94 protein-coding genes, 1 other RNA gene and 4 pseudogenes (2 of these 99 cut by a window edge) are annotated in these 115,343 nt (G+C 53.3%); 57 read left to right on the forward strand and 42 right to left on the reverse strand.

Translation table 11 applies throughout. The features are described 5' to 3' along the window. The 13 genes and pseudogenes from OMR58_RS12245 to OMR58_RS12305 all read right to left on the reverse strand — a co-directional run. A pseudogene (locus OMR58_RS12245) lies at positions 1–135 on the reverse strand (phage integrase central domain-containing protein); its annotated part reaches 546 nt to the left of the window's first position; the annotation flags it as partial. A 395-nt stretch (positions 136–530) separates the two neighbouring features. Continuing rightward, positions 531–860: a toxin gene (locus OMR58_RS12250; RefSeq protein WP_264546080.1), complete on the reverse strand. Its 330-nt coding sequence runs from the start codon at positions 858–860 to the stop codon at positions 531–533. 111 nt (positions 861–971) lie between these two features. Beyond that, entirely contained in the window at positions 972–1,337 is a 366-nt protein-coding gene (locus OMR58_RS12255; protein WP_264546081.1) for a hypothetical protein, read from the reverse strand. Positions 1,338–1,475: 138 nt separating this feature from the next. Continuing rightward, a complete protein-coding gene (locus OMR58_RS12260; RefSeq protein ID WP_264546082.1) occupies positions 1,476–1,826 on the reverse strand; it encodes a type IV toxin-antitoxin system YeeU family antitoxin in 351 nt (116 codons plus the stop codon). Positions 1,827–1,848: 22 nt separating this feature from the next. Next, the gene (locus tag OMR58_RS12265; RefSeq protein ID WP_264546180.1) at positions 1,849–2,070 is read right to left on the reverse strand and encodes a DUF987 domain-containing protein; all 222 of its coding nucleotides are present in this window, start codon (positions 2,068–2,070) and stop codon (positions 1,849–1,851) included. A gap of 13 nt (positions 2,071–2,083) precedes the next feature. Beyond that, complete coding sequence (gene radC, locus OMR58_RS12270) at positions 2,084–2,566, reverse strand: RadC family protein (protein WP_137228546.1); 483 nt, start codon at positions 2,564–2,566, stop codon at positions 2,084–2,086. An 8-nt stretch (positions 2,567–2,574) separates the two neighbouring features. Further along, positions 2,575–3,033 (reverse strand): antirestriction protein, encoded by a 459-nt coding sequence (locus tag OMR58_RS12275; RefSeq protein ID WP_264546083.1) that lies wholly within the window; start codon positions 3,031–3,033, stop codon positions 2,575–2,577. Positions 3,034–3,118: 85 nt separating this feature from the next. Then, positions 3,119–3,354 (reverse strand): annotated as a pseudogene (locus OMR58_RS12280) (DUF905 domain-containing protein). 77 nt (positions 3,355–3,431) lie between these two features. Continuing rightward, positions 3,432–3,842: a hypothetical protein gene (locus OMR58_RS12285; protein WP_264546084.1), complete on the reverse strand. Its 411-nt coding sequence runs from the start codon at positions 3,840–3,842 to the stop codon at positions 3,432–3,434. A gap of 66 nt (positions 3,843–3,908) precedes the next feature. Beyond that, positions 3,909–4,346, reverse strand: coding sequence for a hypothetical protein (locus tag OMR58_RS12290; RefSeq protein ID WP_264546085.1), 438 nt, complete (start codon positions 4,344–4,346; stop codon positions 3,909–3,911). Positions 4,347–4,385: 39 nt separating this feature from the next. Then, positions 4,386–4,922: a DUF4339 domain-containing protein gene (locus OMR58_RS12295; RefSeq protein ID WP_264546086.1), complete on the reverse strand. Its 537-nt coding sequence runs from the start codon at positions 4,920–4,922 to the stop codon at positions 4,386–4,388. A 12-nt stretch (positions 4,923–4,934) separates the two neighbouring features. Next, positions 4,935–5,642: a DeoR family transcriptional regulator gene (locus tag OMR58_RS12300; RefSeq protein ID WP_264546087.1), complete on the reverse strand. Its 708-nt coding sequence runs from the start codon at positions 5,640–5,642 to the stop codon at positions 4,935–4,937. Between the two features lie 208 nt (positions 5,643–5,850). Next, positions 5,851–5,949: pseudogene (locus OMR58_RS12305) on the reverse strand (DUF932 domain-containing protein); the annotation flags it as partial. Positions 5,950–6,332: 383 nt separating this feature from the next. Between OMR58_RS12305 and OMR58_RS12310 the strand changes: the two are divergent. From OMR58_RS12310 to OMR58_RS12320, 3 genes are all read left to right on the forward strand, one after another. Continuing rightward, positions 6,333–8,489, forward strand: coding sequence for a site-specific DNA-methyltransferase (locus tag OMR58_RS12310; RefSeq protein WP_264546088.1), 2,157 nt, complete (start codon positions 6,333–6,335; stop codon positions 8,487–8,489). Beyond that, positions 8,486–11,059: a DEAD/DEAH box helicase gene (locus OMR58_RS12315; protein WP_264546089.1), complete on the forward strand. Its 2,574-nt coding sequence runs from the start codon at positions 8,486–8,488 to the stop codon at positions 11,057–11,059. The genes OMR58_RS12310 and OMR58_RS12315 overlap by 4 nt, the downstream gene beginning before the upstream one ends. A 111-nt stretch (positions 11,060–11,170) precedes the next feature. Then, the gene (locus tag OMR58_RS12320; protein ID WP_264546090.1) at positions 11,171–12,715 is read left to right on the forward strand and encodes a hypothetical protein; all 1,545 of its coding nucleotides are present in this window, start codon (positions 11,171–11,173) and stop codon (positions 12,713–12,715) included. 95 nt (positions 12,716–12,810) lie between these two features. On the opposite strand, the gene OMR58_RS12325 is transcribed toward OMR58_RS12320, so the two are convergent. The 3 genes from OMR58_RS12325 to OMR58_RS12335 form a co-directional block, all read right to left on the reverse strand. Next, the gene (locus OMR58_RS12325) at positions 12,811–13,434 is read right to left on the reverse strand and encodes an inovirus Gp2 family protein (protein ID WP_264546091.1); all 624 of its coding nucleotides are present in this window, start codon (positions 13,432–13,434) and stop codon (positions 12,811–12,813) included. A 223-nt stretch (positions 13,435–13,657) separates the two neighbouring features. Next, a complete protein-coding gene (locus OMR58_RS12330; RefSeq protein WP_264546092.1) occupies positions 13,658–15,061 on the reverse strand; it encodes a YfjI family protein in 1,404 nt (467 codons plus the stop codon). Between the two features lie 216 nt (positions 15,062–15,277). Continuing rightward, a complete protein-coding gene (locus tag OMR58_RS12335; RefSeq protein WP_264546093.1) occupies positions 15,278–15,490 on the reverse strand; it encodes an AlpA family transcriptional regulator in 213 nt (70 codons plus the stop codon). A 125-nt stretch (positions 15,491–15,615) separates the two neighbouring features. Here OMR58_RS12335 and OMR58_RS12340 point away from each other — a divergent pair, with 125 nt between their 5' ends. Then, positions 15,616–16,425 (forward strand): hypothetical protein, encoded by an 810-nt coding sequence (locus OMR58_RS12340; protein ID WP_264546094.1) that lies wholly within the window; start codon positions 15,616–15,618, stop codon positions 16,423–16,425. Between the two features lie 222 nt (positions 16,426–16,647). Here OMR58_RS12340 and OMR58_RS12345 read toward each other — a convergent pair whose 3' ends face one another. The 3 genes from OMR58_RS12345 to smpB all read right to left on the reverse strand — a co-directional run bounded on the left by OMR58_RS12345 (position 16,648) and on the right by smpB (position 18,986). After that, positions 16,648–17,889: an integrase gene (locus tag OMR58_RS12345; RefSeq protein ID WP_264546095.1), complete on the reverse strand. Its 1,242-nt coding sequence runs from the start codon at positions 17,887–17,889 to the stop codon at positions 16,648–16,650. A gap of 202 nt (positions 17,890–18,091) precedes the next feature. Further along, positions 18,092–18,456, reverse strand: a transfer-messenger RNA (tmRNA) gene (ssrA, locus tag OMR58_RS12350). A 47-nt stretch (positions 18,457–18,503) separates the two neighbouring features. Then, a complete protein-coding gene (smpB, locus tag OMR58_RS12355) occupies positions 18,504–18,986 on the reverse strand; it encodes an SsrA-binding protein SmpB (RefSeq protein ID WP_105593172.1) in 483 nt (160 codons plus the stop codon). Positions 18,987–19,146: 160 nt separating this feature from the next. Between smpB and OMR58_RS12360 the strand changes: the two genes are divergently transcribed. Then, positions 19,147–19,581 carry a type II toxin-antitoxin system RatA family toxin gene (locus OMR58_RS12360; protein WP_105593173.1) on the forward strand — a complete coding sequence of 145 codons (435 nt, stop codon included), beginning with the start codon at positions 19,147–19,149 and terminating at the stop codon, positions 19,579–19,581. After that, positions 19,574–19,861 carry an RnfH family protein gene (locus OMR58_RS12365; protein ID WP_264546096.1) on the forward strand — a complete coding sequence of 96 codons (288 nt, stop codon included), beginning with the start codon at positions 19,574–19,576 and terminating at the stop codon, positions 19,859–19,861. Before OMR58_RS12360 ends, OMR58_RS12365 begins: the two co-directional genes overlap by 8 nt. A 54-nt stretch (positions 19,862–19,915) precedes the next feature. Here OMR58_RS12365 and bamE read toward each other — a convergent pair whose 3' ends face one another. The 3 genes from bamE to nadK all read right to left on the reverse strand — a co-directional run bounded on the left by bamE (position 19,916) and on the right by nadK (position 23,076). After that, positions 19,916–20,263: an outer membrane protein assembly factor BamE gene (gene bamE, locus OMR58_RS12370; protein WP_105593175.1), complete on the reverse strand. Its 348-nt coding sequence runs from the start codon at positions 20,261–20,263 to the stop codon at positions 19,916–19,918. Positions 20,264–20,449: 186 nt separating this feature from the next. After that, positions 20,450–22,111: a DNA repair protein RecN gene (gene recN, locus OMR58_RS12375; RefSeq protein ID WP_264546097.1), complete on the reverse strand. Its 1,662-nt coding sequence runs from the start codon at positions 22,109–22,111 to the stop codon at positions 20,450–20,452. An 86-nt stretch (positions 22,112–22,197) separates the two neighbouring features. After that, on the reverse strand, positions 22,198–23,076 hold the full coding sequence (gene nadK, locus OMR58_RS12380) for an NAD(+) kinase (RefSeq protein WP_105593177.1): 879 nt from the start codon (positions 23,074–23,076) through the stop codon (positions 22,198–22,200). Between the two features lie 122 nt (positions 23,077–23,198). On the opposite strand from nadK, the gene grpE reads away from it, so the two are divergent. Beyond that, on the forward strand, positions 23,199–23,780 hold the full coding sequence (gene grpE, locus OMR58_RS12385; RefSeq protein ID WP_200561564.1) for a nucleotide exchange factor GrpE: 582 nt from the start codon (positions 23,199–23,201) through the stop codon (positions 23,778–23,780). A gap of 47 nt (positions 23,781–23,827) precedes the next feature. Here grpE and ung read toward each other — a convergent pair whose 3' ends face one another. Continuing rightward, complete coding sequence (gene ung / locus OMR58_RS12390) at positions 23,828–24,508, reverse strand: uracil-DNA glycosylase (protein WP_105593179.1); 681 nt, start codon at positions 24,506–24,508, stop codon at positions 23,828–23,830. A gap of 276 nt (positions 24,509–24,784) precedes the next feature. Between ung and grcA the strand changes: the two genes are divergently transcribed. After that, on the forward strand, positions 24,785–25,168 hold the full coding sequence (gene grcA / locus OMR58_RS12395; RefSeq protein ID WP_200561566.1) for an autonomous glycyl radical cofactor GrcA: 384 nt from the start codon (positions 24,785–24,787) through the stop codon (positions 25,166–25,168). Positions 25,169–25,397: 229 nt separating this feature from the next. Here the strand turns inward: grcA and srmB are convergent, their stop codons facing one another. Continuing rightward, the gene (gene srmB / locus OMR58_RS12400) at positions 25,398–26,726 is read right to left on the reverse strand and encodes an ATP-dependent RNA helicase SrmB (RefSeq protein ID WP_105593181.1); all 1,329 of its coding nucleotides are present in this window, start codon (positions 26,724–26,726) and stop codon (positions 25,398–25,400) included. 132 nt (positions 26,727–26,858) lie between these two features. Between srmB and trmN the strand changes: the two genes are divergently transcribed. Then, entirely contained in the window at positions 26,859–27,596 is a 738-nt protein-coding gene (gene trmN / locus OMR58_RS12405; protein ID WP_264546098.1) for a tRNA(1)(Val) (adenine(37)-N(6))-methyltransferase TrmN, read from the forward strand. Here the strand turns inward: trmN and nadB are convergent. Further along, a complete protein-coding gene (nadB, locus tag OMR58_RS12410) occupies positions 27,585–29,198 on the reverse strand; it encodes an L-aspartate oxidase (RefSeq protein WP_264546099.1) in 1,614 nt (537 codons plus the stop codon). The genes trmN and nadB overlap by 12 nt on opposite strands. A 471-nt stretch (positions 29,199–29,669) precedes the next feature. Between nadB and rpoE the strand changes: the two genes are divergently transcribed. The 11 genes from rpoE to acpS all read left to right on the forward strand — a co-directional run bounded on the left by rpoE (position 29,670) and on the right by acpS (position 39,012). Then, a complete protein-coding gene (gene rpoE / locus OMR58_RS12415) occupies positions 29,670–30,245 on the forward strand; it encodes an RNA polymerase sigma factor RpoE (RefSeq protein WP_105593184.1) in 576 nt (191 codons plus the stop codon). A 30-nt stretch (positions 30,246–30,275) separates the two neighbouring features. Further along, a complete protein-coding gene (gene rseA / locus OMR58_RS12420; RefSeq protein ID WP_200561574.1) occupies positions 30,276–30,926 on the forward strand; it encodes an anti-sigma-E factor RseA in 651 nt (216 codons plus the stop codon). Then, positions 30,926–31,879 (forward strand): sigma-E factor regulatory protein RseB, encoded by a 954-nt coding sequence (gene rseB / locus OMR58_RS12425; protein ID WP_264546100.1) that lies wholly within the window; start codon positions 30,926–30,928, stop codon positions 31,877–31,879. The genes rseA and rseB overlap by 1 nt, the downstream gene beginning before the upstream one ends. Beyond that, positions 31,876–32,340, forward strand: a complete 465-nt coding sequence (gene rseC, locus OMR58_RS12430) for a SoxR-reducing system protein RseC (RefSeq protein WP_105593187.1) — start codon at positions 31,876–31,878, stop codon at positions 32,338–32,340. Before rseB ends, rseC begins: the two co-directional genes overlap by 4 nt. A 238-nt stretch (positions 32,341–32,578) precedes the next feature. Continuing rightward, the gene (lepA, locus tag OMR58_RS12435; RefSeq protein ID WP_105593188.1) at positions 32,579–34,378 is read left to right on the forward strand and encodes a translation elongation factor 4; all 1,800 of its coding nucleotides are present in this window, start codon (positions 32,579–32,581) and stop codon (positions 34,376–34,378) included. Positions 34,379–34,408: 30 nt separating this feature from the next. Then, on the forward strand, positions 34,409–35,362 hold the full coding sequence (lepB, locus tag OMR58_RS12440; RefSeq protein WP_105593189.1) for a signal peptidase I: 954 nt from the start codon (positions 34,409–34,411) through the stop codon (positions 35,360–35,362). A 140-nt stretch (positions 35,363–35,502) separates the two neighbouring features. After that, complete coding sequence (rnc, locus tag OMR58_RS12445) at positions 35,503–36,183, forward strand: ribonuclease III (protein ID WP_105593190.1); 681 nt, start codon at positions 35,503–35,505, stop codon at positions 36,181–36,183. Beyond that, entirely contained in the window at positions 36,180–37,085 is a 906-nt protein-coding gene (gene era, locus OMR58_RS12450) for a GTPase Era (protein WP_200561580.1), read from the forward strand. The genes rnc and era overlap by 4 nt, the downstream gene beginning before the upstream one ends. Before the next feature lie 5 nt (positions 37,086–37,090). Next, entirely contained in the window at positions 37,091–37,828 is a 738-nt protein-coding gene (gene recO, locus OMR58_RS12455; protein WP_105593192.1) for a DNA repair protein RecO, read from the forward strand. A 72-nt stretch (positions 37,829–37,900) separates the two neighbouring features. Further along, entirely contained in the window at positions 37,901–38,632 is a 732-nt protein-coding gene (gene pdxJ / locus OMR58_RS12460; protein WP_264546101.1) for a pyridoxine 5'-phosphate synthase, read from the forward strand. Continuing rightward, positions 38,632–39,012 (forward strand): holo-ACP synthase, encoded by a 381-nt coding sequence (acpS, locus tag OMR58_RS12465; protein WP_105593194.1) that lies wholly within the window; start codon positions 38,632–38,634, stop codon positions 39,010–39,012. The genes pdxJ and acpS overlap by 1 nt, the downstream gene beginning before the upstream one ends. Here the strand turns inward: acpS and OMR58_RS12470 are convergent. Continuing rightward, positions 39,009–39,263: a YfhL family 4Fe-4S dicluster ferredoxin gene (locus OMR58_RS12470; RefSeq protein WP_105593195.1), complete on the reverse strand. Its 255-nt coding sequence runs from the start codon at positions 39,261–39,263 to the stop codon at positions 39,009–39,011. The two genes, acpS and OMR58_RS12470, sit on opposite strands and share 4 nt — an antisense overlap. A gap of 187 nt (positions 39,264–39,450) precedes the next feature. Next, positions 39,451–40,290, reverse strand: a complete 840-nt coding sequence (locus OMR58_RS12475; protein WP_105593196.1) for a MurR/RpiR family transcriptional regulator — start codon at positions 40,288–40,290, stop codon at positions 39,451–39,453. Between the two features lie 276 nt (positions 40,291–40,566). Here OMR58_RS12475 and murQ point away from each other — a divergent pair, with 276 nt between their 5' ends. The 3 genes from murQ (at position 40,567) to tadA (ending at position 42,840) form a co-directional block, all read left to right on the forward strand. Then, positions 40,567–41,463: an N-acetylmuramic acid 6-phosphate etherase gene (gene murQ, locus OMR58_RS12480; RefSeq protein ID WP_200561588.1), complete on the forward strand. Its 897-nt coding sequence runs from the start codon at positions 40,567–40,569 to the stop codon at positions 41,461–41,463. A gap of 182 nt (positions 41,464–41,645) precedes the next feature. Continuing rightward, entirely contained in the window at positions 41,646–42,284 is a 639-nt protein-coding gene (yfhb, locus tag OMR58_RS12485) for a phosphatidylglycerophosphatase C (RefSeq protein WP_264546102.1), read from the forward strand. A gap of 61 nt (positions 42,285–42,345) precedes the next feature. Further along, positions 42,346–42,840: a tRNA adenosine(34) deaminase TadA gene (gene tadA / locus OMR58_RS12490; protein WP_200561591.1), complete on the forward strand. Its 495-nt coding sequence runs from the start codon at positions 42,346–42,348 to the stop codon at positions 42,838–42,840. A 2-nt stretch (positions 42,841–42,842) separates the two neighbouring features. On the opposite strand, the gene mltF is transcribed toward tadA, so the two are convergent. After that, on the reverse strand, positions 42,843–44,300 hold the full coding sequence (gene mltF, locus OMR58_RS12495; protein ID WP_264546103.1) for a membrane-bound lytic murein transglycosylase MltF: 1,458 nt from the start codon (positions 44,298–44,300) through the stop codon (positions 42,843–42,845). Positions 44,301–44,569: 269 nt separating this feature from the next. Between mltF and purL the strand changes: the two genes are divergently transcribed. From purL to glnB, 6 genes are all read left to right on the forward strand, one after another. Next, a complete protein-coding gene (gene purL / locus OMR58_RS12500; protein ID WP_264546104.1) occupies positions 44,570–48,454 on the forward strand; it encodes a phosphoribosylformylglycinamidine synthase in 3,885 nt (1,294 codons plus the stop codon). Positions 48,455–48,849: 395 nt separating this feature from the next. After that, the gene (locus OMR58_RS12505; RefSeq protein ID WP_264546105.1) at positions 48,850–49,017 is read left to right on the forward strand and encodes a hypothetical protein; all 168 of its coding nucleotides are present in this window, start codon (positions 48,850–48,852) and stop codon (positions 49,015–49,017) included. Between the two features lie 992 nt (positions 49,018–50,009). Then, positions 50,010–51,437 (forward strand): sensor histidine kinase, encoded by a 1,428-nt coding sequence (locus tag OMR58_RS12510; RefSeq protein WP_200561597.1) that lies wholly within the window; start codon positions 50,010–50,012, stop codon positions 51,435–51,437. A 2-nt stretch (positions 51,438–51,439) separates the two neighbouring features. Further along, positions 51,440–52,180, forward strand: a complete 741-nt coding sequence (gene qseG / locus OMR58_RS12515; RefSeq protein WP_264546106.1) for a two-component system QseEF-associated lipoprotein QseG — start codon at positions 51,440–51,442, stop codon at positions 52,178–52,180. Further along, positions 52,177–53,511 carry a two-component system response regulator GlrR gene (gene glrR, locus OMR58_RS12520; RefSeq protein ID WP_105593204.1) on the forward strand — a complete coding sequence of 445 codons (1,335 nt, stop codon included), beginning with the start codon at positions 52,177–52,179 and terminating at the stop codon, positions 53,509–53,511. The genes qseG and glrR overlap by 4 nt, the downstream gene beginning before the upstream one ends. Positions 53,512–53,648: 137 nt before the next feature. Then, the gene (gene glnB, locus OMR58_RS12525; protein ID WP_056238873.1) at positions 53,649–53,987 is read left to right on the forward strand and encodes a nitrogen regulatory protein P-II; all 339 of its coding nucleotides are present in this window, start codon (positions 53,649–53,651) and stop codon (positions 53,985–53,987) included. A gap of 81 nt (positions 53,988–54,068) precedes the next feature. Here the strand turns inward: glnB and hmpA are convergent, their stop codons facing one another. After that, positions 54,069–55,250, reverse strand: coding sequence for an NO-inducible flavohemoprotein (hmpA, locus tag OMR58_RS12530; protein ID WP_264546107.1), 1,182 nt, complete (start codon positions 55,248–55,250; stop codon positions 54,069–54,071). Between the two features lie 318 nt (positions 55,251–55,568). Between hmpA and glyA the strand changes: the two genes are divergently transcribed. Both glyA and OMR58_RS12540 read left to right on the forward strand, forming a co-directional pair. After that, on the forward strand, positions 55,569–56,822 hold the full coding sequence (gene glyA, locus OMR58_RS12535; protein ID WP_105593206.1) for a serine hydroxymethyltransferase: 1,254 nt from the start codon (positions 55,569–55,571) through the stop codon (positions 56,820–56,822). Positions 56,823–56,944: 122 nt separating this feature from the next. Beyond that, complete coding sequence (locus tag OMR58_RS12540) at positions 56,945–58,081, forward strand: 3-phenylpropionate MFS transporter (RefSeq protein WP_264546108.1); 1,137 nt, start codon at positions 56,945–56,947, stop codon at positions 58,079–58,081. Here OMR58_RS12540 and csiE read toward each other — a convergent pair whose 3' ends face one another. Continuing rightward, positions 58,082–59,353 (reverse strand): stationary phase inducible protein CsiE, encoded by a 1,272-nt coding sequence (gene csiE / locus OMR58_RS12545; RefSeq protein WP_200561606.1) that lies wholly within the window; start codon positions 59,351–59,353, stop codon positions 58,082–58,084. Positions 59,354–59,522: 169 nt separating this feature from the next. On the opposite strand from csiE, the gene OMR58_RS12550 reads away from it, so the two are divergent. Together OMR58_RS12550 and OMR58_RS12555 are read left to right on the forward strand one after the other, a co-directional pair. Then, positions 59,523–60,131 carry a DUF1007 family protein gene (locus tag OMR58_RS12550; protein WP_234471949.1) on the forward strand — a complete coding sequence of 203 codons (609 nt, stop codon included), beginning with the start codon at positions 59,523–59,525 and terminating at the stop codon, positions 60,129–60,131. Beyond that, positions 60,122–61,132, forward strand: a complete 1,011-nt coding sequence (locus OMR58_RS12555; RefSeq protein WP_200561610.1) for a nickel/cobalt transporter — start codon at positions 60,122–60,124, stop codon at positions 61,130–61,132. The genes OMR58_RS12550 and OMR58_RS12555 overlap by 10 nt, the downstream gene beginning before the upstream one ends. A gap of 54 nt (positions 61,133–61,186) precedes the next feature. Here the strand turns inward: OMR58_RS12555 and suhB are convergent, their stop codons facing one another. Further along, positions 61,187–61,990, reverse strand: a complete 804-nt coding sequence (suhB, locus tag OMR58_RS12560; RefSeq protein ID WP_264546109.1) for an inositol-1-monophosphatase — start codon at positions 61,988–61,990, stop codon at positions 61,187–61,189. Positions 61,991–62,165: 175 nt separating this feature from the next. Here suhB and trmJ point away from each other — a divergent pair, with 175 nt between their 5' ends. The 5 genes from trmJ to sseB all read left to right on the forward strand — a co-directional run bounded on the left by trmJ (position 62,166) and on the right by sseB (position 67,233). Then, positions 62,166–62,891 carry a tRNA (cytosine(32)/uridine(32)-2'-O)-methyltransferase TrmJ gene (gene trmJ, locus OMR58_RS12565; RefSeq protein ID WP_105593212.1) on the forward strand — a complete coding sequence of 242 codons (726 nt, stop codon included), beginning with the start codon at positions 62,166–62,168 and terminating at the stop codon, positions 62,889–62,891. 164 nt (positions 62,892–63,055) lie between these two features. Beyond that, entirely contained in the window at positions 63,056–63,553 is a 498-nt protein-coding gene (iscR, locus tag OMR58_RS12570) for a Fe-S cluster assembly transcriptional regulator IscR (RefSeq protein ID WP_105593213.1), read from the forward strand. Positions 63,554–63,671: 118 nt separating this feature from the next. Then, positions 63,672–64,871, forward strand: coding sequence for an IscS subfamily cysteine desulfurase (locus OMR58_RS12575; protein ID WP_264546110.1), 1,200 nt, complete (start codon positions 63,672–63,674; stop codon positions 64,869–64,871). 222 nt (positions 64,872–65,093) lie between these two features. Beyond that, entirely contained in the window at positions 65,094–66,386 is a 1,293-nt protein-coding gene (gene pepB, locus OMR58_RS12580) for an aminopeptidase PepB (protein ID WP_200561614.1), read from the forward strand. A gap of 70 nt (positions 66,387–66,456) precedes the next feature. Beyond that, on the forward strand, positions 66,457–67,233 hold the full coding sequence (gene sseB, locus OMR58_RS12585; protein WP_264546111.1) for an enhanced serine sensitivity protein SseB: 777 nt from the start codon (positions 66,457–66,459) through the stop codon (positions 67,231–67,233). 60 nt (positions 67,234–67,293) lie between these two features. Here the strand turns inward: sseB and sseA are convergent, their stop codons facing one another. Then, positions 67,294–68,151 (reverse strand): 3-mercaptopyruvate sulfurtransferase, encoded by an 858-nt coding sequence (gene sseA / locus OMR58_RS12590; RefSeq protein ID WP_264546112.1) that lies wholly within the window; start codon positions 68,149–68,151, stop codon positions 67,294–67,296. Positions 68,152–68,391: 240 nt separating this feature from the next. Between sseA and OMR58_RS12595 the strand changes: the two genes are divergently transcribed. The 11 genes and pseudogenes from OMR58_RS12595 to der all read left to right on the forward strand — a co-directional run bounded on the left by OMR58_RS12595 (position 68,392) and on the right by der (position 86,690). Then, on the forward strand, positions 68,392–74,361 hold the full coding sequence (locus OMR58_RS12595) for an alpha-2-macroglobulin family protein (RefSeq protein ID WP_264546113.1): 5,970 nt from the start codon (positions 68,392–68,394) through the stop codon (positions 74,359–74,361). A gap of 8 nt (positions 74,362–74,369) precedes the next feature. After that, a pseudogene (gene pbpC, locus OMR58_RS12600) lies at positions 74,370–76,708 on the forward strand (penicillin-binding protein 1C). A 216-nt stretch (positions 76,709–76,924) separates the two neighbouring features. Next, the gene (gene ndk / locus OMR58_RS12610; protein WP_062744669.1) at positions 76,925–77,356 is read left to right on the forward strand and encodes a nucleoside-diphosphate kinase; all 432 of its coding nucleotides are present in this window, start codon (positions 76,925–76,927) and stop codon (positions 77,354–77,356) included. 203 nt (positions 77,357–77,559) lie between these two features. Further along, complete coding sequence (locus tag OMR58_RS12615) at positions 77,560–78,729, forward strand: bifunctional tRNA (adenosine(37)-C2)-methyltransferase TrmG/ribosomal RNA large subunit methyltransferase RlmN (RefSeq protein ID WP_105593219.1); 1,170 nt, start codon at positions 77,560–77,562, stop codon at positions 78,727–78,729. 110 nt (positions 78,730–78,839) lie between these two features. Beyond that, on the forward strand, positions 78,840–79,556 hold the full coding sequence (gene pilW, locus OMR58_RS12620; protein ID WP_444861315.1) for a type IV pilus biogenesis/stability protein PilW: 717 nt from the start codon (positions 78,840–78,842) through the stop codon (positions 79,554–79,556). Next, entirely contained in the window at positions 79,546–80,547 is a 1,002-nt protein-coding gene (gene rodZ, locus OMR58_RS12625) for a cytoskeleton protein RodZ (RefSeq protein ID WP_264546116.1), read from the forward strand. The genes pilW and rodZ overlap by 11 nt, the downstream gene beginning before the upstream one ends. Before the next feature lie 39 nt (positions 80,548–80,586). Further along, complete coding sequence (gene ispG / locus OMR58_RS12630; RefSeq protein WP_200561627.1) at positions 80,587–81,708, forward strand: flavodoxin-dependent (E)-4-hydroxy-3-methylbut-2-enyl-diphosphate synthase; 1,122 nt, start codon at positions 80,587–80,589, stop codon at positions 81,706–81,708. Between the two features lie 82 nt (positions 81,709–81,790). Further along, a complete protein-coding gene (gene hisS / locus OMR58_RS12635) occupies positions 81,791–83,068 on the forward strand; it encodes a histidine--tRNA ligase (RefSeq protein ID WP_264546117.1) in 1,278 nt (425 codons plus the stop codon). 36 nt (positions 83,069–83,104) lie between these two features. Beyond that, positions 83,105–83,725, forward strand: a complete 621-nt coding sequence (locus OMR58_RS12640; protein ID WP_105593223.1) for a YfgM family protein — start codon at positions 83,105–83,107, stop codon at positions 83,723–83,725. Between the two features lie 104 nt (positions 83,726–83,829). After that, entirely contained in the window at positions 83,830–85,011 is a 1,182-nt protein-coding gene (gene bamB / locus OMR58_RS12645) for an outer membrane protein assembly factor BamB (protein WP_264546118.1), read from the forward strand. 173 nt (positions 85,012–85,184) lie between these two features. Next, positions 85,185–86,690, forward strand: a complete 1,506-nt coding sequence (gene der / locus OMR58_RS12650; RefSeq protein ID WP_200561629.1) for a ribosome biogenesis GTPase Der — start codon at positions 85,185–85,187, stop codon at positions 86,688–86,690. A gap of 30 nt (positions 86,691–86,720) precedes the next feature. Here the strand turns inward: der and hisS (OMR58_RS12655) are convergent, their stop codons facing one another. Genes hisS (OMR58_RS12655) through hdcC form a run of 3 tightly spaced genes read right to left on the reverse strand, consistent with a single transcriptional unit; the run spans position 86,721 to position 90,548 of the window. Continuing rightward, positions 86,721–87,995 (reverse strand): histidine--tRNA ligase, encoded by a 1,275-nt coding sequence (gene hisS, locus OMR58_RS12655; RefSeq protein WP_200561631.1) that lies wholly within the window; start codon positions 87,993–87,995, stop codon positions 86,721–86,723. Positions 87,996–88,022: 27 nt separating this feature from the next. Beyond that, positions 88,023–89,159: a histidine decarboxylase gene (locus OMR58_RS12660; protein WP_264546119.1), complete on the reverse strand. Its 1,137-nt coding sequence runs from the start codon at positions 89,157–89,159 to the stop codon at positions 88,023–88,025. A gap of 36 nt (positions 89,160–89,195) precedes the next feature. Continuing rightward, entirely contained in the window at positions 89,196–90,548 is a 1,353-nt protein-coding gene (gene hdcC, locus OMR58_RS12665; RefSeq protein ID WP_264546120.1) for a histidine-histamine antiporter, read from the reverse strand. A 372-nt stretch (positions 90,549–90,920) separates the two neighbouring features. Between hdcC and OMR58_RS12670 the strand changes: the two genes are divergently transcribed. After that, the gene (locus tag OMR58_RS12670; protein ID WP_264546121.1) at positions 90,921–92,840 is read left to right on the forward strand and encodes an ATP phosphoribosyltransferase regulatory subunit; all 1,920 of its coding nucleotides are present in this window, start codon (positions 90,921–90,923) and stop codon (positions 92,838–92,840) included. Between the two features lie 278 nt (positions 92,841–93,118). Next, positions 93,119–95,551, forward strand: coding sequence for a glucose/quinate/shikimate family membrane-bound PQQ-dependent dehydrogenase (locus OMR58_RS12675; RefSeq protein WP_200561639.1), 2,433 nt, complete (start codon positions 93,119–93,121; stop codon positions 95,549–95,551). Between the two features lie 814 nt (positions 95,552–96,365). Here OMR58_RS12675 and xseA read toward each other — a convergent pair. Continuing rightward, entirely contained in the window at positions 96,366–97,748 is a 1,383-nt protein-coding gene (gene xseA, locus OMR58_RS12680) for an exodeoxyribonuclease VII large subunit (RefSeq protein ID WP_264546122.1), read from the reverse strand. Positions 97,749–97,918: 170 nt separating this feature from the next. Between xseA and guaB the strand changes: the two genes are divergently transcribed. Both guaB and guaA read left to right on the forward strand, forming a co-directional pair. Then, entirely contained in the window at positions 97,919–99,385 is a 1,467-nt protein-coding gene (guaB, locus tag OMR58_RS12685; RefSeq protein ID WP_105593232.1) for an IMP dehydrogenase, read from the forward strand. A gap of 80 nt (positions 99,386–99,465) precedes the next feature. Continuing rightward, positions 99,466–101,046, forward strand: a complete 1,581-nt coding sequence (gene guaA, locus OMR58_RS12690) for a glutamine-hydrolyzing GMP synthase (protein WP_200563098.1) — start codon at positions 99,466–99,468, stop codon at positions 101,044–101,046. A gap of 152 nt (positions 101,047–101,198) precedes the next feature. On the opposite strand, the gene murP is transcribed toward guaA, so the two are convergent. Further along, a complete protein-coding gene (gene murP / locus OMR58_RS12695) occupies positions 101,199–102,641 on the reverse strand; it encodes a PTS N-acetylmuramic acid transporter subunit IIBC (protein ID WP_264546123.1) in 1,443 nt (480 codons plus the stop codon). Between the two features lie 1,333 nt (positions 102,642–103,974). Between murP and OMR58_RS12700 the strand changes: the two genes are divergently transcribed. After that, on the forward strand, positions 103,975–105,390 hold the full coding sequence (locus OMR58_RS12700; RefSeq protein ID WP_264546124.1) for an NAD(P)/FAD-dependent oxidoreductase: 1,416 nt from the start codon (positions 103,975–103,977) through the stop codon (positions 105,388–105,390). Between the two features lie 197 nt (positions 105,391–105,587). Here OMR58_RS12700 and OMR58_RS12705 read toward each other — a convergent pair whose 3' ends face one another. Beyond that, the gene (locus tag OMR58_RS12705; protein WP_264546125.1) at positions 105,588–105,995 is read right to left on the reverse strand and encodes a DUF2000 domain-containing protein; all 408 of its coding nucleotides are present in this window, start codon (positions 105,993–105,995) and stop codon (positions 105,588–105,590) included. A gap of 39 nt (positions 105,996–106,034) precedes the next feature. Beyond that, positions 106,035–106,907: an AraC family transcriptional regulator gene (locus OMR58_RS12710; RefSeq protein WP_264546126.1), complete on the reverse strand. Its 873-nt coding sequence runs from the start codon at positions 106,905–106,907 to the stop codon at positions 106,035–106,037. Positions 106,908–107,239: 332 nt separating this feature from the next. On the opposite strand from OMR58_RS12710, the gene OMR58_RS12715 reads away from it, so the two are divergent. Next, positions 107,240–108,016, forward strand: a complete 777-nt coding sequence (locus OMR58_RS12715; protein ID WP_264546127.1) for a DUF3750 domain-containing protein — start codon at positions 107,240–107,242, stop codon at positions 108,014–108,016. 501 nt (positions 108,017–108,517) lie between these two features. Further along, positions 108,518–109,012 carry a helix-turn-helix transcriptional regulator gene (locus OMR58_RS12725; RefSeq protein WP_200563109.1) on the forward strand — a complete coding sequence of 165 codons (495 nt, stop codon included), beginning with the start codon at positions 108,518–108,520 and terminating at the stop codon, positions 109,010–109,012. A gap of 35 nt (positions 109,013–109,047) precedes the next feature. Here OMR58_RS12725 and denD read toward each other — a convergent pair whose 3' ends face one another. The 3 genes from denD to mgtE form a co-directional block, all read right to left on the reverse strand. Then, on the reverse strand, positions 109,048–110,025 hold the full coding sequence (gene denD, locus OMR58_RS12730; RefSeq protein ID WP_200563111.1) for a D-erythronate dehydrogenase: 978 nt from the start codon (positions 110,023–110,025) through the stop codon (positions 109,048–109,050). A gap of 17 nt (positions 110,026–110,042) precedes the next feature. Beyond that, positions 110,043–111,362 carry an MFS transporter gene (locus OMR58_RS12735; RefSeq protein WP_264546128.1) on the reverse strand — a complete coding sequence of 440 codons (1,320 nt, stop codon included), beginning with the start codon at positions 111,360–111,362 and terminating at the stop codon, positions 110,043–110,045. Between the two features lie 258 nt (positions 111,363–111,620). Beyond that, the gene (mgtE, locus tag OMR58_RS12740; RefSeq protein WP_264546129.1) at positions 111,621–113,054 is read right to left on the reverse strand and encodes a magnesium transporter; all 1,434 of its coding nucleotides are present in this window, start codon (positions 113,052–113,054) and stop codon (positions 111,621–111,623) included. 603 nt (positions 113,055–113,657) lie between these two features. On the opposite strand from mgtE, the gene OMR58_RS12750 reads away from it, so the two are divergent. Continuing rightward, positions 113,658–115,343 carry the 5' portion of an EAL domain-containing protein gene (locus tag OMR58_RS12750; protein ID WP_264546130.1) on the forward strand. It continues 537 nt past the right edge of the window, so only the first 1,686 of its 2,223 coding nucleotides appear in the window; it begins with the start codon at positions 113,658–113,660; its stop codon lies off the right edge, out of view.

Consider the following 115,343-nt stretch of genomic DNA (forward strand, 5'->3'; position numbering starts at 1 on the left):
TTTCTTGGTGACAGGGCGAATGTAGCGAAACTACCAGATTTTGCTGCCGCTTGATTTGATGAGTAGCTCAAGGCCATCGCCATCGTCAAGAACGTAGTCAGCTTCCTTGGATAGAGGTTTGGTTTGTCTTGCAATTGCCGGGTTTCCATATTTTTAGGCACCTCAAAAACGATAAAGTTTTACGAGCTGCCTAAAGGGTTCAGATTTAATTAGTTGGCATCAGATTTCGCGGGACAAATTGAGGGCACAAAAAAGCCCGCAAAGCTTTCACCTTGCGGGCTTTCAGGACTTCGGCGGACAATTCTGGTATCGCCGCTAAAGAATTTGGTGGGCTGGCGGAGTCTGAATTGGTTGTGTAACTTGTTGTTAAATAGTTTGTAATCTTCAGTTCAATTTTAATTTTGGTCCCATTGTTGGTCCTAAAAGAAAATGTCAGGTTTTTTTGCAGGGCAGGGGAGGTTACAGTAGAAGTCTCTTCGTCTGTGAGATTAGCATTTTGCTTTCCTTTTAGTCTGCTTGTATTTAAGCGTTTATTTCACGTCAGTTTTTAGCAAGCCGGTAGCACGCCTTGCTCGCAGAATATCCACAGTCCTCAGATAAAGTGATGTCTCATGACCACTCAATCCTTGTCTGTCGATTCGTATCAGTTGATATTTTTCAACCAAGAAGTTAACCGCATCGGTGAGAGTGATACCGGCATCAATATGTTCCTGAATAACCCGATCATCTCTAAAAGGCGTGTCGTTTAATGTCAGTCCATAATGCTGTTGCATCACATGAGCCAAAAGTATTTGCCAGATAGTCAGTGGTGGCAGGCGAGGCTTAGCCCCTCGGTTATTTAATAAAGGTAAGCTTTTCATAACGAACTCTCAGGTACATGAATAGAGATTAATGTTTTGAGGGATGAGTGATGAGGATAAAAATTGTTATTCTGTCAGGAAGATAATGCAGTCAATCCTATAAAAGTAATATCAATCAAATAGCTGATTGCAATCCACGCATTCATAGCGTTCGAATATGACGCCATCCAGTGTGGCCCCTGCCACAGCACCTGCGGTTGCTCCAGCGATAAATCGGCCCAATAATGCACCAAAAGCTGCACCAGCAAGGGTGCCAACAACAGGAATTGCTGAGCCAATGGCAGCACCACTTAAAGCCCCTGATAAACCTCCAGCAACAGCGCCACCTTTCTTGCCTGTATGGCGTTCCCGAACTCGGCGGGAATCACATACTGGGCAACGAATGTTATTTTTCATCATAATTTCCTTCTGTATTTGGGTAAGTTCCAGCTTCGTTTTTAAAATAACGTTTTCATCATTAAATAATGTGCCGCTCAACGTCAGTCCACAGGGCTGTAACAGCTGGCTTATAAGTCACATTTGACAGACAACCCCAGGCTGTGGATATGGCTTCGCTACCCGCCGGATTGTTGCAGGTAAGATTTTCAGTTTTTCTCTCGCGTGAATTAATAAGATTTAACGTTTCGTGGGGTAGATGACGATGTAGACGTAGCCATGCGAACCAAGAGTATCCGCCTCGCATGTCAACCCCTTTTCATAGAGTGTGACGCTGTGCTGGTAGCGGGGATTAAGTTCGCCGCTGGTGAGCATTAGTTCCATCTGTTTCATCAGTACCGGAAAGTCCTGGTCCAGACGGCATAACTCTGCATCATTGAATGTCCCGGCGATGCTGGCACGGTCAGCCTGGTAATGCAGGCGGTTGCCCTCCTGAACCAGCCGTGCGCCAAAGCACGGGGTGATATCGCGTTTCAGTCCCCACCAAGGCGCTTTCGTGTGGTTGCTTGCTGTCGGTGTTTTATTCGACAATGTAGTGCTCCTTAAATATGAGTTAATTCAGCGTGACACAACGCAGGGCCACATACGGGCCGTTAAAGTCCTGACGTCGTTCTGCGTATACCGCCAGTACCCCGCTAATATCCTGCACCTCGCGCCCGGCGTAGTGGCAGATGCTGCCGTACCACTTATATTTCCCTGTGCAAAAACGAAATAAGCGGGACTGCGGATGCTGACTGTAGATTGTCATCGCTTGACGCTTGCTGATGATATTCATCACTGTTTTCTCCTTATAGCCAGCCGCGTTCGGCAAACGAGACAATCTCGATCCCGCCGACAATCAGATGGTCCAACAGGTGGATGTCCACTAGGGCAAGTGCCTGCATAAGGCGCAGCGTGATGGTTTTATCTGCTTGGCTGGGTGTGGGGTCACCGGAAGGATGGTTGTGGGCGATAATCACCGTCGCCGCATTGAAGTACAGGGCCCGCTTAACCACCTCGCGAGGATGTATCTCGGTACTGTTGATTGTGCCGGTGAATAGTGTTTCATGGGCAATCAGCTGGTTCTGCTGGTTCAGGTACAGCACTATAAACTCTTCGCGCTCTAGTCCAGCCATTTTCAGTTTCAGCCAGTCACGGGCAGCCTGAGTGGAGGTGAATGCCACGCCTGTTTCGCGCAGGTGTCGGTCAAGCAGCGTTAAAGCGCGTTTTACCGTGCGTTGTGCGGTTAGTGGAAGGACCGGAGTCAGTGGGATAAGTGACTGTTCCATCATGAGTATCCTTAATCAATAATGCGAAAAATGGCGTGGGATTCAGGGTGCTGCAGGGCGTAATCCCGCAGGCTGTAATAGTGCTCAGTCATGGCGTCACACTCCGTGCGGCAGGCGTGGTGGTTGTACGCGAGGAGACAGACGGCTATCCCGGCAGCTTCCGCGCTTATTTCCGCACCATTGCCGTTCACGTTGTTGAACAGATGCCATTTATCGTCACTGTCAGTATCAGGGGCCATAAACGCCCCGCCATTGCTGAGCGTGTAAAAAGACCAGACACCACCGCTGTACTCATCACAGAAGCGGTCCATCCAGGCGAAAATACGGGGTTCCAGCGTTATCCACTGCGGGATAGAGCCAAAGTGCTGCAGCCAGAAATCGAGACGCTGCTCGTCAGGTACGGGTATTGCAGTAAGGTCAAATTGAGATTCATTAGCGGATATCAATTCGCGTTGAGTTTGTGTCGTCATGGATATTCTCCGTCAATAAAAATGCCAGCGACGATGGCTGGCGTATGGGAAATAAAGAACATGCAGGGATGATGAATGGGTGTGGTCAGGAGGAGGATGCTCTGAGGATGCCTGACTTGCGGATATAACGGTTAAGCCCTTCACCGGCATCAGGTTCAAAGCACCACGCCCGCCAGCCCTTCGACCTTCAGAGTCACGAACCACCAAGCGGAAGTGGCTACTCTGGTCATCTTCAATGCTGAGGTTGTGATACCGGCGGGTAACAGCCTCAGCCTGCTGTCGGGTGAAAAGTCCCGGTGGCAGCATATGAGATTCAGACATTCTGTGTACCTTAAAAGCAAAAGCCCCTGACGCAGATGCGCCAAGGGCTATGGGAGTATGCAGGTGTGGGGTGATTATCAGAAACCCGTCTGCACCTTATATAGGCGCAAAGTTTTGCTGCCCCGGACAATCTTCACATACAGGGCATTATCTTTTGTGCCACGAACAAACCCAGCCTTTACATCTCCCTTGCAGTCACCACCGTCATAAGGGATGTTAAGTCCTGTGTTAAATACCAGGTCAATAATCCCGAAACTTAAATCTCCGCAGGCTGGACCGGGCAAATCCTGAATCAGAGCAAATTTATGGTCGTCGCTGACACCGGTCAGTGAACACATGGATGTGTTGATGTCGTTTCCCTGGCACCAGTACTCCTGTCCGGGATTGTCTTTATCCATCAGGCTTGCCGGAAGTTGAGCGGCACCGGCACTGAATGCAGTAAGTGACAGAATGAGGGCGGGTACAGCAGATGTCATCATTTTCAGCATGGTTTTCTTCCTGAATTAATCCAGCCCGCTGTCGGGCAAAATGAGAGAAATTGATATCGGGTGTTATCAGAAACGCCGGTAGCGAAACAGCTCTTTGCCCTTGTACAACGCCACCAGGTCGTCATATTCCGGCTTCTTCTGGTTGGGCTTAAAGGTCACTACCGTGCCCGGACGGCACAGGTCTTTTACGGTAAGCCCAAATTTCTTGTCCGGAGTAATAGTGAATCCCTTCGACACACCGTTGTGCATGATGGTTATCCAGCCCCACAGGCCGCCTTCGCAGCCTTTAAAAGGTACTGAACGCACTGTGACCATCCCGCCCAGACGATCAACAGACATGGCTTCGCATTTCCCGGTAATTTGGCGATGCGCATCACACCAGAAAATTTTCCCGTTGTTGTCACTGACGGCTGCAGGGAGCGTCCGGTTATAAGGCTGAGCCTGAGCTCCTGCACAGAGCAGCAGGCTGCCTGTAATGCTCATTATCTTAAGCATTGTTTTCATTATGTTATTCCTCAAGAGGAGAAATCCGCAGGTGATGGTTCAGGCCATCACAGTCAGAATTAACATCACCAACCATACCCAGAAGTAACCTGGTTTCTGCCCGAGGGCTTTCGCTCGTCGCCACAGATAGAACGGCACCAGCCAGGCCAGTTTGCCGAACGTGGTGGTATCCACTCCGGCCTTACGCAGACGTCGTTCATCGAGATACCCCAGAGCGATATTGAGCAGCAGCGTGATAAACCAGTACTCCCCGCCCGAGACAGCCTCATATGCCTCGTCAAAAGACATTCCGTTCAGCCCAGCCGTCCACAGCTCAAGCGCATAACCAATGAAGGGAGCAAATGCCAGCGTCCATACCACTCCGCCCGGAATGCGGTTTCCTGGCAATGCCGGTGGTGTTGTGCTGTGGAGCAGCGCCGAAGCCAGCGGGGTTGCGGAGATTGGCTGCCACTCCGTCATACCCTGTCGCCATACCAAAGTGGATGCAGTCAGTTCACCGCGCATAATCAGGCCGGTAATATCATCTTCGGTCACATTGTCGTGACGGATACCATTTTTCTCGTAATGCCAGGTCATTGTTTTTCCTTGTTAACAGAGGTAATTCGGCCCCTCGTCAGAGGACCCGGGAGACAGGACTTCTCGAATACAGTTGAAGTGCGGAAGGGCCCGGATAAAGCCCGCCTGTGTGGTTAACTGGCTGAGACGTTTTCGCGGGGTAAAAGTGGTGTTCAGGACTGTCACCGCATGGATGGTTGCCAGAGGGTGCACAGTGATATGCCCGTTAAGTTCACCGGTGAGGTACCAGCAGCCGTCGACTGATATCAGGCGGTACGGGGCCAGCCCATCACAGCGCTCTCCCTCGACCAGCAGCAGTACCCGCTGGCAGGCAGTAATGGCACTGACGAGACGGTAAAATACCAGTGTGCTGACCGGTGACACAGACTGTGGCGGCTGCCATACCAGACACGGCATCCCTCCTGTAGTGAGCAGCATGCCCGCCAGACGCCGGTCCAGCCCCGGAAAAATATCGGCCAGTCCTGCCCGGTGAGCAAAGGTCAGCGCATCCAGCTCGCCCTGTACGCCACCACCGGTACTGCGCAGGCGGCATTGCCCCCGTCGATACTCTAGGTCCAGATACATCAGCCGTTCGCGAAAATCCCGTCGCAGGGTACGGACTGACACACCAAACTCTGCAGCCAGCCGCGCCATGTTCAGTGTTTCACCGGCAACTAGGCGGCTGATTATCAGTGACAGCCTGACAGCCAGCCGGTCATGACGGCGCTCTGCCTGTGTCATCTTAAATCTCCGAAATAATTAACTGACTGAATATGAAATGATTCTAAAGAGGGGGGCGGACAGGGTGTGGACATGGAATGAACTATTTTTTATCTGCCACCGGAGGCAGTCCCGACGCGGCACACCGTGAAATGCGGTGATAAAACACGCAATCCAATGGAGGTAAAACGGACAGGGAGTGTCCTTTCCTAACATGCTGATAACAAGCTCAGGACTGAAACCCACTCAGCATTGCTTCCGCCATCACACAGAGAGCCCGGTTGAGCTTCACATCTCCGTCGATACCACGCATGGCGCGGGTATCAGACAGTCGTGTAGGCAGTGCGCCCATCGCCTTGTTGATGGTATTGATATCCTCTTGTTTACTCATGATTTTTCCAGACAGAAAATAAAATAACAACGGCGAACCTACAGGTTCGCCATATGGATGGTTGTGTTCAGAGAAATGATATATGCCTGAAAATATTTGGATTATCTGGTGCCACTTAGATAGTAGAAACTGGGCTAAAGGCATGCTGGGAATAACCTACATCTCTCGGTTTAAGGATCGATGAAGTCGTTGATTAGTGTTAATATTACCGCCAATTTTTCAGCGTTCTGATTCTTTCTGTGAATCAACGTACTAGGCTATCCCTGATAGCCGAACGCTTGAACCTACAATGCTCAGAATTGATAAGAAAAAAGGAATATATGTCTAGGCTGACTGATTTAATAGCTAAAGCGAAGGCCAAAGACCCACAGTTGGGCGCTGACTTGGATCGAGAAATCAAGATCCTGTCATCACGACTTCCCTTTGGTCTAAATTTCGAACGACATAGCCCTGAAGTTGTTGAGTTACCATTGCGGCCTATTCGCAAGGGAGACAAGGTTCGTGTTCAGCCAGAGCGTGGGTCCACCAAGAAAGGTGATCAACGGTTATGGCAGGTTAAAACCATTCACAAGACGAAAAAGGTCGCTGATCTGGAGTCGCTGGGCGCGGTTGATGTCGAGACTCAGACAGTAGCAATGAGTGATCTTGTGGTTATCGCTGAATTTCGTGACACAATCTGGCCGGGGCTGGTCAGTACGGGAAAAGTAGAACGTGGTGGTGACAAACCTTACCATTCAGTCATCAATGGTGAGAACTACCATGTGTTGAAAGCATTGACCTATACACATAGGGGTAAGGTGGACGCAATCTATATTGACCCGCCTTATAACACTGGGGCCAAAGACTGGAAATACAATAACGATTACGTAGAAGGTGACGATATCTATCGACACAGCAAATGGCTGGCAATGATGGAACGTCGCTTGCTAGTAGCTAAGGACTTGTTGAATCCGGCGGATTCAGTGCTGATCGTAAGCATTGACGAGAAGGAATATCTACGGCTGGGATTACTGCTGGAGCAAATTTTCCCAGAGGGAAATGTCTCAATGGTCACCAGCGTCATTAGTGCAAAAGGTGCTGTTAGACCTGGACGATTTTCGCGTGTCGAAGAGCATATTTACTTCGTTTTCTTTGGGGCAGCTACAGTTAAGTGGTGGAATAGCAACATGTTGCCTAGTGGCAGCAATGAAGACACTCGCGGGGCAGCTCAAGAGTTTGCGCCTATTGAGTGGCTGTTATTGCGTCGACGCGAGCCAACTAGCATTCGTGCCGCTCGTCCCAACCAGTTCTATCCAATATTTGTGAATGTTACTAACGGACATATACATTCTATTGGTGACGCAATCACTCTTGATGTTGACCGCAATTTGGTTCCAACCCCAGAAGGTACAGTTGCACTATGGCCATTGAAGCCAGATGGAACCGAGATGCTTTGGGGATTGACGCCGGATGTGTTGAGGCGAAATTGGGCAGACGGTTATGTACGTGTGGACAACTGGAAGCCAGCAAAAAAAACTGGTTCGGTTAAATACCTTCAAACTGGCGTGATCGCAAAGATCAAGTCTGGAGAAATAACTGTTACTGGTAGGGCAGACAATGGCTCAGTGATTGGACACGTTTCGGTAGGTGCGAATACAGGGACATCACCTAAACGAGTATGGAACATGAAGTCTCATAATGCCGAAACCGGTGGTACGAATATGGTTTCAGCATTGATTCCTAATCGTCGATTTCCATTTCCAAAATCGTTATATGCCGTTGAAGATGCCTTGCGATTTGTCGTTGCACATAAACCGGAAGCTGTTGTATTAGATTTTTTCAGCGGGTCAGGAACAACTGCTCATGCAGTTATGCGCCTGAACAAACAGGATGGTGGTCGCCGCCAATGCATCTCCGTCACTAACAACGAAGTGGCTGCCGACGAACAGAAAAAATTGCGTGAACAGGGCTTAAGACCTGGAGATCCTGATTGGGAGAAGTGGGGGATCTGCGATTATATAACCAAACCACGTGTACAAGCCGCTATCTCAGGCAAAACGCCAAATGGACAACCTATTAAGGGCAATTATAGGTTTACAGACGAGTTCCCAATGTCTGAAGGCTTTGAGGAAAATGCCGAGTTTTTCACTCTGACCTACGAAGCTGAGAAATCGGTTAGCCACAACCTAGCCTTTGTTCGCATTGCGCCGTTGTTATGGCTACGCGCAGGTGCGCGCGGTAAACGTATTGAAAAAATACCTTCTGAAGGATGGGAGGTGACAGATGCGTACGGTCTACTGCTAGCTGTGGACCAAGCAACACCTTTCATTGAAGTCATCAATACCTCCAGTGACGTGTGCGTGGCTTTCATCGTTACTGATGATGACCGTCACTTCCAGTCTGTAACAAAACGTCTACCAAAAGACGTTGAGCCAGTTCGGTTATACGAGTCGTACCTGACCAATTTCAGTTTCACCAATGGGGAATGGACAGAATGAAATTTACCCTCAAGGACTATCAGCGCGATGCAGTGCATGATGCGCTGGCAAATCTCAGGAAGGCTCGCCGTTATTGGCACAACGAGAGCGACAAAAGCGCCTTCTCTTTAACGGCTGTGACTGGTGCGGGTAAGACCGTAATGGCTGCCGCTACGTTTGAAGCATTATTTCATGGTGACGACGAATTTAATTTCGATGCCGATCCCGGCGCGGTAGTGATCTGGTTCAGTGACGATCCTGCACTGAACGAGCAAACCCGTTTTCGCTTGATGGAGGCCAGTGACCGTATCAATTACAACGATATGGTGGTAGTTGAACATCCTTTCAGTCGGCGCAAATTTCAGGCTGGAAAAATCTATTTCCTTAACACGCAGAAGTTTGGCAAAAAAAGCCTGCTGGTGCGCGGGTTCGATGATAAAGGCGGACTTTTCGAAGCAGCCCCTGATGCACAGGCTTATACGCTGTGGGATACTATCCAGAACACCATCGAAGACCCAGATCTGACACTCTATTTGGTACTGGATGAAGCGCACAGGGGGATGGGTTCATCAACGACTTCCATCGAAGCAGCTAAAAGTACTATTGTGCAACGGCTCATCAATGGTTCGGCTGGGGTAAAGGGTATTCCAGTAGTATGGGGTATCTCCGCCACAGTTGAACGTTTCGACAAAGCCATTGTGAATGCTGGTCATCATGTCAAACTTCCGAATGTGGTTGTTGACTCCGCTAAAGTGCAGGAATCGGGACTTATCAAGGACGATATCATCCTGGGTGTACCGGATGAAGCTGGTGACTTCGATACCGTTTGGGTACGCCGTGCTGCCGACAAACTCAGGGAAGCGACCGATGCTTGGGCAGAGTACGCAAGACATCAGGAAACCGTTCGCGAAGTAGTGCCTCTGATGGTATTCCAGGTTCCCAATATGCCAGATCCGAACGAGGTCGGCCGCTGGCTGGATACGTTATTCTCCCGTTATCCTGAATTGTCCATTGACAATGTTGCTCATGTCTTCGGTGAACACACTACGCAACGTTTCGGCCAACACCAAGTACCTTATATTGAACCGCAGCGGGTACAGGAATCAACTTGGGTGCGTGTACTGATTGCTAAAGATGCCATCAGCACTGGCTGGGATTGCCCGCGTGCCGAAGTGATGGTTTCCTTCCGCGCTGCCAGCGATAAGACACATATTACGCAATTACTGGGGCGTATGGTGCGTACTCCACTGGCAAGACGTATTCCGGGTAATGAACGCTTAAACTCAGTAGAATGCCTGTTGCCCAAGTTTAATACCAATACCGTGCGAGATGTCGTTAATACCTTGTTTAAGGGCGATGATACATCTCCTCCGAGCGGACGCATTCTGGTTAACCCTGTGGAAATGAAGCCCAACCCGGAGGCGTCAGCTGCCGTATGGGAAGCATTTGAAGCATTACCTTCGCAAACCCGACCACAGAAAGGAGCCAGACCAGCCAGACGTCTGACCGCGTTGGCACAGGAACTGGTTGATGATGGCATTCTTAATCGGGCAGTCAGGAAAGCCCATACTGCTTTGCACGCTGTCTTGGACAACTTCCAGACAGAAAATGCTGAGAAAATCAAAAACAAGCGCAATGCAGTGCTCGTCGTAGATGGCAAGGCGGTGGTTGCCAGCCTGAAGAATAAAGCAATGACCTTCAATGAATTCTGGGAGGAGGCGGACGTAGCTGTAATTGATGACGCCTACCGACGCGCAGCCCGAATCTTTACCCCGGATGTTTCACGAACCTATGTCGAATATCTGGCCGATAAAGTCGCTGATCGAGAAAAGGATGCAGAGGAGTATCTGGAAGCAATCATGGAAGCTCGTGTGACCGTTGCTGGCATGGGGCTGGTGATGGAGGTACAGGATTACTTCGATTGCGAGGCCGATAAACTGGCGAAGGAGTGGCTGACCAAGTACACAGCGCAAATCAAGTCTTTGAAAGATGAGCGTAAAGAGGCCTATCGTCAAATCGTCGAAATGAGTACCGAACCGCAGGATATGGATCTGATCAGGCCGGAGAACAAGTTTGAAATGACCAAGGTGCGTGAAGATGAGAAGGAAACTGACCTTCCGGTCTGGAAACACCATTTGTTGTGTGACGCAAGCGGGAACTATCCGGCTCAGTTAAACCAATGGGAAACCAAGGTTTTTGAGACTGAAAGCAAACTGGAAGGATTTGCTTTCTGGTATCGTAACCCACAGTATACAGGGCAGTCATCACTGGGAATCGCCTATGTTGAAGCCGAACAATACAAAATTGTTCGTCCTGACTTCCTATTTTTTGCCAATCAAGATGGCAAAATGGTTGTGGACTTGGTAGATCCACATGGCCTGCATCTAGCTGATGCTTTGCCCAAACTGAAAGGACTGGTGTTATATGCCGAACATCATCCTGATGCTTACAGACGAATCGAATCCGTCGCCGAAGTGAAAGGCAAATTACGGGTATTAGATTTGAAACGACAGGATGTGCAGGATGCTGTTGCTATCGCTGAAAATGCAGAGACGTTATTCAGTAGCGGACTTGCTGATGACTATCTGTAGCCTATAGAAAATTAAGAATATGGCCTTTTTATAAATAGAAAGGCCAGAGTTATAAGGAATGTTTTTATATACTGATAAGCGGTTCCACTAGTTAACTTAAATAAGTAGGTAATGACTATGAACTTAGGCTTTTTTTTTGGTGCAGGAGCAGAAATTGGGTATGGTTTACCAAGTGGAGGAAAATTTGCCATTGATCTTTTTAGACAAGATCCAAGTCAGTATAAAACTGAGCTCCGCCAACAACTGCGATTAGTGGATTCACGCTCACCTTACGCCAATGATTGGCTACCTCAGGGGTATGCTGATAAAAGCATTTATGCTTTTGGGCGTAACGAATTTTCCAGTATTATTGAATCATCTATCGAATATAAACGTGAAGAAATAATTCGCCGTCTAAATCGTTTTGATCAAGAGTGTGATGATGCCCTATTAACTCTAGGAATTGATAAGGCCATATTAGAAAATTTATTTTCAGAGTTAACAGGACATGTCATTGGTGAGCGTCTGTATACACATGATATTCGTCTTAACGAGTTGCTAGCCAGAGATGTTAGATTATTCGAGTCTGAATATTACTCTGCTATGTTGGACGTGGTACGAGAATCAGATAACAATGATGATTTAAAAAGGTACGTCATATCATTTTTACAATTATTGGTCGGTGCACATGGTCAATCTCTTGTACAACGCCTAAACCAAGAATTATTTGAAGCTGCACCGGATGATTTACCTATCTTCGATGATATTACTGGTATGTTCCGTTTGGAGTTTAACCGCATTGGTTCAACAGCTTTGGAGCTATTACTGGAAGAAAATAGAAATTTTAATATTGGTGAAGATGCAACAGCCCTAACAATTTTCTGTGCTATAACCCAAAAAGTATTAGAGAATCTGTTCACTACAGTACTCGACTACCAGAAATTGATAGATGACCACTTTCGATATCTCTTTTCACCATCCACGGAATGGGCTAAGTTTACTCGGATGGTTATTTTCCTCAAGATTGCACGTGATTATATTAGTGCCCAGGCACCATCTATCGAAGAACTTCCCGATCATGGCTATTACCACGATTTAGCTACATTCGATGGTGACCTAACAATTTCAGCCATTGGCACGGCTAATTATAACAGCCTTCTGGCAGAAGTTTTCCGTGGTATGAATATAGAGTTACCTCAAATTATTCACCTGAACGGAAGTATAAATGACTATTATAATCCTTACAAAAATGCGGTTATCACTTGTGAAAATCCAGATGACGTAGATCAAAGTCAGATCCATGTTCCATTCATGCTGACGCAAAGCGGTCTTAAGCCTTTAACGTCAGTAACTATGTCAAGACGATACGTTAGTCTTTTTGATGCTTATGCTGAATCTGATGCTATTGTTGTTGTAGGTTTTGGATTTAATAAAGATGATAGCCATATTAATGGACTTTTCCGCGAACTGGTTGAGAATAAAGGACGGAAATTAATTCTTATTTCGAGGCGTGTAGATGGAAGTGTTGAAGAACAGAAACGGCGGTTGCGTAACAAATTACGTATTTCCCATGAGTTTAACCATTTACTAATAGTAATTCCAGTAGATGATCTCACAAGGTGTCAAGATGACCGACTATGGTTAGAGCAAGTTGTCGATACTTTGAGCGAGGGATAAAGCAGCCGGTGACGGTGCTATAAACATTATTTTTATTGTTCCTATTGATACTAGCCAGCCCTTATCAGGGAGATAAGGGCTCTGATTAATTCTGGTTAATTATTACTACACCCAAACGACCTATAGCCGTCATCGAAGATCTTACTTTTCACTTTGGTGAGATAATCAATCCGGTTTAGTAAATCACCGGGATAAATGTCATTCAGAACATCATCACGGTTCAGGGTATATTTACCATTAGCAGGGTACTGCACCAAGTGCTGCCCCTCTTCGGATGTCAGGTTTAATGCGCTACACCATGCCGAGGTAATCATGGTTCTTAGCGTATCTTCATCCAGATTGAAATCCCCTAAGTGGTAGTAAGCATCCTTGTTCAGAAACAGAAATACGTGAAAATGGCGCTTACCATTCTGGGTAAATTCCCGCACCCACGCATAGCGGAGCGTATTCGGGTGTACCCGTTTACCTTCTTTACGCTTGCGCTGTTCATCTGCTGCCAGTTTGGCTTTCAGTGAATTGGTAAATCTTGATATAGACCCTGAATCAGTATGCGCAATACAGGAAATGGTATCACCATTATCCAGAACAACCGGGTCATGCAGATCCACCCGTATTGCCAGTGAACGTCCGTGTTCTTTAACGGCTTTATTAATAACTTCGATAATTTTCTCTTTGTATGATTTAATATGACTTCCATATTCGCTATCGTAGAGGTTCATGATAATCTATTCCTTGATAGATTTCAGTCATCGCATTACTGATATGGCTGTTAGTGTGGGGATGTACAGATATTGTTAATGACAATATAATAACTATCCGACAATTAATTTCATGTAAACAATAGCCACAGCCTGAGATGACCGATTAAAAGTTACTCTGCAATTAGTTGCAATAATGACTCTTTAACAAAGTGAATATTTCGTTTTGTCTTTGTTCTACTCATTAAATAAATCCCTCGACAGGATGTATGAAAATGGTTTTCCCTCTTTTCTCTGCCCGTATTTTGTTTTTCGAATAAAGTGTACTGAGCAGTTCATTCACTTTACTCCGGTTCCTGAACCGGTTAGGACCATATTGCAGGATTGTTGTCTTCCTGATATACGGCACCACACACTTGTAACAATAATCTTTTATCCAAGAGTAAAGTTCGTCTGCTTCTGAACTTACCAGCAGTAACGTCTGGGGTTTAGAAAAAATTCTAATATACTCATCCACATACCAGACGATTATATCTACTGCGGCTTCCACAGCAGTAAGGGATATATCTCCTTCATCGCCGTTGAAGTAATGCAGCAGTGCGGCGATCCTCGCCACATTCTCCGCCATTTTAGATGCATAATCCTTAAAATCTGACAGGAAGCCAACCAGTCCCATTTCCGACTCGACTTTGTTATAAAATTCGAGCCAGCGTTTTTCTGCTTCTGGAGAGAAACGCAGACACTGACGCTCATTTCTGGCAATGCTCTCGTTAACAATGTCTATCAGTCGTTGATGAAATACAGGCAGATGCTCAGTTGAGACAACAGGACTGGTAATTTGCCTGTAGCCCTGTGTTGAACCCGGTTGACATATCAAACATCGGGCGAAGAATCCGATCCCTTTAGCGGCATCGCCTTTTCGTTCCAGATACCCTTTTCTAAACACATCAGGCTGAATCATCAGTCCCAGCGTCATTCTTGCATCTTTGATTAATTTATCTGGCTCGCTTTTTCTTTCCACGGGAAACGTTGCGCCATCCCACATTTTATTGATGAAAGGCAGCTCGTTCAGTGCGTAACCATTAAAAATGGTGCCTGCTTCATCAGACATAAGCCCGATGGACCGGCAGCGCCCACTGAGATAATCTTTTATCGCTGCTGGTGTGGCATCATTGAATATCTGCCTTAACCTGACCGGCGCTTTCGGGGATGCTGCCAACAGCGCTTTCAGTCGTTCATTCGTTGTGATGTGATCTTTATTACGTTGAATATCTGATTTCAGTTTTGATATCAGGGCTTTTTTTTCAACGTTAAAAGCCATTTCCTCATTCCGCCAGATAATCAAATCTTGGGTATATTCTTCAAACCATTCTTCTTCCAGTTGGTATAATGGCTTCATTAGTAGTTTGTCCACAGTGCTTTTACGTTCACCTGATTCCGCCAGCGTCAGTAAGAAAAGTGATACAGGGCTGCAAAGATTTTTCATTCGGCACACATCAATCCGGTTCTGGCAGGCAAGCGAAATAACTCCTAATACCGATGCAGAAATTAAAGCTTGGGGAGCCTTTGTATGCTGCTCCACTTCATAAACCGCATTTCTGATGATCTGCGGGAATACATGCACAGGGAAAGGATGACCACACAACATAGATACCTCTTATTCAGTTAATGTTTAAAACGATTCCCCCTATATTGCTATTCCGCTATTAATAGCGGAAATAGCAATATGACGTTACCTCTATGAAAATTATGTTAGATCCTTTAATCACTCTGGTGTGAATGCCTATTGGCTATAATTGTTTAAAATGCAGGCGCTCTTTGAAGGCTAGACTTATAAGTGAGATTCGATATTTTCTCTTCTCTATCAGGAAATCTTATTGCGTTGTAAAAGCCATTCGTCAATCTCTGATTCAACCCACCCAACAGATTTTGCACCAAGCATTCTTTTCTTCGGAAAGGTTTCATCATAACGTGGAGATCTAGGGTTCAACCAATCGTAGATTGTAGCGCGTGCGATACCGGTTTTATGGATAACAGCCGGTAAGCGGAGTATTCTAACTGCTGAAGGATTATTCATATAGATTTGTCTCTAATTAGGTAATCTTGGATGCGTAAAGACTAACGCTTTATGCTTAGGCAAAAAACTTCGCTACCAAAAAAACATTTTTTACAAAGCATAATTTATTGTTTTATAAGGGTTTTATGTTTTCACTTGCTGAGGTTTGTGACGAAATTAGTAGACAAGTTAGAGAGGTATCTGGGCAGCTCTCTATGTGCGAATGGTCTATTTACGCTGAAGTTCTGGATGAAAATTGTCCAGCAATACAAGAGGAACTAACCAGAATGCGGGAGAAGTTCTGGAGCCCCAGCACAGTAAATAGTGAACAGCAGAACCAGTCGAATAAGGAGTTGTATGATCCTATTCAGAAATGTTGGGAAAGTTTAGATTACTGCATCTTTCAGGAGACTTTTTTCCCAATTATTAAAGGGCTATCAATTGATGAAATATTCAGTTCTCATTTAATTTGTGCCTCATTGGTATATCAATGGGGGAAATCTATTGCATCGGATAATGAGCACATTGCATCTGAAGCATTTAAATTAGCATCGAGTTTATTTGATAAATGTATTGGGATGGTTTGGTTTAAAGCCTATGTGGATAAAAAAAATAAACTTTCTAAGGTGAGAGTAAAGGCAGGTAAAAAGGGCGGGGATAGTAAAGCGGAGGTTTACAAAATTATTCAGGAAAAATTTGTTGAGCTTATATATCAATATGCACCTGAAGAAGGCTGGAAAAGTAAAGTGGCTGCAGTTAATGAGCTTATTGACCCTTTGTGGTCATTTGTTGAAGAGTCTGATTTTTTAGTTAAAGAACAGAGTAAAAAATATCGATTAGCATATTCGGATAAAATCATATTAATTGATGCTATTTTAAATAGGTGGGCAACAAAAGTTGAGAGTATTCGACTAGCATTTGATACCACTGTTCGAAAGAAGAGGAAAGGTAACTAGTAGTGTTAATTTATGTGAGTATCGGGTTTTTTAGGATAAAATACAGCTACCTAGTATTGATGTCCTTTTTAGGGAAATATAAGTCTGTTGCAGCTATAGAAAAACCTCACTATTTAATGAACTTTATTTTAGCACAATATCTCATCAAGTATTAGCGAAGAAAGTAAGTAGCGTCATTATGACGCTACTTACTTTGAATTTTTGCATCGAGTTGAAGTTTTTTTATCCAACAAGTTTTAATCTTTTGGAGCCAATCTCATCTATACTCCCGTTATCAGCCGTTTTTACAAAATCAGCCCACCACTGCATCATCGGACGACGTTGCTCTAGGTAATCGCTACGATTATAAGCTCGACGAACCTCATTTTTGTCAACATGGGCCAAAGCTGCTTCAATAACATCAGGCGGAAATCCCTGCTCATTGAGAGCAGTGCTGGCGATAGAACGCAAGCCGTGAGAAACGAGAACGCCTCCCAATCCAGCACGCTTGAGTGCTGCATTCACTGTTTGGCTGTTCATCGGCTGGGTTGGTTTGATGCGACTGGGAAAGATAAATTCTCGGCCATCACTGAGAGACTTCATCATTTCCAGAATAGCGAGAGCTCCATTAGATAATGGAACCGTATGGTCCCGGTTCATCTTCATTCGAGCAGCAGGAATTTTCCATTCGCTAGCATCAAAATTGATCTCATCCCATCGAGCTTCAGCGGCTTCGGCAGGGCGGGTAATGGTGAGAAGCTGCCACATGAACAAGCACCGCGTTGACATACTGATGCTAGCCGTACGCATAGTTTGCATTAGCTGTGGTAGTTGCTCCGGGCGGATGCTCGGCATGTTTTTCTTTTGCGGTTTCTCGAATGCTTTCCCGATGTTTACGCTGGGAACCGCATCAATCAGGCCCGTGTTCTGCGCATAAATCATGACTTCGTTAATACGCTGACAAAGACGGCGAACAGTCTCTAATGCACCTCTGGTCTGAACCGGCTGAACTGCTTTAACCAGAGTATGAGCTTTAATCTCAGTGACACTGATATCACCGATTGCTGGGAAAACATCTCTCTCAAGCGAGCGCCAGATATCGTCGGCATAGTCCTCTGTTACGCTGGCTTTCTTCACATTCCACCAACGCTCGGCAACTAACAGGAAAGTGTTGGTTTTGGCCTCTTGAGAATTTCTTACCTGTTCTTTCTGATGTTCCTGCGGATCAATGTCTTTCGTCAGTAAAACTCGAGATTCAGCTCTGAGTTTACGCGCATCAGAAAGTGAGACGGCAGGATAGGCACCGAAGCTCTGTTTGGTTCGCTGCTTGGTCAGAGGACGATAGTAACGGAACTGCCAGAGCTTACTACCGCTGGCCTTGATTAGCAGAGTAAGCCCGTCGCCGTCATACAGCTGGTAATCGGCATCTTTAGGTTTGGCGGCTTTGATTTCCGTATCGGTTAACGGCTTAGTTTTTCTTGCCATGGGAGTCTCCATGCGTTTAGGCCCAACGAAAACAATAGAGCTTTTCGTTGGGCCTATCAATGGGCCTAAAAGGTTCGGATTTAATTAGTTCTCTTCGGATTTCGCGGGACAAATTGAGGACACAAAAAAGCCCGCAGGGCTTGCGCCGTGCGGGCTCTTAGGACTTCATCGGATGACTCTGGTAATCACCGATGGAGAATTTTGGTGGAGCTGGCGGGAGTTGAACCCGCGTCCGAAATTACTACACCGTCGGCACTACATGCTTAGTCCAGTCTTTACATTCGCCGGTTAGCTGCGAACGGACACGCTACTAACAAACTAGCCTGATTAGTTTTAACGCTTCAACCCCAGGCAGGGCTTCCACGCGATCTCTTTTGGGTTTGACCTCTCTTTGATCCCCGTCTTAAGAGCGGAAGCTAGGGAGAGAGGGCTCTTAGCAGGTTATTAAGCTGCTAAAGCGTAGTTTTCGTCGTTTGCGACTATTTTTTTGCGGCTTTTTACGAGGCAAACCGCCCCTCGGCATGCTCCTAGGGCTTCGCAAATCCCGTCGAATCCAGAATCAGCCCCAAGTAGAAAATCAGTATAACAGAAAAACCTGTCGCTATGCCAGTGGCTTAGCGGTTCGCGTGCTTCATAATACGCGCTTTGTCTAATTTCCATTCGCGATCTTTGATGTCATCGCGCTTGTCGTGCTCTTTCTTACCTTTCGCAACGCCGATCTTCAGCTTGGCCCAGGCGTTTTTCCAATACATCGACAGTGCCACGATGGTGTAACCGTCGCGGTTGGCTTTGCCAAAGATGGTGTCGAGTTCGCGCTGCTTCAGCAGCAGCTTGCGGCTGCGGGTTGGATCGCAAACCACATGCGAAGAGGCCACGCTCAACGGCTGGAATGTTGAACCGAACAGAAAAGCTTCACCGTCGCGCAGCAGAATGTAGCTGTCGCTGATATTGGCCTTTCCGGCACGGAGAGATTTAACTTCCCATCCCTGTAGCGAAAGCCCAGCTTCGAACTCTTCTTCAATGAAGTATTCGTGGCGGGCACGCTTGTTCATGGCAATGGTAGCGGAACCGGGTTTATGTGCTTTTTTCTTTGTCATAGTGCCACTTAGTGTACATGAAGCCGTGATTTTTGGCATCCCCTGTAACGTGACCGAAAGGGGAAAGGGGTATTCTAGCAGATGCCAGCCAGGAGAGAATTTTTGTTTGAATCCCGGCAATGGTATTATTTAAAAGTTCTAAGATTAGACAGGAATTGTTATGTCCCAGATTAGTCGTTCGGCGCTGGTGCCGTACAGTGCTGAGCAAATGTACCGGTTAGTGAATGATGTCAGCAGCTATCCGGAATTTCTGCCGGGTTGTACCGGCAGCCGTGTACTTGATGCCAGCAACGATCAGATGACCGCATCCGTAGATGTTTCCAAGGCGGGCATCAGTAAAACCTTTGTTACCCGCAATACCCTGACGGATAACCAGAGCATCCATATGCAGCTGGTTGATGGTCCGTTCCGCAAACTGAGCGGCGGCTGGCGATTTATTGCGTTGAGCGATGAAGCCTGCAAAGTTGAGCTGAACCTGGATTTCGAGTTCACTAATATGCTGGTAGAACTGGCATTTGGCCGCGTCTTTAAAGAGCTGGCCAGCAGCATGGTTCAGGCTTTTACCCAGCGAGCGAAAGAGGTCTACAGTGCCTGATATCGCGGTTGAAGTTGTCTATGCACTGCCGGAAAAACAGTATCTTTATAGCGTTAAGGTACCCGAGGGCAGCACGGTTGAAGAGGCTATCCGGGCTTCCGGCCTGCTCGACCTGCGCAGCGATATCGATCTGAAGGAAAATAAAGTCGGCATCTACAGCCGCCCGGTTAAGCTGCATGATGAAGTGCAGAGCGGCGATCGTATTGAGATTTATCGCCCGTTGATTGCCGATCCGAAAGAACTGCGGCGACAGCGCGCCGAGCGCGCGGCAAAAAAATAAGGCGCCGTTGCGCCTTATTTTGTCTCGATTCCACAGCCGTTAAGGCGGAGTGGATCAACCCTCAGATTTTGTCAGAGCCGGTTTATTATCAATGTTGGTCAGCGTGCCGTTGCTGTCGAAGGTCAGCGTCAGGGTTTGCTGCTTGATTGGCTCATGGCCAGGCTGCTGGCGGAATACGTAGTACCAGACGTTGTTGCCGAATGGATCGTGCATCATCGGCGTACCCAGAGTGTAAGCAACCTGCTGTTGCGTCATACCGGTGTGGATCTTGGCAACATCGTTGGCAACCAGGTAGTTACCCTGGTTGATATCAGGCCGGTAAACCACTCGCTCCAGAGTGGAACATCCAGCGGTCATCATCAGAAGAACCACCGCAGCAGCAGTCAGCGTTTTACAGCGCATAAGTATGTTTATTCCTTTGTGGCTATTTATATCCCCACCCACCTGAAGCAGCCGCCCCGGCAATCTGGGTCTATCAGTGTACAACTACGATACCAGCGTAAGTTGCCGATGATAATAAACCTTTACGCAGTTTAAAACCTCTGCGAAGCAAGGATATGACCACAAACCGGTAAAAAAGTGCAATGCTCAGGCGGCTAAAAGTTCTTTTGCGTTCGCCAGCGTGTTGCGGGTGACCTCACTTCCGCCCAGTAAACGTGCCAGTTCCTGCAGGCGTGAGCGTTTGTCCAGGCACTGCATATGGGTTTCAGTCATTTCGCCATCGGTTTCTTTGCTGACGAAGAAGTGCTGATGGCCACAGCCTGCAACCTGCGGCAGGTGAGTCACACACATCACCTGGGTCGACTCACCCAGCTGGCGCAGCATCTTACCGACCACGGCTGCGGTTGGTCCGCTGATACCCACGTCGACCTCATCAAAGATCAGGGCCGGCGTATCCATCTTACGAGCGGTAATCACCTGAATAGCCAGCGCGATGCGCGACAGCTCACCGCCTGAGGCTACTTTCGCCAGTGGCTGTAGCGGCTGGCCGGGGTTGGTGCTGACGCGGAAATCAATGCGATCGCCGCCTTCCGCCGTCAGGTGCTCAGGGTTGAACTGTAGATCGATAGTGAAGCGGCCGTGCGGCATTGACAGCGCGTGCATACTTTCGGTGATTAAGCGCCCCAGCTCTTCGGCAAAGTGCGCGCGGCGTTCATGCAGCTGTTCGGCACAGTGCAATGCGGCTGCGTGATGCTCGGCTACCGCCTGCGTCAGTTCATCCTGGTCGCTTTCCTGCTGGTCCAGCAGTTGCTGTTCTGCCAGCAGCTGCTGATGGAAGGCCGCCAGCTCCTCCGGCGCGATATGATGCTTGCGGGCAAGGCCGATCTGCCGCGAAAGGCGCTGTTCCAGCTCCTGAAGGCGGTTTGGGTCCAGATCCAGCCGATCGCAGTAGTGGCGCAGCTCATCGCTGGCTTCGCTAATCTGGATAGCGGCTTCTTCCAGCATGCCAAACACGCCGCTGAGTTTGTCATCCATCTCGGTAAGCTCGCCCATCAGCTGACGAACGGTATACAGCTGGCTTTGCAGATTATGGTCTTCGCCGTCCGCCAGCATCAGCAGCGCCTGCTGGCTGACGGAGAGCAGATGGCCGCTGTTGGCCTGGCGCTTATACTCTTCGTCAATCTGCTCGTACTCGCCCTGTACCGGCGCGAATTCATTCAGCTCTTTCAGCTGGTACTGCAGCAGTTCACGGTGCGCTTCCCGCTCCTGTGCCTGCTGCTGATGGTGTGCGAGGTTGCGGCAGCTCTGGTGCCACTGGCGATAGCGCTGCGCCATGTTTTGCAGCAGCAGCGTTTCGCCCGCGTAGGCATCTAGCAGGGTTTTCTGATGTTCGGGTTTGAGCAGCAGCTGATGCGCGTGCTGGCCGTGGATCTGAATCAGCGCCTGGCCCAGTTCACGCAGCTGGGAAAGCGGCACCGAAGTGCCATTGATGAATCCGCGTGAGCGGCCATCGCTGCTGATGACGCGGCGCAGCAGGCACTCGTTGCCGTCATCCAGCTGGTTATCGCTCAGCCAGCGCTGGGCTGAAGGCGTATCCTTCAACGAAAAGCGGGCGCAGATATCCGCACGGGATGCGCCCTGGCGAACCATATCCGCTTCGGCACGACCACCCAGACAAAGCCCCAGCGCGTCAATAGCGATGGACTTACCCGCACCGGTTTCACCGGTGATTGCCGTCATGCCGCGCTGAAAGTCGATTTCCAGTTCACGAACGATAGCAAAGTTACTGATGGTCAGTTGTGCCAGCATAGTTGCCTTCCTGTATGAAAACACACATATGGTTTTTCATACAGTATATACTGGTTTTATGACCAGTAAAGTAGCCAGGCACAGATTTAGAACAATTTTTTTGACCAGCCAAGTTTTGAGCTTAGCGTATTGAAATAGTTATAATTTTTTGGGTGAATTAAATTCAGGTGGTAATCGCTACGGCGGATCAGCACATCTTCCCCTTCCTGGATCGGCAGGGCGATCTGGCTGTCGCAGCTGATTTCCAGATCGCTGCGCAGGGAGGAAAAGCGCAGGCGGATCGTGCTGCTGCTGTTAATCACCAGCGGTCGCGCCGACAGGGTGTGCGGGAACATTGGCACTATTGCAATCGCGTCCAGCGATGGAGTTAAGATTGGGCCACCCGCTGAGAGAGAATAGGCGGTGGAGCCGGTCGGCGTGGAGATGATCAGGCCGTCGGAACGCTGCGAAAAGGCGAAACTCTCATCAATATAAACTTCAAACTCGATCATATGGGCGACTTTGCCCGGGTGCAGGACCACTTCATTGATGGCGGTGCCGATGCGCGGTGCGCCGGACTGGCGGCAAACCTGTGCCTCCAGCAAAAAACGGCTTTCAACAAAGTATTCACCTTCCAGCACGTCCGCCAACTGCTGCTGGGCGTTATCCGGGTCGAGATCGGTCAAAAATCCGAGATTACCGCGGTTGATGCCGATAACCTTAATATCATAACGCGCCAGCACACGTGCGGCACCGAGCATATTGCCGTCACCGCCGACCACAACCGCAAGGTCCGCTTTCTGACCGATTTCGGCCAGCGTGCCGGTTTCCACCCCTTCCAGTTTCAACTCGCGGGCAATCTGGCGCTCAATGATCACCTGATAGCCGCGCGCAGTGAGCCAGCGGTACAGCATTTCATGGGTGGTGAGCGCGGTAGGATGCCGGGGATGACCGACGATCCCGATGCAGTTGAAGTGGCTGTTCATGATTCTGGCATTCCTTACGAGGTAAACTCCCCCGACAATGTGACTGGTTCCCTTGAAACCGCGATTCTGATCCCCATAATAAGCGAACCAGCGATGGAATATGCACAAACGCGGAGAAATTCATGAGTAGTAAAGAACAGAACACACCAAACGAGCAAGTCTCAGACGAAATTGAGATCGAGCAGGCGAAAAACCAGGCTACAGAAGCAGCAGATGGGGTGGACCCGCGCGATGAACGTATTGCGCAGCTTGAAGCCCAGCTGGCTGAATCTCTGGGCGGAGTGCGCGATGCGCAGCTGCGCGCTCAGGCCGAGATTGAAAATATTCGCCGTCGTGCGGAAATGGACGTTGAGAAGGCGCACAAGTTTGCGCTGGAAAAATTCGCTAACGAGCTGCTGCCGGTAATCGACAGCCTTGAGCGTGCACTGGAAGTGGCTGATAAGACCAACCCGGAACTGGCTGCGATGATCGAAGGTATCGATCTGACGATGAAATCGCTGCTGAACGCGGTGGGTAAATTCGGTGTGGAAGTGGTGGGCGATACCAACGTACCGTTCAACCCGGATGTGCACCAGGCGATGTCGATGATGGAATCCGAAGACGTTGCGCCAAACCATGTAATGATGGTGATGCAGCGCGGCTACACCCTGAACGGTCGCCTGTTACGCCCGGCGATGGTTGCGGTGGCAAAAGCGAAAGCCTGATAGTTAAATCATAAAAAAAGCACCGCAAGGTGCTTTTTTTATCGCTGTTATTCAGGAAGATGCGGCGTCCAGTCTATCGGCGCTTCATTCCGTTCAATCAGCCACTGATTGGTTTTAGAGAAGTGCGCGGAACCGAAGAAGCCACGATGGGCCGACAGCGGGGAAGGGTGCGGAGCCTGTAAAACGTGGTGGCGCTTCCGGTCAATAATGCTGCCTTTCTTCTGCGCATGGGTACCCCACAGCAGAAAGACCACGCCTTCACGATGCTGATTGATTGCAGCAATCACGTTATCAGTAAAGGTTTCCCAGCCAAATTTAGCGTGCGAGTGCGCTTTGCCACCTTCAACGGTCAGAACGGTGTTGAGCAGCATGACGCCCTGATGCGCCCAGCTTTCCAGAAAGCCGTGATTAGGCCGCTGAAACCCGGGAATATCCGTCACCAGCTCTTTGTACATATTTACCAGTGACGGCGGTACCGCCACGCCAGGCAGGACGGAAAAGGCCAGGCCATGTGCCTGATTCGGGCCGTGATAAGGGTCCTGGCCCAGAATAACCACTTTTACCTGCCCCAGTTCCGTCAGGCGAAAAGCGTTAAACACGTCTTTCTGTGGCGGATAAACCGTTTTGCCGGCCGCACGCTCTGCGGCCACCGCAGCCAGCGTTTCCCTGAAGTAAGGTTTCTCTTTTTCCTCAGCCAGCACATCGTGCCAGGTCATGGTATTGACCATCGCCAACTCCTTTAAGTCTGTAGAACGCGTAGCTTAGCGTGGTTTGATAAGGGGTTAAACTTAAAAAATAATTGAATATTTACAAAAATATTAGAAATTCGAGTCAAGGGAATATTGATATAAAACAAAATGTTACTTTCACAGCCCTAATCAGCGGTTTCCATCAGTTGATTTGGGTCAAAGAGGGGAGCATTTGGGGCTGATATACAGAAGACTGGTTTATCCATTCAACCGTGCGCAGTTTCAATCTGCGCCCACTGCCTGGGAGGCAACATCATGATTACCGGAATTCAAATTACTCAAGCAAAAAATAGCGCACTGCTGAATTCATTCTGGCTGCTGGACAGCGAGAAAGCGGAAGCTCGCTGCGTGTGTGCGAAATCTGGCTACAGTGAAGATCAGGTTGTGCCGGTCAGCGATCTGGGGCAAATCGAATATCGCGAAATTCCGCTGGAAGTTAAACCCGAGGTGCGTGTAGAAGGCGGTCAGCATCTGAATGTGAACGTACTGAGCCGCGAAACGCTGGAAGAAGCGGTTAAGCATCCGGAAAAATATCCGCAGCTGACTATCCGTGTATCAGGCTATGCCGTGCGTTTTAATTCTCTGACGCCTGAACAGCAGCGTGATGTGATTACCCGTACCTTTACTGAGAGTTTATAAGCGATAATCATCGGATTTTATTGGTGAGCTGTTGATAAACGCATCACGCCAGCATTTGGTTTAATTTACTGATTGCTGGCGTTTTTTTTTATCTTTCAGCAAGCGTTGACGTTAGCCGGGAAACGGGTAATGAATACAGTGCCTCATTTTCGCTTCAACGGCTTGTTTTTACAGCTAAGGGGCGAAAAAAAACCGCCCATCGAAGGCGGTTTTTTGTTATGCAGTGTGATTATTCAGCACCGTCGGTTTTAGCTGCGCTTGGCTTGCGGCGTTTACCAATGTTTTTGGTATCGCGGTGACGCAGTTTAGCGCGCGGCTTCTCGTCTTCTTTCGCCTTTTCTTTTTTCTCTTTGCGCTTCGCCAGCACCTTTTTCGATGGTTTGCCTTTCAGCTTCTCATTGGGTGGACGGGTAGTCGGGCGCAGTTCTTCGATGACGCGCGACTTCAGCGGTTCCTGGATATAGCGACTGATTTTGCCCAGCAGCAGGTGATCGTGCGCTTCAACCAGCGAGATAGCGATGCCTTTCTTACCGGCACGGCCTGTACGACCAATGCGGTGCAGGTAGGTATCTGCCGTTACCGGCATATCGAAGTTGAATACGTGGCTGACATCATCGATATCAATACCGCGCGCGGCGATATCGGTAGCGACCAGTACGTTAACGCGGCCTTCAACAACACGCTTGATGGCTTCGTTGCGCTTGGCCTGCACCAGTTCCCCTTCGAGGTAGCTGGTGTTGATCCCGGCTTCACGCAGCCACGCGCAAACTTCATGAACGCGCTCGCGTTTACGCACAAAGATCACCGCACGAGTCACTTCCGGCTGCTTAAGCAGGTGGATAAGCAGGGCGGTTTTATGCTGCGTATCATCAGCACGGTAATACCACTGCTGGATTTTTTTACGCTCGCGGCGTGCCGGATCGGCTTCAACTTCGACCGGCTCGTTCAGAATACGCTCGGCGAAGTCCTTGATGGCTTCCCCTTCCAGCGTGGCGGAGAACAGCAGCGTCTGCTTACGCCAGCGCGTTTCGGCGCTGATAGTCTCAATATCCTGCGCAAAGCCCATGTCCAGCATGCGGTCGGCTTCATCAAGGATCAGGGTTTCAACCGCACGGCAGTCAAAGTTCTCTTCTTTAATGTACTGCAGCAGACGTCCGGTGGTGGCTACCACCAGATCCTGGTTTTCGCTGAAGACTTCCGCGTGGTTCATAAATGCCACGCCGCCGGTAATAGTCGCGATGTCCAGATGGGTATGTTTAGCCAGTTCACGAGCCTGCTCGGCAACCTGCATAGCCAGTTCGCGCGTTGGCGTCAGAATCAGAACGCGCGGAGGGCCGGACTTCTTACGCGGGAAGTCGAGCAGGTGCTGCAGGACGGGCAGCAGGTAGGCCGCAGTTTTGCCTGTACCGGTTGGTGCCGAACCCAGAACGTCGCGACCCTCCAGTGCTGGCGGGATCGCCGCGGCCTGAATGGCAGTGGGGCGCGTGAAGCCTTTTTCCTGCAGAGCTTCCAGCAGGCTTTCGTCTAGTTCGAGTTCGGAAAAAGTGGTTACAGTCATGGTCTACCTCAGTTTGGGGCGCTGATTATAGACAGATTGAACGCGATCTTCATCTGTTTGTATCGGGTTAATGACTTTTCCTTCGTCATGGTTTGCCCTATGCTAGCGCCGTTTCTCTTTCAGGTCAGTCAAATGTCGCAACAGAAAGCCATTCTCCGTGCCAACGGGTTTACCTTTAAACAATTTTTCGTCGCGCACGATCGCTGTGCCATGAAGGTGGGGACCGACGGCGTACTGCTTGGGGCCTGGGCTCCGGTTGCTAACGTCCGCCGCGTGCTGGATATCGGTACGGGCAGCGGTCTGATTGCACTGATGCTGGCGCAGCGTACCGCGGAATCGGTACAGGTTGATGCCGTCGAGCTTGATGCGGCGGCGGCAGAGCAGGCGCAGGAAAACGTTGCCGCGTCGCCGTGGCCGGACCGAATTCGGGTTCATCAGGCTGATATTCTTGAATGGACGACGGGTTGTGAACAGCGTTATTCGCTGATTGTCAGCAATCCGCCCTATTTTGCACCGGGTTCGGACTGTGCGACCCCGGAACGCGCTTCCGCCCGTTATACCGGCGCGCTCACGCATGAAGCACTGCTGGGCTGTGCCGAGCAGCTCATCACGGAAGACGGATTTTTCTGCGTGATCCTGCCGGAATCTGCCGGAAGTACGCTGGTTGAGATTGCCCTACAGCGCGGCTGGCATCTGCGGTTCCGCACCGATGTGGCAGATAACGATACCCGGCCACCGAACCGCGTCATGCTGGCGCTATCGCCACAGGCGGGTGAGCAGATGCTGGATCGTATGACGATTCGCGGGCCGGATCAGCACTACTCTGAGGCGCACTGTAGTCTGACCCGCGACTTCTATTTATTCCGCTAATCGGGGAGCCAGCACCGTCGGTCTGGCTTCGCCCAGTGCTTCAGGATAGTCGAGCGTATAGTGCAGGCCGCGGCTTTCTTTGCGATCGAGGGCGCATCGCACCATCAGTTCGGCAACCTGTACCAGATTGCGCAACTCCAGCAGGTTGTTAGAAATGCGGAAATTGGCGTAGTACTCGTCAATTTCCTGCTGCAGGGTGTTAATGCGCCGCAGCGCGCGTTCCAGGCGTTTAGTGGTGCGAACAATCCCCACGTAGTCCCACATAAACAGCCGCAGTTCATGCCAGTTATGCTGGATCACCACGCGCTCATCGGAATCGTCCACGCGGCTTTCATCCCATACCGGAAGCGCCGCCACTATTTCAACGTCAGCCAGGCGGCGATCGATATCTTCCGCCGCCGACCAGCCGTAAACAAGGCACTCCAGCAGAGAGTTTGAAGCCAGGCGATTTGCGCCGTGCAGCCCGGTATAGCTGACTTCCCCAATGGCATACAGCCCGCTGAGATCGGTTTGTCCCTGCTGATTGACCATCACGCCACCGCAGGTATAGTGCGCCGCCGGAACGATAGGGATCGGCTGGCTGGTGAGATCGAAGCCCAGCGTCAGTAGCTTTTCGTAAATGGTAGGGAAATGCGCGCGGATAAAGTCCGGCGGCTGATGGCTGATGTCCAGATACATGCAGTCGGCACCCAGCCGCTTCATTTCGTGATCAATCGCCCGGGCCACGATATCGCGCGGTGCCAGTTCGCCACGTGGATCGAAGTCCGGCATAAAGCGAGAGCCATCAGGGCGCTTAAGCAGTGCGCCTTCACCACGCAGGGCTTCGGTCAGCAGGAAGTTGCGGGCATCGGGGTGAAACAGGCAGGTAGGGTGAAACTGGTTAAACTCAAGATTGGCCACCCGACAGCCGGCACGCCATGCCATTGCGATGCCATCACCGGAAGCCACATCCGGATTGGTGGTGTATTGATACACTTTCGCTGCGCCGCCGGTTGCCAGCACTACGGCCCGCGCGCGGCAGGACTCCACTTTTTCTCGTTTGCGGTTCCAGATATAGGCTCCGACTACCCGGCGTTCACCCGGCAAGCCGATCTTGTCGGAGACGATCAGGTCAACGGCGTTGCTGCGTTCAATCAACGTAATGTTGGGGTGGCTAAGCGCCTGGCTGACCAGGGTCGTTTCAACGGCTTTGCCGGTGGCGTCTGCGCTGTGCAGGATGCGGCGGTGGCTATGGCCGCCTTCGCGAGTTAAGTGATAAGGCTGCTCGCTGTTTCCTGCCGTCTCTTTGTCGAAAAGTACGCCGTTATCAATCAGCCACTGCACGCAGTGGCGGGCGTTACTGGCGATAAAAGAAACGGCATCGCGATCGCACAGCCCGCTGCCGGCGATGAGCGTATCCTCAATATGGGATTCAATGCTGTCAGTTTCATCAAACACCGCCGCGATGCCGCCCTGAGCATAAAAAGTTGAACCTTCGCTGACCGGGCCTTTGCTGAGCACGGTAACGCGGTGTTTTGCCGCAAGGCGCAGCGCCAGAGAAAGGCCAGCTGCACCGCTGCCAATAATCAAGACATCACAGCTGTAATCGGAAGAATGCGTCATGGTGTTTAATTTACTAAACAGGTTGTTTGCTGAGCATAGCATTCAAATTAATCAGGCAAAAAGGCTTTTTATCGACCAGTGTGCAGAGTGTGAGCTGTATTAAGATGTGGAAATTTGCCGCGTACATCAGGCTTAACACGCAATCCAGGGTTATTAATAGTGTGAGCCGAAGCTTTTTGAAGCGATTAGAGGGTGAAAAACCTGGCCCCATGCGTTACTCTGCGGGCGTTATCAGGGTGATGAACCATGAGTTCAGGTTCCAAAGAAAGGTAGTGGCCTACAAATCGGTAAGAATGCATAAAAAAGCGAGCTGATTTGTAAATATGTCCTGATGACCTCACAAAAATAATGGCGTAATGGAACTTCTCCAATGAAAACCACTCAAATCGCGTGCTTGCTCGAAAACAATATTGGGTTATCACTGGGAGTTTGGTTACGCGTGGAAACAGATTTGGGGAGATTTTACCTCGGATGAGCGAGCAGTTAACGGATCAGATTCTCGTTGAGCGTGTGCAGAAGGGCGATCAGAAGTCATTCAATTTACTGGTAGTACGCTACCAGCATAAAGTGGCGAGTCTGGTTTCCCGCTATGTACCTTCAGGAGATGTTCCTGACGTTGTGCAGGAATCATTTATTAAGGCCTATCGTGCGCTGGAATCGTTCCGGGGAGATAGTGCTTTCTATACCTGGCTCTATCGAATTGCCGTCAATACGGCTAAAAATTATCTGGTGGCTCAGGGGCGTCGTCCGCCGTCCAGCGATGTGGACGCTATCGACGCAGAAAATTTCGAAAGTGCGGGAGCGCTGAAAGAAATTTCGAACCCTGAGAACTTAATGTTGTCAGAAGAACTGAAACAGATAGTTTTTCGTACTATCGAAACACTACCCGAGGATCTGCGCATGGCGATTACATTGCGCGAACTTGATGGCCTGAGCTACGAAGAGATAGCGGTTATCATGGATTGTCCGGTGGGTACGGTTCGGTCACGAATTTTTCGTGCACGAGAAGCTATTGATAATAAAATTCAACCGCTTATCCAACGTTAGTAATAACGTACACAGGAAGGGTATTGAGGCATGCAGAAAGAACAACTTTCCGCTTTAATGGATGGTGAAGCACTGGATACCGAGCTGATGTCGGCTCTCAATTCCGATGCAGCACTACAGAAAAACTGGGAAAGCTATCATCTGATCCGCGATACGCTGCGTGGCGATGTCCCACAGCTGCTGGATTTTGATATCGCTGCCCGCGTGGCCGCGGCTATCGAAGATGAGCCAGCGAAAACTGTTATCCGATTGATCCCGGAAGCTCAGCCGAAACCCGAAGAAGCTGCAGCGATGCCGTTCTGGGGCAAATTACGTCCGTGGGCTGCTCAGATTACTCAGGTCGGCCTGGCCGCCTGCGTTTCACTGGCGGTCATCGTTGGCGTTCAGCAGTACAACAAGCCCGTTGTAGGCCAGTCCTCCGATTCTCCGGCGTTTAACACGCTGCCGATGATGGGGCAGGCTTCGCAGGTTAGCCTTGGCGTGCCGTCTGAAAACGCAACCAGCACTAGCAAAGTCAATCAGCAGGTGCAGGATCAGCGTCGTCGCGTGAATGCACTGCTGCAGGACTATGAGCTTCAGCGTCGTCTGCATGCAGAACAGCTGCAGTTCGATCAAAATCCTGACCAGCAGGCTGCTGCTCAGGTTCCCGGTAATCAGTCCTTAGGAATGCAACAGCAGTAATGAAGCAGCTTTGGTGTGCCGTCAGCCTTCTGGCTGGCAGCCTGATGTACTCCTCTGTCGCCCCGGCACAATCTCCGTCCGGGGCGCTGTTACAACAGATGGAGCAGGCAAGCCAGTCTCTCAGTTATGAACTCGCCTATATCAATGTCTCCAGACTGGGGATCGAATCCCTTCGCTATCGTCATGCGGTCATTGACAACAAAACCTACGCACAGCTGCTGCAAATGGATGGGCCTCGTCGAGAGATCATTCAGCGCGGCAGTGAAATCAGCTATTTCGAACCGGGCCTGGAACCTTTCACCATGGCGGGCGATCATATTGTTGATTCGTTGCCTGCGCTGGTCTATGCCGATTTTCAGCATCTTGCCAGCAACTATGATTTTGTTCCGGTTGGCCGCACGCGTATCGCCGATCAGCTTTGTGAAGTGATTCGCATCGTCTCACGCGATGGTACCCGTTATGGCTACGTTGTCTGGCTGGACAGTGAAACTAAATTGCCGCTGCGGGTTGATTTGCTCGATCGCGATGGTGAGACGCTGGAGCAGTATCGCGTGATCAGTTTTGCCGTCGATCAGGGCGTCAGTAAGTTGATGCAGGGACTGGAAACCGCGAACTTGCCGCCTTCGCTGTCGGTGCCTGCGGGTAACAAGGTGGCGTTCAACTGGAAGGCAGGATGGTTACCGGCCGGAATGAAGGAAGTGGCGCAGAGTCGACGCCAGATCCCATCGCTAAACCGCCCGGTAGAATCGCGCCTCTACTCTGATGGTCTGTTCAGCTTCTCGGTAAATATTACTCTTGCCGATAAAAACAGCACCTCTCAGCAATTGCGCACTGGGCGTCGTACGGTGCAAACTGAAGTGCGTAATGATGCGGAAATTACCGTAGTGGGTGAATTGCCACCTGCTACTGCCAAACGCATTGCTGACAGCATTACTTTAGGTACGACACCATGATGAGAGAATGGGCTACGGTTGTCTCGTGGCAAAACGGCGTGGCTACGCTGCATTCGGAAATTAAAACCTCCTGCAGCAGCTGTTCCGCGCGTAAAGGCTGTGGCAGCCATATGCTGAACAAGCTTGGGCCGAAAAATGCCCATGTGATGAAAATTGCCAGTGCCGAGCCGTTGATTCCAGGCCAGCGTATTGAGTTGGGTATTGCTGAATCCAGCCTGCTGAGTTCGGCGCTGCTGGTTTATATGTCGCCGCTGGTCGGATTGTTTATTCTTGCCGGGCTGTTCCAGATGCTGTTCCACAGCGATTTGGCCGCTGCCTGCGGTGCGCTGCTGGGCGGTATTGGCGGCTTTATCATCGCCCGCGGTATTTCCAGCGTGCTGGGCCGTTCCGCGTCGTACCAGCCGGTAATTCTCAGCGTGGCACTGCCGCCGGATGCGCTGCACGTCTCCACCGATGCCTGATCCTTATCGCCTCTGCCCCGGTCAGTACCTGGCGGGCAGAGTGATGCCTCGCCTAATATTTGCGCAATTCTTTGTTTCCACGCCGTTGCTGGTACTATTGGCACCCCGCGATGATTCCACCCCTTTGATATGTAGTGTAGAATGCAGCCTTTCGGGCCTCTGTTCGCCTGTGATATCACGCTCTCCTGATTTTATATCGCGAGAGTTCCAGAATTTGTAAGGCAGAAAAACCTCAATAATGAAGCACATAAGAAACTTTTCGATCATCGCCCACATTGACCACGGCAAATCGACGCTCTCTGACCGTCTGATTCAGATTTGCGGTGGCCTGACCGAACGTGAAATGGCTGCACAGGTTCTGGATTCCATGGATTTAGAACGTGAGCGCGGCATTACCATTAAAGCGCAGAGCGTTACCCTCGATTATCACGCTCCTGATGGACAGACCTACCAGCTGAACTTCATCGATACCCCGGGACACGTTGACTTCTCTTACGAAGTTTCCCGTTCTCTGGCGGCGTGTGAAGGCGCACTGCTGGTGGTTGATGCCGGTCAGGGTGTTGAAGCCCAGACGCTGGCAAACTGCTATACCGCGATGGAAATGGATCTGGAAGTGGTGCCGATTCTGAATAAGATCGACCTGCCAGCTGCCGATCCTGAGCGCGTTGCTCAGGAAATTGAAGATATCGTTGGCATCGACGCTACCGATGCAGTGCGCTGCTCGGCGAAAACCGGCGTTGGCGTGCCCGACGTACTGGAACGTCTGGTACGTGATATTCCGCCGCCGGAAGGCGACCCGGAAGGCCCGCTGCAGGCGCTGATTATCGACTCCTGGTTTGATAACTATCTGGGCGTTGTGTCGCTGGTGCGTATCAAGAACGGCACCATGCGCAAGGGCGACAAGATCAAGGTGATGAGCACCGGTCAGGTTTACAACGCCGACCGCTTAGGTATTTTCACACCAAAACGTGAAGATACCGACGTGCTGAACTGTGGCGAAGTAGGCTGGCTGGTCTGTGCGATTAAAGACATCCTCGGTGCGCCGGTGGGCGATACCCTGACGCTGGCACGTAACCCGGCGGATAAAGCGCTGCCTGGCTTCAAAAAAGTGAAGCCACAGGTTTACGCCGGTCTGTTCCCGATCAGCTCCGACGACTATGAAGCCTTCCGCGACGCGCTGGGCAAGCTGAGCCTGAACGACGCTTCTCTGTTCTACGAGCCGGAAAGTTCAACGGCCCTGGGCTTTGGTTTCCGCTGCGGCTTCCTTGGTCTGCTGCACATGGAAATTATCCAGGAACGTCTGGAGCGTGAGTACGATCTCGAACTGATTACCACTGCGCCAACCGTAGTGTATGAAGTTCAAACCACCGATGGTCAGATTGTCTATGTCGACAGCCCGGGCAAACTGCCGCCGCTGAACAATATTGAAGAGCTGCGTGAGCCGATTGCGGAATGTCATATGCTGCTGCCGCAGGAGTACCTCGGAAACGTGATTACGCTGTGTATTGAAAAACGCGGCGTGCAGACCAACATGGTTTACCACGGTAACCAGGTTGCGCTGACCTATGAAATTCCGATGGCGGAAGTGGTGCTTGATTTCTTCGACCGCCTGAAGTCGACTTCACGTGGCTATGCGTCACTGGATTACAACTTTAAGCGCTTCCAGGTCTCTGACATGGTGCGCGTGGATGTGCTGATCAACAGCGAGCGTGTTGATGCGCTGGCGCTGATCACCCACCGTGATAACTCGCAGTATCGCGGCCGCGAACTGGTCGAGAAGATGAAAGATCTGATCCCTCGTCAGCAGTTTGACATTGCGATTCAGGCGGCGATTGGTACGCACATTATCGCTCGTTCAACCGTTAAACAGCTGCGTAAAAACGTTCTCGCCAAGTGTTACGGCGGTGACGTCAGCCGTAAGAAAAAGCTGCTGCAGAAACAGAAAGACGGTAAGAAACGCATGAAGCAGGTGGGTAACGTTGAGCTTCCGCAGGAAGCGTTCCTTGCCATTCTCCACGTAGGTAAAGACAGTAAATAAGCCCACATTTAGGGCTTTGAGGGAACTGGAATGGCTAATATGTTCGCCCTGATTCTGGCGATAGCAACGCTGGTCACCGGGATTATCTGGTGTATCGACAAGTATAAATGGGCACCGGCCCGCCGGGCGAAGCGCGCAGCGGCAAAAGCCGAAGGCACGCCAGAAACCAAAGCGGATAAACAGCCGGGCTGGGTAGAAACTACGGCATCGGTGTTCCCGGTATTGCTGGTGGTTTTCGTGGTGCGTTCATTTATTTTTGAGCCGTTCCAGATCCCTTCAGGATCGATGATGCCGACGCTGCTTATCGGGGATTTTATCCTCGTGGAAAAATATGCTTATGGCATCAAAGACCCGATCACCCAGACTACGCTGATCCCAACCGGGCATCCTAAGCGTGGTGACGTGGTGGTATTTAAATACCCGAAAGACCCAAGTCTGGACTATATTAAGCGTGCCATTGGTGTTCCCGGCGATCGGGTTACCTATGATCCGCTGAGTAAAACGGTATCAGTCACGCCTGGCTGCGGTGGTGGCAAGTGTGAAACCGCGCTGCCGGTGACTTACTCTGACGTAGAGCCAAGCGACTTTATCCAGACCTTCAGCGGTTTTAACGGCAATGAAGCCGGCAATGGTTTCTTCCAGGTGCCGCAGGGTGAATCCATGCCTGGCGGTCTGCGCCTGGCAACGCGTAATGAAACACTTGGCGACGTGACTCACCGGATTCTACTGGTGACTCAGATGCCAAGCCAGGCCGCTTCTTACTATCAGCAGCCAGGCCAGGAGCAGTCCACGTGGGTTGTGCCGCAGGGCATGTACTTTATGATGGGCGACAACCGAGATAACAGCGCCGACAGCCGCTACTGGGGCTTTGTCCCGGAACGCAATCTGGTGGGTAAAGCGACGGCTATCTGGATGAGCTTCGAAAAACAGGAAGGCGAATGGCCGACCGGCGTACGTCTGAGCCGGATTGGTGGCATTCACTAATACTCATCGTAGGGTGAGTATATTTAACGGTTGGCTTCCCGCTTTGGGGAGCCACTGCACACGAAACAGATCGTGTTGGTGTTCAGGCTCAGCCCTGTTCCGTGTGCAGCATAATTGACGCATTCAGAAATTGGTAACGCATGAACCCCATCGTAATTAACAAGCTTCAACGCAAGTTGGGCTACACTTTTACTCATCAGGAATTGTTACAGCAGGCACTGACTCACCGTAGCGCCAGCAGCAAACATAACGAGCGACTGGAATTTCTGGGCGACTCTATTCTGAGCTATGTCATCGCCAATGCCCTTTATCATCGCTTCCCGCGCGTGGATGAAGGCGATATGAGCCGTATGCGAGCCACGCTGGTTCGCGGTAATACGCTGGCGGAAATGGCACGAGAGTTTGACCTCGGTGAATGCCTGCGCCTAGGGCCGGGCGAGCTGAAAAGCGGCGGTTACCGTCGTGAATCGATTCTGGCTGATACGGTCGAAGCGCTGATCGGAGGGGTATTCCTCGACAGCGATATTAGAACGGTTGAGCAGCTGATCCTCAGTTGGTACGCCAGCCGTCTTGAGCAGATCAGCCCGGGCGATAAACAAAAAGATCCGAAAACGCGCCTGCAGGAGTTTCTGCAGGGTCGCCATCTGCCGTTGCCATCCTATCTGGTCGTGCAGGTTCGTGGCGAAGCGCACGATCAGGAATTTACTATCCACTGCCAGGTAAGCGGCATGGCAGATCCGGTTGTGGGAACCGGTTCAAGCCGTCGCAAAGCTGAGCAGGCAGCGGCCGAACAGGCGCTGATTAAGCTGGGAATTGAATGAGCGAACAAACCACCCATTGCGGCTTTATTGCTATTGTAGGCCGTCCAAACGTCGGTAAATCGACCTTGCTGAACCAGCTTCTGGGGCAGAAGGTTTCTATTACCTCGCGTAAACCGCAAACCACCCGCCACCGTATTATGGGCATCCACACCGAAGGTGCCTATCAGGCGATTTACGTGGATACCCCTGGTCTGCATATGGAAGAAAAGCGGGCGATTAACCGCCTGATGAACCGTGCAGCCAGCAGTTCTATCGGCGACGTTGAGCTGGTGATTTTTGTCGTTGAGGGCACCAAATGGACCGCCGACGACGAAATGGTGCTGAACAAACTGAAAGACAACAAAGTACCGGTGCTGCTGGCGATCAACAAGGTCGACAATATCACTGATAAAAGCATTCTGCTGCCGCATCTGCAGTTCCTGAGCGAGCAGATGAACTTTATGGACGTGGTGCCGATTTCGGCTGAAAAAGGCAATAACGTTGATACGATTGCCAATATCGTGCACAAGCTGCTGCCGGAAGCGGAGCATCACTTCCCGGAAGAGTATGTGACCGATCGTTCTCAGCGCTTTATGGCTTCTGAAATCATCCGTGAAAAGCTGATGCGTTTCCTCGGAGCAGAACTGCCGTACTCGGTGACCGTCGAGATTGAGCAGTTCGTCTCTAACACGCGCGGCGGCTATGATATCAATGGCCTGATCCTCGTTGAGCGTGAAGGGCAGAAGAAGATGGTCATCGGCAATAAAGGCGCCAAGATCAAAGTGATCGGTACGGAAGCGCGTAAAGACATGGAAGAGATGTTCGAGGCGAAGGTGCACCTTGAGCTGTGGGTTAAAGTGAAGTCCGGCTGGGCGGATGATGAACGTGCCCTACGCAGCCTGGGCTATACTGACGACCTCTGATTTTGATGGAAGGCTGGCAACGCGCATTTGTTCTGCACGCACGCCCTTGGAGCGAAACCAGCCTGCTGCTCGATCTGTTTTCTGAACAGCACGGCAGGGTGCGGGTCATGGCGAAAGGTGCCCGCTCCAAACGTTCCAGTCTCAAGGGTGCTCTGCAACCCTTCACCCCTCTGCTGGTACGCTGGGGAGGGCGCGGCGAGGTGAAAACCCTGCGCGGCGCTGAACCCGTTTCGCTGGCGCTTCCGCTCAGCGGTACTACCCTCTACTGTGGCCTGTACGTCAACGAACTGCTCACCCGCGTGCTGGAGCACGAAACAGCCTTCAACGAACTCTTTTTTGACTACCTGCACTGTATTCAGGCACTGGCGGCAACGTCCGGCTCGCCGGAGCCTGCGCTGCGCCGCTTTGAGCTGGCAATGCTGGGGCATCTCGGCTACGGCGTGGATTTCATGCACTGCGCCGGAAGCGGTGAAGAGGTCGCCGATGAGATGACCTACAGCTACCGGGAAGAGAAGGGCTTTATTGCCAGCCTGGTGGTAAATAATCGCAGCTTCACCGGTCGACAGCTGCGCGCGCTCTGGCAGCGAGAATTTCCCGATGCGGACACCCTGCGGGCAGCCAAGCGTTTTACCCGTATTGCACTCAAACCCTATCTCGGCGGCCGGCCGCTAAAAAGCACTGAGCTGTTTCGCCAGTTTCTGCCGAGAAAACGAGCGGACACTCCGCCTGCGGCAGACGAATAGCGACAGGTCATACCCCTGCGCCCGTCGAACGTTGTACACTCGATAAAACATTCGCGATTACCAGAGGACCCCATGGCTGAGTTACTGTTAGGCGTAAACATCGATCATGTTGCTACCGTACGCAACGCTCGCGGTACTAATTATCCCGACCCGGTTCAGGCGGCATTTGTCTCAGAGCAGGCGGGTGCTGACGGCATTACCGTCCATTTACGTGAAGACCGTCGTCACATCACCGATCGCGATGTACGTATTCTGCGCCAGACTATTCAGACCCGTATGAATCTGGAAATGGCCGTTACCGATGAGATGGTTGATATCGCCTGCGAGATCGTGCCGCACTTTTGCTGCCTGGTACCAGAAAAGCGTGAAGAGGTGACCACCGAAGGCGGGCTGGATGTGGCCGGTCAGCTGGAAAAAGTGACGGCTGCGGTTAAGCGCCTGAACGACGCCGGCATCCTCGTTTCTCTGTTTATTGACGCCGATCGTGGGCAAATCGACGCCGCTGTGGCTTCCGGTGCCCCTTATATTGAAATCCATACAGGGGCTTATGCCGAAGCGGCAGAAGGCCCGGCGCGCGATGCCGAGTTGGCACGCATTGCCGAAGCGGCTACCTACGCCGCAGATAAAGGGCTGAAGGTTAATGCCGGTCACGGTCTGACCTATCACAACGTCCAGCCCATTGCCGTGCTGCCGGAGATGCACGAGCTGAACATCGGTCACGCGATCATTGGCCGTGCGGTTTTCAGTGGCCTGGCGGATGCAGTTAAAGAGATGAAGCAGCTGATGCGGGAAGCGCGTCGCTAATGGCTATTCTTGGCCTGGGTACGGATATTGTGGAGATTGCCCGCATTGAAGGGGTGATCTCACGCTCGGGTGACCGGCTGGCGAAGCGGGTGCTCAGCCCCAATGAGTGGGCGCAGTACCAGGCGCATCAGCAGCCGGTGCGGTTCCTCGCCAAGCGTTTCGCGGTGAAGGAGGCGGCGGCAAAAGCCTTCGGCACCGGCATTCGTGGCGGTCTGGCGTTTAATCAGTTTGAAGTGTACAACGACGAGTTAGGCAAGCCGGGATTAAGATTCTTCCAGCACGCACAGGAAGTGGCAAAGAAGCTGGGCGTGATGCATGTTCACGTTACCCTGGCAGATGAGCGCCATTACGCCTGTGCGACGGTAATTATTGAAAGCTAACCCGCAGGGTGCAGCACCACGAATTTGTCCCACAGCTGGTCGTTCGTCTCTACCCGCTGTGGGTCAACAATAATGGTGTTATCAATCGGGCAGACCTGCTGACAGGTGGGCGCATCATAATGGCCTACGCACTCTGTACAGCGATCGGTGTCGATCTCGTAATACTCCATGCCCATCGAAATCGCTTCGTTGGGGCATTCAGGTTCGCACATATCGCAGTTGATACAGCGTTTGGTGATCAGTAGAGCCATCTTGGATGAGGTGCCGTTAAATTAATTTAATCAGTAGGTTAACAAGTCGATAAATCTCGAATTCATTAACTTACTGTTGCAAATTCAATGCCGCGCACTGTATCACAATTAGCTGATAGCCCCAATAACGTCGATGTTTTAGCCGCATAAAGACATTAAGCCGGTTATTAGCTTTCTGGTTCTATATTCAAGTCAACTTCTTAACCAGCGCCTCACTGTGCCGAATATGGCTTGTTGCACGCTCAGGATCGCGCTGGATCAGTGCCATAAACAGCAGATCGGTTAGTGCCAGCTGTGCCATAGTGGAGGATATAGCGGCACTGCGGGTGGTTTGCTCCTCTGCCACAGTATAGAGACAGTGTGATGCCGCCTGCTGCAGCGTGTTCGGCGTAAAGCCGGTAAAAGCCAGCACCGTGGCGCCAATCCGTTGTGCTTCCTGCGCCGCCAGGTTGATTTCCCGTCGCTCGCCGGTGTAGGAGATCGCCAGCAGCACATCGCCGGGGCTCATCGCCTGCACGCTGGCCAGCAGTGCATGCATATCCTGCTCTGCAACCGCGCTGATACCAATCTTCATCAGCTTCCACGAAAAATCTTTTGCCACCAAACCGGAAGCGCCAATACCCACCAGAACAATACGCTTCGCGTTTCGCAGCAGGCGCAGCGTCTCCAGCAGCATCTCTTCACTGTTGATATCCAGCGTGGCGCGAATGGCGGACATCTTTTCCGTAAACAGCTTCTCGCCCACGGTTTTAAGGGGGTCGTCGCTGAGAATCAGGTTATGCACGGTAATCGCGTCTTTGTCTGCCAGCGACTCACTGAGTGCCAGTTTCAGCGCCGGGAAACCTTTATAGCCCAGCTTTTGGGCAAACTTCACCACGCTGGACTGGCTGACGCCGGATTCATCCGCCAGCTTTTGTGAACTCAGGTGGCGTGCGCGGTCCGGCTGCGACAGCAGGTAGTCAGCCAGGCGGCGCTCATTGAGTGCCAGGCTGGGATACAGCTGACGAATACGCAGCAGTGAACTCATCTCTTTTCCTCTTGCCAATTCGAACTCATCACGTTGAATTGGCAGCAATGATAACAGGCATGACGCAAAGTCTAACCTATTGATTAGCAGTTTCCATTCTTTACCGGGCCAAAATGCAATGCCCTCAGGGCAGACCGATTTGCGTGCCGGATTTTTCTGCATCTCGTCGTTCTACTAACGTTTACAATGATCTTAGTGTAAAAACGGTTTATTTTGAATAAAATATTCAACAAATGAAATATCTGTTCGAATTAAAAATTCAGTCAAGGGGGAAGAATGGATCTGGGTTCACTGGTGTCAGAAACCCGCAATGCGGACACTCTTGACCTCGACAGCCTGTCAACGCTGGAGATGGTCAGCAAATTTAACCAGCAGGATGCCACCGTGGCTGCGGCGGTAAGCCTGACTCTGCCGCAGGTAGCAAAGGCCGTTGACGCCGCCGCCGCCGCACTGTCTGCCGGTGGTCGCATCATCTATATGGGAGCAGGTACAAGCGGCCGCCTTGGCGTGCTGGATGCATCCGAATGTCCGCCGACCTTTGGTGTATCACACGATCTGGTGATTGGTTTGATTGCCGGTGGGCCGGGGGCGATGTTTAAGGCCGTTGAGGGTGCTGAAGACGACGAACAGCTCGGCGTGAGCGATTTGCAGGGGCTGGATCTCAGCCCTGATGATATGGTGATCGGCCTGGCCGCATCCGGCCGCACGCCTTACGTCATCGGTGCGCTACGCTATGCCCGCCAGCACGGATGTCGCACGGCAGCAATTTCCTGCAATCCCGGATCGCCAATTGCCCGCGAAGCGGAAATTGCTATTTCGCCGGTGGTAGGACCGGAAGCGCTAACGGGATCCACCCGCCTGAAGTCTGGTACTGCACAAAAGCTGGTACTGAATATGATCTCCACCGGTGCGATGGTGAAAATCGGCAAGGTCTGGCAAAACCTGATGGTCGATATGAAAGCCACCAATATTAAACTGGTGGATCGCGCGCGTCGTATGGTGTGCGAAGCGACCGGTTGTACTCCGCAGCAGGCCGATGACGCATTAGGGCAGGTCGACTATGAAGCTAAAACGGCCATCCTGATGATCCTGGCCGATCTGCCAGGCTCCGAGGCGCGCGAGCGGCTTGCCAGGCACGGTGGTTTTCTTCGCGCCGCGCTTAACGAGCGCTAAAAGCGAGTTCTTCACTCACTTCTGACTACACTTATTCTCTGTACGCTACGGGTGTAGCGTGCTTTGCTGCTGGTGAACTCAGCCCGACGGCGAAGAACGTGAGTAACGGGCCGATCGGGGAGGCTGAACAACAGCTTCCTCTTCACCCAATTTTAAGATTCATTGACTGTGAGGAGTAAGGTTTGACAACCGGTCAGGAGCGACGCGTTATTTTTTTTGACCTCGACGGTACGCTGCACAAGCAGGATATGTTTGGTACCTACATGCGCTGGATGCTGCGCCGCCAGCCGTTAAATCTGCTGCTGGTATTGCCGCTGCTGCCGGTGGTGGCTGCGGGCCTGCTATTGCGCGGTCGTGCTGCCCGCTGGCCAATGAGCCTGCTGCTGTGGTCCATTACCTTTGGTCACAGCGAGCAGCGTCTGCAGCAGCGTGAAAATGAGTTCGCCAGCTGGTTTCGCCAGCGCGTGAAGGCTTTTCCGGTGGTGCAGCAGCGCCTGACGGACTACCTCAACAGCGATGATGCCGACGTTTGGTTAATCACCGGATCGCCGCAGCCGCTGGTGGAGCAGGTGTATTTCGATTCCGCGTTTCTGCCGAAGGTTAAACTGATCGCCAGCCAGATGTCCCGTGCCAGGGGCGGGCGGGTGCTGGCGCTTCGCTGCCTGGGGCACGAAAAGGTCGCGCAGCTGGAAGAGCAGATCGGCACGCCACTTCAGCTCTACAGTGGGTACAGTGACAGTAATCAGGATAACCCGCTGCTGTTCTTCTGCCAGCACCGTTTCCGCGTAACCCCCGTGGGGGAGCTGCAACAGCTGGAATAAGCGCGGTCTGTCGGGCGTAATCAGTGTATAATGTCGCGCTTTTTTTCCGCTGGAGACTCAGGTGAGCGACAATAATGATGAATACTGGATGCGCCACGCGCTGATGCTGGCCCGCCGAGCCTGGGACGAAGGTGAAGTTCCGGTTGGCGCGGTGCTGGTTCATGAAGGGCGGGCGATCGGCGAAGGCTGGAACCGGCCAATCGGCCATCACGATCCTACCGCGCATGCGGAAATCATGGCGTTGCGGCAGGGTGGGAAAGTCATTGAAAATTACCGGCTGCTTAACACTACGCTGTACGTAACGCTGGAGCCGTGCGTGATGTGCGCGGGGGCGATGGTTCACAGCCGCATCGGCAGGCTGGTGTTTGGTGCACGTGATGGAAAAACCGGTGCGGCAGGCTCGCTGCTTGATGTACTGGGGCATCCCGGCATGAACCATCAGGTGCAAATAGAAGAAGGCATTCTGGCGACGGAGTGTGCGGCGATGCTGAGCGACTTTTTCCGCCATCGGCGCGCGGAGAAAAAAGCGCAGCGTCAGGCGGGGAAGGCGATTTAGCCTCAGTTCATCGCCAGCTGCGGCGGAACGGCAGGGTAGGCGTTACCCAACTCGGCCTCGGTTGCGGCCTTCTGCGCCAGCTTTCTTTCCTGATCTTCCAGGTACCCCACCAGGCTTATCTGATACTTACGAATATTCTCGACATACGCGTAGGCTTCGTGCCCGCGCGCATAGCCATTGGTGGTCTGGCTGTAGTAACGCTTCTGGCTTAACATCGGCAGACGCAGCTTTACATCTGCCCAGCTGTCAGGATTACCCTGCTGTTTTTCCGTCAGCTTGCGCGCATCCAGCATATGGGCATAACCCATATTGTAAGCGGCGAGGGCGAACCAGATGCGTTCATCATCCGGGATTCCTGCCGGCACTTTCTCCATCATCTTTACCAAATACTCGCTGCCGCCGCGTACGCTTTGCTCGGGATCGGTACGGTCCGTCACGTTCAGGCTGTCTGCGGTGTTACGCGTTAACATCATCATCCCGCGCACGCCGGTTGGCGAGGTAGCCTGGGGGTTCCAGTGTGATTCCTGGTAAGAGATTGCCGCCAGCAGTCGCCAGTCGATGCTCTGCGCATATTTCTCAAACAGCGGCTGGATCGCCGGTAGCGTGCCATCGATGGCTCGCAGGAATGTCCGGGTATCAACATAGTCAAAAGTACCGACGTGGCCGAGATACTTCTCATCCAGACGCGCCATTGCACCTTCTTCGCCCATCTCGTTATAGAAGTCGAGCATCGCCGCATTCAGGCTGTCGTCCTGTTCCCGCTGGATATACCAGGTGACGGGCTCTTCATCGGAGATATCAAACGCCACCGCCAGCTGCGGATGAATACGCTGCATCAGGCCAATAGTGACCGAATCACCCACCGTATAATCGATTTTGCCATCGGCAACTGCCTGCAGCAGCGTCTGCGGCGTTTGATCGGTGGAGATCGCCCAGTCGAGGTCCGGGTACTGATTCTCTTTCGAATCGCGCAGGGTGGAAAGATAGGCTGAGCCGGATGCGACGATCAGCCGTCCTTTCAGATCGCCGAGGTTCTTCGGTCTGGCTGCGCCGATGCGGTACACCAGCTGCTGCGAAACGGAATAGTAGGTCGGACCGGCGCGAAAATGCGCCAGACGCTCATTGTTGTAAATTAAACCGGCCGCCAGCACATCAGCTTTGTCATCTTCCAGATCGTCAAACAGATCGCTCAGGTTCGGGCGCACGGTTACTTCCAGCTTCACGCCGAGATAATCGGCAAAGCGTTTTGCCAGCTCGTAGTCCATACCGGCCGGTGATTTATTGACGGTGTAATAAGTCAAAGGAGAATTTATCGTGCTCACACGTAAAACTCCTCGCGATTTTATCTGCGCGATGCGGTCGGTTGCACCGCCGTACCAGGGTATCGACGGCCACAGTGCAAGCGCGAGCAGCACCATAACCAGCCCGATGAGCAGGTAATTTAATTTTAGGCGTTTCAAATAGTTATCTCTCGGTAGCTCTCAGGTATCTGTCTTTTACGGCAGTATTTATTGGCTATAATTGCTCCTGAGCGTGGGGCATTTTGCTCAAGTCCGCGTGGCATCGCAACTTAAATCAACCTGAATCGTGTAATTTTCAGCCAATTCTGGATGTCGATTAATTCTGCGCAAACGGTTTCGTAACCGGTGGGGATTCTCTATAATAGCGCCCGTTTTCCCTGTTGCGCCCAATGAAGCGTCGCCCGGCGCTTCGAGACGAGAGATCTTTAATGATGGAAATTCTGCGTGGTTCGCCCGCCCTGTCGGCATTTCGTATTAACAAACTGCTGACCCGCTTTCAGGACGCTCACCTGCCGGTGAGTGATATTTACGCCGAGTACGTCCATTTCGCCGATGTCAGCGCTCCGCTTGATGCGGATGCAAAAGCGCGCCTGCAGCGCCTGCTGAAATACGGTCCTTCTCTCGCTGAGCATACCCCGGAAGGCCGCCTGCTGCTGGTGACCCCGCGTCCCGGCACGATCTCCCCGTGGTCATCCAAAGCGACCGATATCGCCCACAACTGCGACCTGCCGCAGGTTCTGCGCCTTGAGCGCGGCCTGGCCTTCTATATTCAGGCTCCACAGCTGACTGATGCACAGTGGGGGGCTTTGGCCGCTCTGCTGCACGATCGCATGATGGAAACCGTGTTTACGGATCTGAATCAGGCCGAGCAGCTGTTCGCACACCATCAGCCCGCGCCGGTACAGAGCGTGGACGTTCTGGGTGAAGGTCGTGATGCACTGGTTCAAGCCAATATCAAGCTGGGCCTGGCACTGGCCGAGGATGAGATCGACTACCTGCTGGCCGCGTTTGAAAAACTGGGGCGCAACCCGAACGACATCGAGCTCTATATGTTTGCCCAGGCAAACTCCGAGCACTGCCGTCACAAAATTTTCAATGCCGACTGGGTGATTGACGGTGAGCAGCAGCCGAAGTCGCTGTTCAAGATGATCAAAAACACCTTCGAGAAGACCCCGGACCACGTGCTGTCTGCCTATAAAGACAATGCCGCGGTGATGGAAGGTTCTCAGGTCGGCCGTTTCTACGCTGACCGTCAGGGTGCCTATGACTTCCATCAGGAAGATACGCACATCCTGATGAAGGTAGAAACCCATAACCACCCGACGGCAATTTCTCCGTGGCCGGGTGCCGCGACCGGTTCAGGTGGCGAAATTCGTGATGAAGGCGCAACCGGACGCGGTGCGAAGCCAAAAGCCGGCCTTGTTGGCTTCTCCGTGTCTAACCTGCGTATCCCGGGCTTTGAACAGCCGTGGGAAGAGGATTTCGGCAAACCTGAACGTATCGTTACCGCGCTGGATATCATGACCGAAGGCCCTCTGGGCGGTGCGGCGTTTAACAACGAATTTGGTCGCCCGGCGCTGAACGGCTACTTCCGTACCTATGAAGAGCGTGTTAACAGCCACAACGGCGAAGAGCTGCGCGGCTACCACAAGCCGATCATGCTGGCCGGTGGTATTGGTAACATCCGTGCCGATCACGTGCAGAAAGGCGAAATCACCGTGGGTGCCAAGCTGATCGTACTGGGTGGCCCGGCGATGAATATCGGTCTGGGCGGCGGTGCCGCGTCATCTATGGCTTCCGGCCAGTCCGATGCCGACCTCGACTTCGCCTCCGTTCAGCGCGACAACCCGGAAATGGAACGCCGCTGCCAGGAAGTGATCGACCGCTGCTGGCAGCTGGGTGAAGCTAACCCGATTCTGTTTATCCACGACGTCGGTGCGGGCGGTCTGTCCAACGCCATGCCGGAACTGGTCAGCGACGGCGAGCGCGGTGGTCGTTTCAATCTGCGCGATATTCTCAATGACGAACCGGGCATGAGCCCGCTGGAAGTTTGGTGTAACGAATCGCAGGAGCGTTATGTTCTGGCGGTTGCACCTGAGAGCATCGAACTGTTTGACGAGCTGTGCAAACGTGAACGCGCTCCGTATGCGGTGATCGGCGAAGCTACCGAAGAGATGCACCTGTCGCTGGCCGACAGCCATTTCGACAATACGCCAATCGATCTGCCGCTGGACGTGCTGCTGGGCAAAACGCCAAAAATGACCCGCGATGTTGCCAGCCTGAAGGCGAAAGGCGACGCGCTGGTTCGCGACAACATTTCTATTGCTGATGCGGTCAACCGCGTTCTGCACCTGCCGACCGTTGCGGAGAAAACCTTCCTCGTGACTATCGGCGACCGTACCGTCACCGGCATGGTTGCGCGCGATCAGATGGTGGGACCGTGGCAGATCCCGGTGGCTAACAGCGCGATCACCACCGCCAGCCTTGACAGCTACTACGGTGAAGCAATGGCGCTGGGCGAACGTGCGCCGGTTGCCCTGCTGGACTTCGCTGCATCCGGCCGTCTGGCCGTGGGTGAAGCGCTGACCAACATCGCAGCGACCCAGATTGGTCCGCTGACGCGCATTAAACTTTCCGCTAACTGGATGGCCGCCGCTGGTCACCCGGGTGAAGATGCGGGCCTGTATGAAGCGGTCAAAGCCGTCGGCGAAGAGCTGTGCCCGGCGCTGGGTATCACTATCCCGGTGGGCAAAGACTCCATGTCGATGAAAACCCGCTGGCAGGAAGGGACCGAGCAGCGCGAGATGACCTCTCCGCTGTCGCTGGTGATCACCGCCTTTGCCCGTGTGGAAGACGTACGCAAAACCGCTACGCCACAGCTGCAAACCGTGGATAACCGCCTGCTGCTGATCGACCTTGGTCAGGGCGTTAACGCGCTGGGCGCAACGGCACTGTCTCAGGTTTATCGTCAGTTGGGTGACAAACCTGCCGACGTGCGTGATGCGAAACAGCTGGCCGGGTTCTGGAACGCTATCCAGACGCTGGTGGCCGATGACAAACTGCTGGCTTACCACGACCGTTCAGACGGCGGCCTGCTGGTAACGCTGGCAGAAATGGCCTTTACCGGTCACTGCGGCGTTGAGGCAGATATTGCCGCGCTGGGCAGCGATAGCCTGGCTGCGCTGTTTAACGAAGAACTGGGTGCGGTGATTCAGGTTGCTGCCGCAGACTGCGCGGCGGTTGAACAGGTGTTTGCTGCCAACGGACTGGGCGACTGCGTTCACGTGCTGGGTCGTGCGGTAGAGGGCGATCGCTTTGTGATCACCTCCGGCGATTCTGCGGTGTACAGCGAAAGCCGTACCACCCTGCGTACCTGGTGGGCTGAAACCACCTGGCAGATGCAGCGCCTGCGTGATAACCCGGCCTGTGCCGATCAGGAACACGAAGCTAAGAAAGACAACAGCGATCCGGGCCTGAACGTCAAACTGACCTTCAAACCAGAAGAAGATATCGCTGCACCGTTTATTGCCACCGGCGCGCGTCCAAAGGTTGCCGTGCTGCGCGAGCAGGGCGTTAACTCCCACGTTGAGATGGCGGCTGTCTTCCACCGTGCCGGATTTGATGCGGTTGACGTGCATATGAGCGATCTGCTGGCGGGCCGTCGTGGTCTGAGCGACGTTCAGGCACTGGTTGCCTGCGGCGGCTTCTCTTACGGCGATGTGCTGGGCGCGGGCGAAGGCTGGGCGAAATCGATTCTGTTCAACAGCCGCGTGCGCGACGAGTTCGAAACCTTCTTCCACCGTCCGCAGACGCTGGCGCTGGGCGTGTGCAACGGCTGCCAGATGATGTCGAATCTGCGTGAGCTGATCCCGGGTAGCGAAGAGTGGCCGCGCTTTGTGCGCAACCAGTCCGAGCGTTTTGAAGCGCGCTTCAGCCTGGTCGAAGTGGCGGCCAGCCCGTCGCTGCTGCTGGATGGTATGGTCGGTTCCCGTATGCCGATTGCGGTTTCGCACGGTGAAGGCTTTGTGGAGGTGCGCAGCGATGCACATCTGGCACAGCTTGAGCAGAAAGGGCTGGTGGCGCTGCGCTTTGTCGATAACTTCGGCAACGTGACCCAGCAGTACCCGGCTAACCCGAACGGTTCTCCAAACGGCATTACGGCGGTGACTAACGAAAGCGGTCGCGTAACGATTATGATGCCGCACCCGGAGCGCGTGTTCCGCACCGTCAGCAACTCCTGGCACCCGGCAGAGTGGGGCGAGGACAGCCCGTGGATGCGTATTTTCCGCAATGCGCGTAAGCAGCTGGGCTGATACCTGTGTGAGTAGCCTGCTGTAAATCAGCGGGTTAATGGCAGGTTTGAAAAAGCCACTGTCCTTTGGGATGGTGGCTTTTTTTGTAAGTGACATTTCCGGAACGGGTGTCAAGATGAAAAGCTTTGCTGGGATTGCGGTGAAGAGGGCCAGCCTGGGCGGCTACCGGGCGGTCCTCGCGCCGCTTTGCGGTGCCTTCGGTTTCGGTATCGGGCCTTGCGGATCGGCGTGGAGCGGGCGTCCTGCCCGCGCCACGCCTGAGCCCGGCATCCCTGCCGTTCTCTCCGGTCCCGCTACCTGCACCTCAGCGCTGCGGATTGCCCGTCAGCCGCCCAGGCTGGCCCTCTTCCGGAATTTGTCGTCGCTTCTTATCTGAATTGAGACGGATTACAGTCATGAGTATTGACCTGGTCGGTAAGTTGATATCGCTTTCATTAGCTGAATGGGCGGTTGGTTTCTCTGCCGTTTTCTCCGGCCCCGCTGCCTGCACCTCAGCGCTGCGGATTGCCCGTCAGCCGCCCAGGCTGGCCCTCTTCCGGAAATTGCCGTCGCTTCTTATCTGAATTGAGACGAGGTCAGTCATAAGTATTAACTGGTCGGCAAGTTGATTTCCCTTTCATTAGCTGAATGGCTAGTAGGTTTCCCGGACTGTCTCGTTATCTGGAGAGGGCAATGTGGGCCATTTCCATCATTGGAAAATCGAAGGAATGTCGAAAGACGATCTTTTAAAGCAGCGACTCCGATAGCAAAGCGCAGACGGGTTGGCCCTGGAAACGGGCAATCCGCAGCGCTGAACGTAACGAGGGAGCCAGGATTTGCTCGCATGGACGCGAGCAAAAGGCGCAGCCGGGGCAGGAAGCCCCGTCTGCGGCGGTCCGCAAAGGCTCCCGACTGAAGAGAAGGCACCACGCAACGCGTGGCGCGAGGACCCGCCCGTTTCCAGGGCCAACCCGTCTGCGCCAGCCCCGAACCCACAAGCCCCGAACCCACAAGCCCCGAAACCACCAGCACGAGCCCTCTGTTGCATTTCCCCGACAATCCCCTTAAATCACTGTCTCCAAACGGCGACACTTAACTCGTTGATTTAAATGGCACGATTCACACATCGCTAAAAGTGTTACTTTTCAGCGACACTCAGCCAGACCGGCTGGTCAAAACGATCGCGAACAAAAGAGAACCGCATCATAAAAAATCACCATTTTATAATAAGTTAAAACATAATTTGAAAAACTGGCACGATGATTGCTATAATCTATTCAGCGGCTCATTCACCTGGTTATGATAGCCCTGCGCAAGCGGTCAAGTGCCCATAACGCCCAGAATGACGCACAAAACGGAGCCTGTCGTCCACCCCACCGATAATCGTTCACTCTGTGACGTTATCAAACATCGGACGCAACGTTGAGTTAGGCTCCACCTATTCAGCCTCGCTGCTCACCTGCAGCGTCGCCCGATGGCCGGTTCAGTGAACCGGCCATTTTCATTTCATCGCCTGACTTTCCTCGCAGCCCACTCTCCGCTAGCATCACTGATAACCTGAACAAGAGATCTCTCCGTGAAGAAATGGCGTCTGTTTCCACGATCCCTGCGTCAGCTGGTGCTGATGGCGTTTTTACTGGTGTTATTACCGCTGCTGGTGCTGGCATGGCAGGCCTGGGAAAGCCTGTCGGCGCTGAGCGATCGCGCTGCGGATACTAACCGCACCACCCTGACCGATGTGCGGCGCAGTGAAGCGATGGCGCGCACCGCGCTGGAACTGGAGCGCAGCTATCGACAGTACTGCGTGCTGGATAACCCGATGCTGCAAAAGCTCTATCAAACTCAGCACAGCCGCTATTCGCAAATGCTTGATGCCCATGCGCCGGTGCTGCCGGACATCCGTACCTATCAGGCGCTGCGTCAAAGTCTGACTCAGTTAAGCCAGATAAAATGCGACAACAGCGCACCGGTCAAGGCGGCAGCCGAGCAGCTGGAGGCATTTTCTTCCGCTAACGCGCAGCTGGTGCAGACAACTCGTGAAGTGGTCTTCTCGCGTGGTCTACAGTTACAGCGTGAAATTGCCGATCGGGGTCAGTATTTTGGCTGGCAGGCGCTGACGCTGTTCCTGCTCAGCCTCGGGCTGGTGGTGTTGTTTACCCGCATGATTATCGGGCCGGTGAAAGCTGTAGAACGGATGATTAATCGCCTGGGTGAAGGGCAGCAGCTGGAACAGAACCTGATGTTTAAAGGCCCGCGCGAAATTCGCTCTCTTGGGCAGCGCATACTGTGGTTGAGCGAGCGGCTGACCTGGCTTGAGTCCCAGCGGCATGAGTTTCTGCGCCATATCTCTCATGAGCTAAAAACGCCGCTGGCCAGCATGCGTGAAGGCACGGAACTGCTCGCCGATCAGATAGTTGGACCTTTAACCGCCGACCAAAAAGAGGTGGTGAGCATTCTCAATGACAGCAGCCGCCGCCTGCAAACGCTGATTGAGCAGCTGCTGGACTACAACCGTAAGTTAGCCGATGGCCCGCTGCCGCTTGAGGATGTGCCGCTGGCACCGCTGGTTGAAACGCTGATTGCCAGCCACAACCTGACGGCTCGCGCTAAGATGATGCATACCGAAGTCGATCTTCAGCTCGCCAGCTGCCGGGCTGAGCCGACATTGTTACTGCGGGCGATCGATAATCTTTATTCCAATGCTGTACACTACGGCGCAGAATCAGGCCGTATCTGGATCCGCAGCCGCCAGCAGGGAGGCCGGGCAATCATTGAAGTTGCCAACACCGGCACGCCTATCCCGGACGCAGAGCGGGCGATGATCTTTGAACCTTTCTTCCAGGGCAACATGCAGCGGAAGGGGGCCGTTAAAGGCAGTGGGCTGGGACTGAGCATTGCCAAAGATTGCCTGCAGCGTTTACAGGGTGATTTACAGCTGGTTGACAGCAAGGAAGCGGATGTTTGCTTCCGTATCGAATTAAATACCACCGCCGGGAATAACTAGTCATGCGTTTTTCACCTTTATCTGCTCTGTTGTCTCTGGATCGAACCGGCAAACTCGCTGCGGTGTCACTGCTGACTTCACTGATATCTGGCTGTAGCCAGATGCCAGAGAAGAACAGCAGTCTGACGCATGATTCGTTCAGCGAAACTCAACGCCGCGTTGTGGATTTCCAGGAGGTTTCCTGCGGCCAGGTCTGGACCTTTAACAGCGTATCGGTGGTCAATAATCCGCTTTACTGGCTGCGAACGATGGACTGTGCCGAACGCCTGACACCAGCCGAAGCGCGGGCAGAAGCGCGTCGCTGGCCAGCGGATAACTGGCAGAGCCGGTTTAAACAGGCCGTACTGCTCAGCAACGGTAATATCACGCCGGTGGAACGCCGCCAGTATTTGCAGCGGCTTGATGATTACAGCTACGACTACCCCACCGCCGTGCGCCCGTTGCTGACCCTGTGGCGGGAAGGGCAGGGATCGCTGCTGCAACTATCCGCAGAGCGCACGCGCTACGCGACGCTGCAACAAACCAGCGATGCGCAGCTTGATGCGCTGCGCCAGCAGGACATCGCGCTGAATCAGGAACTGGCGGTGACCCGGCGCAAGCTGGATTCCCTGACCGATATTGAACGTCAGCTCTCATCACGGCGCTCGCCTGATGCCGCCGACAGCAGCCATGCCGCGGATAAATCCGCACCGGACGACGCAACATCGTCCGGCAATAAATCAGAGGATGATGCAACGCCATGATAAAAAAATCAGCCCGGCTGCTGCTGGTGGATGACGACCCCAGCCTGCTTAAACTCCTTGGTATGCGTCTCAGTAGTGAAGGTTTTGCCGTCACCACCGCCGAAAGCGGCCCGGAAGCGCTGCGGGTGCTGGACCGCGAAACTATCGATCTGGCGATTAGCGATCTGCGTATGGATGAAATGGACGGAATGGCGCTGTTTGCCGAAATCCAGAAACGTCATCCCGGCATGCCGGTCATCATTCTTACCGCTCACGGTTCTATCCCCGATGCCGTTGCCGCTACGCAACAGGGTGTGTTCAGCTTCCTGACCAAGCCGGTGGATCGCGATGCGTTGTATAAAGCCATTGATGAGGCGCTGGCACACCGGGTGCCAACGACGGATGAGTCGTGGAGCGAAAATATTGTCACCCGCAGTCCGCTAATGCTGCGTCTGCTGGAACAGGCGCGGATGGTGGCGCACTCTGACGTTAGCGTGCTGATTAACGGCCAGAGCGGAACCGGAAAAGAGATCCTGGCGCAGGCGATCCATGCGGCCAGCCCGCGTGCGGGCAAAGCGTTTATCGCGATTAACTGCGGTGCCCTGCCGGAGCAACTGCTGGAGTCCGAGCTGTTTGGCCATGCGAAAGGGGCTTTTACCGGGGCGGTGAGCAGCAGGGAAGGGCTGTTCCAGGCCGCGGAAGGGGGAACGCTGTTCCTCGATGAAATTGGCGATATGCCGCAGGCGCTGCAGGTCAAACTGCTGCGTGTGCTGCAGGAGCGTAAAGTGCGCCCGCTGGGCAGCAATCGCGATTTGGATATCGACGTGCGTATTATCTCCGCCACCCATCGCGATCTGCCAAAAGCGATGGAGAAAAAAGAGTTTCGCGAAGATTTGTTCTATCGTTTAAACGTGGTCAATTTGAAAATCCCCGCACTGCATGAGCGAGCCGAGGATATTCCGCTGCTGGCCAATCATTTGCTGAAGCAGTCGGCCGCGCGGCACAAACCGTTTGTCCGCAGTTTCTCCAGCGATGCGATGCATCGCCTGATGGCCGCCAGCTGGCCGGGAAATGTCCGCCAGCTGGTGAATGTGATTGAACAGTGCGTAGCGCTCACTTCAGCTCCGGTCATTGGTGAGGCGCTGGTCGAGCAGGCGCTGGCCGGAGAAAATACCGCATTGCCTACGTTCGCGGAGGCGCGTAATCAGTTCGAGCTTAACTACCTGCGCAAGCTGCTGCAGATGACCAAAGGAAATGTCACGAATGCCGCCCGAATGGCAGGGCGCAATCGCACCGAGTTCTATAAACTGTTGTCGCGACATGAACTGGACGCTGGCGATTTTAAAGAATAATTTTCAGTGCCGTTTTTGCTATCAATTATGGTAGTTTAGCTGCCTGAAAAAAGAGACAGACCGCGCCGCGTGACCTGTCCGGTGAAGTTAATCGTTGATTACCCGTCCGTTACCGGAGGGAGAAATAAGGGTCTGCTATGAAAAAGATCGATGCAATTATTAAGCCGTTCAAACTGGATGACGTGCGCGAAGCGCTGGCGGAAGTCGGCATCACCGGTATGACGGTAACGGAAGTTAAAGGTTTTGGCCGTCAGAAAGGCCACACCGAGCTGTATCGTGGTGCTGAATATATGGTCGATTTTCTGCCAAAAGTGAAAATCGAAATCGTTGTGGCTGATGATATTGTCGATACCTGCGTCGATACTATTATGAACACGGCGCAAACCGGTAAAATCGGTGACGGTAAGATTTTTGTGTTTGATGTGGCGCGCGTTGTGCGTATCCGCACCGGTGAAGAAGACGAAGAAGCGATTTAATCGCTGTTTTTCACTTGCGTAACAGGGCCTGAATATTCAGGCCCTGCTCATTTCTGGCGTTACGATCGGCAGAAAGGTTGGTTACAGCGCTTTGTGCGGGCCAAAAACTTCATAATGAATACGATCGTGCGAAACGCCCAGCTGTTGTAGCTGCTGCTCTACCGCCTCCATAAAGCCCACCGGCCCACATAGATAATATTGCATGGCCGGATCGCTGAGCATGGACTCCAGCGGTGACAGGTTGATAAGTCCATGCGTGTTGAACTTCTCTTTATCCTGAGCAGTGGGATGACTGTACCAGATATGCTGCGTAAATCGCGGCAGGTGGGCTCCGGTTTCCGTGACTTCTTTCGCAAAGGCGTGCGTGCTGCTGTTATCGGCGGCGTGGAACCACTGCACCGTCGACGGATGTCGGCTCTCTGCCAGCTGATGCAGCATCGCCAGCATCGGCGTTAGCCCCACGCCTGCAGAAATCAGCGTAACCGGTGTTTCCGGCTTCACGTCGAGGAAGAAATCACCGGCCGGTGGAGCAACGCGCAGATGCGTGCCCACTTTCTGCTGATGCAGCCAGCTGGACATCGTCCCGCCTTGTTCATGGCGTACGGCAAGACGATAATTTTTGCCGTTCGGTGAGCGGGTGAGTGAATACTGACGAATTTCTTTGTTTTCAAATGAAGGATCGTCCACCCACAAGGCAAGATACTGCCCCGCGCGATAGCTCGCGACAGGCTGGCCGTCGGCCGGTGTCAGCACAAAACTTTTGATTACCGCGCTTTGTGGGGTGATTTCGCTAATAACGAATTCTCGCGTTCCCCTCCAGCCACCGGGTTTCTGCTCGGAAAGTTCATAAATCTGCTCTTCACGCTGCACGAAGATTCCGGCCAGCACGCCATAGGCTTTGCCCCAGGCCTCAAGAACCTCTTCACCCGGATGCAGCATTTCATCAATGCTGGCCAGCAAGTGCGTACCGACAATGTTGTATTGCTCAGGCCGAATGGCAAAACTGGTATGCTTTTGGGCTATTTTTTCCACGGCGGGGCCAAGCGCCGCCAGATTATCGATATTGCTGGCATAGGCGCAGACGGCATTAAACAGCGCTTCCCGCTGGTGGCCGTTGCGCTGATTGCTCATATTAAAAATATCTTTCAGTTCGGGATTGTGGCTGAACATACGATCGTAAAAGTGGGCCGTCAGGCTTGGTCCGAGTTCGAGAATGGCGGGAATGGTGGATTTGACGATGGCAATGGTCTGATTATCTAGCATAGTGAACTCCCTGATTTTATAACGTGTATTTCAGATGCATTAATTTTCGGGAAATTGCATTGTAAATACCCATCTGAGAATCAGGGTTATTTATCCGTGCTGATGGCGTGGGCTTGTTGAACAAGCTGCAAGTTGATAATGAGGAAAACTCCGTAACCAACTGCTTGCAAAAATGATATCTAAGCCTTGCTGGCTCTGAAGCCAATCGTTTGCGCAAAAAGGCGGTCATGGCGCTATTCAACGGCAGGGTAACAGTTTAAACTGTTGCCCAACACCCCGAAGTTCCTTATTAAAAGTCAGTTGAGTCAGGAGATGCAGATGTTAAAGCGTGATATGAACATTGCCGATTACGATGCCGATTTATGGCAGGCGATGGAGCAGGAGAAAGTGCGTCAGGAAGAGCACATCGAGCTGATTGCTTCAGAAAACTATACCAGCCCACGTGTAATGCAGGCTCAGGGATCCCAGCTGACTAACAAATATGCCGAAGGGTATCCGGGGAAACGCTATTACGGTGGCTGTGAGTACGTGGATATCGTTGAGCAGCTGGCTATCGACCGCGCTAAAGCGCTGTTTGGTGCCGACTATGCCAACGTGCAGCCGCATTCCGGTTCACAGGCGAACTTCGCTGTTTACACCGCGCTGCTGCAGCCGGGCGATACCATTCTGGGTATGAACCTGGCACACGGTGGTCACCTGACCCACGGTTCCCCGGTTAACCTGTCCGGCAAACTGTATAAAGTCATTCCTTACGGTATCGATGAAACCGGCAAAATCGACTACAACGAGCTGGCCGAACTGGCTAAACAGCACCAGCCGAAAATGATCGTAGGCGGCTTCTCCGCATACTCTGGCGTGTGTGACTGGGCTAAAATGCGTGAAATCGCTGACAGCGTTGGCGCATACCTGTTCGTCGATATGGCCCACGTTGCTGGTCTGATCGCTGCTGACGTTTACCCTAACCCGGTACCACACGCACACATCGTGACCTCGACTACCCATAAAACCCTGGCGGGTCCTCGCGGTGGTCTGATCCTGGCTCAGGGCGGTGACGAAGATCTGTATAAGAAACTGAACTCAGCGGTATTCCCTGGCGGCCAGGGCGGCCCTCTGATGCACGTTATCGCCGGTAAAGCGGTGGCGTTCAAAGAAGCGATGGAGCCAGAGTTCAAAACCTACCAGCAGCAGGTTGCTAAAAACGCACGAGCGATGGTTGAAGTGTTCCTGGAGCGTGGCTACAACGTAGTTTCCGGCGGCACCCATAACCATCTGTTCCTGCTGGACCTGGTTGACAAAAACCTGACCGGTAAAGAAGCCGACGCCGCTCTGGGCCGTGCTAACATCACCGTCAACAAAAACAGCGTGCCTAACGATCCGAAGAGCCCGTTCGTGACTTCCGGTATTCGCATCGGTTCTCCAGCTGTAACCCGTCGTGGTTTCAAAGAAGCTGAAGTGCGCGAGCTGGCTGGCTGGATCAGCGATATTCTTGACAATATCAATGACGAAGGCGTGAGCGAGCGCGTGAAGAAGCAGGTTCTGGATATCTGCGCCCGCTTCCCGGTATACGCATAATCCGCTAGCAGCTCCTTTACTGCGAGCCGTTGCACAGATAACGGGGCACTTTGTGTCCCGTTATTTTTTTATCTGTCCGCACGGTGTAGAGTACCGCCGAAACTTACTCTGTCGGATGGAACATGACGATACGATCGACGTACTGGCTGGGGCTGGGCTACTTCACTTATTTCTTTGCCTACGGCATCTACCTGCCATTTTGGGGCGTCTGGCTTGAGGGCAGCGGCATGAAGCCTGAGCAGATCGGTCTGCTGCTTGGCTGCGGCATGATCGCTCGCTTTACCGGCAGCCTGTTGATTGCCTCCCGCGTCACCAATCCTTCCCAGCTGGTCAATGCGCTGCGTCTGCTGGCGCTGATTACCCTGCTGTTCGCCCTGGGATTCTGCTTCGGCTCGCATTGGCTCTGGCTGCTTTTCGTGATGGTGGGCTTTAACCTTGTGTTTTCACCGCTGGTGCCGCTGAGCGATGCGCTGGCTGCCACCTGGCAGCGGCAAATCGCGCTGCCCTACGGACCGGTGCGGCTATGGGGATCGCTGGCGTTTGTTATCAGCTCGGCATTGACCGGTGTACTGGTCAATCAATTCTCTTACCAGGCGATTCTGATGCTGCTGTGCGCAGGCTGCGGCGCGATGCTGGCCGGGATGCTGCTGCGTCCGGCGGTGATGCCGCAGGGCACCTCGAAGCAGGGCAGCCACGCTGGCTGGCAGGTGTGGCTGCAGATGCTGCGGGAGAATGCCGTCTGGCGTTTTATGCTGTGCGTGACGCTGATGCAGGGAGCGCATGCGGCCTATTATGGTTTTAGCGCGATCTACTGGCAGCAGGCGGGCTATTCGGCCAGCGTCGTGGGTTATTTGTGGTCGCTGGGCGTCGTGGCTGAGATTGTCATTTTTGCTGCCAGCAACCGGCTGTTTCGCCGCTGGCGCGCCCGCGATCTGCTGCTGCTCTCCGGCATTGCGGCGATTGTTCGCTGGAGCCTGATGGCAGCCACCACCGATCTGGGCTGGCTGATTGTGGCGCAGATCCTTCACTGCGGCAGTTTCACCGTTTGTCATCTGGCGGCAATGCGCTTTATTGCTTCCCGAGAGGGATCGGAGGTCATTCGTTTGCAGTCTCTTTACTCAGCGCTGGCGATGGGCGGCGGCATTGCGATTATGACTATGGTCTGCGGCGTGTTATTCCAGCATCTGCACGGCGGGATCTTCTGGGTGATGGCGCTGCTGGTGGTGCCGGCTTTGTTCCTGCGGCCAACGATCCGTTAATCAGGATTCCAGCAGCGCACGGATGCTGCGCTGCTGGTGCTCGCCCAGCGGCAGCTCCGCGTGGATCAGCGGCGGTGAGAACAGCGGCAGGGTGGTGACATAGGGAGTAATTACCAGAGAAATTCCCTTTGGTGCACTGTTACGCTGATAATCGTCAACCGTCAGGTATTTAATATTCAACGGCAGCAGCGTTAGCTCACGCAGCTGCTGCTCAACGCAGCGTTCGAGTTCCTGGTCATAACCGGTCAGCAGCAGGACCTGCTTTTCCTGCAGGGCGCTCTCCTGCATCAGCCAGGCACCAAAGATAATCGCCGTCAGTCCCAGCTCTTCTTCAGAAAATCGCAGCGAGAACTGTTGTTCGAATTCAACCAGGGCGGCACGGGTCGTTCGCAGCAGGCGCGGATACTGACGCGCCACGTCTTCCACCAGGCTGTGATCGATGCCAACAGTGAACCGTACACGCTCCAGCGCCTGCGCCAGATGGCTGAACAGCTGGGCACAGAGTTCATCATGGCAGCTGAACTGCATGCCCGATAGCTGCTGAAAACGTAGAATAAGCTGTTGAATCGCCAGCAGTAGCCGGGCTTCATAGTCCCCAATCGGCTGGCTGATGCTGGGGATGTGCAGCTGGCTAAACAATAGCGCCAGCGGGATGGCATCATCCGCCGAGGTTTGCTGATAGCCCTGCCGATGCCAGCAGCGAAGGATCTCCTGCGCCAGTACATATTCCGTTTTGGCACTCAGCCAGCTTGTCTGTTCAGGGTTAAAGTCCACCAGGCAGTCATGGGCGAGGGAGTACTGCAGGTAGATCTGCAAAAAGTGGCGGTCGCGTGCGTTGAAATCCCGCATAAGCTGCCGGGAACAGTGCTGGATCAGCGCCTGTAAATTATGCTCATCATACAGCGCCTTGCTGACCTCGTTACGCTGCAGGTGGTGTTTGATCCTCGGGGTGAAATAGTGGCAGACAAAATCAGGCGATAGCCGCAGTGCACGACGTAAACCGTGCAGCAGACACAGGCGCTGATTTAGCTGTGCGCCGATCAGCCGTAGTGACCCCTGTTGATCCTGTTCGATAATCAGCTGGTGATAACGCTGGATCTCCAGCGTAACCTCCGCTATATCTTGCCGGGCTACCGCGTCTTCTACCCCGTTCAGCTGGCAGTAAATTTCCAGCGTAACGTCAGGTTCAGGAAGACAAAGCATTAAAATGAGGTGGCAGCGCCGTTGCTGACGGGAAAAAACAGAGGTTTCTGGTGAGTAATCACTCGTCATCTGCACTCCCGCTAAACGTATCTTGTGTTAATCCTAGCCTGACTCCCTGCGGCTGTGGAGGGTCTGCGGACGTTTATTCGGCGCTTTTAAATACAGGTCACAAAAATAATCGGGAAATCCTGGAATGGGGTTGAATTTGTTACGTTATAACAGATACATTGTTGGGCTGATGCTGGTTGTGGGTGCCGTACCGGCGGCGTGGTCGCACCCGCACAGCTTTATTGATATGCAAACCACGCTGGTCCACCAGGGTGACACTATTACCGGGCTGAGAATGCGCTGGGTGATGGATGAAATTACCTCCGCCGATCTGCTTTACGATGCCGCCGACGCTAAACCCGGTTCGGTTATCTGGAAGAAACTGGCGGCGGAAGTGATGGCTAACGTGCTGGGTCAGCACTACTTCACCGAGTTCTGGCATCAGAAGCAGCCGGTGAAATTTGAGAATCTGCCGCCGGAGTATCATCTGTCCCGGCAGGGCCACCAGGCTGTACTGGAATTCGTGCTGCCGCTGGCGCATCCGCAGCCGCTGAAAGGCCAGCGCTTTGTCTTCTCCACTTTTGACCCAACCTACTTCGTTGATATGTATTACGACTCGGAAAAATCGTTGAAAATCCCTGATGAACTGGCGAAAGAGTGCCATTTTGAACTGAAAACGCCAAAACCTGATGCTTCGATGCAGGCGTATGCGCTATCGCTGGATAAGGCGGATGCGCCAGCGGAAGAGATGGATTTGGGTCGTCAGTTTGCTCAAACGGTAACGCTGGTATGTCAGTAAATATCCTGTCTATGCAGGCGCGCAGCTGGCGGCAGCTGTGGCCGCTGTATCTGCTGATAATTGTGCTGCTGGCCTGTGCGCTGCTGGTGTGGCAGTTCTGGCCGCAGATCCTGTTACAAAGCGTGCTCTGGCAGAAAAATCTGCACCAGCAGATGACTGCGCTGCTGCAACAGGTTGCCAGCCATCCTCAAAAGGCGGGGCTGACGCTGATGGGCTTCAGCCTGCTGTATGGCGTTTTGCACGCGCTGGGCCCGGGGCATGGCAAAGTCGTGATCGCTACCTTCCTGGCCACGCATCCTACCCGGGTAAAAACCAGCCTGCAGCTGACGATGATGGCTGCGGTGGTGCAGGGCGGTGTGGCCATTGCGCTGGTTACGATAATGCTGGTGGTGCTGAAACTCTCTTCGCGGCAGCTGCATCTCAGCAGCTACTGGCTGGAAAAAAGCAGCTATCTGCTGGTGGCCGGTCTGGGAGTATGGCTGTGCTGGCGTGCGGCCAGGAAGCTGATGCGCACGCTGCGGACCTCGGGCAAGACTGGCGGCATCACTATTCATCGCATTGTGCCAACCGATCACCAGCACAGCGAAAGCTGCGGCTGCGGGCATCAGCACGTACCGGACAGCGCTCAGCTTGCCACCGCTGTGGGTTGGAAAACGAAAAGTCTGGTAGTGATGTCGATGGGGATGCGTCCGTGTTCCGGGGCGATCATGATGCTGCTGTTCTCGAAGGTGATCGGGGTATACGGCTGGGGCGTACTGTCGGCGATTGCGATGGCGCTGGGTACGGCGCTGACCGTTTCCGGCATGGCGCTGCTGGTACAAATTTCCCGAATTCTGGCGCTACGTCTTAGCCGGGATCGTCCTGCTGCGGGCTGGCAGAAGGTCGCGCTGAACTGCCTTGCGCTGAGCGGAGGGATACTGCTGCTGGCGGCGGGTATTGTACTGTGGCTGAGCGCGCAGCCAGATATTTCGGGGGGCATCCGCCCGCTGTTTACCCGTTAATTTTGGGCATAAAAAAGGCCGACGTCAGGTCGGCCTTCGTGAGACGGGTAAAAATTAACGCTTTAGCGCTTCGCTCAGCTCTTCACGGATGTTAGCCAGGATTGATTTCACCACGCGCGGGTTACCGGCAACGATGTTTCCTGAAAGCATATAGCCGTGTGCGCCAACAAAGTCGGTGACCAGACCACCGGCTTCACGAACCAGCAGTTCACCGGCGGCAAAATCCCACGGCTTCAGGCCGATTTCGAAATAGCCGTCAACGCGGCCGGCGGCGGTGTAGGCCAGGTCCAGCGCAGCAGAACCGGTACGGCGGAAATCTGCACACTTGGTGAACAGTTTGCTGACGATGTTGATATAAGGGGTGGCGTGCTGCTTCAGCTTGAACGGGAAACCGGTCGCCAGGATGGTACCATCCAGATCGCGAGCGGTGCTGCCGCGCAGGCGGTAGCCGTTAAGCTGTGCGCCCTGGCCGCGAACGGCGCTGAACAGTTCATTACGCATTGGGTCATAAACTACCGCCACTTCGGTGCGGCCTTTAATGCGCACGGCGATAGAGACAGAGAAGTGAGGCAGGCGTTTGATAAAGTTGGTGGTGCCATCCAGAGGGTCGATAATCCACTGTATATCCTGATCTTCACCGGCTAACTCACCACTTTCTTCAGTAATAATGGTGTGTTTCGGGTAAGACTTGCGAATCACCTCGATAATCTGGCGTTCCGCTTCGCGGTCAACATTAGTCACAAAGTCGTTGCTGCCTTTCTGGCTGGCTTCGACTGCGTCCGGGGTTTCATAGTTCTTAGCAATTACGTTTCCGGCCTTGCGCGCAGCGCGCACGGCGATGTTGAGCATCGGATGCATGTAGTGTCGTCTCACTGGATGTTAAAGAACGGTATCTCTTACTACCGCCAGCCTGCCGGTTTATTGGCCGCCGCAGTAGTTGGATATAAAACGGCGCGTACTATAGCAGGGAGAACGGCAAATGTCCTGAAAATATGATAGCATCGTTAAATTATTCCTCACACCTGACACTCTCATGCTGCAAAATATCCGAATCGTACTGGTTGAAACGTCCCACACCGGCAATATGGGCTCCGTAGCCCGTGCCATGAAAACCATGGGTTTAACAAACCTTTATCTGGTCAATCCGCTGGTTAAGCCTGACTCGCAGGCCATCGCTCTGGCTGCCGGTGCCAGCGATGTAATTGGCAATGCCACCATTGTCGATACCTTTGATGAAGCGATTGCCGGCTGCAGTCTGGTTGTCGGCACCAGCGCGCGTTCCCGTTCGCTGCCCTGGCCGATGCTGGACCCGCGTGAATGTGGTCTGAAGAGTGTGGAAGAAGGGCAGCAAGCGCCGGTTGCACTGGTGTTTGGCCGTGAACGCGTAGGTCTGACCAATGAAGAGCTGCAAAAATGCCACTACCACGTGGCGATTGCCGCGAACCCAGAATACAGCTCGCTGAATCTGGCAATGGCCGTTCAAGTGATTACCTATGAAGTGCGCATGGCCTGGCTACAATCGCAGGAAACCGAAGCCGCCGAAGTGACCGAATCGCCTTATCCACTGGTGGACGATCTTGAGCGTTTTTACCAGCATATGGAGAAGATGATGGTGGCCAGCGGCTTCATTCGCGAGGCGACGCCAGGACAGGTGATGAGCAAAATGCGCCGTCTGTTTACCCGTGCCCGCCCGGAAAAAGATGAGCTAAATATCCTTCGCGGCATGCTTTCATCCCTTGAAAAAAAGCGGGAAAATTGATTGGTTTTCATTTAAATCAATAAGTTAATACTTGAGTAAAACACTTGGTTAAATAGTTGAGTGTTTTACTCGGTTAAATACTTGACCAAATTACTCAGGAATGGCAGACTTGCGTCCATATTTTGTTAACACCCATCCAGGGTTATAACCGAGGTCGTAAAGCCATGAGACTGACATCCAAAGGCCGTTATGCTGTTACCGCTATGCTTGATGTTGCACTGCACTCTCACGAAGGTCCTGTACCTTTAGCTGATATTTCAGAGCGTCAGGGCATCTCCCTTTCTTATCTTGAGCAGCTGTTCTCTCGTCTGCGCAAGCATGGTCTGGTTGCCAGCGTACGTGGTCCGGGTGGTGGTTATCTGCTGGGTAAAGGTTCTGATGCGATCGCGGTTGGCGCAGTGATTACTGCCGTTGACGAATCCGTTGACGCCACCAAATGCCAGGGCAAAGAAGGCTGCCAGGGCGGCGAACGTTGCCTGACCCACGTACTGTGGCGCGATCTGAGCGAGCGCATCAGCGACTTCCTGAACAACATTACACTGGCCGAGCTGGTGAACAACCAGGAAATCCTGGAAGTTGCCGACCGCCAGAACAATAATGAAATTCGTCGCATCCCGAACGGTCGTATGCACGAAACAATTAACGTTAATCTGCGCGCCTGATCCTCACTCAATCGCGTTTCCAGCGTCGTGCAGATTATGTATCCCTGAGCTTTCAGATTGTCGTCCGGTGACAGCGGGTTGAAAGCTCAGGGAAAACCTGTACGGAGCTTAACGCGCAATGAAATTACCGATTTACCTCGATTACTCCGCCACCACTCCGGCCGACCCCCGCGTTGCCGAGAAGATGATGCAGCACCTTACCCTTGATGGAACCTTCGGTAATCCGGCCTCTCGTTCCCACCGTTTTGGCTGGCAGTCAGAAGAAGCCGTCGATATCGCCCGCAACCAGGTTGCCGAACTGATCGGTGCCGATCCTCGTGAAATCGTGTTTACCTCCGGTGCAACCGAAGCCAATAACCTGGCAATTAAAGGTGCCGCTGAGGCGAATCAGGAAAAAGGCCGTCATATTGTTACCTGTACAACGGAACATAAGGCCGTACTGGATACCTGTGCTCAGCTTGAGCGCGGAGGCTACAGCGTCAGCTGGCTCAATCCGCAGGCTGACGGCGTTATCGATCTTGCTCAGCTTGAAGCCGCGCTGCGTGATGACACGGTACTGGTGTCAATCATGCACGTTAATAACGAAACCGGTGTGATTCAGGATATTGCCGCCATCGGCGAACTGTGCCGCTCCCGTGGCATCCTTTTCCATGTTGATGCTACTCAAAGCGTGGGAAAATTGCCGATCGATCTCACTACGCTGAGCGTCGACTTAATGTCCGTATCCGGCCATAAGATTTACGGCCCAAAAGGCATTGGCGCGCTATATGTTCGCCGCAAGCCTAAGGTACGAATTGAGGCTCAAATTCACGGCGGTGGCCACGAACGCGGTATGCGTTCCGGCACGCTGCCGGTGCATCAGATTGTAGGCATGGGTGAAGCCTATCGTATTGCCAAAGAAGAGATGGCCGAAGAAATGGCGCGCCTTGCTTCACTGCGTGCACGCTTCTGGACGGGAATCAGCGCAATTGAACAGGTTCATCTCAACGGTTCGTTTGAACACGGCGCGCAAAATATTCTCAACGTCAGCTTCGGCTACGTTGATGGCGAATCGCTCATTATGATGCTGAAGGATCTGGCCGTTTCATCCGGCTCCGCCTGCACCTCAGCCAGCCTGGAGCCTTCCTATGTGCTGCGTGCAATGGGCGTGAGCGACGATCTCGCCTACAGCTCGCTGCGTTTCTCGCTGGGTCGATTCACCACCGTTGAAGAGATTGACTATGCGATCGCGCTGATCGTGAAGTCAATTGCGAGGATGCGTGAGGTTTCCCCACAGTGGGCGGCGTTTAAAGCAGCAGGCGTTGCTGCTGCCAGCTAGACGTTAGCTTACAGATTCGCGTTATGCCAACGGGCCGGATTAACTCTTCGGCCCGTTTCACATTCAGCATAAAAGCACGGCATGAGAGCATGCGGTGAAAACATCTTTCCCGCATTTCTGTTAGTCTGGTGCGTCGATTTTGAATAGCATCTGTCCTGCGGCAAATCGCAGAGGCCGGGGATCTCCGGTCCACGACGTGAAAAAATGATAAGGAGCCATGCGATGACCACCTCTGTTATGAACATTACCCTGTCAACGGCTGCGGCCGATCCGCGCTGGGGCGAAAAAGCGACCCTAACCAGTAATGACAGTGGAATGACGATCCATCTCACCGGCAAAGATGCACAGACCACCATCCAGCGCGCCGCGAGAAAAATTGGCGGGCAGGGGATCCGTAATATCAGCCTGAGCGGCGACGGCTGGGATCTGGAAAACAGCTGGGCATTCTGGCAGGGCTACCGCGCGCCGAAAGGGTCGCGCCAGGTTGAATGGGCCGCACTGAATGAGGCTGACACCAAAGAACTGAACAGCCGCCTGAAGATCGTTGACTGGGTGCGTGACACCATCAATATGCCGGCGGAAGACCTGGGGCCAGAACAGCTGGCGACCCGCGCGGTCGATCTGCTGTGTGATGTCGCCTGCGACAGCGTCAGCTACCGCATCACCAAAGGCGAAGACCTGCGCCTGCAAAATTATGCCGGTCTGCACACCGTCGGGCGCGGTTCTTCCCGCAGCCCGGTGCTGCTGACGCTGGATTTTAATCCGTCGGGTAAAGAAGATGCACCGGTGTTTGCCTGCCTGGTCGGTAAAGGTATTACTTTCGATACCGGCGGCTACAGCCTGAAGCAGAGCGGTTTTATGGACTCCATGAAATCTGACATGGGCGGCGCGGCCACCCTGACCGGCGCGCTTGCGCTGGCGATTACCCGTGGCCTGGATAAGCGCGTGAAGCTGATCCTCTGCTGCGCGGATAACATGGTCAGCGGCAATGCCTTCAAGCTTGGCGACATCATCCACTACCGCAACGGCAAAACCGTTGAGGTAATGAATACCGACGCTGAAGGCCGTCTGGTTCTGGCCGATGGGCTGATTGACGCCAGTGCGCTGAAGCCAAAACTGATCGTCGATGCCGCCACCCTGACCGGTGCGGCGAAAACCGCACTGGGTAACGACTATCACGCGCTGTTCAGCTTTGACGATGCGCTGGCGCAGTCGCTGCTAAACTGTGCTGAAAAAGAGAGCGAGCCGTTCTGGCGCCTGCCGCTGGCGGAATTCCACCGCAGCCATCTGCCGTCAAACTTTGCCGACCTCAACAACATCGCCAGCCCGGCACACTCTGCCGGTGCCAGCACCGCCGCTGCATTCCTGTCGCACTTTGTCAGCGAATATAAGACCGGCTGGCTGCACATTGACTGCTCCGCCACCTACCGTAAAGGTGCGGTGGATCAGTGGTCTGCGGGTGCAACCGGTCTGGGCGTGCGCACTGTCGCTAACCTGCTGCTCAGCCACGAATAATGGCGATCGGGCGATCTTCCTTTACGGATCGCCCGCTAAAACATAGCCCGTAAACGAAAAGAACCTGACGATGAACGAACTTAACCCGCGCCTTGAAGAGGTGCTGAAGCTGGCCGCCGGTAAACCGGCACACCGCCCCGAGTTTTTCTCCCTGCTGATGGATGCCAGCGTGGTGGTCCCGGGCGAAAGCGCCGAGGCCGGTTCTGCTATTGATGCCAGCACGCCGGTGGATTTGCAGCACTGGGAAAAAGACGACGGTACCAGCATTATCCCCTGCTTCACCTCGGTCAGCGCACTGGAGCAGGCGGTCAGCGGCGAGCAGGCTTATCTGGTGATGCCAGTGCGTACGCTGTTTGAAATGACGCTCGGTGAAACGCTGTTCCTGAATCCAAAACTGCCGGAGGGGAAAGAGTTTTCGCCGCGTGAAATTGCCGATTTACTGGGCGATCACGGCAGCGCGCTCAGCCAGCAGACCGTGCTGGAAGGCGGGACACCATTACTGCTGTCGGAAATTGCCGAGCCGCCTGCGCAGATGATTGACTCGCTGACACAGCTGTTTGCCAAATACAAATCGGTGCGCCGCGCTTATGTAGCTCACATTAAAGAGAGTGCCGACCAGCCAGCAAACCTGCTGATTGGTATCGAAGCCGACGGCGACATTGACGCGATCATTCAGGCGGCGGGAAGCGTGGCAACCGATACCATGCTGGAAGATGAGCCGATCGATATTTGCCATGTTGTGGAAGGCGATAAGGGCATCAGCCACTTCTTTATCGCCCATATCAAGCCTTTCTACGAACGCCGCTGGGGCAGCTTCCTGCGCGATTTCAAAGTGGTAAATCTTTAAGTTCCTGCATCAAAAAAGGCGACCAGTCGGGTCGCCTTTCTACTGAAGTACTAAAGGGGCTTACAGCGAATCGTTGACGATCGGTAGATCGTTGCGGCTGCCCCATTCTCCCCAGGAACCGTCATACAGCGTGACCTCTTTCGCGCCCAGGCTGGTCAGCGCCAGAATCACTACCACCGCCGTCACTCCGGAGCCGCAGCTGGCGATAACCGGCTGGGCCAAATCGACACCCTGCCGATCGAAGATTGCGCGCAGTTCGGCGGCGGGTTTCAACTGACCTTCGCTGACCAGGCTATTCCAAGGCACGTTCAGACTGCCGGGAATACGGCCACGATGCAGACCCGGACGGGGTTCGTCAACTTCACCGTGGAAGCGGTTTGCCGCGCGGGCATCAATAATCTGTGCGCCGCCTTCATGACTGACCAGCAGCACATCGGTCACGCGTTTAACCCGATCGCCGTCTGTGACTTTCGCGTCAAAATCACCTTCCGTCAGGCTGACTTCACCACTTTCCAGCGGCAAGTTCGCTTTCTGCCAGCCAGCCAGCCCACCGGCCAGAATTGACACCTGCTCCGCGCCAAAATAGTTCAGCATCCACCAGGCGCGCGGTGCGGAAAACAGATTGCCTTCATCGTAAACCACCAGATGTTTATCTGCACTGACGCCCAGTTCGCGCATGGCAACGGCAAAAGCCTCAGCACGCGGCAGCATATGAGGCAGGGCGGTGCTGTGGTCGGAAAGCGCTTCAATATTAAAGAACGGTGCACCGGGGAGATGGGCAGCCAGATATTCAGCGGTCACATCACGCGTTAATTCCTGGCCGGGCGGCAGCATGCGCGCATCCAGAACCTGAACATTTTCATCGGTAATATGCTCCGCCAGCCACTCGGCGGTCACAAACAGGGAACGGGTCGTCATAGCGTCCTCATCGTTGACAGTGTTTTGCTGAGTGTCAGCGATTTTACCCTCTATCACAAGGGTAAATCCCGGTACTGCGAGACAGCTGGCAAAATGCCTGCGTGGAGGAATAGAAATTGCACAGATTACCTATTACTATTTTAGAGAAATTGTAACACGGGTTGACGGTCATCCAGATGCAGCGGCCAGGCAAGGGAAACTGTCAGAATAAATGCATAATGGAATATAAGGTTGGTTCTGATGGATGTGCTCAGGCTGCTACTGCGTTTACCTTTTCTGTTGCTGAAGGGCCTTTGCTGGCTGATTTCTCGCCTGTTGCGCCTGCTGGGATATATTCTTCGCCCGCTGCTTGGCGAGATTAACTGGCAGGCACCACGCTGGGCGGCGGCATTCGGCCGCGGTTTTAACCGTCTGGAGCAGGGCGTTATTCGCCATCCTAAAGTCATCAGCCTGAGTCTTATCCTGCTATTGGGCCTGGCGGCGGCGGGTTGGTATGGCTGGAACCTTTGGCAAAACCGACCTAAGCCAATAGACGTTGCGCCGATCGCGGTACAGCAAACTCATGTCGAAGCCTCCAACCCGCAGGCGCTGGATTATCAGGCGGCAACCCTCCCTAAACAGCTTCTGACTCTCAGCTTTGATACCTCTGCCGCACCGATTGAACGCGTCGGCAAGTCGGTTGATAAAGGTATCAGCATTAAACCGGCGTTGGATGGTGAATGGAAATGGTCCGATGCGCAAACGCTTATTTTTACGCCGAAAGTCCCGCTGCCGCTGGGTGCCAGCTATCAGGTAGACCTCAATCCGAAGACGCTGCTTGCTCCGCAGATCCAGCTGGAACAAACCCGCTATGACTTCAGCGTACCCGCTTTCGATTATCAGCCGGGTGAGGCCGAATATTACCAGGACCCACAGAATCGCGGCCAGCACAGTGCCATTTTTAACCTGCGTTTTACCGCGCCAGCGGATGTCGCCAGCGTTGAAAAACAGCTTTCGTTGGGTGTTTCAAGCGCGAAGGGACAGGCTGAAAAGCCGCTAAAATTCACCGTCAACTGGGATGATAAAAAACTTAACGCCTGGGTACGCTCCGAACCGCTGGTGGCGATGGATCACGGTGGTGTGGTGCATCTGAAAATCGGTGAACCGCTAAAATCGTCGTTGCCGGGAAACAGTATTGAGCGCAAAGGTGAAAGCTGGGTTAGCGTGCCAAACCTTTACAGCCTGAGCGTCAGCGATGTCAGTGCGCAGGTAGTTGATAAACCGGGCAGCCCGAGTGAAAGGGCGCTGATCGTCGGTTTCAGCGATGCAGTGGCGGATAATGAGGTTGGCAAAGCGGTCAAAGCCTGGCTACTGCCGCAGCACGATCCGCGCTCTGAGGCAAAAAATGCGGATCAAAGTGAGTTCACCGAATGGAATCTCGACAATATCGATCGGACCGTTTTACAGAAATCACCGCAGCTTCCTTTAAGCCTCAATGATGCCGAAGACGATTATCAGCCTCAGTACAGCTTTAAATTTGATGCTCCGGCCCAGCGCTATCTGTTGGTGCAGGTTGATGCGCTGGTGACCTCCAGCGGCGGCTACAAAATGCCGCAAAAAGTCTGGCAGGTGGTGCAGGTGCCGGACTATCCGCAGATGCTGAGCTTTGCCGCCCAGGGGGCGCTGCTGCCGGTGAACGGCGATAAGCATATTAGTGTGGCGGCGCGCAATGTCCCGGGAATGAGGCTGGATATCAAGCGGGTGATCCCGAGTCAGCTGCAGCACATCGTCTCCTTTAAAAGCCGTGAATATGCCTCCGCTGATTTTAACCGGCTGAACGATGAGTATTTCACTGAACACTTCCGTTATCAGACCGCAATTGGCAATCAAAAGCCGCGGGAAGTCAGCTATCAGGGGATCGATCTTTCGCGCTACCTCTCTACCGACAGTGCGTCCCATCGCGGGGTGTTCCTTCTTTCCCTGTCTCCGTGGTCGCCAGAACAAAAAGATGCGCAGCCGGGGGAAGATGAATATCAGGAAGGGGATGAAGAACAGCAGAGTATCGGCGATTCGCGTTTCGTGGTGGTGACCGATCTCGGAATCATTGCCAAGCGCGCGCAGGATAAATCCCGTGACCTGTTCGTTCAGTCCATCAGCAGCGGTCAACCGGTCGCGGATGCCCTGGTGTCCGTGGTGGCTAAAAACGGTGAGAAGCTGCTGACCCGCAGGACGGGGGGCGATGGTCACGTCCGTTTCCCACCGCTGGAAGCTTATGCCAACGAGCGCCAGCCGGTGATGTTCCTGGTTGAAAAAGAAGGGGATGTGTCGTTCCTGCCCAGCGGGCGTGACAACGATCGCGGCCTCGACTTCTCGCGTTTTGATGTTTATGGCGAATCCACACCGGAAGACTCGCGAACCCTCAGCAGCTACCTGTTCTCCGATCGCGGCGTTTATCGCCCCGGTGATACCTTTAATATCGGCCTGATTACCCGCGCTGCCGACTGGTCAGTGCCGCTCAACGGCATTCCGGTGCGGGCAGAAATTCACGATCCTCGCGACAAGCTGATGCGCACTGTACCGCTGACCCTCAACGCCAGCGGTTTCAATGAACTGAGCTTTACCACTGACGAAAATGCACCAACCGGCGAATGGATGATCTACCTCTATCTGCCGGGCAAGGATGATGATTCCACCCGCCTTCTGGGCAGTACGGCGGTGAATATCAAAGAGTTCGAGCCGGATCAGCTCAAGGTTAAGCTGTCGCTGACGCCGGACAGGCATTCAGGCTGGGTCAAACCCGGCGAGCTGAAGGCCAGTATTGATGTGCAGAACCTGTTTGGTACGCCGGCGCAGGGGCGTCGTGTCGCTTCGAAGCTGACGTTGCGTCCGGTTTATCCGGCCTTCGATCGCTACCCCGACTATGCCTTCTATGAGGCGCGTCCGGCCGGTGAAGGATTCGAAACCGAGCTGCAGGACAGCAACACGGACGACAGCGGTTCAGCAAATATCGCGCTGGACCTCAGCGGCTGGGAAGATGCCACCTGGCAGCTGCAGCTGCTGTCGGAAGCCTTTGTTGCCGGCGGTGGGCGCTCCGTCGCTGCTACGGCACGCACGCTGGTTTCACCTTGGGACTATCTGGTGGGCTTCAAGCCGGACGGCGATCTCAGCTTTATTCGCCTCGGTACGCAGCGCAGCGTAAATCTGCTGGCGATCGACCCGTCGCTTGAGCCCATAGCGCTTGGCGACCTGAAGCTGGAACTGCTTGAGCAAAAATATCTGTCGGTCCTGACGCGGCAGGAGTCCGGCGTTTATAAATACCAGTCGAAACTGAAGGAAATTCCGGTCAGTGAGAACCGGTTTGAACTGGCGGCATCCGGTACGACCTTACCGCTGATGACCAACCAGCCGGGTGACTACGTGCTGGTGGTGAAAAACGCCAAAGGGGATGTGCTTAACCGTATCGCCTACAGCGTTACCGGCGACGCCAATATCAGTCGTTCGCTGGATCGTAATGCTGAGCTGAAGCTGAAGCTCGATCGCGGTGAGTATCAGCCGGGCGATGAAATTGAAGTGGCCATCAATGCGCCTTACACCGGCAGCGGTCTAATCACCATCGAGCGGGAAAAGGTGTATAGCTGGCAGTGGTTCCATACCACGACCACCAGTTCCGTGCAGAAGATTCGCATTCCGGCCGGGCTGGAGGGCAATGCATATATCAACGTGCAGTTTGTGCGCGATATTAACTCTGATGAAATCTTTATGAGCCCGCTCAGCTACGGTGTGATGCCGTTTAAAATCAGCAACCAGGCGCGGAAAAATGCGCTGGCGCTGAGCGTGCCGGACGTGATCAAGCCGGGAGATAACCTGCCTGTTACGGTGACCGCCGACGGCCCGCAGCAGGTTGCGGTATTTGCGGTTGATGAAGGAATTCTGCAGGTGGCGCGCTATCGACTGACCGACCCGCTGGATTACTTCTTCCGCAAGCGCGAACTGAACGTGGAAAGCTCGCAGATCCTCGACCTGATCCTGCCGGAGTTCAGCAAGCTGATGTCGCTGACTTCCGCACCGGGCGGTGACGGCGGTGAAAGCCTGGATCTGCACCTGAATCCGTTTAAACGCAAGCGCGATAAGCCGGTGGCGTTCTGGTCCGGCATTACCGAGGTGAACGGACAGGCGCAGTTTACCTGGCCGGTCCCGGACTACTTCAACGGCAAAATCCGCGTGATGGCGATTTCTGCCACCGCCGGAAAAATCGGTAAGGCACAGACCTCCACCACCGTGCGCGATGACTTTATCCTGACACCGAACGTTCCGGCGATGGTGGCACCGGGTGATGAGTTTGACGTCAGCGTCGGCGTCAGTAACAACCTTGAGGGACAGGGAAGTGAAGCGCTGCCCGTCAAGCTCAGCGTAACGCCACCGCCACAGCTGGAGGTGGTCGGTAGCGCAGAGCAATCCCTGCCGCTGGCGGCGAAGCATGAAGGCGTGGTGACCTTCCGCCTGCGGGCGAAAGCCGCGCTCGGCGATGCTCCGCTGGTGTTCCGCGCCGGTTACGGCGATAAAACCAGTCAGCGAACCTTGAGTACCTCGGTGCGCCCGGCGGTGCCTTATCGTACCCAATCGGTTATGGGGCGCATGAACGGCAGACAGCAGCAGGTGGATAACCTGCGCCAGATGTTTGATGCCTATGCACAGCGGCAGGCGGCAGTGTCTTATTCACCACTGGTACTGACTAGCGGGCTAGCCCGCTATCTGGCGGATTATCCTTATTACTGTTCTGAACAGATCGTCAGCCAGTCCATCCCGCTGCTGTTGCAGAGTGAGCACCCGGAACTCCGTGGCAGCCTGTCGAACGATAAAGTCCGGCAGCAGCTTAAAGGCATTCTCGACGTGTTGCGCTCGCGGCAGAACGGCGATGGGGCTTTCGGGCTTTGGACAGCATCGCCGCAGGCCGATCCGTTCGTGACGCCGTACGTCGTTCAGTACCTGCTGGAGGCCAGAGCAGCGGGCTATCCGCTGCCTGCCGATATGCTGGATGAGGCCAACGTGGCGCTGCGGACCCTTGCCAGCAGTGGCTATGAGGATCTGTATCATCTGCGCCTGCGCGCCTGGGCGATTTACCTGCTGACGCGGCAGGGCGAAATCACCACGAACGCGCTGGCTTCGGTGCAGGAAACGCTGCAAAAGCGCTTCCCTGACGGCTGGAAAACCGACCTCGCTTCGCTGTACCTGGCTTCTTCGTGGAAACTGCTGAAAGCGGATGATGAAGCAGAGCGACTGTTGCAGCCCAGCTGGCAGGCGCTGAGTAAGGCTTATGACAAGAGCTGGTGGACGCAGAACTATTACGATCCGCTGGTGACGGATGCCACGCGGCTGTACCTGATCGTTCGCCACTTCCCGGAGAAAGTGGACGCCATCCCACCGCAGGTGCTGGAGAATATGGTGCAGGCGCTGCGTGAAGAACGCTACACCACCTTCTCGTCGGCGATGAGTATCCTGGCACTGGAAAGCTATGCCGGGCAGGTGGCACAGCACAATGATGTGCAGGGCCTGAAGATTAATCAGATCGGCGGTGACAATAAGGTTCCGCAGCTCATTTCTTCAATTAAAGGCCAGTTCAGCCAGGGTGAGTTCAGTTCTGCTGCGCGCTCGATTCAGTTCGGCAATCCGAACAGCGCACCGGCATGGTATGTGGTGACGCAGGCCGGATATGACCTTGCTGCGCCGCAGAAAGCGATCTCACGCGGGCTGGAAATTACCCGCGACTATACCGATGCGGCTGGAAAACCGATTGATAAAGTGACGCTGGGCCAGACGATCTCGGTTCATCTGAAGGTGCGGGCGAATTCCCAGCAGGCACTGAGTAACCTTGCCGTCGTCGATCTGCTGCCGGGTGGGTTTGAAGTCGTACAGCAGACCCCGCCGCCGCCGGAAAACGCTGAGGAGGAGGGCGAGAGCGAAAACAGTGGCGGATGGAGCTCGCCGCTGGCGGCCGATGGCTCAACCTGGTCGGTGGACTACAGTGATATCCGCGAAGATCGGGTGATCGTTTATGGCAGCGCCACGCGTGAGGTACAGGAGTTTGTTTATCAGATTAAAGCCACCAATACCGGCAGCTTCGTGATCCCGCCAGCCTACGGCGAGGCGATGTACGATCGCGATATTCAGGCGATGTCCGCCGCGCAGGGGAAAATTCAGGTGGTGGCGGCTGAGCCGTCAGCCGCACCGTAACGCGGCTGATGAAGTTAACAAATCGGGCTGGTTTAAAGCGGCTGTTGCAAAATGCTGCCGCAGTAGTGGTATTGCTGGCTCTGTTTCTGCTGGGCTGGCGGCTGTGGCCGCACCCGCCGCTTTCGCAGGGGTTACCGCTGTCGACGGCCTGGTACGATCGTCATGGCCAGCTGCTGCGTTTACAGCTCGCCACTGACGATCGCTACCGTCAGTGGACGCCGCTGGCGGACATGTCGCCGCTGGCGATCGACGGTATTCTGCTGCATGAAGATCGCTGGTTTTACGCTAATCCCGGTTTTAATCCGGTCAGCCTGCTGCGTGGGTTCTGGCGCAGCTATATCACCGGTGGCAGCAAGCAGGGGGGATCGACAATCACCATGCAGCTGGCGCGCATGAAGTGGCAGCTGAATACACGAACTCCCGGAGGAAAGCTGGTGCAGCTGCTGCGCGCTGTGCAGCTTGAGCTGAGCTACTCCAAGCACGATATTCTGGAAGCCTATCTGAATTACGCCCCTTACGGTCGTAATATTGAAAGTTTGGGTGCCGCCAGTCTGATCTACTTTAATAAACCACCCGCAAAGCTGACGCTGGCCGAGGCATTAACGCTGGCCGTGCTGCCGCAGTCGCCCAGCCTGCGCATCGATCCGCGAAGCGGCGAACTCAGCCCGGCGCTAATGCAGGCGCGCAATCGTCTGTTTGCCCGCTGGCAGCAATTTTATCCCACCGATAACGGCCAGCAGGCGTTGTTTCGCCTGCCGATGACTCTGCGCCAGCCGCAGGCGCTGCCGTTTATCGCGCCACATTTTATTGAACAGCTACAGCCTGGAGAACGTGCGCTTCGGGTTGACACGACGCTGGATGCCACGCTGCAAACGCTGGTTGAGCGACAGGTTCGCGCCTATATCTTACGCAACCAGAATCGGGGAATTCATAACGCCGCGGTGATGCTGGTGGACAGCCGTGATATGGGCGTGCGGGCGCTGGTCGGTTCGGCGGATTATTTCAACCGGCAGATCCAGGGACAGGTTAACGGCACGACGGCAAAACGTTCCCCCGGTTCCACGCTGAAACCGTTTATTTACGCGCTGGGCATGGAGCAGGGCGTTCTGCATCCCATGACCGTGCTTAAAGATGTACCGTCTACTTTTGGCAGCTACGCACCGGAAAACTTTGACCGGCGTTTTCTGGGGCCGGTGACGGCAACCGATGCCCTGAACTTCAGCCGTAATATTCCCGCCGTGGCAATTGCGGCGCAGCTGCGTCAGCCGAGTTTCTATCAGTTTTTACGGCTGGCCGGTATCAGCAATATGGCGAGTGAAAAACACTATGGACTGTCGCTGGTGCTGGGCGGTGGCGAGGTGACGGCTCAGGAGCTGGCAAGGCTGTATGCCATGCTGGCAAACCGCGGTGAACTGCGTCCGCTGAGGATGCGTGAAAGCGATCCGCTTGATGCTGGTGCCCGGTTATTGAGTGAAGAAGCCAGCTTTATGACTCTTGATATTCTGCGGCAGCATCGTCGCCCCGGCGATACGCTGGCCCAGCGGCCTTCATCGCTGCCGGTATACTGGAAAACCGGGACTTCCTGGGGATTTCGCGATGCCTGGAGCGTAGGGATTTTCGGGCCTTACGTGCTGGTTGTCTGGCAAGGTAATTTCTCCGGTCAGGGGAACAATGCGTTTATTGGCGTGGAAGCCGCCGCGCCGCTGTTCTTCAATATTATCGACAGCATTGCTGCCAGCTATCCTCAGCTGCGGGAGCCCCGGCACCGCTTTCCCCCTCATCTCAAAAAAGTGGATATCTGCCTGCCCAGCGGTAACCTGCCGACTCAATGGTGCCAGCAACGCGGCAGCAGCTGGTTTATCCCGGGTAAATCCCCGATTACCGTCGATACCGTTTATCGTCCGCTGCGGATTGATAACCTGAGCGGTAAAGTGGCCTGCGCACCCTGGGATGAACACAGCAGCCACGTTGAGGTCTTCGAATTCTGGTCCTCCGACCTGGCAAACGTTTTTGCCAGCGCGGGTCTGCAAAACGGCCGCCGCCTCGCGGAGAGTGTCAGCCGGAGTCGCAGAGCGGTTCAGCGCCGCGTATTACCTCGCCGCTAAAAAACACCACCTACACGCTCCGTCAGTCACAGCGCGGGCGCGAAAATATCAGTTTCAGCGCAGTGACCGACGCCGACAGCCGCACGGTTTACTGGTTTGTTGATGATATCTACCTTGGCAGCAGCGCCAGCAAAACGCCGCTGGACTGGCAGCCAACACGCTCCGCCAGGTACAGAATTCGCGCGGTTGACGATCGTGGCCGTGCCGACAGTCGTACGGTGAGGGTAGAAATCATTAATTGATTTCATACGGTTTTGCCGCCGTCGGGTGGTTAATCAGCCACGGGCTGGGTAAAATGGCGTCAGGTGGCGAAAAAAGCCGCGACGCCGATCGTGTTTTTCAACATTTTCTTGAAACTCCGATAGGCATTTCCGCTTATGCACCCTTATAATCTGCGGCCATTTTCCCGGCCGGGACACTTTTCACGGCTAAACTCGACGTATAAAACAGGGGTCAACATGACTATTGAGCGTACCTTTTCCATCGTAAAACCTAACGCTGTGGCAAAAAACGTAATCGGTGCCATCTTCAACCGTTTTGAAAGCGCTGGCTTCAAAATCGTTGGCAGCAAAATGCTGCATCTGAGCAAAGAACAGGCCGAAGGTTTCTATGCTGAGCACCAGGGTAAGCCGTTCTTTGATGGTCTGGTAGAGTTCATGACTTCTGGTCCGGTTGTTGTTTCCGTACTGGAAGGCGAAAACGCCGTTCAGCGTCACCGCGATCTGATGGGCGCAACTAACCCGGCTAACGCTCTGGCGGGTACACTGCGCGCTGACTACGCTGACAGCTTCACCGAGAACGCAACCCACGGTTCTGACTCTGCTGAATCAGCAGCACGTGAAATCGCCTACTTCTTCGGCGAAGGCGAAATCTGCCCACGCACCCGCTAATAAGCGGATGCCAGACCGGCGTCAGGTGTGGTGAATAACCCTGCGGTTTACAATTTATTTTTGTCAGCCGCTTTAACCTTACGTTAGTCGCGAGTACAATTATGCGCCCCGGTAGAGCTTGCTCTCCGGGGCGCTTCTTATTCTATTCACCTGAATTCACCAAAACAGCGCCATAACGTGTAATAACGAGGCCAGAGAACATTATGTCAGATACTATTGTGACGCCGTCGTCCGCATCGCCTGTAACCGTCCAGCCTAAAAAAGACAAAATTAACCTGCTCGATCTGAATCGCCAGCAAATGCGCGAATTTTTCGCCAGCCTGGGGGAAAAACCGTTTCGCGCCGATCAGGTCATGAAGTGGATTTACCACTACTGCTGCGATGATTTCGACGAAATGACCGATATCAACAAGGTCTTTCGTAACAAGCTGAAAGAGGTGGCTGAAATCCGCGCGCCTGAAGTGGCTGAAGAACAGCGCTCTGCGGATGGCACCATCAAGTGGGCCATCCAGGTAGGCGGTCAGCAGGTTGAAACCGTTTATATCCCTGAAAAAGATCGCGCCACGCTGTGCGTTTCCTCACAGGTAGGTTGCGCACTGGAATGTAAATTCTGCTCTACCGCGCAGCAGGGCTTTAACCGCAACCTGCGCGTCTCGGAAATTATTGGCCAGGTCTGGCGTGCCGCTAAAATCATTGGCGCCGCGAAAGTGACCGGTTCGCGTCCTATCACCAACGTGGTGATGATGGGTATGGGTGAACCGCTGCTGAACCTGACCAACGTGGTTCCGGCAATGGAAATCATGCTGGATGATTTTGGTTTTGGCCTGTCTAAACGCCGCGTGACGCTGTCAACGTCGGGCGTGGTTCCCGCGCTGGATAAACTGGGCGATATGATCGATGTGGCGCTGGCTATTTCGCTTCACGCACCGAATGACACAATTCGTGACGAAATTGTTCCGATCAATAAAAAGTACAATATTGAAACGTTTTTGGGTGCCGTCAGCCGCTATATCGGTAAGTCCAACGCTAACCAGGGGCGCGTGACCATTGAGTATGTGATGCTTGATCACATCAATGACAGCACCGATAACGCCCATGAACTGGCCGCGCTGCTGAAAGACACACCGTGTAAAATTAACCTGATCCCATGGAACCCCTTCCCGGGTGCGCCGTATGGACGTAGTTCGAACAGCCGCATTGACCGCTTCTCTAAGGTGTTGATGGAATACGGCTTTACGACTATTGTGCGTAAGACGCGCGGTGATGATATCGATGCCGCCTGCGGTCAGCTGGCTGGTGATGTGATTGACCGAACCAAACGTACGCTGAAAAAGAAAATGGCCGGTGAAGCCATATCTGTGAAGGCGCTCTGAAACCCGGTCTTTTCCGATAAAGAAACGCTGCCGCTGGCTGTTTGCCCTGGGCTGATTGACGTACCCTGACGGTACATCACAGCCCAGGGAGAGGCGGAATGCGTATCAGGATGAGTATAGTGGCAGCGCTGCTGCTGGCAGGATGTCAGACGGCACAGCAAAATAAGGCGCTGGTTGAAACCCGGTTACAGCTGGGTCTGGCCTATCTGGCGCGCGGCGAGTTAGATGCCGCGCAGAGAAATCTGCAACGGGCGCTGGCGCTGGCTCCGAATGATTATCGTACTCAGCTGGCTGAAGCTCGCTATCAGCATCAGGCAGGCGATGATACGCTGGCCGCGAAGTACTATCATCGCGCCCTGACGCTGGCACCGCAAAACGGCTATGTGCTTAATAATTACGGTGCGTTTCTTTGCAGATTAGGGCAGTATGATGCGGCACAACGGCATTTCATTCAGGCTGCTGAAGATTCAGCAAATGGGACTCGTGCCGACAGCATTGAAAATTCAGGCTACTGTTATCTGAATGCCGGGCAACGAGAGAGCGCGCGTGATGCGCTGGCGGAAGCGGTAACAGCCGATCCCGCCAAGGGAATGCCCATGCTGGCAGAAGCCGAAAGGCGATTTGGAAAGGGGAAACGTGAGGATTCACGTGTCCTGTTAGAAATTTATCAACACAGCTTTCCTGTTTCAGCGGAAAGTTTGTGGCTAGAGATTCGCTTCGCCGTGCAGGAAGGCCGCACTGCTGATGTTAAACATTTTGGGGGCCAACTTGCGCGAATTTTTCCACAATCGATACAGTACCAGCACTTTCTAGCTAATGAATACTGAAGCCACTCAAGAAAAATCTAACGTAAATTCAACAGGCGAGCGCCTGCGTAGCGCCCGTGAAAAAATGGGCCTGACTCAGCAGAACATTGCTGAGCGCCTCTGCCTGAAACTTTCCACCGTTCGCGACCTTGAAGAAGATAAGACGCCGGCTGATTTGGCATCGACCTTCTTACGCGGCTATATCCGTTCTTATGCCCGCCTCGTGCATATCCCGGAAGAGGACCTGTTGCCGATGATGGCAAAACAGGCCCCGATCCGGGCGGCGAAAGTTGAACCCATGCAGAGTTTTGCACTGGGTAAACGTCGCAAAAAACGGGACGGCTGGTTAATGATCTTCACCTGGCTGGTGGTGTTTGTGGTTGTCGGCCTGACCGGCGCCTGGTGGTGGCAGAATCATAAAGCCGCACAGGACGATCTGGTCACTTTGTCCGATCAGAACAGTTCCGTCACCGATGACAACAGCCAGTCGATTCAGCTGGAAGGCACCTCTCCGGACGCCTCAGCTCAGCCACAGTCCCCTGAAGAGGGGGCTTCGGCTCAGACTACCCCCGTTGAACCGGTAGACAATAACGGAACTGCGGCTGCCCCTGCTGCGACCGCCCCCGTTGCTTCTGCCCCGGCTGCCTCTGCTCAAACCAGTCAGAATCAGCCTGCCGTTGTTTCACCAAGCCAGGCTTCGGTTGATAACACCACCGGCAGTCCGTTGCCAACCGGTAGCGCTGGCGTTAGCCAGCCAGCCGTTGACCCAAATGCGCTGGTGATGAACTTCACCAAAGATTGCTGGCTGGAAGTGACCGATGCCGCAGGGAAAAAACTGTTCAGCGGGATTCAGCGCAGCGGTGGTAAACTTAGCCTTGCTGGTACCGCACCTTATCGCTTGAAAATTGGTGCGCCAGCTGCAGTACAGATCCAGTATCAGGGCAATCCTGTCGATCTGAGTCGTTTTATCCGTACTAACCAGGTTGCTCGTCTGACAGTAGGTGCGCCATAACGCATCTTCTCTGGGCGCGAGCGATTGTGGAGAAAGAATATGCATAATGAAGCACCCATTACCCGTCGCAAATCAAAGCGCATTTACGTCGGCAAGGTGCCCGTGGGCGACGGAGCACCTATCGCCGTCCAGTCTATGACCAATACCAAGACCACCGACGTTGCTGCGACAGTTGCTCAAATTAAAGCACTGGAGCGCGTCGGTGTTGATATCGTTCGTGTATCCGTACCTACGATGGATGCTGCCGAAGCGTTCCGCCTGATCAAACAGCAGGTGAACGTTCCTCTGGTCGCCGATATTCATTTTGACTACCGTATTGCTTTAAAGGTCGCTGAATATGGCGTGGATTGCCTGCGCATTAACCCGGGCAATATCGGTAACGAAGAGCGTATCCGCCAGGTCGTTGACTGCGCACGACACTACAACATTCCGATTCGTATCGGTGTGAACGGTGGATCTCTGGAAAAGGATCTGCAGGAAAAGTACGGCGAGCCAACGCCGCAGGCGCTGCTGGAATCGGCAATGCGTCACGTGGATCATCTCGATCGTCTTAACTTCGATCAGTTTAAAGTCAGCGTTAAAGCTTCAGACGTTTTCCTGGCTGTTGAATCTTATCGTCTGCTGGCTAAGCAGATCGACCAGCCTCTGCATCTCGGTATTACCGAGGCGGGTGGCGCTCGTGCCGGTGCGGTTAAGTCTGCTATCGGCCTCGGTTTACTTCTGTCTGAAGGCATTGGCGATACGCTGCGTATTTCGCTGGCGGCCGATCCGGTTGAAGAAGTTAAAGTCGGTTTCGATATTTTGAAATCCCTGCGCATTCGTTCACGCGGTATCAACTTTATCGCCTGCCCGACTTGTTCCCGTCAGGAGTTTGACGTGATCGGTACGGTGAATGCGCTGGAAGAGCGGCTGGAAGATATCATCACGCCGATGGATATCTCGATTATCGGCTGCGTGGTTAACGGCCCAGGTGAGGCAACGGTCTCCACCATGGGTGTGACCGGCGGCAATAAGAAAAGCGGCTTTTATGAAGACGGTGTTCGCCAGCGAGACCGTCTTGATAACAATAATATGATCGACCAGCTGGAAGCGCGTATCCGTGCCAAGGCGACAATCCTTGATGAATCACGTCGCATTGATGTTCATCAGGTCGAGAAATAAATTTATCGCGTCTGGCCGCGGCTGATATCGCGAATTGATTCGCGAGTCGGCATGCTGCCAGACACAAAAAATGGAAAAAACAGTGGCGAAGAATATCCAGGCCATCCGTGGCATGAATGATTACCTGCCTGCCGATACCGTGGTGTGGCAGCGCATTGAACAGATCCTGAAGCAGGTGCTGGGCAGCTATGGCTTCAGCGAAATACGTCTGCCGATTGTAGAGCAAACCCCGTTATTCAAACGCGCTATTGGTGAAGTCACCGACGTGGTTGAAAAAGAGATGTATACCTTCGACGACCGCAACGGTGAAAGCCTGACCCTGCGTCCGGAAGGCACCGCAGGCTGCGTGCGTGCCGGTATCGAACACGGTTTGCTGTACAACCAGGAACAGCGTCTGTGGTATATCGGACCGATGTTCCGCTACGAGCGTCCTCAGAAGGGCCGTTATCGCCAGTTCCATCAGATTGGTGCCGAAGTCTTTGGCCTGCATGGCCCGGATGTTGATGCCGAGCTGATCCTGATGACCGCGCGCTGGTGGAAAGCGCTGGGCATTGCAGACCACGTTAAGCTGGAGCTGAACTCGATCGGCTCGCTGGAAGCGCGTGCTAACTATCGTGATGCCCTGGTGGCGTTCCTTGAGCAGCATGTTGATGTGCTTGATGAAGACTGCAAACGCCGTATGTACACTAACCCACTGCGTGTGCTGGATAGTAAAAACCCGGATGTGCAGGCGCTGTTAAACGACGCGCCAACGCTGGGTGACTATCTGGACGACGATTCCCGCGAGCATTTCAGCGGCCTGTGTGCGCTGCTCGATGCTGCCGGCATCGCTTATACTGTCAACCAGCGTCTGGTGCGCGGTCTTGACTACTATAATCGTACCGTTTTCGAATGGGTGACCAACAGCCTGGGTTCACAGGGTACAGTGTGTGCCGGTGGGCGCTATGATGGCCTGGTTGAGCAACTGGGCGGGCGTGCTACGCCAGCGGTTGGTTTTGCCATGGGAATGGAGCGCCTTGTTCTGCTGGTGCAGGCAGTTAATCCAGATTTTGAACCGACACGAATTGTTGATGTCTATGTTATCGCCTCGGGTCAGGGCGTGCAGTCAGCTGCGATGCTGCTGGCGGAACAGGTGCGAGATGCGCTGCCTGAGCTGAAGCTAATGACCAACTTTGGCGGCGGCAACTTTAAGAAGCAGCTTACCCGAGCCGACAAGTGGAAAGCCCGCATTGCTCTGGTTCTTGGTGAAGATGAAGTCGCTAACGGTCAGGTAACGGTTAAAGATTTACGCAACGGCGAACAACAAACTCTGGCGCAGCGTGATGCTGCAACCCTGCTGGCTTCAATGCTACAGAACTGAGCCTGAGCAAAGCACGATTTAAAGGAGTAGGACTGCGTGGAAGTGTATAGCAACGAAAACGAACAGGTAGACGCGCTGAAGAATTTCTTTGCCCAGAACGGTAAAGCTCTGGTAGTTGGCGTGGTACTGGGCGTAGGTGCTCTGGTCGGCTGGCGTTACTGGAACAATCACCAGGATGGCGCATCGCGTGAAGTATCTGCCGCCTATCAGCAGGTATCTTCTGCGCTGGACGCCAGCAAGCCCGCAACGCTTGAAGCGGCCGCGAAGTTTGCCAGCGACAACAACAATACCTACGGTGCTCTGGCCTCTCTCGATCTGGCAAAGCGTTATATCGATAACAATCAGCTGGATAAAGCAGCGGCTCAGCTGCAGAGCGGCCTGCAGGATGCAAAAGACGCCAACCTTCAGGCTGTGTTGAATCTGCGCCTGGCGCGCATTCAGCTACAGCAGAAGCAGCCTGATGTGGCGCTGAAAACGCTGGAAAGCATCAAAGGTGAAGGCTGGACGGCCATTGTGGCGGATATCCGCGGCGAAGCGCTGTTAAGCAAAGGCGATACCCAGGGCGCACGCGAAGCGTGGAGCAAGGGTGTGGCTTCTGACGCGTCTTCGACGCTGAAAGAAATGCTGCAAATGAAAATGAATAATCTGCCGGGTTAATCACATTTAGGACCACCGCTGGCGGCGTTTTGCGCGGCCGTGCATTGGGTTATAAGTGAATAAGGCTCCAATATTTGGCCTGAACAGGGCACAAGAGGGACTTCATGGAATTGCGTAAGATACTTCTGCCGGGACTGATTTCAGTCACTTTACTCAGCGGATGTTCATGGTTTAGCGGCGAAGAAGACGTGGTTAAAATGTCACCACTGCCGACCGTACAAAACCAGTTCACTCCAGAAAAAGTCTGGAGCACCTCGGTCGGTGATGGCGTGGGTGATTTTTACTCTAACCTGCACCCGGCCTGGGCTGACAGCACCGTTTATGCCGCCGATCGCCACGGTATTGTTAAAGCACTGAATGCTGGTGATGGTAAAGAGCAGTGGAAAGTTGACCTGTCAGAGAAGACCGGTTTCTTCTCCAGCAATATTCCTGCACTGCTTTCCGGTGGTTTGGCCGTTGATGGTGCCCACGTTTACGTTGGTAGCGAACGCGGCCAGGTCTACGCATTAAATACTAACGATGGCAGCGTTGCCTGGCAGACCAAAGCCGCCGGGGAAGTCTTATCCCGTCCGGTGATCAGTGACGGTCTGGTGCTGGTTCACACCAGCAACGGTATGCTGCAGGGGCTGGATCAGTCCAGCGGTGTGGTGAAGTGGTCAGTTAATCTCGACGTACCGGCTCTGAGCCTGCGCGGTGAGTCTGCGCCAGCTACCGCATTTGGTGCTGCGATTGTGGGTGGTGATAACGGCCGCGTTAGCGCTGTTATCATGAACCAGGGCCAGATTATCTGGCAGCAGCGTATTTCGCAGCCGAGCGGCGCGACCGAAATCGATCGCCTGTCCGATGTGGATACCACTCCGGTAATCGTTAACGGTGTGGTTTATGCTCTGGCCTACAACGGCAACCTGACCGCGCTGGATCTGCGTTCTGGTCAGATCCTGTGGAAACGCGAAATCGGCTCCGTTCACGACATGATCGTCGACGGTGGTCGTATTTACCTGGTGGATCAGGACGATCGCGTTATCGCGCTGAGCACTGACGGCGGCGTATCTATCTGGCGTCAGAGCGATCTGCTGCACCGCAACCTGACCTCACCGGTTCTGTATAACGGATACCTGGTCGTGGGCGATAGCGAAGGTTATCTGCACTGGCTCAACACCGACGACGGTCGTTTTGTTGCCCAGCAGAAAGTGGACAGCTCCGGCTTCCAGACCGAACCGGTGGTAGCGAGCGATAAACTGCTGATTCAGACTAAAGATGGTGAGGTTTACGCGTTTACACGCTAATTTCCCTCTGTTTTACGTTACATAGCGGCTCCTGATGATTCAGGGGCCGTTTCGTTTTTCTCCTGGCGTGTTATCCTTACGCCATTGTCCTGAGCCCTGCGGCGGAAAAAATCTGTCTGACGCAGAGAATAGTATTCGCAGCCAGGCGTAATTTTCAGTTATGAGGCTTCAATATGGTACCTGTGGTCGCGCTGGTCGGGCGTCCCAATGTGGGAAAATCCACCCTTTTTAACCGTTTAACGCGCACGCGAGATGCGCTGGTGGCGGATTTCCCCGGACTTACCCGGGATCGCAAATATGGTCGTGCCGAAATTGAAGGCCGCGAATTTATTTGCATCGATACCGGTGGTATTGATGGTACCGAAGAGGGCGTAGAAACACGTATGGCGGAACAGTCGCTGCTGGCGATTGAAGAAGCCGACGTTGTGCTGTTTATGGTTGATGCCCGTGCCGGGTTAATGCCTGCGGATACGGCTATTGCTAACCACCTGCGTTCGCGTGAAAAACCGACGTTCCTCGTCGCCAACAAAACCGATGGCCTGGATGCGGATGCCGCAGTGCTGGACTTCTGGTCGCTGGGCCTGGGTGAAATCCATCCGATCGCGGCTTCGCACGGGCGCGGTGTTACCAGCCTGCTGGAGATGGTGCTCCTGCCGTGGATGGACGAAGTCGATCCGCGTGAAGTGACCGAAGAAGAAGAGAATGCTGCCTACTGGGCAGAGCTGGAGCGCAAAGAAGCGAAAGCGCGCGGCGAAGTGATTGAAGACGAAAAAGAAGAGGAAGATGACTTTAACCCGCTGGATCTGCCGATCAAGCTGGCGATTGTCGGTCGTCCTAACGTCGGTAAGTCAACGCTGACTAACCGCATTCTCGGTGAAGACCGCGTCGTGGTTTACGATATGCCGGGTACTACCCGCGACAGTATCTATATCCCGATGGAGCGTGATGGTCGTGATTACGTCCTGATTGATACCGCCGGCGTGCGTAAACGTGGGAAAGTGACCGATACGGTCGAGAAATTCTCAGTAATCAAAACCCTGCAGGCTATTGAAGATGCCAACGTGGTGATGTTGGTGATCGATGCCCATCTTGGGATCTCCGATCAGGATCTGTCACTGCTGGGCTTTATCCTCAACAGCGGACGTTCGCTGGTGATCGTGGTGAACAAGTGGGATGGCCTGAGCCAGGAAGTCCGTGACGAAGTGAAAGAGACGCTGGACTTCCGTCTGGGCTTTATCGACTTCGCTCGCGTGCACTTTATTTCTGCGCTGCACGGCAGCGGAGTAGGCAACCTGTTTGAATCAGTGACCGAAGCCTATGACTGCTCAACCCGTCGCGTAAACACCTCAATGCTGACGCGCATTATGAATATGGCCGCTGACGATCACCAGCCGCCGATGGTGCGCGGCCGTCGCGTTAAGCTGAAGTATGCCCACGCCGGTGGCTATAACCCACCTATCGTGGTCATTCACGGCAACCAGGTGAAGGATCTGCCGGATTCGTATAAGCGCTATCTGATGAACTACTTCCGTCGTTCACTGGAAGTGATGGGCACGCCGATCCGTATTCAGTTCAAAGAGGGTGAGAACCCGTTTGAAGGGAAACGCAACCTGCTTACGCCAAATCAGCTTCGCAAGCGTAAACGCCTGCTCAGCCATTTGAAGAAGAACAAGCGTTAATGAAAAGGGGGCCATCGGCCCCCTTTTTTTTCAGTCCACCGCGGCTTTAGCTGGCCTGTGGGACAGTTTTTTCCAGATATCATCTGGTCGCATGGTTTCCTGTAAGTTAGCCTTAAGGTCCCAAAGCCCCGTTCGGTTGTCACCGTTCAACGTAACAATATAGCGGCAACCTGTTTTCAGGGCATTCGAGTGCTGGCGTTTGATTTTGGCTCCCGTGAAGTCACTCAAAACTTTAAATTCCGGAAGATGGCGTCGCAGCTGGTCTGCCAGAAGCAGCGCGTCGATGTTCTGCCCAGGTTCCTCAAAGGTGACCACAATATCGGGATGATTGCTGACATTATCCGTAACGCCTACGGTTTCCAGCAGCAGTAGCAGGCGCTCAACGCCAATAGCGAAGCCGGAAGCGGGCAAAGTTTTGTGGCTGAACAACTCAACCAGTCCGTCATACCGTCCACCACCGCAGATCGTCCCCTGTGAACCCAGCTCATCGGTGATCCATTCAAATACCGTGCGCGTGTAGTAGTCCAGCCCTCGAACAAGGCGGGGATTGATCGTATAGCGGATACCTGCGCTATCCAACAGCCTGCACAGTTCATCAAAGTGCTGATGTGATTCACTGCCAAGATAGTCAAGGAGCTTTGGTGCCCCTTCAATCATGCTTTGCATATCCGGGTTTTTACTATCGAGGATTCTTAACGGATTACTCTGCAAACGCAGCAGACTGTCTTCATCCAGCAGGTCGCGGTGCTGCTCAAAGTAGCTGACCAACTGATGGCGATGCTCATGCCGTTCTGATAGTGTGCCGAGAGAATTAATCTCCAACCGTACATAACGTTCTACTTTAAGCGCTTTAAAGATATCGTTAGCCATATAGATCAGTTCAGCATCAATATCGGCACCGGGCATGCCAAAGGTTTCTACACCAAACTGAGTAAACTGGCGCAGCCTGCCTTTTTGTGGCCGCTCATAGCGAAACATCGGACCCAGATACCACAAACGTTGCGTGCTGTTGTAACACATATTGTTTTCAATGATGGTTCTCACACAGCCACTGGTGCCCTCCGGCCGAAGGGTGATGTGTTCGCCGCTTTTGTCGAGGAAGTTATACATCTCCTTTGACACAATATCGGTAGACTCACCGATTGCCCGCTCAAAAAGCGAAACGGGTTCCAGTATTGGCAGCCGAATTTCCTGATAGCCATAGCGCCAGGTGATGCTTCTCACCTTACTCTCCAGCCATTGCCAGACCGGCGCTTCTTCGGGAAGAATGGTCCGCATTCCTCTGATTGCCTGAATTTTGCTCATTTCCTTTCCTTACATGGCAGCCGATTTTTAAGCAGCGTTGGCCTGACGGTCGGCAATAACATCATCAATCAGCCGATCGATTTGGCTGGAGTCCAGATGATGTGCGGTGACGATCAGGTGAGCGATGTCGCCAGAGGTTGCCAGGCAGTGTTTTTTCCAGACGTCTTCGGAAGGGCAGGGGAAGACCACGGTGATAGAGTTTCTGTTGCGCCACGCATTGATTCCCGCTTTCTGGAAGCGTTCAACGGCGTACTCGGCCAGATTCAGACAGCGTTCAATGCGGCGTACCCAGCTTTCATGGCTATGGCTACGGACGGCTTCCCACATCATCAGCGGAGTGTGCCCGTTGCGTGACCCCGAGATGGTTTTATCGTGGGCAGAGATGTAGTCGATCTCAACAGATATACGGTCAACATTTTTCTTCTTGGCGACGACAATCCCGCAGGGGATCGGTGAACCGATCATTTTGTGGCCAGAAACGCCGATGGAATCAATGCCGTCAGCAAAAGAATAGGCCTGTGGGTCGTCAACAAAAGGCAGGATCATGCCGCTCAGCGCGGCGTCTGCGTGCAGGTAATAATCCTCACGCCTGAAGCCCGCTTCCTTGAGCCGCTGCTGGATCAGTGCGATATCATCAATTGCCCCGCGCACGGTCGTCCCGACATTGGCAAAAATAATCGGATGTTTTTCATTGTCGCGGGCAATTTTATTCATCAGGTCGTCGTAATCAACTTCGCCATTCGGCAGCGATTCCACAACGCTGGATTTGATTCTCAGCAACTTGACGATTTTCGCTACGGAGTAGTGAGTATCCTTCGAGTAATACAATGTACCCTCCGGGAAGATCTCCCTTCCGAGATAACAGCCGAACATATTGCTTTCGGTTCCACCATTAGTGATATATCCCCAGCTTTCTGCAAAAGGAATTTTGAACAGAGTGGCGAAGTACTCCATTACCTCTTTTTCAAACTCGAAGGAGTTCAACAGATAATTACAATATTCACCCCAGCCACCACAGTTGTTGATTGAAAATCGCATGAATCGTTCCAGGTTCGTATAATTAAAGTCTGCGGACTCTGGGTAACCCAGATTGAAATATTGGTTCTTAACGCAGTGTGACCAAAATGCATCCAGTTTGTTTTGGTTTTCAATTGACAGAGTCATAGTATTAATTCCTTTTTGGTTGAGAGAGGTTAAAAATCAGGATTTTTTATCGAGATAAAGAATGTCATCGCCTTTTTTATTACGACCTGCGGCAACAAAGCAGAATAAAGGGATGGTGAACATCATCATGACTATTCCCCAAAACATTGAATCAGTCCCCGAGCCAAGCAATGCGAATATGCTATAAATCATCCCAATAACCACCATTACGCTGTAAAACATAAATGAGGGCCCACGATTTATTTTTTTCGACATCATGATGATTGGCAGAGAGATTAACGCGTACATGTAAGGCAAAAGGGAGGCAAAAACGGACATTAATATGACCACTTCAAACTGTTTTGCCAGGTTGGGTGAGGCGGTCATCATTAAGACGGCACTCATCAATACGCCGGTAAAAATCAGGCTTTTCATCGGAACATCATTTTTATTCACATCGGCAAAAAACTGTGGGAACAATCCCTGCTGGGCGCCGGCACGTGGGCCTTCCGATTGCAGAATCAGCCAGCCTGAAATAGAACCAAAGCAGGCGATTATGCTCAGCGCAGAGGCGATATTGCCTGCGGTATTACCGAACATATAGCGGGCCGCATCGGCAAAAGGTGCGGAGGAGTTCACCAGCTCTGCGTGAGGAACCAGGCCCATAATCACCGTACAGCTACCGACGTAGCAGACTGAGGCGATCAGCAACCCCATGACCGTTGCTTTGGGTACTGTTCGTTCGGGGCAATCAACCTGTCCGGTAGAAACCACCGCAGATTCCACGCCCAGGAATCCCCACAGCGCAATGGATGCGGCAGAGATAATCGCCGAGCTGTCACTTTTACCCGTACCGTTGTAGACCTGACTAAACATCGACGGGTCGAACCAGAACCAGCCGACAATGCCGATGCCCAACACCACAACCAGCATACAGCTGGCCGTAAACGACTGGGCGCGGCCGGCTACGCGTGCGCCCAGGCTGCCGAGTGCAATAAATGCCCAGAGGATTACAATAGCCGTCACGCAGCCAACCGTGGGGTCTTTGAGCTGCGGGAAGAAGTAGCTGAGATAGCCAATACCGGCAACCAACAGGGCAACGTTGCCGATCCAGGCACTAATCCAGTAGCAAACGGTGGTTTGAAATCCGACGAAGGGGCCAAAGGCATCGCTAGCGTAAGCGACTATTCCACCGTTGCGCGGCGTTAACAGGCTGGTTTTTGCGAAGATCAGCGCGATAGCAATGACCCCGATAATAGTGAAAAACCACCCCCACAGGGATATGTAGCCAATACCGGCGAGGTTAGTGGGTAGCATAAATACCCCTGAGCCCATCATGTTTGATGCTGTGACAAGCGTCAGGGCCACGACGCCCATTTTATGAGCGGATTTTGCGCTGATTTTATCCATTTTAAATATCCTGTAACGTGGTGCTGTTAATAATAAGGAGGCAGCTTGAATTTCATGTGATACATGGAGTTTAAAAACGGATGCGGGGCTAATTATGATTTAGATCATTTATTCTCGGTCTTTATGTTTTTTCCGTGAATCCGTGTGGAGTTTTTTTCTAAAAACATTATAAATCCGTTCTGTCCCCTTTTTTATTTATACCTGGTTGTTGGTTGGGGATTTTAAAACGACAACTTGCTGCAAGGATGTGTTTTTGTACGCTTGACAAAGATTGGGGGTGTGATGGATTATTCCTGCGTGAAAGGGGCGGGTCTATTATTCTATCAATGGGCGCGTTTTAATTAAAAATCCTAAATTTTATGGGAGCTACCCATGTCCAGAACGTCGAGGGTTTATGTTCAGGGGCTGCCACAACTCATTCAGCTAAATGGGCATAATAATGACATTGTGTTTCATGATGACGAGGATTATTTGACCTTTCTTAACTGTTTAAGACGGGCTGATGAGTTATTCGACTTCGCTTTACATGCATGGACTCTGTTACCACATCAGATGATGATGTTATTAACGCCGCAGACAAAAGAGGATCTTAGTCGGCTGGTTCAGCATATTGGCAGAAGCTATGTCCCCTGGTTTAATCAAAAATATCATCGTAGCGGTAGCCTGTGGGAAGGAAGATATAATAGTTCGCTGATTGAACCAGAAGCCTACCTGCTTATTGCACAAAAATTTGTTGATACCCGTCTTGGAGAACTGCACGCCGCCAGGGGCGAAAGGCTTACCTGGAGCAGCTACCGGAATAATATTGGCGAGCAGCAGCAAATGATTACACCGCATGAACAGTATCTGCGCCTCGGTCATACTCCTCAGGAGCGCGCCATCCAGTATGCGCGTTTTATTCAGTCCCCACTTGGCCCTTCGATTGAAAAACGGCTACAGGATTGCCTGAACCAGAATCGACTGCTGGGTACCCCACAGTATTGTCAGCAGTTAGAAAGGCAACTTCACAGACCAGTTCAGCCCAGACAAGCCGGGAGACCACGCAAATATTTTCATAATCAGGTTACCGACTGGGCATGGCTGGAGAATCAGGCCGCCTGTCTGCTGTCACGTTATTGCTACCAGGAAGTTCGGCTGCCTCTCCTTGAAAGCGAAGGAAATGAAACGGCTTTTACATCGCAAAATCAGAAGTTTCCCCTCGCGGGTAATCACAGCGCCCTGCTGCGTGGAGAGGGGACGATGGGATGCCTGAAAATGATTAACCAGCATCCGCATCTGCAGTCCATGAGCAAACTGTGGTACGAGGGGGTAATGTTTCGTAGTTCGGCAAATTCTGGTGAGCATATCCAACAATATCAGCAGATTGGTGTTGAAGCCTTTGGTTATGCGGGGGTGGATATCGAACTGGAGCAGTTGGCTTTGCAATATGATTTTTTCAAATCGCTGGGGTTGCAGGAAAACGTGGAGTTAAAAATTAACAGCACGGGAACACAGAAGGAGCTTGCTGCCTTTCGCACAGCGCTACGTGCTTTTTATCAGCCTTTCATCGGCGTTTTCGAATCTGAATGGACTGAATGCCTCGCAATGCAGCCGGAAAGACTGCTGCGCTCAGACCATCCTCTGCTGGCCAGGCTTCGTTCCATCGCGCCGGAGATCGGCGATTTCCTTGGGGAGGAATCGCGGAAGCGTTTTGATTGTCTGCTGGAATCTTTGACTAAAATCCGCGTTCCCTTTGTGGTGGATCGGTGGCTTTATCCCTCAAATGCCTATTGCCATACCCATTTTGAATGGCACTGCGAGAAACTGCTGGAACACAGCCTGTTATGTCGCGGTGGTCGCTATGATGAATGTGCGACTAGCGTTCTTGAAACGCCGATTCAGGCCTGCGGCTTTGCGTTAATGCTGGACCCGATAATGCGTTTGCTGCGTCTGACGGATAAGCATCTGCTTAAGAAGCAGGTCACGGATGTGGTCATCATTCCGGGTTCTCCTGCCGCCAGCACCCAGGCATTAAACATCGGTCGGTCGCTCAGAAAAACATTTCCGCAGATGAGCATCGCCAATGATTTCTCCCATATGCGCGTCACCGCCTGTGTGCGAAATGCCAGACGGCAGGGCGGGCGGTTTATTATCGTGGTTTCCTCTGACGAAGCAGCAACCGAAGTCGCCATTTACGATCGCGACAGCGGGGAAGAGCAAAGGGTCAATCTCGCTAAGGCGATTAGCATACTGAGCCATAGTCTCAATGCTTCCCCTGGTTGCCGAAGCGGGACAAATGTACCATATGGATAATTTTTTAGTTGGATGTTAACTTTTTGTTTATCACAGAATGAACCTGGTGGTACAATTTTGGCGTTAGTTGCGGGAGCTTATGTCCGTCAGGCCACGTCTGACGGGTGTGTGAGCTTCAGCGGTTAACACCGGACGGGCTGGTCCCGCGTAATAATGTTAATAAAAATAAGACATCTATACTTATTGTAGCTCATCGTTATGAGCGGGATGGCAACCGCCGCACTCGGCGGTTTCTGCCAGCAATAATGACGTCTTATTCTCTCCAGGAGTGTTTTTGTATGCCTCATACAGATGCCGGGTCATCAAAATGGCTGGGCTTGTGGTGTTTCCTGCTAGGGTTAATTCTGCTGGCAGCAGGCCTGTATTTTGTCATTGGTGGTGTAAAACTGATTTCACTCGGCGGTAGCTGGTACTTCGCGATTGCCGGTATTTTTACCGCCATTTCAGCGATTCAGTTCTTCCGTCGTAAATCATCCGCAGTGCTGATTTTTGCTCTGGTGTTTATTGGTACCGTAATCTGGGCCATTCAGGATGCCGGTATTGATTTCTGGCCGCTGGTTTCCCGTGTGGTATTTTTCGCTGGCATGCTGCTGCTGGCGCTGATCACTTACCCGGCGCTGCGCAAGCGTGAGAGTAAACCTTCAGCCGCTAAGCTTTCCTACGGTCTGAGCGCTGTGACCGTGGTTGGCCTGCTGGTTACCGCATTCGAAATGTTCCAGCCGCATCCTCCGGTTGCATCAAACGGTCAGGAACTGCCGCTGGTGCCTGTGGATAAATCAACCGAGCAGAAAAACTGGGATAATTACGGTAACACTGCCGGAGGAAGCCGCTTTGTGGCGCTGGACCAGATCACGCGTGACAACGTGAAGGATCTGAAGCCCGTCTGGACCTTCCACACCGGTGATATTCCGGAAAGCCCAACCGGCAACGGTGCTGAAGATCAGCAAACTCCGCTGCAGGTAGGCGATCGTCTGTATCTCTGTACGCCGCATAACAACGTGATTGCCGTGGATGCGGATACCGGTAAAGAGGTCTGGAAAACCGAAATCAACGCGCAGTCCCAGGTGTGGAACCGCTGCCGTGGTCTGGCTTACTTCGATGCCACTAAACCGCTGCAGCAGCCAAGTGTGCCGGATTCAACGCCGGTGACCGCGGTGACTCTGGCTGCCGGTGATACCTGTCAGCGCCGTCTGTTGATGAACACCATCGACGCGCGCCTGGTCGCCATCAATGCCGACAATGGTGAAATGTGCCAGAACTTCGGCGACAAAGGTTTTGTTGACCTGAAAGCCGGTCTGGGTGAAGCAGGCGATCCAAAATATCAGCTGACTTCAGCGCCAACCCTGGCGGGTACTACCGTCGTTGTGGGTGGACGTGTAGCTGATAACGTGCAGACCGATATGCCTGGCGGCGTACTGCGCGGCTTTGACGTGATCACCGGTGAAATGCGCTGGGCGTTTGACCCGGGCAATCCGGACCCAACGGCCAAGCTGGAACCAGGTAAAACCTTCGTTCGCAGTACGCCGAACTCCTGGGCTCCGATGTCCTACGATCCGGCAATGAACACCGTGTTCCTGCCAATGGGTAGTTCGTCCGTTGACCTGTGGGGTGCAAACCGTAACGCGCTGGACCATAAATATGGTGCCTCTATCCTGGCGCTGGATGCGACTACCGGTAAAGAAAAATGGGTGTATCAGACCGTTCATAACGATCTATGGGACTTCGATATCCCAATGCAGCCAAGCCTGATCGACTTCCCACAGAAAGACGGCAGCAGCAAGCCAGCGGTGGTATTTGGTACCAAAGCAGGCCAGATCTTCGTGCTGGATCGCCTGACCGGTCAACCGCTGACCGAAGTGAAAGAAGTGCCGGTTAAGCCTGGTAACATTCCAAACGAGCAGTACACGCCGACTCAGCCTAAGTCTGTTGGTATGCCGCAGATCGGTGCGGATACCATGACCGAGTCTGATATGTGGGGCGCTACGCCGTTCGATCAGCTGGCCTGCCGTATCGGCTTTAAATCTATGCGCTACGATGGTCTGTTCACCGTTCCGGGTACCGACCTGTCCCTCAGCTTCCCGGGTTCACTGGGCGGTATGAACTGGGGCAGTCTGTCGACCGATCCGAACAACCATTACATCTTCGCTAACGATATGCGTCTGGGCCTGTGGGTACAGATGATCCCGGCGAAAACCACCTCTGGTCCTGCCAGCAACGGCGGCGAAGCGGTGAATACCGGTATGGGCGCAGTTCCGCTGAAAGGCACCCCGTATGCGGTGAACAAAAACCGCTTTATGTCACCGCTGGGCATCCCTTGCCAGAAGCCACCGTTCGGTACGCTGTCTGCTATCGACCTGAAAACGCAGAAAATTGTGTGGCAGGTGCCGGTTGGTACGGTGCAGGATACCGGTCCATTTGGTATCAAAATGAAAGCGCAGATGCCGGTGGGCATGCCAACACTTGGCGGTACGCTGGCCACTCAGGGCGGCCTGGTGTTCATCGCCGGTACTCAGGACTACTACCTGCGTGCTTTCGATACTTCAACCGGTAAAGAAGTGTGGAAAGCCCGTCTGCCAGTTGGCAGCCAGGGTGGCCCAATGAGCTACAAGTCGCCGAAAACAGGTAAGCAGTACATCCTGATTTCTGCGGGCGGTGCGCGTCAGTCTCCGGATCGCGGTGACTATGTGATTGCCTACGCGCTGGATAAATAAGTCGAGCGACTTACTGGACTGAGCGTTCTGTAATGCAGCGCTCCCTTCTGTAAAAGCGTCATGCTGGCCGGAGGGGAATCCTAAAAAACCGCCGTCTCTTTGAGATGGCGGTTTTTTTATGTATTGAATATCCGGTAGTAATCCTGCTCTGCGGTCGACATAGCGTAACAAGCTGAAAGCCGGTATATCGTGAGTAACACGTTGCTGTGAAACAGCGGGCTGGGGTTCAGCCTCTGCTGCTGCTCCTGGGCGGTCCTCGCGCCGCGTTGCGGTGCCTTCGGTTACAGCTGCTGGCCTGTCGGACCGGCGGAGACGGTATATCCCTATACCGACCCCGCCTGATGCCAGCGTCCTGCTGGCATCTCCTGGCCATCAGCTTCCACCTCAGCGCTGCGGATGCCCTTATGCAGCAGCAGAGGCCGTCCCCTCTGTACAATTTCGTCGCTTTTTATTTTCAGACAACGCGAAAGCTTGAAAGCAGGCTGGCAGTGCCCCCGGTCGGGCAATCCACAGCGCTGAACGCAGAGAGGAAGCCAGGATTTGGCCGCATGGACGCGGCCAAAAGTCACAGCCGGGCCAGGACGGCCCGTCTGTGGCGGTCCGACAGGCTGACGCATGGAGTGAGGGAACCGCGAAGCGGCGCGAGGACCGCCCGACCGGGGGCACTGCCAGCCAGCGTAACCGCTCCGGGCTGCAAACATCGCAGCGTAAATGCGCGTCTGTGACGGTCCGACAGGCTGAAAAACGAAGTGAGGGGACCGCAAAGCAGCGCGAGGACCGCCCGACCGGGGCACTGCCAGCCAGCGCTCTCTAATCAGGAAGCAGAACGCCTACGGGGTTTCTTAACCGGTGCTATCGGCGTAACCGCAGTCACTTCGCTCTCCACCCAACCATCATCCAGCCGCGTCTTCAACGTATCGCCAGGATGCAACTGCTGCGTTTTCTTCACTACCTGACCATCCGCCGCAGTGGTGACGCTAAAGCCGCGTGCCAGCGTAGCCAGCGGGCTGACGCCCTCAAGCTGAGCGGCCAGATTGCTGAAGCGCTGCTTATTACCGTTAAGCTGCTGCTGCATCGACTGCTGTAGGCGATACTGCCACTGCTGTAGCTGCTGACGAAGACGCTCCACGCGCATTTCCGGGCGAATAGCACCCAGGCGCTGCTCCGCACGCTCCTGCTGGCGAACGGCCTGACGCACCTGCAACTGCACGGCATCATCCAGACGGCGGCGTAGCTTAATCAGCGCGGTCTGCTGCCGCGCCAGCTGGAGCTGTGGATGCTGCTGCTGAAGGCGGTGATGCAGGCGGGTAAAGCTGCGCTGCTGCTGCGCGAGATAGTAATCCATTGCCATCTCCAGCCGCTGCTGCAGGGACTGAAGCTGGCGCAACAACTCAATTTGATTACGGCTGACCAGTTCGGCAGCCGCAGAAGGCGTTGGCGCGCGCAGGTCAGCGACAAAATCGGCGATGGTTACATCGGTTTCATGGCCGACGGCGCTGACAATAGGAATACGGCTGGCAAAAATCGCCCGCGCCACGCGCTCGTCGTTAAAGCTCCACAGATCTTCCAGCGAACCGCCGCCGCGACCGACGATCAGCACATCACACTCGCCCCGCGCATTCGCCAGCTCAATCGCACGAACAATACCGGCAGGCGCTTCAGCACCCTGAACCTGAGTCGGATAGATCACCACCGGCAGGGAAGGGTCGCGGCGATGCAGCACGCGCAGCACGTCGTGCAGAGCGGCACCGCTGGCGGAGGTAATCACCCCAACCTGGCGAGCCGGATCGGGCAGAGGCTGCTTGTGAATCTGTTCGAACAGGCCTTCCGCCATCAGGCGCTGTTTAAGCTGCTCAAACTGCTGCTGCAACAGCCCGTCACCGGCAGGCATCATGCTCTCTGCAATCAGCTGATAGTCGCCGCGCGGTTCATACAGCGTGATGGTGGCGCGCACCAGCACCTGCTGACCATTCTGTGGCCGAAAATCAACGCGGCGGTTGCTGTTGCGAAACATGGCGCAGCGCACCTGGGCGCCGTCGTCCTTCAGCGTGAAGTACCAGTGACCGGAAGAGGGCTGGGAAAAATTGGAGATCTCAGCGCTCAGCCACACCTGGCCCATCTCCATCTCCAGCAGCTTACGCACTGTGGTATTAAGACGGCTGACGGTAAAAATATTAGCGGTTGGCGGTAGCGACATGTGATGAAGATCAAATTTTAAATCAGGAGGTTAATCAACCGATACTACATGGCTGAACGAAGGTTTCAAGAGTTTTTATTAAAAAGTACTGGAGGCAATCGATTACGGCCTGTATAATGCCGCGGCAATATTTTACAAGTTCTCATTCACCCTGAGGTTGAGATATTGCCATGCTAAGAATCGCTAAAGAAGCCCTGACATTCGACGACGTTCTGCTCGTTCCTGCTCACTCTACTGTATTACCAAACACTGCCGACCTCAGCACCCAGCTTACCAAAACTATTCGCCTGAATATTCCAATGCTGTCCGCTGCCATGGATACCGTGACCGAAGCCGGTCTGGCCATTGCGCTGGCGCAGGAAGGTGGCCTGGGCTTTATCCACAAAAATATGTCCATTGAGCGCCAGGCGGATGAAGTTCGCAAGGTGAAAAAACACGAAAGCGGCGTCGTGACTGAACCGCAGACCGTGCTGCCAACCACCGCGCTGAGCGAAGTGAAAGCCCTGACCGAGCGCAACGGTTTTGCCGGCTACCCTGTTGTGAACGGCGAAAACGAACTGGTGGGTATCATCACCGGTCGTGACGTTCGTTTCGTTACCGATCTGACCCTGCCGGTTTCTGCCGTAATGACGCCGAAAGATCGTCTGGTAACGGTGAAAGAGGGCGAAGCCCGCGACATCGTTCTGCAGAAAATGCACGAAAAACGCGTTGAGAAAGCGCTGGTCGTGGATGACAGCTTCCACCTGCTGGGCATGATCACCGTAAAAGACTTCCAGAAAGCCGAGCGTAAACCTAACGCCTGTAAAGACGAACACGGTCGCCTGCGCGTTGGTGCCGCCGTTGGTGCCGGTGCCGGTAACGAAGAGCGCGTTGATGCGCTGGTAGCGGCCGGTGTAGACGTGCTGCTGATTGACTCCTCACACGGCCACTCCGAAGGCGTTCTGCAGCGTATTCGCGACACCCGTGCTAAATACCCTGACCTGCAGATCGTTGGCGGCAATGTTGCGACCGGAGCGGGTGCGCTGGCGCTGGTTGAAGCGGGCGTGAGCGCGGTGAAAGTCGGTATCGGTCCTGGTTCTATCTGTACGACCCGTATCGTGACCGGCGTAGGTGTACCGCAGATCACTGCCGTATCCGACGCGGTCGCTGCGCTGGAAGGTACCGGTATTCCGGTTATCGCCGACGGCGGTATCCGTTTCTCTGGTGATATCGCTAAAGCTATCGCTGCCGGCGCTTCTGCGGTGATGGTGGGTTCCATGCTGGCGGGGACCGATGAAGCACCTGGCGAAATCGAACTTTACCAGGGCCGTTCATTCAAGTCCTACCGCGGTATGGGTTCCCTGGGCGCGATGTCCAAAGGATCTTCTGACCGTTACTTCCAGACCGACAACGCCGCTGACAAACTGGTGCCGGAAGGAATCGAAGGCCGCGTGGCCTACAAAGGTTTCCTGAAAGCGATTGTGCATCAGCAAATGGGCGGTCTGCGCTCCTGTATGGGCCTGACCGGCTGTGGTACTATCGACGACCTGCGTACCAAAGCGGAATTTGTTCGCATCAGCGGTGCCGGGATTCAGGAAAGCCACGTTCACGACGTGACCATTACCAAAGAGTCCCCGAACTACCGCATGGGTTCCTGATAAACCCTGTGCTGTGCGCCCGGCTTAGCCGGGCGTTTTACTACTTCCCGTATTTGAATTACATCGCCCTGGAATAGCCAATGACGACGGAAAACATTCATAAACACCGCATTCTGATCCTCGATTTCGGTTCACAGTATACTCAGCTGGTTGCGCGCCGCGTGCGTGAGCTGGGCGTGTACTGCGAACTGTGGGCGTGGGACGTAACCGAAGAGCAGATCCGCGGTTTCAAACCGAGCGGCATCATCCTCTCCGGCGGTCCGGAAAGCACCACCGAACACGGCAGCCCGCGTGCGCCTGAGTACGTGTTTAACGCCGGTGTGCCGGTGCTGGGCGTATGCTACGGCATGCAGACCATGGCAATGCAGCTGGGCGGCGCGGTTGAAGGTTCTAACGAGCGTGAGTTTGGCTATGCGCAGGTAGAAGTGAAAACCCAGAGCGCGCTGACCCGCGATATCGAAGACGCCCTGAGCGCCGCCGGTAAGCCGCTGCTGGACGTCTGGATGAGCCACGGCGACAAAGTCACCGCGATTCCGTCCGACTTTGTGACCGTTGCCAGCACAGATACCTGTCCGTTTGCCATTATGGCCAACGAAGAGAAGCGCTTCTACGGCGTGCAGTTTCACCCGGAAGTGACCCATACCCGTCAGGGCCAGCGCCTGCTGGAGCGCTTCGTGCGCGACATCTGCGAGTGCGAAGCACTGTGGACCCCGGCGAAGATTATCGAAGATGCCGTTGAGCGCCTGCGCGAACAGGTTGGCGAAGATAAAGTGATCCTCGGCCTGTCCGGCGGCGTTGACTCATCCGTGACCGCGATGCTGCTGCACCGCGCCATCGGCGATCGCCTGACCTGCGTCTTCGTCGATAACGGCCTGCTGCGCCTGAACGAAGCCCAGCAGGTAATGGAGATGTTTGGCGACCACTTTGGCCTGAACATCATCCACGTTGAAGGCGAAAAGCGCTTCCTTGATGCGCTGGCGGGTGAAAACGATCCGGAAGCCAAACGTAAGATCATCGGCCGCGTGTTTGTTGAAGTGTTCGACGAAGAAGCGCTGAAGCTGGAAGACGTGAAGTGGCTGGCACAGGGCACCATCTATCCGGACGTGATTGAGTCTGCGGCATCTGCCACCGGCAAAGCGCACGTCATCAAATCTCACCACAACGTGGGCGGCCTGCCGAAAGAGATGAAGATGGGCCTGGTTGAACCGCTGCGCGAGCTGTTCAAAGACGAAGTGCGCAAAATCGGCCTGGAGCTGGGCCTGCCGCACGCGATGCTGTTCCGTCATCCGTTCCCGGGCCCGGGTCTGGGTGTGCGCGTGCTGGGCGAAGTGAAGAAAGAGTACTGTGACCTGTTGCGCCGTGCGGATGCCATCTTCATTGAAGAGCTGCACAAAGCCGACCTGTATAACAAAGTCAGCCAGGCGTTTACCGTCTTCCTGCCTGTTCGTTCCGTCGGCGTGATGGGCGATGGCCGTAAATACGACTGGGTTGTTTCCCTGCGTGCGGTAGAAACCATCGACTTTATGACCGCACACTGGGCGCATCTGCCGTATGACTTCCTCGGCCGCGTTTCCAACCGCATCATTAACGAAGTGAACGGCATCTCCCGCGTGGTTTACGATATCTCCGGTAAACCACCGGCCACGATTGAGTGGGAATGATTTAACGCCAGTTCCTGGCTAATCACTTCTGTTCAATACCGCAAAAAGCCTCTGTTCTTACAGAGGCTTTTTCTTTTTAAGGGCGACTCGGTGTTAAGTGGATTCCCACAGCACGGGTGATTTCCGTCAGCGTTTTGATAGTTGGATTACCATCAGCTCAAATCCACATCCTTCCAGCCAAAGCACCACGTGATGATAAAACCGCTCACGTAGGCGACAAGAAGCCCCGCCGCATAAATCGCCATACCCGTGTAGATCCCCTCGTTAGAGGTCATCAGCGGCAGTGTCACCAACCCGGACGGGCCGAACACGGTGTTCATGCCAATCGGTAGCCCAAGCCATGCCACCAGGCCGATAAAGAAGCCGCCGCAGGCACCGCCCAGGCAGGCGGTGACAAACGGTTTTACCCGAGGCAGCGTCACGGCATAAATCAGCGGTTCGCCAATGCCCAGCAGGCCGGGAATAATCGCGCCTTTCACCTGATTACGCGTGGCTGAGTGCCTGGCTGAACGGAAGTAAAGCGCCAGCGCGGCACCGACCTGTCCGCCCCCGGCCATCGCCAGTATCGGGAACAGGGAGTTGAAGCCCTGGGCATCCATCAGCGCGAAATAAACCGGGATAAAGCCCTGGTGCACGCCGAAAACGACTGCAATCAGGAACAAACCGGCCAGAATCGCGCAGCCAAACGGGTTGCCGTTCAGGTGCAGGAACAGCCAGGACATGCCTTTAAACAGCTCGCCGCCAATCGGCATGATTAAGGTAAAGGTGATTGCGCCGGTAATAACCAGCGTCAGCAGGGAGGTAAGGATCATATCGAGATTGTCGGGGATAACGCGGCGGAGCTGCCGTTCAATCCACGCGCCGAGAATTGAGGCAATCAGCACGCCAATAATATTTCCTCGCGGATCGATGCTCATGCCAAAAAAGTTATCGATCCCGGAGAAGTAGCCCACCGTCGCAGCGGGATTGTAGCTCAGTACGAATAGCGAGGCGATAATAGCGCCGTTGACACCGGTTCCGCCGAAGGCCTTTTGCGCGTTATAGCCAATCAGTATCGGCAGGAAGGTAAACAGCCCCTTGCCGAAAATTTTCATGTAACCGACGATCTGCACCAGCGTCACATTCTTCTCAGCCGCATTTGCCAGCAGGCTTTGCTCGAGCAGCGTTGCAAAACCCAGCAGCATCCCGGCGGCAATAAAGCCAGGTATCAGCGGTGTAAAGATCGTAGCGAACTTCGCCAGGAACTGATGCACGGCGCTGGTTTGGCTGGCTTTAATCTTCTGCTTGTTATCGCGAGCCACTGCGTCAATAGCCGGGCTTTCAGCATCAGCCACCGCGCCGCTGGCCAGCAGCGTATTCATCATTTCAGCGGCGGTCTGAGCTTTACCCGGCCCGAGAACGATTTGCAGCTGATCTTCAGTATTAATCACGCCAAGAACACCCGGCAGTACTTTCAATTTGTCGCGATCGACAAGCTGGTCATTGCTTAACGTCAGTCGCAGCCGGGTCATGCAGTTTCCGCAGGCCACGACGTTGTTTTTCCCGCCGACCTGTTGCAGGATCTCAGCAATCAACCGTTCCGTTATCTTTGCCATAAATCGTTCTCCGTATTGACCTGCGTGATGCGTATGGGGCAGGGGTTCCAAAAAGGGGAATTTCTCGTCTCCCTGATACGCGACCTGAGCCTCTTTCCGCTGAAAACCCAAAGATAGCGTTGCTTTAGTATTACAGTTTTCTGCCCACTCTTCTTGAGGTTCCCCTTTAGCAGGCAGCGTATACAGCGGATTTAATGGCAAAATGTGACCTTCAGCGCTGTAGCGCTGCGTTAGCAGTAGGCATACCGCAGGGAAAGGTAACGAATATGAAGAAAATCAGAATATCTACGCGTTTGCGGGTTAAAGCCGAAAATCTGATGTGTCGGGTGTGTTCGTGGCAGGATCTTGTATATATTCAGCACCGTTGCGACATTCAACGAAATAACTGATTTAACGACACAGTGAAATTTATCCCTGAGATTAGGGTGGGGTTAATAGGTTTTATTACCCTTAGATAAATCTTTTTTTCATCGCGATGGTGATTAAATCATCAAAATCATCCGGTTAAAAAATATGCGGTTATCTTATGTCGATAACCTTAGCTATATTATGTCTATAAAGTAACCCCGAAATGTTTGCGCATATACAGCAAGTATTAAGTGGGTGCTGGATTTTACAGCATGTATGTTGCCTGCCACTGCTGATGATTGCTAAAAATGACATTTTAATATTCAGGGTTAATTCAATCTCTCGATTTTTTTTTGATTATTTTTTTATTTTTTTTAAATGAATAATTAATCATTAAATTTACACTGATTTACGTTTATTTATGCACTTTTTATTCACAAAAGTGAATGATTTTGGTCGTTTTATACGTTTTTCAGTGTGTTGGTGGTTATCATAACGTGCATAAAAGGGTGTTTTTATGTGTCAAGTTTGTTAATGTGCGCACCGATAGATGCTTTGTTACCCCCTGAGATGCCGTGCTGCAACATGCAACCGGACAAGAGATAATTAGGAATGTGCACTCACATACGCGATCCCGGAAATTAACGTTTCCGCTAAAGAGATTCTGTTAACGTTTTAGATGCCGTCCATGACGTGATATGGATAACGGCCAAGTTCGTACGGCTTGATGCTGACGGAAACTCAATTTTAATTATCCGTAAAGCGATTGGTGATTATATTAATAATCGCCAGGGATGCCTTTGCATTTTTTAGGGGGCAGGAATCGCTGCCTGTTAATCAACATTAAAGCTTCACCAGATATCAATTCTTAAAATTAACACCGAATGTCGTGGGGGAACCGCCTGCGTACTGTTCGCTACAGATGAATTTCTCGGGTAACGGCATCGGGAAAGCTGCTTATCTGTTATTAAAAGGAAAATCTAAAATGAATATCACAAGAAGAAAATTTTTGATTGGTGGTGCAGCCGTGGTTGCTGCCGGTGGTGCCGGGATATTGACTCCGATGCTAACTCGCGAAGGTCGCCTGATCCCGGGTAAACCGCGAGTTGGCTTTGTTAACGGTCTGAACGGGCCGTTGCCAAAGCAGTCCGATGTAGTCGTTGTGGGGGGCGGGATTCAGGGGATTATGACCGCAATCAACCTGGCCGAGCGCGGCCTGTCGGTTGTGGTTGTTGAAAAAGGGAATATTGCCGGTGAACAGTCGAGCCGTTTTTATGGACAGGTGATGACCTATAAAATGCCGGATGCCACTTTCATGCTGCACCATATGGCGAAGCAGCGCTGGCGCGAGATGAATGCCAAAGTGGGTGCCGATACCAGTTATCGCACGCAGGGCAGGGTTGAAGTTCCACTGGATGATGAAGATTTAGCACACGTCAGACAGTGGATTGATACCAAACATAAAGAAGTGGGTTCAGATATCCCATTCAAAACCCGAATCATTGAAGGTGATGAACTGAACCAGCGCTTAAAAGGCGCTACGTCCAGCTGGAAAATCGCCGGATTTGAAGAAGACTCAGGCAGTCTCGATCCTGAAATCGCCGCCTTCGTGATGGCTGAATACGCGATGAAGATCGGTGTAAAAATTTACACCAACTGTGCCGCCAGGGGGATTGAAACCCAGGCCGGTGCCATTTCCGATGTGGTGACTGAACAGGGTGCAATCAGAACGTCGCAGGTTGTGGTTGCTGGTGGGGCCTGGTCCCGACTGTTTATGCAGAATCTGAATGTAAATGTGCCGACGCTGCCAGCCTATCAGTCACAGCAGCTGATCAGTGCTGCGCCGGGTGCACCTGGCGGTAACGTTGCATTGCCGGGGAATATTTACTTCCGTGAACAGGCCGACGGCAGCTATGCAACCTCGCCGCGTGTGATTGTTGCTCCTGTTGTGCAGGAATCATTCATGTACGGCTACAAGTATCTGCCGCTGATGTCCCAGCCTGACTTCCCGGTGCATATTTCACTCAACGAGCAGCTAATCAATACCTTTATGCAGCCAAAACACTGGGCGCTGAATGAAGTGTCGCCGTTCGAGAAATATCGCGATATGACCGCGGCTCCAGACGTTCCTGAGCTGGAAAGTTCACTGGAGAAACTGAAAGCGGAGTTCCCGGCGTTCAAAGATTCAAAACTTATCGATCGCTGGAGTGGCGCGATGTCGATTGCGCCGGATGAGGACCCAATCATTTCCGTGGTGAAAGAGTATCCGGGCATGGTGATCAACACTGCTACCGGTTGGGGAATGACGGAAAGCCCGGTTTCAGCCGAGATCACCGCCGATCTGCTGCTTGGTAAGACGCCGGTGCTGAATCCTGAGCCATTCAGCCTCTATCGTTTCTAACGGGGTAACTGCGGATAAAACCGGGCCACTCGCCAGTAAGGCACTCTTGCACACTCTGACTGACCGGGCGTTGCGCCAGTCAGCCAGAGTGTGCAGGTTCTGTCTGAGAGGTATCCGGGTTTAAAAGCACTGCCGCACCAGTAAAAAATCCCGCGAAAGTCGCGGGATACGGCGCAGGAACGGCCGTATATCAGCCTTTAATCGTGCAGCCTTAGCCCTTTAATCACTTTATCCACGATCTTTTTCGGCCCACGTACGCCCAGCCCGACCAGATTTAAATTGTCTGCGTCCTCAGCCATAAAGACATCGCGGTTAGCTTCATCGTGTCCGGTTGAAAACATCGCATGCACGTAGGGGATCAGCGTTAACTCTCGCTCCAGCCCTTTGCGATGTGCCGTCTGCAATCCATTGATATCCGCTGCAAAAATCAGCATAGGCTGGCCGGACATATTGCCGTACTGGCGACCTTTGGCATCAACGTAAGGCGCGCCCATAATTTCGGGGGCCGTGGCGGCAACCCCCGTTGCCAGGAATGCCACAACATTTAAACGCTGCCAGGTGGGCAAATCATCACGCACGATAAAGGCGATTTTTGTATCAAACATCGGTAGCCATTCTCCGGTCATCTGTATGAGATGACATCATCAGAGATGACGGGCCTGTCGATCTAGAACGTTTGTGCAATGGCGTTGGTAACCCGCCGGTGAAAGGCGATAAGCGCGCTGGAACCAGCGCCCCATATGGCTTTGGTCGGAAAAACCGACGTCTGAGGCAACCCGTGCGGGTTCAATGCCCTGAGCGAGCAGTACCCGCGCGGTGCGCAGCCGAAGCCGGACCAGGTAAGCGTGTGGTGACTGGCCGAAGGCCTTCTTAAACTGACGGCTCAGGCGAAAGCGATCAAGGCCAGCGTGCTGAGAAAGCTCATCCAGCCCGATATCCAGGTGCATACGGTCGTGCAGATAATCGCGTAATTGATACATTTGCATCAAAGAATCATCAAGGCTGACGGCCGGCCTGTTGCCGATATGGCGGGACAGCAGATACAGCAGGTGATCTAGCGTCTGATCGCGTGCCAGCCGACCTTCCTGATGATGAACGGCAAAAAATGCCTGCTGAATGGCTGTGATTAATTGTGAATCATCGGTCAGAGTATGGCGAAACGCGGCTTCAATTACCGAAACATCACCCAGCCCGCGACGCTGCATCATCTCTGTGACCCAGCTTTGCGGTAGGTAAAGCATCACGTAGGTAAAGCCGTCGACGTCCGGCGCGTGGCCGTCGTGAACGGCACCTGGCTCAATCAGGATCGCGCGCCCCGGCTGGCTGGTATGCAGTGTGCGATGGCAGTTAAATCGCTGAAGACCCTGCATTGTTACCCCGACCAGCACTTCGTCATGATCGTGCGGATCGTAGGCGTGGCCACGAAAATGCGCGTTAATGCTTTCTATACCGGTCTCTTCATCACGATGGAAGTTGACCCAGTCTTTGCCAGCACCCGTATTGCCCGGCGTATTCATCAGGAATATCCTCGAACTATGCCCGCAGTATGAAATCAGAAAAGCGCGGATTATGCCTTATCGTGCCACCGAACGGGGGAATCGTCCACCTACTGTCAAGCTATGTAATAAGCGCGGGCCTGCAATAGACGACCTGTGGCTTTTATGTCAATTTAGCGACAGATGCTGCAAATCTGTTCCGCATCAATCTGCAAACGTTCAGTACCACCTCCTGCTTATTTCCGATTCTGGGCCATGTGTTCGCACGTCTGAAAACAGGCCTGAATGGCAGGGAATGTGAAATTTTGTGCGCGGTATTCACCCTGAACTATGAACTGATAAAGGAGCCGGCCATGCTGCCATTGAAAGCGCTGAGCCTGATTATTCTCTGTATTATGCTGCTATCGCTGGGGATCAGCCTGGCACAGGCAACCCATCACGCGGAGTCAGCCGGTCAGGGCTGGTGGTCAGCCCGGCGTGATTCCTCCGGGATGGCGCCCGATCCGGCCCGGTTGGCAAATCTGGCGATTGTGCAGGTGTATGTTGCACCCACCTATGGCTGGAAAGGCAAGGTGGCCGTGCATCCCTGGATTATTTTTAAGCGTGCGGGTGAAACTCATTTTAGCCGCTATGAAGTGATTGGCTGGGGCAACGGCGACAAAGTGCGGCTGAATGCTAACCCACCGGATGGATACTGGTACGGCGCGAAGCCTCGTCTGCTGGTGGAGCATCGAGGGGCTGCGGCAGAGGCAATGATCCCGAAAATTCAGGCGGCGATTGCTTCTTATCCGTGGCCGCAGACTTATCACGCCTGGCCCGGGCCTAACAGTAACACCTTCCTTGCTCATATCGGGCGGGAAGTGCCAGATTTACAGCTTGATATGCCGGCAAACGCAGTGGGAAAAGATTTTCGCTCCCTGCTTAATCCGATAGGGTTGCCGCCTTCCGGACGAGGGTTGCAGGTGTCTTTGCTTGGCCTTGCCGGGGTTACGCTGGGAGCCGAAGAGGGGATTGAAATCAATATTCTTGGACTGAATCTGGGACTGGAGTTTGCCCCGCTGCGCCCGCGTCTGCCTTTTATCGGTGGGATGGGGGGCGAGAATCTGCAAAGCGATCGTCTGCAAAACTAGCCGTCCTGTTCTCACCGTTAATCTCCCGTTTGCTGTGGCTGGTTACAATTTGCGAGCTGGCCCGCAACATCATTCTCATCAGTGTAAATTCACCGTTCTTTTTACGGCAGTCCTCCAGCAGTTGCTTGTTCACACTGGTTATTTCGATTCAGTCCTGGCAGAGTAGGGGAAAGAATAACCAGGTTGTCACTTGACAAGTTTAATGCCCGGATGCACTATGGAGGAACAGATGGATCGACATTGCCATGCCATAAAAGAAATTGAAGCCGTACTTCGGTATGCCGAAGAGCAGGGCTGGCGTGTGGTAAGCAAAGGAGGACATGCATGGGGAAAAATGTACTGTCCGTGGAACAGCGTTGCCTGTCGATGTGGGGAATTTTGCATTTCCTGCATATGGAGTACGCCGAGGAATGCCGTTAATCATGCCCGACAGCTCCGGCGAGTCGTTGAGCACTGCACTTTTCGTCAGCAGTATGAGGCACAATCAGGAAGAGGAACGCCATGGAATACACATTTACATTGAAGTATCAGCTATCAGAGATAGTAAGCGACACGGATGAGCTGGTTGAAAAACTGGCACAGGCAGGCTGTGATGATGCGCTGATTGGGTTGGGGATACCGGGGCGTATCGCACTGGAATTTATCCGTGAGTCAGATTCTGCACAGCAGGCCATTTACAGCGCAATGCAGCAAATTTCTGCCGTGTTAGCCGATGCGGTGCTGTTTGAAGTCTCACCGGATTATGTCGGATTGACCGATGTGGCCGATCTTATCGGCGTCTCCCGGCAGAACATGCGCAAGCTGATGCTGGCACATCATCTGACTTTTCCCGCCCCGGTCCATGAAGGCTCAACGGCTTTCTGGCATCTTGCTGATGTGTTGTCCTGGCTGGAAGGGCGAGGCAGCTATCGTTTACCTGCGGGAGTACAGGAAGCCGCTCTGGTGGCGTTAAGTATCAATTTGCTCAACCAGAAGCGGCGTTATCGGCAGGAGTAGGTCAGCGGAGCCGGTCAACACCGGCCCTGGTGACATCATGCAGTGGCGTCTTTCTCTGCAAGATATTCTCTGACCATTTCGTCAAATGAGGCATTGGCTTCAAAGCCGAGACGGCGGGCGTAGTCGGCATGGAAATCACCGGGCCAGGAGTTAACGATATTAATAATCGCCTGGTCTGGCTGATAGCTGATACGGGCAACAACGTCATCACCGGCAATTTTGCGCAGTGACCCAATCATTGTTTCTACAGTTACCGACAGGCCGCACAGATTGATGACGCGCCCCTGGTCCAGTTTCTCGCTATCAAGCTCATGGCCGCGGATGAGTGCTGCAACGGCTTTGTCCGGTGACATCAGCCACAGGCGGGTATCGGTGCTGACCGGGCAGTTTGCCGCTTCGCCGTTTAGCGGCTCACGGATAATACCGCTGGCAAAGCTGGATGCGGCTGCGTTCGGTTTACCCGGGCGAACGACGATGGTTGGCATACGCAGACTACGGCCATCCAGGAAGCCGCGGCGGCTGTAGTCTGACAGCAGCAGGTCGTTCATTGCTTTCTGCGTGCCGTAGGAGCTTTGCGGCATCCACACCTGCTCATCCGGTACTTTATCCGGCAGTTTGCCGCCGAACACCGCCACCGAACTGGTGGTGACTAAGCGAATTCGCTGCGGTAATGCGCGCAGGCGCTCCATGATCTGGCGTGCAGCGTCGACGTTGATTTTCATACCGAGGTCGAAGTCCTGTTCTGCCTGGCCGGAAACAATGGCTGCCAGATGGAACACGCTGTCGGTTTGCTCACTAATCAAATTAGCCAGTTCAGCCGGGTTACTGATATCGCCGCAGACAACTTGCAGGCGCGGATCGTCAATACCTGCCAGTGGCGCGATATCGAACGCGGTAATTTTTGTGATGTTCTGCATCAGGCCCTGGCGGTTAAGCAGTGAACCTTTAGCCAGCAGCGCTTTAACCAGTTTTTTTCCCAGGAATCCGGCGGCTCCGGTGATGACGATATTCATAGTTTGCCTCGTTAGAATTAGCGGTTAACAACACGGCCGGGGATCAGGAAGATCGCTGCAGCGCCAACAAAAAGCGTGCAGGAAATGATCAACATACCGGCCAGGGTCGAATGAGTCAGATCGCTCAGGAAGCCCATCAGGTAAGGGGCGACAAAACCTGCCAGGTTACCGAAGGAGTTAATCAGGGCGATACCTACGGCGGCCATGGTGCCGCCGAGGAAGGCAGTGGGCAGGCTCCAGAACAGCGGCAGCGTGCTCAACCCACCGGCCGCACCCAGAGTCAGGCCAAACATCGCAATCCACAGGTTGTCGGCATAGAGGGCTGAAATAACCATGCCGACACCGCTCATGATGGCAATGACGGCCAGGTGCCAGCGGCGTTCACGGTGTTTATCTGCACTGCGCGAGGCGACAATCATGGTGACAATGGCTGCGGCGTAGGGAATAGCCGTCAGCATGCCAACCGTAAAGACATCTTCAACCCCGGCGTTGCGAACCAGCGTTGGCAACCAGAAGCTGACGGTGTAGAAACCGGCGATCAGGCAGAAGTAGATCAGGGTCAATAGCCACAGTTTGCCGTTGCGCAGAACTGCGCCAAGGCTTGCCTGCTCATGTGGTGAATCCTCTACGGCATCCTCCTGTACGCGGGCATTCATTATTGCTTTCTCTTCGGCGCTGAGCCATTTGGCGTCGTTGATGCGATCGGGCAGCATTTTTAATACCAGCAGGCCAATCAGCAGTGATGGCGTCCCCTGCAGGATAAACAGCCACTTCCAGCCGGCAAGCCCATGCATATTATGGAAATGATCCATAATCCAGCCTGAGATTGGGCCACCCAGCAGACCAGAGAGTGGGACGGCAGCGGCGAACAGTGCAAACATCTTTCCGCGACGGTAGGACGGGAACCAGAATGAGAGATACAGGATCACGCCTGGATAGAAGCCTGATTCAGTCAGGCCAAGCATAAAGCGCACGGCATAAAACTGGAATGGCGTAGTGACCAGAGCGGTCAGCGGGGCAATAACCGCCCAGCATGCCAGTAGTGCAGCCAGTAAACGGCGTGCGCCAAAGCGCTGAAGAACAATATTGCTGGGTACCTGGAAAAAGAAGAAGCCGATAAAAAAGATACCTGCACCTAATCCATATACCGTTTCTGAAAATGCCAGATCGCTCGACATTTGCAGCTTGGCAATACCGACATTAATACGATCGAGATAGGCGAAGATGTAGCTGATCATCAGTATTGGGAGGATACGCCAAACCGCTCGCTTCCATGCATTTTCCTCCCGATCGCTGATATGGCTGCTGAGCGGCGGTGCCGATGTTTGCATATTCATAATTCATCCTTCGTGTAGGGAAGAGTCAGAGGAAAATCCGTTCTTCGGGTAGTGAAACGACGATCCTGCAGCTCCGGTTCAGTATTCGTCCGGTGATGGGAACGTTAATAATGGTGAAGCTTTGTTATTTTTTGTTAGATTAGCGGTGAAGATGAATTTGATCTGCGTGATAAGTCACATTACAGACCATTAATTATCATTTTATAACAGTTTTAAGATGAGAAGCGGCGATTCCCCGGATGATATCCGGGGGAAGGATTAGTGGAGAAGGAAGAGAGTGGCCAGTCCGAGGAAGATAAAGAAGCCGCCAGTATCGGTTAGTGCGGTAATCATGACGCTGGAACCCACTGCGGGGTCGCGTTTGAGTTTGGTCATCAGCAGCGGTATCAGCACACCCATTAGCGCTGCGAGCAACAGGTTCAGCACCATCGCCAGCATCATCACACCACCCAGCGCAGCATTACCGTACATGGCCCAGGTTACGCCGCCCATAATTCCCCCCCAGAACACACCGTTTATCAGCGCGACGCCGAGTTCACGTGCAATCAGGAAAGAGAAGTTACCCGGTTCAACCTGATGCAGCGCCAGAGCGCGAACAATCATGGTAATTGTCTGGTTGCCGGTGTTACCGCCAATTCCGGCCACGATTGGCATCAGTGTTGCCAGCGCAACCAGTTGTGAGATGGTGTCCTCAAACAGGCCAATTACCCGCGAGGCGATAAATGCAGTACAGAGATTGATCGCCAGCCAGGTCCAGCGAGTACGAACCGCTTTTCTGACCGGTGCAAAAACATCTTCATCCGGGTTCACACCGCCCATTTTACGGATATTGCTGTCGTTCTCGTCATTGACCAGATCAATCACATCTTCAACGGTAACACGGCCGATAAGTTTGCCTTTGGCATCAATAACGGCAGCGGAAATCAGGTCATAGCGTTCGAATGAGCCCGCCGCATCTTCGGCTTTATCGTCGATAAGAAAGGTAGTCGGACTGTCGTTCATCACCTGCAGGACTTTTTTATCCGGCGTATTCAGCAGAATTTCCGTCAGCGGCAGTTCGCCCTGCAGGGTGTTATTTTTGTCGGTAACAAAAATCTTATCGGTGCCAGCAGGAATAATTTTTCTGCGCCGCAAAAAACGCTGTACGGTGGCAAGGGTGACATCGGAACGCACCGTCACCAGATTAAAGTCCATGATGCGGCCGACCCGGTCGCGGTCAAAATGTATCACGTCCAGCACGCGGGAGCGTAGATTTGGCGCCAGAGAGGTCAGCAGGCGTCCGGTTAAATCACGAGAGAGATATCGTGCCAGATAAGCCTGTTCGTCGATATCAAGCGGTTCGATGGCGCGCAGCAGATCGCGGTCGCTCATCTCTTCAATCAAACTTTCCCAGACGCTTTCGGAAACTTCTACCAGCACCTGACCGCGACGGTCATTACCAATCAGGCTCCACAGCGCCAGACGTTCTTCTCCCGGCAGAGCTTCCAGCAGGTCGGCAATATCAGCGGCATGGAGCAGGGGGAGGGTTTGCTTGATTTCGTCAATCTGTTCGCGGTGGGCTTCGGCTTCGGCCGCTGACTCTTGCAGCGGGTGCCCTAACAGCGTATCAACCAGATCTTTATCGTTAAGCAGCAGGTTCAGAAGGCGGCCACGAATTTCAGCCAGTTGTTGAACATGAGAGAGGGCTGACATACAACGTCCTTTAATCTGGCGATGAACAGGCAATGTGAGGTTATAGCTTAGTCGATTAAAGCCACCGAAGAAGCGGCAGACGCAAACGACGGCCCGCTATGCAGTCCACTCGGATACGCTAGTTATCTTTAACAGCGCTGACGGACGTAACAGGAGCGGCTTTTTTTTGTTTATGATGTTCAATCGCACCGGGCACCACGTAAATCAGCCTGCCTAACAAAATGATAAAGCTGACGAACAGAATGATACGGGTTATGGTTCCGGTTTTTTGACGTTTTCGAAATGACATAGCGCTATTCACGCACTTTAATCCAGTAAGACCCTGACGGGCGATGATTAATTTAGACACAGCAGGGCTGTCAGGTCAATGGCTGCAGGCGCTGTGTTTCAATCAGTTGGCAAGATTTTTGTATATTGAAAAATGAGCTCAACGGCAGAATCAACTACGGTCGAGGGGAATTATAGTAAGATTGACAGTAATCAACCTGTGGTCATGTTTTCAACATATAATAGCATCAGGACATTATTACTTATTATCATCCTGTCTTATTGTTATCGAAACTTTTAAAACCTGCGCAGCACGTTAAAAAGCACATTACAAAAATGAAGAAATCCGTTTTTCTGAAAAAGTTTTCTGCCCGATTTTGGGGCCTGCCTTTGCTGTTGTCGCTGGTTACGCTGCCGCTGGCATCCGCTCTTTCAGTGCGGCTATGGCTCCCGGAAGGTTATGTTTACCTAATCTATCTTCCTCTGGCGTTGATGATTGCGCTACTGATGGTGTTTAACTGGGCTGCGCTGCCAGGCATCACGATTGCACTCTGCTGGCACTATTTCCATCGCTATACGCCCATTCAGGCGGTCACCATCATTTCAGTTTTTCTGATCACGCTGTCGATGTGCTGGGGAGGATACAGCCTGCAGTCGAATCGCCGCTGGCGGGCGGGTATTGGTGAGCTGCGTACCGTAGCCGTCAGGCTGTTCTGGCTTGCCTTTGCTATGCCAACGCTGTTTATCGTGCTGATGCAAATTGTGACGCCGATGAATATTCTGCCTCTGAGTAATTCGATTTTCTCCAGCGATCCGTTCTCGATACATACCCTGCTTAACTATCAGTCCGCCATGCTGGCCCTGCTGGCGAGCGCGCAGCTGTTTTATTTTGCGCTGCGGATAGTCCGTAATCCCCGTTTCTTTTACACGCTGCGGCGGCGCTGCCGTAATCAGTTTGCGTCCGGCGTAACGTTCAGGGAGTGGATGCTGTGGCTGAGTCTGGTGCTGTTTCTGCTGCTGATGCTCACTCAGTTTCACACTACGCAGGAAAACCTGTTAACGACCGACTACGGTATTCCTCTGCTGCTGCCGTTGATGCTCTGGGCCGCGACGCGTTTTGGCTATCTGTTTACTTCGTTGAGCTGGGGTATTCTGCTTATCGTGCTCTATCAGCTGCGTGACCGCTACCTCAGCCCGACAACTGAGGGATATCATCTGGCGGTTATATCGGCGAATCTGCTGGTTTTCACACTGACAATTTTGCTGATGTCCGCCATCAGTACCCGACAGCGCCGGCTGCTGGATAAAGCGCGGCGCATGGCGATAACCGATCCCGTTATCGGGCTGCCCAATGTGCGTGCGTTGAGCCAGGTATTGACCAGTAATACCGGGGCAGTGCTCTGTTTTCTGCGGATACCCGACCTTGACCGCCTGAGTCGCACCTATGGTTTACAGTTGCGTATTCAATACAAGCGCAGCCTCGCCGCGCATCTTAAACCCTGGCTGCTGCCATCGGAAAACGTCTATCAGCTTCCCGGATTTGACCTTGCGCTGCGCCTGGAGCATTCCGCTAATCTGGCGCGTATCGAAAGCCTGGAAGCGCGACTGAAAGATTATCATCTTAGCTGGGATGGTCTGCCGATCCATCCTGACGTAGGTATCAGCTACTGTAGCGTGATGCCGCCGGTGAATTATCTCTATGAGCTGCTCGGAGAAATGAGTGCAATGGCGGAGATTGCCTTGCACAGCGGCCACGCGGAAAACCTGCAGCAAAAGGATAAGGTACCGGTACAGCGCCAGCTGACTGAAAAGCTGGCGATGCTGCAGGATATTCAGCTGGCGATGCAGAACGGTGGCTTCTATCTGATGACGCAGAAGATCCACGGCATGCGCGGCGATGATTATCATGAAATCCTGCTGCGGATGGTGAATTCGCAGGGGGAACATATCAAACCCGCCCAGTTTATCCCGGTTGTGCAGGAGTTTGGCCTGACGTGGGAGGTCGATCAGCTGGTGTTGGAT

The organism is Erwinia sp. INIA01 (assembly GCF_025947915.1).
Classification (GTDB): Bacteria; Pseudomonadota; Gammaproteobacteria; order Enterobacterales; family Enterobacteriaceae; genus Erwinia; species Erwinia coffeiphila.

Excerpts from the sequence above, each read along its gene's own strand:
- OMR58_RS12250 (WP_264546080.1), bottom strand. The coding sequence starts at position 860 with ATGAAAAGCTTACCTTTATTAAATAACCGAGGGGCTAAGCCTCGCCTG.
- OMR58_RS12265 (WP_264546180.1), bottom strand. The coding sequence starts at position 2,070 with ATGAATATCATCAGCAAGCGTCAAGCGATGACAATCTACAGTCAGCAT.
- radC (WP_137228546.1), bottom strand. The coding sequence starts at position 2,566 with ATGATGGAACAGTCACTTATCCCACTGACTCCGGTCCTTCCACTAACC.
- OMR58_RS12275 (WP_264546083.1), bottom strand. The coding sequence starts at position 3,033 with ATGACGACACAAACTCAACGCGAATTGATATCCGCTAATGAATCTCAA.
- OMR58_RS12285 (WP_264546084.1), bottom strand. The coding sequence starts at position 3,842 with ATGCTGAAAATGATGACATCTGCTGTACCCGCCCTCATTCTGTCACTT.
- OMR58_RS12290 (WP_264546085.1), bottom strand. The coding sequence starts at position 4,346 with ATGAAAACAATGCTTAAGATAATGAGCATTACAGGCAGCCTGCTGCTC.
- OMR58_RS12295 (WP_264546086.1), bottom strand. The coding sequence starts at position 4,922 with ATGACCTGGCATTACGAGAAAAATGGTATCCGTCACGACAATGTGACC.
- OMR58_RS12300 (WP_264546087.1), bottom strand. The coding sequence starts at position 5,642 with ATGACACAGGCAGAGCGCCGTCATGACCGGCTGGCTGTCAGGCTGTCA.
- OMR58_RS12310 (WP_264546088.1), top strand. The coding sequence starts at position 6,333 with ATGTCTAGGCTGACTGATTTAATAGCTAAAGCGAAGGCCAAAGACCCA.
- OMR58_RS12315 (WP_264546089.1), top strand. The coding sequence starts at position 8,486 with ATGAAATTTACCCTCAAGGACTATCAGCGCGATGCAGTGCATGATGCG.
- OMR58_RS12320 (WP_264546090.1), top strand. The coding sequence starts at position 11,171 with ATGACTATGAACTTAGGCTTTTTTTTTGGTGCAGGAGCAGAAATTGGG.
- OMR58_RS12325 (WP_264546091.1), bottom strand. The coding sequence starts at position 13,434 with ATGAACCTCTACGATAGCGAATATGGAAGTCATATTAAATCATACAAA.
- OMR58_RS12330 (WP_264546092.1), bottom strand. The coding sequence starts at position 15,061 with ATGTTGTGTGGTCATCCTTTCCCTGTGCATGTATTCCCGCAGATCATC.
- OMR58_RS12335 (WP_264546093.1), bottom strand. The coding sequence starts at position 15,490 with ATGAATAATCCTTCAGCAGTTAGAATACTCCGCTTACCGGCTGTTATC.
- OMR58_RS12340 (WP_264546094.1), top strand. The coding sequence starts at position 15,616 with ATGTTTTCACTTGCTGAGGTTTGTGACGAAATTAGTAGACAAGTTAGA.
- OMR58_RS12345 (WP_264546095.1), bottom strand. The coding sequence starts at position 17,889 with ATGGCAAGAAAAACTAAGCCGTTAACCGATACGGAAATCAAAGCCGCC.
- smpB (WP_105593172.1), bottom strand. The coding sequence starts at position 18,986 with ATGACAAAGAAAAAAGCACATAAACCCGGTTCCGCTACCATTGCCATG.
- OMR58_RS12360 (WP_105593173.1), top strand. The coding sequence starts at position 19,147 with ATGTCCCAGATTAGTCGTTCGGCGCTGGTGCCGTACAGTGCTGAGCAA.
- bamE (WP_105593175.1), bottom strand. The coding sequence starts at position 20,263 with ATGCGCTGTAAAACGCTGACTGCTGCTGCGGTGGTTCTTCTGATGATG.
- recN (WP_264546097.1), bottom strand. The coding sequence starts at position 22,111 with ATGCTGGCACAACTGACCATCAGTAACTTTGCTATCGTTCGTGAACTG.
- nadK (WP_105593177.1), bottom strand. The coding sequence starts at position 23,076 with ATGAACAGCCACTTCAACTGCATCGGGATCGTCGGTCATCCCCGGCAT.
- grpE (WP_200561564.1), top strand. The coding sequence starts at position 23,199 with ATGAGTAGTAAAGAACAGAACACACCAAACGAGCAAGTCTCAGACGAA.
- ung (WP_105593179.1), bottom strand. The coding sequence starts at position 24,508 with ATGGTCAATACCATGACCTGGCACGATGTGCTGGCTGAGGAAAAAGAG.
- grcA (WP_200561566.1), top strand. The coding sequence starts at position 24,785 with ATGATTACCGGAATTCAAATTACTCAAGCAAAAAATAGCGCACTGCTG.
- srmB (WP_105593181.1), bottom strand. The coding sequence starts at position 26,726 with ATGACTGTAACCACTTTTTCCGAACTCGAACTAGACGAAAGCCTGCTG.
- trmN (WP_264546098.1), top strand. The coding sequence starts at position 26,859 with ATGTCGCAACAGAAAGCCATTCTCCGTGCCAACGGGTTTACCTTTAAA.
- nadB (WP_264546099.1), bottom strand. The coding sequence starts at position 29,198 with ATGACGCATTCTTCCGATTACAGCTGTGATGTCTTGATTATTGGCAGC.
- rpoE (WP_105593184.1), top strand. The coding sequence starts at position 29,670 with ATGAGCGAGCAGTTAACGGATCAGATTCTCGTTGAGCGTGTGCAGAAG.
- rseA (WP_200561574.1), top strand. The coding sequence starts at position 30,276 with ATGCAGAAAGAACAACTTTCCGCTTTAATGGATGGTGAAGCACTGGAT.
- rseB (WP_264546100.1), top strand. The coding sequence starts at position 30,926 with ATGAAGCAGCTTTGGTGTGCCGTCAGCCTTCTGGCTGGCAGCCTGATG.
- rseC (WP_105593187.1), top strand. The coding sequence starts at position 31,876 with ATGATGAGAGAATGGGCTACGGTTGTCTCGTGGCAAAACGGCGTGGCT.
- lepA (WP_105593188.1), top strand. The coding sequence starts at position 32,579 with ATGAAGCACATAAGAAACTTTTCGATCATCGCCCACATTGACCACGGC.
- lepB (WP_105593189.1), top strand. The coding sequence starts at position 34,409 with ATGGCTAATATGTTCGCCCTGATTCTGGCGATAGCAACGCTGGTCACC.
- rnc (WP_105593190.1), top strand. The coding sequence starts at position 35,503 with ATGAACCCCATCGTAATTAACAAGCTTCAACGCAAGTTGGGCTACACT.
- era (WP_200561580.1), top strand. The coding sequence starts at position 36,180 with ATGAGCGAACAAACCACCCATTGCGGCTTTATTGCTATTGTAGGCCGT.
- recO (WP_105593192.1), top strand. The coding sequence starts at position 37,091 with ATGGAAGGCTGGCAACGCGCATTTGTTCTGCACGCACGCCCTTGGAGC.
- pdxJ (WP_264546101.1), top strand. The coding sequence starts at position 37,901 with ATGGCTGAGTTACTGTTAGGCGTAAACATCGATCATGTTGCTACCGTA.
- acpS (WP_105593194.1), top strand. The coding sequence starts at position 38,632 with ATGGCTATTCTTGGCCTGGGTACGGATATTGTGGAGATTGCCCGCATT.
- OMR58_RS12470 (WP_105593195.1), bottom strand. The coding sequence starts at position 39,263 with ATGGCTCTACTGATCACCAAACGCTGTATCAACTGCGATATGTGCGAA.
- OMR58_RS12475 (WP_105593196.1), bottom strand. The coding sequence starts at position 40,290 with ATGAGTTCACTGCTGCGTATTCGTCAGCTGTATCCCAGCCTGGCACTC.
- murQ (WP_200561588.1), top strand. The coding sequence starts at position 40,567 with ATGGATCTGGGTTCACTGGTGTCAGAAACCCGCAATGCGGACACTCTT.
- purL (WP_264546104.1), top strand. The coding sequence starts at position 44,570 with ATGATGGAAATTCTGCGTGGTTCGCCCGCCCTGTCGGCATTTCGTATT.
- OMR58_RS12505 (WP_264546105.1), top strand. The coding sequence starts at position 48,850 with ATGAGTATTGACCTGGTCGGTAAGTTGATATCGCTTTCATTAGCTGAA.
- qseG (WP_264546106.1), top strand. The coding sequence starts at position 51,440 with ATGCGTTTTTCACCTTTATCTGCTCTGTTGTCTCTGGATCGAACCGGC.
- glrR (WP_105593204.1), top strand. The coding sequence starts at position 52,177 with ATGATAAAAAAATCAGCCCGGCTGCTGCTGGTGGATGACGACCCCAGC.
- glnB (WP_056238873.1), top strand. The coding sequence starts at position 53,649 with ATGAAAAAGATCGATGCAATTATTAAGCCGTTCAAACTGGATGACGTG.
- hmpA (WP_264546107.1), bottom strand. The coding sequence starts at position 55,250 with ATGCTAGATAATCAGACCATTGCCATCGTCAAATCCACCATTCCCGCC.
- glyA (WP_105593206.1), top strand. The coding sequence starts at position 55,569 with ATGTTAAAGCGTGATATGAACATTGCCGATTACGATGCCGATTTATGG.
- OMR58_RS12540 (WP_264546108.1), top strand. The coding sequence starts at position 56,945 with ATGACGATACGATCGACGTACTGGCTGGGGCTGGGCTACTTCACTTAT.
- csiE (WP_200561606.1), bottom strand. The coding sequence starts at position 59,353 with ATGACGAGTGATTACTCACCAGAAACCTCTGTTTTTTCCCGTCAGCAA.
- OMR58_RS12550 (WP_234471949.1), top strand. The coding sequence starts at position 59,523 with ATGCTGGTTGTGGGTGCCGTACCGGCGGCGTGGTCGCACCCGCACAGC.
- OMR58_RS12555 (WP_200561610.1), top strand. The coding sequence starts at position 60,122 with ATGTCAGTAAATATCCTGTCTATGCAGGCGCGCAGCTGGCGGCAGCTG.
- suhB (WP_264546109.1), bottom strand. The coding sequence starts at position 61,990 with ATGCATCCGATGCTCAACATCGCCGTGCGCGCTGCGCGCAAGGCCGGA.
- trmJ (WP_105593212.1), top strand. The coding sequence starts at position 62,166 with ATGCTGCAAAATATCCGAATCGTACTGGTTGAAACGTCCCACACCGGC.
- iscR (WP_105593213.1), top strand. The coding sequence starts at position 63,056 with ATGAGACTGACATCCAAAGGCCGTTATGCTGTTACCGCTATGCTTGAT.
- OMR58_RS12575 (WP_264546110.1), top strand. The coding sequence starts at position 63,672 with ATGAAATTACCGATTTACCTCGATTACTCCGCCACCACTCCGGCCGAC.
- pepB (WP_200561614.1), top strand. The coding sequence starts at position 65,094 with ATGACCACCTCTGTTATGAACATTACCCTGTCAACGGCTGCGGCCGAT.
- sseB (WP_264546111.1), top strand. The coding sequence starts at position 66,457 with ATGAACGAACTTAACCCGCGCCTTGAAGAGGTGCTGAAGCTGGCCGCC.
- sseA (WP_264546112.1), bottom strand. The coding sequence starts at position 68,151 with ATGACGACCCGTTCCCTGTTTGTGACCGCCGAGTGGCTGGCGGAGCAT.
- OMR58_RS12595 (WP_264546113.1), top strand. The coding sequence starts at position 68,392 with ATGGATGTGCTCAGGCTGCTACTGCGTTTACCTTTTCTGTTGCTGAAG.
- ndk (WP_062744669.1), top strand. The coding sequence starts at position 76,925 with ATGACTATTGAGCGTACCTTTTCCATCGTAAAACCTAACGCTGTGGCA.
- OMR58_RS12615 (WP_105593219.1), top strand. The coding sequence starts at position 77,560 with ATGTCAGATACTATTGTGACGCCGTCGTCCGCATCGCCTGTAACCGTC.
- pilW (WP_444861315.1), top strand. The coding sequence starts at position 78,840 with ATGAGTATAGTGGCAGCGCTGCTGCTGGCAGGATGTCAGACGGCACAG.
- rodZ (WP_264546116.1), top strand. The coding sequence starts at position 79,546 with ATGAATACTGAAGCCACTCAAGAAAAATCTAACGTAAATTCAACAGGC.
- ispG (WP_200561627.1), top strand. The coding sequence starts at position 80,587 with ATGCATAATGAAGCACCCATTACCCGTCGCAAATCAAAGCGCATTTAC.
- bamB (WP_264546118.1), top strand. The coding sequence starts at position 83,830 with ATGGAATTGCGTAAGATACTTCTGCCGGGACTGATTTCAGTCACTTTA.
- der (WP_200561629.1), top strand. The coding sequence starts at position 85,185 with ATGGTACCTGTGGTCGCGCTGGTCGGGCGTCCCAATGTGGGAAAATCC.
- hisS (WP_200561631.1), bottom strand. The coding sequence starts at position 87,995 with ATGAGCAAAATTCAGGCAATCAGAGGAATGCGGACCATTCTTCCCGAA.
- OMR58_RS12660 (WP_264546119.1), bottom strand. The coding sequence starts at position 89,159 with ATGACTCTGTCAATTGAAAACCAAAACAAACTGGATGCATTTTGGTCA.
- hdcC (WP_264546120.1), bottom strand. The coding sequence starts at position 90,548 with ATGGATAAAATCAGCGCAAAATCCGCTCATAAAATGGGCGTCGTGGCC.
- OMR58_RS12670 (WP_264546121.1), top strand. The coding sequence starts at position 90,921 with ATGTCCAGAACGTCGAGGGTTTATGTTCAGGGGCTGCCACAACTCATT.
- OMR58_RS12675 (WP_200561639.1), top strand. The coding sequence starts at position 93,119 with ATGCCTCATACAGATGCCGGGTCATCAAAATGGCTGGGCTTGTGGTGT.
- xseA (WP_264546122.1), bottom strand. The coding sequence starts at position 97,748 with ATGTCGCTACCGCCAACCGCTAATATTTTTACCGTCAGCCGTCTTAAT.
- guaB (WP_105593232.1), top strand. The coding sequence starts at position 97,919 with ATGCTAAGAATCGCTAAAGAAGCCCTGACATTCGACGACGTTCTGCTC.
- guaA (WP_200563098.1), top strand. The coding sequence starts at position 99,466 with ATGACGACGGAAAACATTCATAAACACCGCATTCTGATCCTCGATTTC.
- murP (WP_264546123.1), bottom strand. The coding sequence starts at position 102,641 with ATGGCAAAGATAACGGAACGGTTGATTGCTGAGATCCTGCAACAGGTC.
- OMR58_RS12700 (WP_264546124.1), top strand. The coding sequence starts at position 103,975 with ATGAATATCACAAGAAGAAAATTTTTGATTGGTGGTGCAGCCGTGGTT.
- OMR58_RS12705 (WP_264546125.1), bottom strand. The coding sequence starts at position 105,995 with ATGTTTGATACAAAAATCGCCTTTATCGTGCGTGATGATTTGCCCACC.
- OMR58_RS12710 (WP_264546126.1), bottom strand. The coding sequence starts at position 106,907 with ATGAATACGCCGGGCAATACGGGTGCTGGCAAAGACTGGGTCAACTTC.
- OMR58_RS12715 (WP_264546127.1), top strand. The coding sequence starts at position 107,240 with ATGCTGCCATTGAAAGCGCTGAGCCTGATTATTCTCTGTATTATGCTG.
- OMR58_RS12725 (WP_200563109.1), top strand. The coding sequence starts at position 108,518 with ATGGAATACACATTTACATTGAAGTATCAGCTATCAGAGATAGTAAGC.
- denD (WP_200563111.1), bottom strand. The coding sequence starts at position 110,025 with ATGAATATCGTCATCACCGGAGCCGCCGGATTCCTGGGAAAAAAACTG.
- OMR58_RS12735 (WP_264546128.1), bottom strand. The coding sequence starts at position 111,362 with ATGAATATGCAAACATCGGCACCGCCGCTCAGCAGCCATATCAGCGAT.
- mgtE (WP_264546129.1), bottom strand. The coding sequence starts at position 113,054 with ATGTCAGCCCTCTCTCATGTTCAACAACTGGCTGAAATTCGTGGCCGC.